This window comes from Archangium sp. Cb G35 (assembly GCF_001896145.1).
Lineage (GTDB): Bacteria > Myxococcota > Myxococcia > Myxococcales > Myxococcaceae > Archangium > Archangium violaceum.
This window is the reverse complement of sequence record NZ_MPOI01000019.1, coordinates 57,672-173,014: the sequence shown is the minus strand read 5'-3', so window position 1 is coordinate 173,014 and position 115,343 is coordinate 57,672. Positions and strand designations below refer to the sequence as shown.

Here is a 115,343-nt window from a genome sequence, read left to right as displayed (position 1 = left end):
GTGGAGGTGCTGCGCCGGGCGGTGGAGGAGATCGCCCGCCGCCACGAGGTGCTGCGCACCCGCTTCCTCCAGCGCGGCGGAGAGCCGGTGCAGGAGGTGCTCCCGGACGCCCGGCCGGTGTTCCAGCGCGTGGACCTGGGCGCGGTGCCGCCGGGCGAGCGCGAGGCGCGGCTGGAGGAACTGAGCCGGCGCGAGGCCACGCATCCGTTCGATCTGGAGCACGGGCCACTGCTGCGTGTGACGGTGGTGCGCCTGGGCGCGGAGGAGCATGCGCTGTGCTTCGTGGTCCACCACATCGTCTGGGATGGGTGGTCCAACGGCATCCTGCTGCGCGAGCTCTCGGCGCTCTACCGGGCCTTCCTCCGCGGCGAGCCCTCTCCGCTGCCGGCGTTGCCCATCCAGTACGCGGACTTCACGCTCTGGCAGCGCGCCCACCTCTCCGGCGCGGTGCTGGAGGGGCACCTCGAGTACTGGCGCAAGCAGCTCCAGGGCGCGCCCGCGCAACTGGAGCTGCCCACGGACCGGCCGCGCACCCAGGCTTCCAGCGCCGCGGGCGCCGCCGAGCCCTTCACCCTCCCCGCTCCGCTCACCGCCGCGCTCAAGCGCCTGGCCGTGGCGGAGAACACCAGCCTGTTCGCCGTGATGCTCGCCGCGTTCCAGGCGCTGCTCGGCCGGTACGCGGGCCAGGACGACGTGCTGGTGGGCACCGCGGTGGCCAACCGCCGTGAGGAACTCGAGGGCCTCATCGGCTTCTTCTCCAACACGGTGGTGCTGCGCGGGCGGTTGTCCGGCGATCCCAGCTTCCGCGAGCTCGTCTCCCGCGCACGCCAGGTGGTGCTGGACGCGCAAGCCCACCAGGATCTCCCCTTCGACCGGCTGGTGACGGAGCTGCGCAAGGAGCGCGGCGCCGGCGGCTCTCCCCTGCTCCAGGTCTTCTTCGGATTGCAGGCCGAGGCGGAGACGTCGCTCGGGGAAGGGCTGCGGGTTGGCCAGGTGGAGGAGATCCACACCGCGACGCGCGCGTTCGAGCTGTCACTGCTCGCGCACGAATCTCCGGAGGGCGTCTCCGGCATCCTCGAGTACGGCACGGACCTGTTCGACGCGGACACCATCCGGCGGATGCTCGGCCACTACCTGGCGCTGCTGCGGGCGGCGGTGGAGCGGCCGGAGCTCCCCTTCTCCGCGCTGCCACTGCTGAGCACGGAGGAGCGTGCCTGGTTCCTGGCGCGCAACGCCACCGAGCGGCCCTACGGGGACGAGTGCCTGCACGCCCAGGTGGAGCGACAGGCCGCACGCGCGCCGGACGCGGTGGCGGTGGTGTTCGAGGGCCAGACGCTCACCTATGGCGAGCTGGATCGCCGCGCCAACCGGCTCGCGCGGGCCTTGCGCGAGCTGGGCGTGGGCCCGGACGCGCGCGTGGCCCTGTGCCTGGAGCGCTCTCTGGAGCTGCCGGTGGCCCTCCTGGGCACGATGAAGGCCGGCGGCGCGTGCGTGCCGCTGGAGCCGGGCTACCCGCGCGACCGCCTCCAGCAGATGTTGGAGGACGCGGAGCCACGAGTGCTCGTCCTCCAGCGCCACCTCGCGGACCGGTTGCCACCCAACGGACTGCCCACCGTCTACCTGGAGCCGGGCTGGGGCACTGGCACTGGCGACGAAGCCACCCCGCCACTGCCGGTGGTGGATCCGGACAACCTCGCCTACGTCCTCTTCACCTCCGGTTCCACCGGCCGGCCCAAGGGCGTGCAGATTCCCCACCGGGGCCTCAGCAGCCAGATGCGCTGGATGGAAGAGGTGTTCACGCTCGGACCGGCGGATGCGGGCCTCGTGAAGGGCTCGCTCAGCTTCGCCCCCACGGTGTGCGAGCTGTTCGCGCCGCTGGCCGCTGGCGGACGCGTGGTGCTGGCACACCCCACGCGTGGACAAGACGCACCTTCGCTGTGCCAGCTCATCGCCGAGCAGGGCGTGACGACGGTGGAGATGGTGCCCTCGCTGCTGGACGTGGTGCTGAATGATCCCGCGAGTGCCGCGTGCCAGTCCCTGCGCCACGTGTTCTCCGGCGGCGAGGCGCTCACTCGCGCGCTGGAGCGCCGCTTCCACGAGCGCTGGCCCCATGCGCGGCTGCACAACCTGTACGGCCCCACGGAGGCCAGCTCCGCGGTGACCTGGTGGCCCAGCACGCCGTCAGACCAGGGCGCACGCGCCACGGTGCCGGTGGGCCGCGCGCTCGCCAATGCCACCGTGTACGTCCTCGACTCGCGGATGGAGCCCACGCCGCTGGGAGTCGTGGGGGAGATCTACGCGGGCGGATCGGTCCTCACGCGCGGCTACATCCGGGCCCCGGCGGAGACGGCCCGCCGCTTCATCCCCGATCCCTTCAGCCGCACCCCGGGCGGGCGCCTGTACCGCACCGGAGACCTCGGCCGCTACCTGCCCGACGGCACGGTGGAGTACGTGGGCCGCGCGGATCACCAGGTGAAGATCCGCGGCGTGCGCATCGAGATGGGTGAGGTGGAAGCGGCGTTGCGCCGGCTGCCCGCCGTGCATGACGCGGTGGTGGTGGCGTGGAACCGCGGCGAGCGCCCGGACGACCTGCACCTCGTCGCCTACGTGGTGCCCGCTCCCGGCGCGAACGCGAGCGCGGCGGAGCTGCGGCGGCTGCTGGGCTCGGTACTGCCAGAGCACACCATCCCCGGCTACTTCGTCGTGATGGATGCCCTGCCGCTCACCCCCAACGGCAAGGTGGATCGCCGCGCGCTGCCCCCTCCCGCGGCGGAACCGGCGCGAGAGCAGGCGGTTCCGCCGGCCACGCCGATGGAGTGGACCGTGCTGGCGCTCTGGGAAGAGGTGCTGGGCGTCACCGGCACCGGCGTGGAGCAGGGCTTCTTCGACGTGGGCGGCCACTCGCTGCGCGCCACCGCGCTGCTGGCGCGCCTTCGCGAGCAGCTGGGCGTAGAGGTGTCGCTGCGCACCTTCTTCGATGCGCCCACCGTGCGTGCGCTCTCGCGCCACCTGGAGCAGGCGCGCGTCTCGGGGAAGTCCTCGCCACCGCCGCCCCGCCCCGTCCCGCGCGACCGTCCGCTGCCGCTGTCCTTCCCGCAGGAGGCAGTGTGGCGCTCCGAGCGCGACAACCCGCTCGGTAACTGCATCGCCGCCTACGCCCGGTTGCGCGGCCCGCTGGACGCGGAGGTGCTGCGGCGGGCGCTGGAGGAGATCGTCCGGCGTCACGAATCGCTGCGGGTCCTCGTGGACGCCAGTGGCCCCGAGCCGGTGCAGCGCATTGCCCCGCCCGCCGCGCTCGAGCTCCCCCTGGTGGATCTCGGCCCGTTGCCGCCCGCTGAACGCGAGGCGGAAGCGGCCCGGCGCGCCAGTGCCATGCGTGCCAGCACCTTCGATCTGACCCGCGCCCCGTTGCTGCGCGGCGAGCTGGTGCGCCTGGGCGCGGAGGAGCACCACCTGCTGCTCACCGTGCACCGGCTGGCGTTCGACGGCTCCACGCTCGCCCTGCTCGTCGGAGAACTGGGCGTGCTCTACGAGGCCTTCCTGGCGGGCCGCCCCTCGCCGCTCGCGCCCCTGCCGCTGCAGTACCCGGATTTCGCCCTGTGGCAGCGGGAGCACCTCGGGGGCGCGGCCCTGGAACAGGCGCTCGCCCGGGACCGCGCCCGGCTCACGGGTGCCCGGCTCGTCCGTCTGCCCACCGATCGGCCCAGGCCCGAGCACCCCTCACCCGGGGGCGACGCCCGACTGATCCGCATGCCCGGTACGTTGACGGCGGGCCTTCAAGCGCTGGGTGCACGCGAAGGCGTGTCTCTCTACACCACGCTGCTGACGGGCTTCCTCACCTTGCTCCACCACGAGACCGGCGAAACGGATGTGTGCGTCGCGTCACCCGACGCGGATCGGCCCTACCGGGAGCTGGAGGGCTTGATCGGCCGCTTCGCGAACGTGCTCGTGGTGCGAGCCTCGCTGGAGGGAGACCCGACTTTCCTCGACGCATTGCGCCGGGTGAACGCCGCGGTGGCCGAGGCCCAGGAGAACGGCCGCCATACCCCGCACCATCGGCTGGCCGAGGCGCTCTACCCGAACGAGCGCTCCTCAGAGACACCGTTGGAGGCCATCACCTTCAACTACCTCAGCCAGTTCGAGCGCCCGCTCGACGAGCTGCGCTTCGGGGGCCTGCTCATCGAGCCGTTCCCTCCGGCCGAGGCCCGTTCCAAGTCCGAGCTCACGCTAAACTTGGAGGGCTCGGCGCAGGCGCTCACCGCCGACCTTCTCTACCGGACCGACCTCTTCACGGAACAGACCATCCTCCGGCTGCTCCACCGCTACCAGACGGTGCTCGGGAACGCGCTCGCGCGCCCCGGCGCCCGCCTCTCCGAGCTGCGCGCGACTTGATCCGATGACCCCCTTCTCCACCCTCGTCGACATCCTCCGGACCCGCGCCTCCCAGACCCCCGATCGCACCGCGTACACGTTCCTGATGGACGGCGAGTCGGAGGCCGTCTCCCTCACCTACGCCGAGCTGGACCGGCGGGCACGCGCCATCGCCGCGAACCTCCAGGCGGCAGGTGCCGCCGGCGAGCGCGCGCTGCTGCTGTTCCCGCCGGGGTTGGAGTACGTGGCCGCCTTCTGGGGCTGCCTCTACGCGGGCGCCATGGCCGTGCCCGCGTATCCGCCGGACCCCATGCGGCTGGGCCGCACCCTGCCGCGGTTGCAGGCCATCATCTCCGACTCGCGCACCCGGGTGGCGCTCACGACGCGGGCCATCCTCGACTTCTCCGAGATGGTGTTCGCCGAGGCGCCCGAACTGCGCGCGCTCAACTGGGTGGCCACCGACGAGGTCTCCGCGAGCGGAGAGGACGCCTGGCGCGCGCCGGGGCTGGACCGCTCCACGCTCGCCTTCCTCCAGTACACCTCCGGCTCCACCAGCACGCCCAAGGGCGTCATGCTGACGCACGGCAACCTGCTGGAGAACGAGCGGATGATCCAGTCCGCGTTCGAGCACGACGAGCGCTCCATCGTCGTGGGCTGGCTGCCGCTGTACCACGACATGGGACTCATCGGGAACATGCTCCAGCCGCTGTACCTGGGCGTTCCCTGCGTCCTGATGTCGCCGATGGACTTCCTGCAGAAGCCACTGCGCTGGCTCCAGGCCATCTCCACCTACCGCGCCACCACCAGTGGCGGACCCAACTTCGCCTACGACCTGTGCGTGCGGAAGATCTCCCCCGCCGAGCGGGAGACACTGGACCTGCGCAGCTGGACGCTGGCCTTCTCCGGCGCGGAGCCGGTGCGCCGCGACACGCTGGATCGCTTCGTGGAGGCGTTCGGACCGTGCGGCTTCCGCCGAGAGGCGTTCTACCCCTGCTACGGCCTGGCCGAGGCCACCCTCATCGTCAGTGGTGGCCGCAAGGCGGAGCCGCCCCTGGTCCGTGGTTTCGACACCCGCGCGCTGGCGCGTGACAGCGCCGTGCCCTCGAGCGGGCCGGACGCGCAGCCGCTGGTGGGCTGTGGCCAGGCGCTCCCGAGCGAGCGCATTGCCATCGTGGACCCCACCACGCTCGCGTCCTGCGCGCCGGGCAAGGTGGGGGAGATCTGGGTCGCGGGCCCGCACGTGGCCCAGGGCTACTGGAACCGGCCACAGGAGACCGAGGCGGCCTTCCGCGCCACCCTGCCCGGCGGCGATGGCCCGTACCTGCGCACCGGGGACCTGGGTTTCCTCGACGACGGCGAGCTGTTCGTCACCGGCCGGCTCAAGGACCTCATCATCATCCGCGGCGCGAACCACTACCCTCAGGACATCGAGCTGACGATGGAGCGCGCCCACCCGGCGGTGCGCCCCGGCTGCGGCGCCGCCTTCGCGGTGGATGCGAATGGCGAGGAGCAGCTCGTCCTCGTGGCGGAGGTGGACACGCGCCGAGAGCCGGACACCGACGCCCTCGGCGCCGCCCTGCGAGACGCGGTGGCCCGCGGACACGACCTCACCGCGCACGCGGTGGTGCTGCTACCGCCCGGCTCCATCCCCAAGACCTCCAGCGGCAAGATCCAGCGCCGCGAGTGCCGCGCGGGCTTCCTCGCCGGTACCCTGCCCGCGCTCGCCACCTCCACCCTGCCGCGCACCGCAGCCGCCCCCGCCGAGACGAAGGCGGACACCACGGATTTCGTCGCCTACCTGCGCGAGGTGCTCGCCACCGCGCTGCGCATGCCCGCCGCCCAGGTCCGCACGGATCTAGCGCCCGCGGCGCTCGGCCTGGACTCGCTCGCCGCGGTGGACGTGCAGCACCGGCTGGATGAGGACCATGGCGTGACGCTGCCAGCGGCGGCGCTGCTCCAGGCGCCGAGCCTGGACGCGCTCGCGCGGGAGCTCCAGGCGGCGAAGGCGGCGCGAGCCGAGGAGCCGGCACTCACCCACCGCGAGGCCACCTCCGAGCGCGCGTTGTCGTTCGCACAGGAGCGGATGTTCTTCGCGGATCAACTCGAGCCGGGGGGCTCGCTCTACAACGTGCCCGCCTCGCTGCACCTGAAGGGGCGGCTGGACGCGGCCGCCTTGGGGCGCGCACTGGGCGAGGTGCTTCGGCGGCACGAGGCGCTGCGTACCACCGTGCGCGTGGTGGAGGGCCACTCGGTGGGCCACCTCCAGCCCGCGGGGAACTTCGAGTTGCCGCTGGAGAGCCTGGAGCACCTGACGCCCCGCGAGCGCGAGGCCGAGGTGGAACGGCACGTGCGCGAGGATGCGCGGCGGGCGTTCGACCTGGAGCACGGACCGCTGCTGAGGGCCCGGCTGCTGCGGTTGTCGGCGGAGGATCACGCGCTCGTCCTCACGCTGCACCACATCGCCTGCGACGGCTGGTCCATGGGCGTGCTGCTGCGCGAGCTGTCCGCGCTCTACACGGCGTTCGCCGTGGGCGCCGCCTCTCCGCTGCCCGAGCCGCGCCTCCAGTACACGGACGTGACGTCGTGGCAGCGACGGCGGTTGGAGGGCGGGCTGCTGGAGCGGCAACTCGCGTTCTGGCGGGAGCAGCTCCGCGGAGTCCCGGCGGTGCTGGAGCTTCCCACGGATCGCCCCCGCCCTCTGGCGGCCACCCGGCGCGGCGGCAGGCGGACGTTCAAGATTCCGGCCTTCGTGACGGACGCCCTCCAGGGGCTGGGCCGCCGTGCCGCCGTCACGCCGTATGTCACGCTGCTGGCCGCTTTCGACGTGCTGCTGTCGCGCTATACCCGGCAGACCGACGTGGTGGTGGGCGCTCCGGTGGCCAACCGCGCCCGCGCGCAGTCGGACAAGCTCATCGGCCTCTTCGTCAACACGGTGGCGTGCCGCGTGGACCTCTCCGGTGACCCCACCTTCCGCGAGCTGCTGGGACGTGCGCGCGGCGCGGTGCTGGGCGCCATGGCGAACCAGGACGCGCCTTTCGAGCGTGTGGTGGAAGCCGTCGGAGCGCCGCGCATGCCGGGCCGCATGCCGCTGGTGCAGGTGATGCTCTCGTACGAGAACGTGCGCCTGCCGGAGCTCAAGCTGGGCGACGTGGAGGCCCGGCGGCTGGAGACGGACACCGGCGCGGCGCAGTTCGACCTCGCCGTGGACCTGGAGCCAGCCGGCGAGGGCATCCGCGGCGCGGTGGAGTACAGCGCCGACCTGTTCGACGCGGCCACCATCGACCGGATGATGAGCCAGTTCGTCACCCTGCTGGAGGCGGCGGTGCGCGACCCCGACTCGCCCATCAGCAAGTTGCCGCTGTTGCGCGAGGGTGACAAACGCCGGTTGCTCGACACCTGGGCCGGGCCGCGCACGCCCCTCCAGCCCGGCCTGACGCTGACGCGCCGCTTCGAGGAGCAGGTGGATCGCACGCCCGACGCGCCCGCGCTGGTGTTCCAGGACAAGCGCCTGAACTACCGGGAGCTGGACGAGCGCGCCAACCGGCTCGCCCACGAGCTGCGCGCCCAGGGCGTGGGCCCCGACGTGCTCGTGGCGCTGCTGCTGGAACCATCCCTCGAGACGGTGGTGGGTATCCTCGGCGTGATGAAGGCCGGCGGCGCCTACGTACCGTTGGATCCATCGCACCCGGCCAGCCGGCTCGCGTCCATGCTGGCGGACAGCGGCGCTGCGGTGGTGCTCACGCAACAGGCGCTGGCGGCCGCCACCGCTTCGCATCCCCGCGTGCTGCGGATGGATGCGGAGGCGGATCAGGCTCGCCTCGCGCAACGCCCGGCCTCGCGCCTGGCACCCGGCACCGTGGGCGAGAACCTCGCCTACGTCATGTACACGTCCGGCTCCACTGGCGCGCCCAAGGGCGTGATGGTGCCCCTGCGCGGCGTGGCCAACCTGATGGAGGTGATGGCGCGCGCCTACGGCGGTCCGGACAAGCGCATCCTCCAGGGCGCCTCCCTGACCTTCGACACCTCGGTGGAGGAGATCTTCGTCGCGCTGCTGTCCGGGGCGACGCTGTACCTGGCGCCTCGCGAGACGTTGCTGCCCGGCCCCGAGCTGGTGCGGCTCCTGCGCGAGCAGCGCATCACCGCGCTCAACGAGACGGCGTCCGTGCTGGCGCTGCTGCCGTCGGACGGGCTGCCGGATCTGGAGGCGGTCATCACCGGCGGCGAGCTCTGCACGGCGGACATCGTCGCGCGTTGGCAACCGGGCCGGAGGTTCATCAACGTCTACGGCCAGACCGAGACGACCATCGAGGTGACCACCGCCGAGTGCATGCCCGGGGGCGAGCCGCCTCTGGGCCGGCCCGTGCAGAACACGCGGCTCTACCTGCTGGACGAGACGCTGGAGCCAGTGCCCGAGGGTGTGCCCGGCGAGGCGTACATCGCGGGCGAGGGCATGGGCCGCGGCTACTTCGGCCGGCCGGACCTCACCGCCGAGCGCTTCCTGCCGGATCCGTTCTCCTACGAGCCGGGTGCGCGCATGTACCGCTCGGGAGATCTGCTGCGCTACACGCGCGACGGCCGGCTGGAGTTCCTCGGCCGCGTGGACGAGCAGGTGAAGATCCGCGGCATCCGCACCGAGCCCGCCGAGATCGCGGCGGCGCTGCGCCGGTGTGCTGGGGTGACCGAGGCCGCCGTCGTGCTGCGCGAGGACGGGGCACGCGGCCCCATTCTGGCCGCCTACGTGGTACCGGCCGCCGGGGCCACGCTCGATGCGGCGGAGCTGCGGCAGCAGCTCGAGCAGGTGCTGCCAGACCACATGGTGCCGGGCGCGTACGCGTTCCTCGCGTCGCTGCCACTCACCACCAACGGAAAGCTGGACCGCCGCGCCCTGCCCGCGCCCACCATCACCGTGGAGCCCGAGCGCGCCTATGTGGCGCCGCGAACGCCGGTGGAGGAGATCCTCGCCGGCATCTGGCGCGAGCTGCTGGGAGTGGAGCGCGCCGGAGTGGAGGACGACTTCTTCGAGCTGGGCGGGCACTCGCTGCTGGCCACGCGGCTCGCGGCGCGCGTGCGGGTGGCGCTGGGCGTGGAATTGCCGCTGCGGACGCTGTTCGAGGAGCCCACCATCGCCGGGCTGGCGCGCCGCGCCTCGGAGGCGCTGGGGTCCGCGGTGCCGCCCGTCGAGCGGGGGCCGCGCGATGGAGACCGGCGTGAGCTCTCCTTCGGCCAGGAGCGGCTGTGGTTCGTGGACCGGCTGGAGCCGGGAAACACCGCGTACAACCTGGCCGGCGCGGTGCACCTGCGCGGGAGCCTGGATCGCGAGGCGCTGGTGCGCGGCATCCGCGAGGTGGTGCGCCGCCACGAGGCGCTCCGCACGTACTTCCGCGAGGAGCAAGGCCGCCCGGTGGCGGTGGTGGCTCCCGAGGTGGGAGTGGAGGTTCCCACGCTCGACCTGCGCGGACTGCCGCCGGGCGAGCGCGAGGCGGAGGTGTCGCGGCTGGCGCGTGAGGAGGCGGTCCGCCCGTTCGATCTGGGCACCGCGCCGATGCTGCGCTTGCGGCTGCTGGAGCTGGACGAACGCGAGCACGTGCTGCTCATCGCGATGCACCACATCACCACGGACGGCTGGTCCACCGAGCTGTTCGTACGTGAGCTGGCGGCGCTCTATGGCGCGTTCCTGGAGGGAAAGCCCTCGCCGCTGCCGGAGCCGGCGCTGCAGTACGGCGACTTCGCCGCGTGGCAGCGCCGCTGGCTGTCCGGCGGAGAGCTGGAACGGCAGCTCGCCTTCTGGAAGCGCGAGCTCGCTGGCGCGCCCGACGTGCTCCCCCTTCCCTCGGATCGCCCGCGGCCACCGGTACGGACGAGCCGGGGCTCCACCGCCACCTTCCGCGTGCCGGCCCCGGTGACGCGCGGCCTGCGGGAGTTGGCGCGCCGTGAAGGCGCCACGCTGTTCATGACGCTGCTGGCCGGCTACCAGGCGCTGCTGGCGCGGTACTCGGGCCAGGACGACGTGGTAGTGGGCACACCCATCGCGGGCCGCCGCGGCGTGGAGCTGGAGGGGCTGATCGGCTTCTTCATCAACCAGCTCGCGCTGCGCGCGGACCTGGGCGGCAACCCCACCTTCCGTGAGGCGCTGGCGCGGGTGAAGCAGCGCGCGCTGGGCGCGTTCGCCCACCAGGACGTCCCCTTCGAGCAGGTGGTGGACGCACTCGCGCCCGCGCGCGACTCCAGCTTCAGCCCGGTGGTGCAGGTGGGCTTCGCCTTCCTCAACTACGCGGAGGAGTCCTTCTCGCTGCCCGGCCTGTCGCTGTCCATCGAGGAGCTGGAGCGCGGGGCAAAGCTGGACCTGACGCTCGAGCTGCGCGAGGAGGGCGACGGCCTGTATGGCGTGCTCACCTACAGCACCGACCTGTTCGAGCGGGAAACCGTGGAGGGCATGGCGCGCCACCTGACCGCGCTGCTGGCGGGCGTGGCGGCGGCTCCGGACACCCGTCTGTCGGCGCTGCCGCTGCTCCCGGATGAGGAGCGGCGCCAGGTGATGGTGGATTGGAACGCCACCACGCACGGGCGGGCCCCCGAGGGTACCGTGGCCGGCCTCTTCGAGGCACAGGCGGCGCGCACTCCGGACGCACCGGCGGTGACGTTCGAGGGTAGATCGCTCAGCTACCGCGAGCTAGACGCGCGCGCGGACGAGCTGGCGCGGGCGCTGCGTGGGCTGGGCGTGGGCCCGGACGCACGCGTGGGCCTGTGCGTCGGGCGCTCGGCGGAGGCAATCGTGGGCCTGCTGGGCGTGCTGAAGGCGGGCGCCGCATACGTGCCGCTCGACCCGGCGCTCCCACGTGAACGGCTCGCGTACATGCTGGAGGACTCGGGCGCGGAGGTGCTCGTCACCGAGTCGCGCCAGGCCGGCGCGCTGCCGCCCGCCCGTCACGTGCTGTGGCTGGACCGGCCACTCCCGGCGTCCAGCCCGGTGGAGCCGCGGACCCCGCCCTCCGAGCAGGGCCTCGCCTACGTCATCTACACCTCCGGTTCCACCGGCCGTCCCAAGGGCGTCGCCGTGGAGCACCGGCAGATCATCCACTACGTGCGGGGCATCGTGGAGCGGCTGGGCCTGCCCGAGGGCGCCTCCTACGGCCTCATCTCCACCCTCGCGGCGGACCTCGGCCACACCTCGCTGTACCCCTCGCTGTGCACCGGCGGCTGCCTGCACCTCATTTCCGAGGAGCGGGCGAGGGATCCGCGCGCGCTCGCCGCGTACCTGCGCGAGCACCCGGTGGACGTGCTGAAGATCGTCCCCTCGCACCTGGAGGCGCTGCTGGGCGCGGAGGACGCGAGGGACGTGCTGCCGCGCGCCCGGCTGGTGCTCGGCGGTGAGCCCTTCCCGTGGGAGCTGGTGGAGCGCGTGCGCGCGCTGGCCCCGGGGCTCGTGGTGTTCAACCACTACGGCCCCACCGAGACCACGGTGGGCGTCACCACGTACCAGGTGGACGGCGCGCGGCCGGGTTCCGCCACGGTGCCCATCGGGCGGCCCAATCCGGACACGCGGCTCTACGTCCTGGATCGCTGGATGAACCCGGTGCCGCCGCTCGTGCCGGGCGAGCTGTACATCGGCGGCCGGGGCGTGGCGCGTGGTTATGGCGCGCGTCCCGATGCCACCGCCGAGCGCTTCGTGCCGGATCCGTTCTCCACCGAGCCGGGGGCGCGGCTGTACCGCACCGGAGACCTGGTGCGCCAGCTGCGTGACGGCGCGGTGGAGTTCCTCGGCCGCATCGATCAGCAGGTGAAGATCCGCGGCTTCCGCGTGGAGCTGGGAGAGATCGAGGCGGCGCTGCGTGCGCAGCCGGGCGTGGGCGCCGCGGTGGTGGTGGCGCGGGAGGATCGCCCCGGAGCGAAGCGGCTGGTGGCGTACGTGACGCCCGAGGGAACTCCGCGCGCGGCAACCGAGCTGTCCGCGGCTCTGCGCCGCAACCTCCCCGACTACATGGTGCCGGGTGCGTTCGTGTGGCTGGACGCGTTGCCGCTGTCGCCCAACGGCAAGGTGGACCGCCGCCGGCTGCCCGCTCCCGCCGCCACGCCGGATGACAGCACTCCCGAGGCGTTCCGCACGCCGACGGAACAGACGCTCGCCGCCATCTGGAGCGAGGTGCTCGAGTGCGGCCCGGTGCGGCGCACGGACAACTTCTTCGAGCGGGGCGGCCACTCCCTGCTGGCCATCCGGGTGCTCACCCGCGTGCAGCAGATGTTGGGCGTGCAGCTCCCGGTGCGGGTGCTGTTCCAGGAGCAGACGCTGGAGCGGCAGGCCGAGGCGGTGGACACCGCGCTGCGCTCCCGCGCGGGCACGGCGCTGCCGCCACTGGAGGCACGCCCCGCGAACGGGCCCACGCCGCTGTCCTTCGCGCAGGAACGGCTGTGGTTCCTGGACCGGCTGGAGCCGGACAGCACCTCGTACAACATGCCGGCCGTCGTCCGGCTGGATGGAGCACTGGATGTCCCGGCGCTGGAGCGCGCCCTCTCCGAGGTGCTGCGGCGCCACGAGGTGCTCCGCGCCTTCTTCGTGGAGCAGCAGGGCCGGCCCGCCCAGGTGGTGCGTCCGCACGTGCCGCTCGAGCTGCCGGTGGTGGAGCTGCCACGCGACGAGGCCGAACGCGCCGCTGGCGAGGAGTTGCGCCGCCCGTTCAAGCTGGACGAGGGTCCACTGCTGCGCGCCCGCCTCTTCCGCGTGGGTGCGGAGGAACACCTGCTCGCCGTCACCATGCACCACATCGTCTCGGACGGGTGGTCGCTGGGCGTCATCGTGCGCGAGCTGGCCGCGCTCTACGAGGCCTTCACACGCGGCGCGCCGTCGCCCCTGCCGGAGCTGCCGCTGCGGTATTCGGACTTCCCGCGCTGGCAGCGCGACTGGCTCCAGGGCGAGGCACTCGACACGGAGCTGCGCTACTGGAAGGAGCGGCTCGCGGGGGCACCAGCCTCCATCGATCTGCCCACGGACAGACCCCGGCCCGCGGTGCTCCGCTACCGTGGCGCCTTCCGGCCGGTGCGAGTGCCCGCTGCGCTCACTACCGCGCTCGAGGCGCTGGGCCGGCGTGAGGGTGCCACCCTGTTCATGACGGCGCTCGCCGCCTTCAACGTGCTGCTATCGCGTTACAGCGGCCAGCGGGACGTGTGCGTCGGCACGCCGGTCGCGGGACGGGACCACGTTGGCACGGAGGGGCTGGTCGGCTTCTTCGTCAACACGCTGGTGCTGCGCACGGACCTCTCCGGCACGCCTGGCTTCCGCCAGCTCCTCTCGCGCGTGCGCGAGTCCGCCCTGGGCGCCTACAGCCACCGCACCCTGCCCTTCGGCAAGCTGGTGGAGGCACTCAATCCAACGCGCGACACCAGCCGCTCACCGCTGTTCCAGGTGATGTTCACCCTGGACTCCTCGCCGGTGCGCGACGTCCGCCTGGGACAGGTGCGCATGCGCCCCTCCCCTGTCGTGGACACCGGCGCCGCCCAGTTCGATCTCTCGCTGGACCTCGACACGGTGGACGGCGAGCTCTCCGGCCGGCTGGAGTACAACACCGACCTGTTCGACGACTCCACCATCGACCGGATGGTGGGCCACTTCCTCGCGCTGCTGGAGGAGGTCACTCGCACGCCCGACGCACCGCTGGACCGTCTCGCGATGGTGCGAGGGGCGGAGCGCCGCACGCTGCTGCGCGACTGGAACGCCACCGCCGCGCCCGAGGCCGGCCAGGGGTGGATCCACGAGCGCATCGCCGCCCAGGCGGCGCGCACGCCGGACGCGGTGGCCCTCCAGTTCGAGGGAACCCACCTCACCTACCGCGAGCTGGACGAGCGAGCGAACCGGCTCGCCCACCACCTGCGCTCGCTGGGCGTGCGCGAGGAGGACCGGGTGGGTCTGTTCCTCGAGCGCTCCCTGGAGTTGCTGGTGGGCATCCTCGGCACGCTGAAGGCCGGCGCGGCCTACGTGCCGTTGGATCCGTCGTACCCGAAGGACCGGCTCGACCACATGCGCCGGAGCGCCGGCATGCGCGCGCTGCTGACGCAGGAGAAGCTGGCACCGGGGCTGGACGCGCCGGGTGTCCCGGTGGTGCGGCTGGACGCGGACGCGGCGCGGCTCTCCGCCTGGCCCGCGCACGCGCCCGAGGTGAGGCTCCACGGCGACAATCTGGCGTACGTCATCTTCACCTCCGGCTCCACCGGCCAGCCCAAGGGCGCGATGAACAACCACCGCGCCATCAAGAACCGGCTCGAGTGGGCCCAGGCGCGCCACGGGCTGACCCCGGAGGACCGCGTCCTCCAGAAGACGCCCTTCAGCTTCGACGTCTCCGTCTGGGAGCTGATCTGGCCGCTGATGGTGGGCGCACGGCTGGTGATCGCCCCTCCCGGTGCGCACCAGGACAGCCGCGAGCTGGCACGGATCATCGCGTGCGACGGCATCACCCTCACGCACTTCGTGCCCTCCATGCTGCGCGTGTTCCTCGACGAGCCCGAGGCGGCCCGGTGTGCCGGCCTGCGGGGCGTCATCTGCAGCGGCGAGGCGCTGCCCGCGGATCTGACGGAGCGCTTCCACCAGCGGCTGGGCGCGGAGCTGCACAACCTGTACGGCCCCACCGAGGCGGCGGTGGATGTCACCGCCTGGCAGTGCCATCCCGGTGACCGCCGCGCCAACGTCCCCATCGGCAAGCCCATCTCCAATGTGGGGATGTACATCCTCGACGGTGCGCTCGAGCCGGTGCCCGCCGGAGTGCCGGGCGACCTGTACATCGGCGGCGTTGCGCTTGCGCGCGGCTACGTGGGCCGTCCGGACCTGACGGCGGAACGCTTCATCCCGGATCCGCACGCCACCGAGCCCGGTGCCCGGCTGTACCTGACGGGCGATCGTGCCCGCTACCTGCCGGACGGGAACATCGAGTTCCTCGGCCGCGCGGACCATCAGGTGAAGCTGCGCGGATTGCGCATCGAGCTGGGAGAGATCGACCTGGCGCTCGCGGAGCATCCGTCCGTGACCGAGGCGGTGGTGCTGGTGCGTCCGAACCAGGCGGGAGAGCCCATCCTGGCGGCGTACGTGGTGCCCGCGGGCACGGCGCCGGACGTGGGCGAGCTGCGGTCCCACCTGGAGGCGCGGCTGCCTCCGTACATGGTGCCAGCGGCGTTCATGTTCCTGGCGGAGATGCCGAAGAGCGTCAACGGCAAGCTGGACCGGCGCGCACTCCAGGCCATGGAGCCGCACTCCCCCGCGGGCCCGCTCACCCCGCCGCGCACACCCATGGAGGTGCTGGTGGCGGGCGTGTGGAGCGCCGTGCTGGGCCACGAGCACATCGGCGTGGAGCAGGGCTTCTTCGACCTGGGCGGCCACTCGCTGATGGCGACGCAGGTGGTGGCACGGCTGCGTGACGCGCTCGGCGTGGAGGTACCGCTGCGCGCGCTGTTCGAAGCGCCCACCCTCTCGCGCTTCTCCGCGCGGGTGGAGGAACTGTCTCGCGGCCTGCGCCGGGCGGCGGATCTGCCGCTACTGCCGGTGGCGCGTCCGGAAGGCCATGCGCCGCTGTCCTTCTCGCAGGAGCGGCTGTGGTTCCTGGAGCAGCTCGTCCCGGACACCGCCGTCTTCAACCTGGGCGGCGCGGTGCGGATGCGCGGGCGGCTGGATTCGGCCGCGCTGGAGCGGGCCATCCAGGGCGTGGTGCGGCGCCACGAGGTGCTGCGCAGCCGCTTCATCCAGGTGGACGAGCGCCCGGTTCAAGTGGTGGAGCCCCAGGCGCACGTTCCGCTGCCGGTGGTGGACCTGAGCGGCGTTCCGTCCGAGCGGCGCGAGGCCGAGGTGGAAGCGCGGATGCGCGAGGAGGCGTGCCGCCCGTTCGACCTCACCCGCGCGCCGCTGCTGCGGCTGACGCTGCTGAGCTGCGAGGAGGAGCAGCACGTCCTGTGCGTCTGCATGCACCACATCATCTCGGACGGCTGGTCCATCGAGCTCTTCGTCCGCGAGGTGGCGGCGCTCTACGACGCTCAGCGCTCCGGCGTGGAGGCGGCGCTGGAACCGATGGCACTGCAGTACGGTGACTTCGCGCACTGGCAGCGCCAGTGGCTGGGGGGCGAGCAGCTCGCCAGCCAGCTCCAGTACTGGAAGGAGCACCTCACCGGGGCCCAACCCTTCCTGGACCTGCCCACCACGCACCGCCGCCCGCCCGTGCAGACGTTCCACGGAGCGGAGGCCACGTTCGTCCTCTCCCCGGAGCTATGGGACGGCGTGCGCGAGCTCAGCCGCCGCTCGGGCGTCACGCCCTTCATGACGTTGTTCGCGGCCTTCAACGTGCTGCTGTCCCGCTACGCGCGGCAGTCGGACGTGGTGGTGGGCATCTCGGTGGCCAACCGCACGCGCGCGGCCATGGAAAAGCTCATCGGCTGCTTCATCAACGTGCTGGCGGTGCGCACCGACCTGTCCGGCTCGCCTGGCTTCCTGGAGCTGCTGGGCCGCGTGCGCACGGGCCTCCTGGGCGCCTACGCCCACCAAGACATCCCCTTCGAGCGGCTGGTGGCCGAGCTACAGCCCCCGCGGGATCTCAGCCGCACGCCCATCTTCCAGGTCATGTTCGACCTGAAGAACTTCGACCGCTCCGCGCTCGCGCTGGAGGGGCTGGAGCTGGAGCTGGTGGAGATCGACCGCGGCAGCGCCAAGTACGATCTCACGCTCGGGATGAAGGAGGGCCCCGAGGGGTTGGTGGGCCACTGGGAATACAACACCGCCCTCTTCGACGCGGCCACCATCGCGCGGATGGCGGGCCACCTTCGGAGCCTGCTGGAGGTGCTGGTGGCCCGGCCCGAGACCCGGGTGGACGCGGTGCCACTGCTCTCCGAGGAGGAGCGCCGGCAGGTGCTGGCCTGGAGTGGCCCGAATCGCCATTTCGAGCCGCGCGAGGGCCTCCCCCAGCGTTTCGAGCGTCAGGTGGAGAGCGCGCCCGCCGCCATCGCGCTGGTGGACGGCGAGCGGCGCTACCGCTACGACGAGCTGAACCGCCGCGCCAATCAGCTCGCGCACGCGCTGCGCCACCGGGGCGTGGGCCCCGACACGCTGGTGGGCCTGTACACCGAGCGCTCGGCTGACACCGTCGTCGGACTGCTCGCCATCCTCAAGGCCGGTGGCGCCTACGTGCCGCTGGATCCGGCCTACCCGCCCGATCGCGTGGAGATGATGCTGGAGGACAGCGGTGCCCGGGTGCTCCTCACCCAGCGCGCGCTCACCGGCCAGCTCTCCCGCCCGCCGCCGGAGGTGCTGCTGCTGGACGACGAGGCCACCTTCACGGGCCCCGCGGACAACCCCGCCCCAGCGGCCTCGCCCGGGAACCTCGCCTACGTCATCTACACCTCGGGCTCCACTGGCAGGCCCAAGGGTGTGCCGGTGACCCATGGCAATGTGGTCCGTCTGTTCGATGCCACCGGCCGCTGGTTCCGCTTCGACGAGCGCGACGTGTGGACGCTGTTCCACTCGTTCGCCTTCGACTTCTCCGTCTGGGAGATCTGGGGCGCGCTGCTCCACGGCGGCCGGCTGGTGGTGGTGCCCGCGCACGTCGCGCGCTCGCCCTCGGACTTCTACGGGCTGCTGTGCCGCGAGCAGGTGACGGTGCTCAACCAGACGCCCTCGGCGTTCCAACACCTGATCGCCGCGGACGAGGCCTCCACTCCGCTGCAGGCGCTGGCCTTGCGGCTGGTCATCTTCGGCGGCGAGGCGCTGGAGCTGGGCTCGCTCAAGCGCTGGTACGAGCGCCATGACGACTGGGCGCCGCGCCTGGTGAACATGTACGGCATCACCGAGACGACCGTGCACGTCACCTACCGGCCCATCTCCGCGATGGAGATCCGCCAGCCGATCGCCAGCGTCATCGGCGCGCCCATTCCCGACCTGCGGCTCTACATCCTCGACGAGCACCTCCAGCCCGTGCCGGTGGGCGTGTTCGGGGAGATCCACGTGGGCGGTGCCGGCCTGGCACGCGGCTACCTGAATCGCCCCGAGCTGACGGCGCAGCGCTTCGTGCCGGATCCCTTCTCGGACGTGCCGGGCTCACGGCTGTACCGCTCGGGGGACCTGGCGCGCTTCCTGTCCAACGGGGACGTGGAGTACCAGGGCCGCGCGGATCTCCAGGTGAAGATCCGCGGCTTCCGCATCGAGCTGGGAGAAATCGAGGCGGCGCTCGCGCGTGAGCCCTCGCTGCGCACCAGCGTGGTCATCGTGCGCGAGGACACCCCGGGCGACAAACGCCTGGTGGCCTACGCGGTGCCGGCGGGTGAGCGCCCCGCGGTGGCGGAGCTGCATGCGTCACTGCGCAAGCGGCTGCCGGACTACATGGTGCCCACCTTCGTCTTCCTGGACGCGCTGCCACTCACCAGCAACGGCAAGGTGGATCGCCGCGCGCTGCCCGCCCCCAGCAGCGAACGTGCCGGGGACGAGTCCTTCGTGGAAGCCGCCAACCCCACCGAGGAGGTGGTGGCCAAGATGTTCGCCGAGGTGCTGCGCGTGGCGCGCGTGGGCACGCGGGACAACTTCTTCGAGCTGGGCGGGCACTCGCTGCTGGCCGCGCAGCTCGTCACGCGGCTGAAGAAGACATTCCAGGTGGAGGTGCCGCTGCGGACGCTGTACGAGTCGCCCACCGTGGAGGAGATCGCGCTGACCATCGAGATGATGCTGCTCGATGAGATCGAGAAGTCGGAGTCCGGAGGAAACGGGACATGAAGGTGAGCGAGCTGAAGGTGGTGGTGACGGGCGCCGCGGGCGGGCTGGGGCGGCACTTCTGCCTGTCGCTGTGCCGCGAGGGCGCCTCGGTGGCGGCGGTGGACCTGAACGCGGACGGGCTGACGTCACTGGCGCGCGACGCGGAGGGCCTGCCGGGGAAGCTGCGGACGTACTCGGCCGACGTCACCCGCCCGGAGGACACGGGCGAGGTGGTGAGGCGGGCGCAGGCGGAGCTGGGTCCACTCAACGGGCTGGTGAACAACGCCGGCATTGCCCGCGACGGGCGGCTGCTCAAGGTGGACGAGCGGCGCGAGGAGGTCCTCCGGATGCCGCGCGAGCAGTGGCAGAAGGTGCTCGACGTGAACCTCACCGGGCCGTTCTACATGGCGCGTGAGGTGGCGGCGGCGATGGTGGAGTCGAAGACGCGGCCCGGCATCATCATCAACATCTCGTCCATCTCCCGCCACGGCATCGTCGGACAGGCCAACTACTCGGCGGCCAAGGCCGGCGTGGCGGTGAGCAGCCGGGTATGGGCCCAGGAGCTGGCGCCCTTTGGCATCCGCGTGGTGGCCATCGCTCCGGGCTTCGTGCGCACCGGCCTCATCGGCGTGATGAGCCAGGAAGCACTGGAGGACGTCGTCTCGCGCGTGCCGATGGCACGGCTGGGCGAGCCGGAGGAGATCTACGCCGGCCTGCGCTTCTCCATCGAGTGCGACTACTTCAACGGCCGATGCCTGGACATCGACGGCGGACTGGGTGTCTAGCCCGGCTTGAACGGCACGGCGAACAGCCGGGCGCACAGGTCCCTCAGCACCGGGGCCTCACTCCCCAGCGGCTCCGCGCTCCGCGCGAACATCTCGCGGAACGCGTGCTCGTCCGCTACCACGCCCTCCAGCTTCCGCAGGCCCTCGGCCAGCGCTTCCCGTGCGGCGGGGGCGAACGGATTGGCCCGTTGGATCTCCCAATACACCTCCGGGTTGGCCCCGGTGATGCGGGCGAGCAGCCCCAGCAGCAGCCGGTGCGGCGGAGTGGTGGCATCGGAGATCCACCGGGGCTGGTAGTCGAGCTCGCGGAGGGCCAGCCCGAAAGCGAGCACCGCGGCGTGGGTGGCCGTCTGGATGCAGGCCATGGACCGGTCGTGCTCCTCGGCGGTGAAGGGCACCACGCGGCCGCCCCACCCCTCCATCAGCGCCACGAACTCGCGCGCCCTCTCCCCGCCGCGCTCGCCCACCACGGCGACGTTCTGCCCGCGGAAGGGGACGCTGGGGGCGAACAACGGGTTGATGCTGAGGAACTCCACCGCGCGCGCGTCGCGCCCGGCGCGCTCCACGATCTCCGACTTCACGGAGCTGGTGTCCACGAAGAGAGAACCGGGGCGCATCGCGGGGACGACGGTGCCGAGCGCCGCGAGGATCGCGGGCTCCGGGAGGGCGGCCAGCACGCAGTCCGCGCCGGCTGCCTGGCGCAGCAGCTCCGGCGAGGGCGCGCTCACGTCGGCGCGCAGGTACTCGGACATGGACTCGTCCGCGCGCGTCTCGCCGAGATCCGCGCCGGCGACAATCCGGCCTTCACCAGCGAGCAGGCGGGAGAACGCACGCCCGACCGCGCCGTTGGCGCCGAGCAGGAGAATGCGGGTAAGGGGCATTCGCGCATGATAATGAGCGAGACGATGCAGCGGGATACGAAAAGCAGCGGCCGGGTGGCGCTCGTCACCGGCGCGTCGAGCGGCTTCGGGCTGCTCACCTCGGTGGAGCTGGCGCGCAATGGCTATACGGTCTTCGCCACCATGCGGGACATCACCCGCCGCGGCGAGCTCGACGAGGCGGCGCGCGAGGCCGGCGTCGAGGTGCGGGTGCTCCGGTTGGACGTGACGGACGAGGCGTCCATCTCCAGCGCGGTGGACGAGGCGCTGCGGAGCGCCGGCCGCATCGACGTGCTCGTCAACAACGCGGGCTACACCCTGGACGGTTACTTCGAGGACGTGTCCTCGGCGGAGCTGCGCGAGCAGTTCGAGACGAACTTCTTCGGCCTGGCGGCGGTGACGCGCGCGGTGCTGCCCGCCATGCGCCAGCGCGGCGAGGGCACCCTCATCAACGTCTCCTCGCTCTCCGGGCGCCATCCGGGCCCCGGCTACTCCGCCTACTGCGCGTCCAAGGCGGCGGTGAGCGCGCTGAGCGAGTCGCTGCGCGAGGAGCTGGCGCCGTTCGGCATCCACGTGGTCCTCGTGGAGCCGGGTGGCTACACCGGGACGAACATCCTGCGGCGCAACCGCCGGCTGCCGGCCCTCGCGTTGAATCCGGCCTCGCCGTACCACCCGATGACGCAGGCCCTGGAGGCGGAGATGCAGGGGCTGGCCGCCAGGCCCAAGGGCAATCCGCGCGAGGTGGCACTCGCCATCGTCGAGGCCGCCAACGATCCGCGGGCCTGGCCGCGCCGCGAGCTGAAGGCGAAGTAGGCCCGGTTTCACCCTTCGCCAAGGTACTTCACGCTCCGTCCCGGTACCTGCACCAACCCACGCCCGGGCGGTATCCTCCTCTCGCTCCCGTGACATCCATGTCCCTCAGCTACCTCGCCCATCTCCGCTGCCCCCGCTGTCACGCCCCTCTGGCCGAAGCCTCCGGCGCGCTCCGCTGTCAGGGGTGCGAGCAGCATTACCCGCTGATGCAGAACGGCGCCTTCCCCGTGCTGGTGCCGGAGCCCAAGCCGTACCTGGCGGAGAACCTGACGCAGTTCGCGCGGTTCGGCCGCGAGCGGCGCGGGTTCGCGGGGATGATCGATGAGGCCCTGGCAGCGCACCCGTGGCGCGAGACGACGCTCCGGCCGCTCCACTCGGCGCTGCTGCGCAACCTGGAGACGACGGACTCGCTCGGGGCGGAGATCGCCGCGCAGCAGTCTCCAGAGGAGCACGCCGCGGCGGGTGGCGAGCCCCATGATCCCACGAGCGGGCAGGCCGATTACGGACCGGAGCTCCTCGGCTTCGTGCAGACGGACTGGTCCGACGCGCCGGAGATGGCCGCGCAGCGCGCCACCGTGATGGAGAAGGTGGGCGGAATGCTGGACCGCTTCTCCAGCGGAGGCCCCGCGCTGCTGCTGGGGGGCGGTGCCGGCCGCGCCTACTACGATCTCGCGCCCCGCTTCGAGCGGCTGATGGGCTGCGATCTCTGCTACACGTACGTCTCGCTGTATCACCGGGTGCAGCGCGCGCCGGTGCCGCTGGCGGAGATCCACTTCCCCACGATCGCGACCGATGTGGTGGCGACCCCCTTCGTGGCCCAGCGGCCGGCGGCGGCCGGCGAGCGCACGCACGATGCCTACTTCGTGGCGGACGCCACCCGGCTGCCGGTCGCGGACGCGTCGCAGCGCACCGTCATCTCCATCTACTTCAGCGACTGCGTCCCGTTCCCCGCGCTGGTGCGGGAGCTGCACCGGGTGCTGGAGCCCAACGGCACCTTCGTCAGCTACGGCCCCATGATCCACCGCTCGGTGCCGCCCACCGGGTGGTTCACGCCCTCGGAGGTGATGGCCATTGCGCGCCAGGCCGGCTTCGAGTGCGAGTTCCAGGAGTGGAGCGAGCTTCCGTTCCGCGAGTCCCCCCATCACGGCATCCGCACCACGCACCGCGTGTGGGCGTACACGCTGCGCAAGCGCGGCTGAGCCGGCGGCCGTTCCCCTTCTTCCAGAGCAACACTCCAGAGCAGCACTCCAAGGAGACGTTTCATGTCGTCCTCGTTCGATGTGGTGATTGTTGGCAATGGCGCGCTGGGGCACGCGACCGCGCGCGCCCTGATCTCGGCGGACCCATCCCTGAAGGTGGCGGTGGTGGGCCAGGCGCACCGGCCGACGGGCGCCTCGCCCGCCTCGGGCGCGATGCTCGGGACCTTCGGCGAGATAACGGCCCCGCTCATCCGCAGCCACTATGGCCGCACCAAGGTGGAACTGGCCGTCCGCGCCTCGCACCTGTGGGACGAGTGGGTGGCTGGCCTCAACGCGGAGCTGCCGGCCGAGCAGCGGCTGGAGATCAAGCGCGGCACCTTCGTCATCAACAACAACCTGTCCGGGCAGATCGAGGACGAGAACTACTCGGCCATCATCGCCACGCTGCGCAAGTACGAGGAGAAGTGGGAGGAGGTGGATCCCGCCGCCATCCCCGGGCTCCAGCCGGCCGCGGACAGCCGCCCGCTGCGCGCGCTCTTCATCCCGCGCGAGGGCACCGTTGACTCCGGCCACCTGCTGGCCGCGTACGGCGCGGTGGCGGGGCGCTCGCAGCGCCTGCGCGTGGTGGAGGACGGCGTGAGGACGCTGCGAATCAACAACGGCAAGGTAGAGGGTGTGGAGACGCTGGGAGGCGAGGTGCTCAACGGCTCGCACGTGGTGCTGGCGGCGGGCATCGGCACCCAGGGGCTGTTGGATCAGCACCCGGACCTGGCGCGGCGCATTCCCCGGCTGTTCGCGGGAGGCGGCACCTCGGTGTTGCTGGAGGCGGACGTGCCCATCACCCCGCACGTGGTGCGCACCCCCAACCGCGCCTTCGCCTGCGGCCTGCACGCGGTACCCCGCTCCGAGCGCACCGTCTACGTGGGCGCCACCAACCACATCACGCCCCGCCCGTTCGAGCGCGCCAACGTGAGCGACATGTACTTCCTGCTCGAGTGCGCGATGGATCAGCTCCACCAGGGGCACCAGTCCTCGCGGCTGGTGACGTGGAACTCGGGCAACCGGCCGGTGAGTATCGACGGGTGCCCGCTGATCGGGCCCACCTCGGTGTCCGGGCTGTGGATGCTGACGGGCACGTACCGCGACGGCCTGCACCTGTCCCCGCTGCTGGCGCAGGACATGGCGCGGCGGATCCTCGGCCGCGAGCCGCTGTACGAGAACCTCTTCGCCCCGGAGCGCCAGCCCATCTGCACGCGCACCCGCGAGGAGGCGATCGAGGAGGGCATCCGCCACTACGAGGCGGTGGGCTACGAGCACCGGATGACCATCCCGCGCGTGGGCTGGCACGTCACCTTCCAGCGCATGTACCGGAACACGCTGGCCAGTGTGTATGACGCCCTCGAGTCCGACTACGTGATTCCGCCGGAGTTCGTTCCCATGATCGACAACGATCGCAAGCATTGGGTACCGTTCCTGCGCGAGTACTACCGCAACATCAAGGCGGCCCACGGATAGGAGCCCTTCTCTGCATGGACATTCCCCGCGTCCTCGATCTCTATGACCGCCAGCTCCGCCGCGATTTCCGCCTGAACGAGCCGGGGGTGTTGGTCGAGTACGCGGAGGGAATCACCCGGGTGGTCGGTCCGGGCGCGGAGCCGCACGACAATTGTGTGCTCTACGCCCGCGGCGCACCCGGCTCCGCCGAGGCATCTACCAGGTGCTGGTGGCCCTCCGGGCCGAGCAGGCCCGAACGTTGGGCTACCAGGACCTCACGGTAGATGCGGGCCCGGAGTCACGGCCCATCCTGGAGCGGCTCGGCTTCCGCGTGGCCACCCTGACCACGCCGTTCATCTGGCATGGCGGCAGGATGTAGAGGGGGCTCGGTCCCCTGACTGCTCCTGGAGTCCAGCGCTCGGGCCCCTACGTCTTGTCGGGGACATTCGGTTGCACCTACGCTCCGGGCACCTGCGCACCCTCACGGAGGGTGTACCCGATGACGTTGCACGCGAGGGCCAGGACCTCCCCTCCAGCTCTCAGTCCGACGATTCAACCAAGAAGGACTCCTCCAAATGAGTGACGTCTACGACCGCCTCGCATCGCTCCCTCCCGAGAAGCGGGAGCTGCTGTTGCGTCAGCTTCGTCAAAAGCAGGCTGGCAACGTCAAGACGGGCATCCCCCCGCGGCCGCGCGACACGGACACGCATCCGCTGTCATTCGCCCAGCAGCGGCTCTGGCTGCTGGACCAACTCCAGCCGGGCAGCCCCCTCTACAACGTCCCCGTGGCCATCCGGCTCAGCGGGGCGCTGGACGTGGCGATCCTGGAGCGGTGCTTCAACGAGCTGCTGCGGCGTCACGAGTCGTTGCGCACCACGCTGCGCTCGGAGCAGGGCCAGCCGGTGCAGGTCATCGCGCCCCAGGCGGAATTCGCCCTGGAGACGGCGGACCTGCGGGCGCTGCCCGCCGCGCGGCACGACGCCGAGGTGCGGCGGCTGGCGCTGGAGGAGGCGCGCAAGCCCTTCGACCTGGAGCGGGGCCCCCTGCTGCGCGCCCGCCTGCTGAGCCTGTCGGAGCAGGAGTACGTGCTGCTGCTGACCATGCACCACATCGTCTCGGACGGCTGGTCCATGGGCGTGCTGGTGCGTGAGATGGGCATGATCTACGCGGCCTTCATGCAGGGCGAGCCCTCGCCGCTGATGGAGCTGGCCGTGCAGTACGTGGACTACGCCTCCTGGCAGCGCGAGTGGCTGCGGGGCGACGTACTGTCCAAGCAGCTCGACTACTGGCGCAAGCAGCTCGCGGGCGCCCCGCGGGTGCTGGAGCTGCCCACCGACAAGCCCCGCCCGCCCCGGCCCTCCTTCCAGGGCGCCTCGAGCTCGCGGCCACTGCCCACGGCGCTCTCAGAGTCCATCAAGACCCTGGCCCAGAAGGAAGGCGCCACGCCCTTCATGGTGCTGCTGGCCGCCTTCCAGGTGCTGCTCTCGCGCTACTCGGGGCAGGACGACATCTGCGTGGGCTCGCCCATCGCCGGCCGCAACCGCGGCGAGCTGGAAGATCTCATCGGCTTCTTCGTCAACACGCTGGTGCTGCGCACCCGGCTCTCGCCCCAGCAGAGCTTCCGCGAGCTGCTCGCCCAGGTGAAGGAGATGACGCTGGGCGCGTATGCCCACCAGGACGTCCCCTTCGAGAAGCTCGTGGAGGAGCTCCAGCCCCAGCGTGACCTGAGCCGCTCGCCGCTCTTCCAGGTCATGTTCGCCGTGCAGAACGCCCCGATGCCGGAGCTGAACCTGGCGGGGCTGAAGCTGCGCCCGGTGGCGTTGGAGAGCGAGTCGTCCAAGTTCGACATGACGGTCGCCTTCACGGAGCGGGCGGAGGGCTTCCTCGCGGAGGTGGAGTACAGCACCGGCCTGTACGAGGCCTCCACCATCCAGCGCATGCTGGAGCAGATGCAGATGCTGCTGGAGGGCATCGTCGCCTCGCCTGAGCGCAAGCTGCGCGAGCTGTCCCTGCTCAGCACGAACGAGCGCCAGCAGGTCCTCGTCGATTGGAATCAGACCCACACCGGCTTTCCACGCCAGGAGAACATCCACCAGCTCTTCGAGGAGCGGGTGCGCCTGCACCCCGAGAGCCTGGCCCTGGAGTTCGGCGAGACACAGCTGTCCTACGGTGAGCTGGACGCACGCGCCAACCAGCTCGCCCATCTGCTGGCCGCCAAGGGCGTGCGCTCCGGGGACCTCGTCGGCATCTGTGTCGAGCGCTCCGCCGACCTCGTCGTCGGCCTGCTCGGCATCCTCAAGGCCGGTGCCGCCTACGTCCCGCTCGACCCCGCCTACCCCCAGCAGCGCCTGACGTTCATGCTGGAGGACGCCCAGGCCCGCGTCGTCGTGGCCTGGCGCCACCTCGCTCAGGCCCTGCCCCTGGGCGACCGCTCCCTCATCTGCCTCGATGAGGACCCGCATCTCCTCGGCCAGCAGCCCACTCAGCCGCTCTCGCTGTCCGTGGACTCGATGCAGGCCGCCTACGTCATCTACACCTCGGGCTCCACGGGCAAGCCCAAGGGCGTGTGTGTTCCCCACCAGGCCGTCGTGCGCCTGGTGCGCAATACCAACTTCATCGAGCTGAAGGAGACCGATCGCGTGGGTCAGGCCTCCAACGCCTCCTTCGACGCGGCCACCTTCGAGGTGTGGGGCGCTCTGCTCAATGGCGCCCGCCTGATCGGCGTTCCCAAGGAAGTCGCTCTCGATGCCAGGGCGCTCGGCGAGCATCTGGAGCGCACGTGCATCAACGTGCTGTTCACCACCCCCGCGCTCTTCAACCAGGTGGCCCGAGAGCGTCCCCAGTCCTTCTCCGTCCTGCGTCAGCTGCTCATCGGTGGCGAGGCCGCCGACCCCAGGTGGGTGCGCGAGGTCCTCCAGAAGGGGGCCCCGGGCAAGCTGTTGAACGCCTACGGCCCCACCGAGAGCACCACCTTCGCCACCTGGTACCACGTGCGGCAGGTGCCTGAGGGCGTCACCACCATTCCCATTGGTGGCGCTCTGTCCAACACCACGTTGTATGTGCTCGACCGCGACGGGCAGCCCGTGCCCGCCGGTGTCCCCGGTGAGCTGTACATCGGTGGTGAGGGCCTCGCATGGGGTTACCTGCACCGCCCCGAGCTCACGGCCGAGAAGTTCGTCCCCCACCCCTTCGCCTCCCAGCCCGGTGAGCGTCTCTACCGCACCGGCGACGTCGTTCGCTGGCTGCCCGAGGGCCACCTCGATTTCATGGGCCGCGTGGACTCGCAGGTGAAGCTCCGTGGCTTCCGCATCGAGCTGGGTGAAGTCGAGTCCGCGCTCGTGGGCCACCCGGGCGTGGGTGAGGCCGTGGTCATGGTGCGCGAGGACTCCCCGGGCGACAGGCGTCTGGTGGGCTACGTCGTGGCTCGTGAGGGCCAGGGCCTCGAGGTCTCCGAGCTCAAGGCGTACCTCAAGGACAAGCTGCCGGACTACATGGTCCCGGCCGCCCTGGTGAAGCTCGACACGCTGCCGCTCAACCCCAACGGTAAGGTGGACCGCAAGGCCCTGCCCATGCCGGATCAAGCGCAGTCGAGCCAGGAGTACGTGGCTCCGCGCAACGAGACCGAGCGGCGCCTCGCCCAGCTCTGGTCCGAGGTGCTCACCGCACCGCGCATCGGCATCCACGACAACTTCTTCGAGCTGGGTGGCCACTCGCTGCTGGCCACGCAGGCCCTCTCGCGCATCCGCACCGCCTTCAAGGCCGAGCTGCCCCTGCGCGAGTTCTTCGAGTCGCCCACCATCGCCGCGCTCGCGCTGAAGCTAGACGCGTCGCTCGAGGCCAGCCGGGGCATCCAGGCCCCGCCCCTCACCCGCGTCTCGCGCGAGGGCCCGCTGCCCCTGTCCTTCGCCCAGCAGCGCCTGTGGTTCCTGGATCAGCTCCAGCCGGGCAGCTCCTTCTACAACGTGCCCACCGCATTGAAGCTGGAAGGCACGCTGGATGTCCCGGCACTGGAGAACAGCCTCTCCGCGCTGGTGCGGCGTCACGAGTCGCTGCGCACCACGTTCCAGAGCGAGCGGGGCCAGCCCACCCAGGTCATCGCCCCGCCTGGCCCGCTGCCGCTGCAAGTGGTGGATCCGCGCTCGCTGCCCTCCGCCGGGCGTGAGGCCGAGGTGCACAAGCTCACCACGCAGGAGGCGCAGCGGCCGTTCGATCTCGGCCGTGGACCCCTGCTGCGTGCCCTGCTGCTGCGCGTTGGCGAGCACCAGCACGTGCTCATGCTCACGCTGCACCACATCATCTCCGATGGCTGGTCCATGGGCGTGCTGGTGCGGGAGCTGGCCGCGTTCTACCAGGCCTTCTCGCAGGAGCTGCCCGCCTCCCTGCCCGAGCTGCCTCTGCAGTACGTGGATTACGCGGCCTGGCAGCACGACTGGCTCCAGGGAGCGGTGCTCGAGACGCAGCTCGGCTGGTGGCGCCAGCGGTTGGCGGATGCGCCTCGTGCGCTGGAGCTGCCCACGGACAAGCCTCGGCCTCCCGTGCAGACGCACCAGGGTGCCCTCTGCCACCTGCAGCTGTCGCCCCCCCTGTCGCTGGCCGTGAAGTCACTCGCGCAGCAGGAGGGTGCCACGCCCTTCATGGTGCTGCTCGCGGCCTACCAGGTGCTGCTCTCGCGCTACTCGGGGCAGGACGACATCTGCGTGGGCTCGCCCATCGCCGGCCGCAACCGCGGCGAGCTGGAAGGCCTCATCGGCTTCTTCGTCAACCCCCTCGTCCTGCGTGCCCGCCTCTCCGGCGTCACCACCTTCCGCGCCCTGCTCCACCAGGTGCGCGACACCACGCTCGGCGCCTTCGAGCACCAGGACGTGCCCTTCGAGAAGCTCGTCGAGGCGCTCCAGCCCCAGCGTGACCTGAGCCGCTCGCCGATCTTCCAGGTCATGTTCACCCTGCAGAACGCGCCCATGCCCGAGCTGGCGCTTCCGGGGCTGACGCTGCGCCCCCTCGAGGAGGAGAGCTACGCCGCCAAATTCGACGCCAACCTCATCTTCGCCCCCTCCGAGGACGGCTTCCACGGCGTCTTCGAGTACGCCACCGATCTCTTCGAGCACTCCACCGCCGCTCGCATGATGGGGCACTTCCAGGTCCTCCTGGAGGCCGCCCTCTCGCGCCCAGGCGCGCCTCTCTCCGGGCTGCCCCTGCTCTCCGAGGCCGAGCGTCAGCAGGTGCTCGTCGACTGGAACCAGACGCAGCGGTACTACCCCCGCGACGCCTGCATCCATCACCTCGTTCAGCAGCAGGCTTCCCTGCGCCCCGGCGCCATCGCCGTCGAGTTCGGCGAGCAGAGCCTCTCCTGGCGTGAGCTGGATTCCCGCTCCAACCAGCTCGCCCACCTCCTGCGCTCGCACGGCGTGGGGCCCGACTCCCTCGTCGCCCTCTGCATCGAGCGCTCCCTGGAGCTCATCGTCTCCCTCCTGGGCATTCTCAAGGCCGGCGGTGCCTACCTCCCGCTCGACTCCACCTATCCAGCCCAGCGCCTCGCCTTCATGTTGGAGGACGCTCCTCCCCGGCTGCTCCTCACCACCCAGGCGCTGCGCCCCGCCCTCTCCCTGCCTGACTCGCTCCCCTGCCTCGTCTGGGACGAGCTGAGTCTGGAGGGACTGCCCACGTCCGCTCCGGACTCCGGTGTCACCTCGCGCAACCTCGCCTACGTCAACTTCACCTCGGGCTCCACCGGCAGGCCCAAGGGCGTCGCCATCGAGCACCGCGCCGTCCTCCGCCTCTTCCACGGCGCCCGCTTCGCTCACTTCGGGCCCGAGACGAGCTTCCTCCACCACTCCCCCACCTCCTTCGACGCCACCACGCTCGAGATCTGGGGCCCCCTGCTCTTCGGTGGCCGCCTCGTCGTCTTCCCTCCCCAGTCGCCCAGCGATCTGGAGCTCCTCTCCCAGGTCCTCTCCCGGCACAACGTCTCCACCCTCTACCTCTCCGCGGGCCTGTTCTCCCTGGCCGCCGACCACAAGCTCGACGGCCTGCGCGGACTGCGCCAGCTCCTCGTGGGGGGTGACGTCCTCTCCGCGCCTCACGCTCGCCGCGCGCTCGAGCAGCTGCGCATCCCGCTCACCAACGGCTACGGCCCCACGGAAAGCACCGTCTTCTCCACCTGCCTCCCCCTCACCCTGCCCGAGCAGGTGGGCGACTCCGTCTCCATCGGCGCCCCCATCGCCAACACCCAGGTATACCTGCTGGACGCCTCCTTCCAGCCCGTGCCCCCCGGTGTCCCCGGTGAGCTCTTCATCGGGGGCGAGGGTCTCGCTCGCGGCTACACCTCCAGGCCTGACCTCACCGCCGAGCGCTTCGTTCCCAATCCCTTCGCCGCACAGCCCGGTGAGCGCCTCTACCGCACCGGTGACATCGCCCGCTGGCGCGCGGACGGCACCATCGACTTCCTCGGCCGCATTGACTCCCAGGTGAAGCTGCGCGGCTTCCGCATCGAGCTGCCCGAGGTGGAAACCGCCCTCCTCGCCCACCCCGAGGTGCGCGAGGCCGTGGCCGTCGTCCGCGAGGACTCCCCTGGCGACAAGCACCTCGTCGCCTACGTCACCAGCGATTCCCAGCAGCTCGACATCTCGGCGCTCCGCTCCTTCCTCAAGCAGCGCCTGCCGGATTTCATGCTGCCCTCGGCGCTCGTCGTCCTCGAGGCCCTCCCCCTCACCTCCACCTCCAAGGTGGACCGCAAGGCCCTTCCTCCTCCCAACGTCTCCTCCGCCGGCCGCACTGGCCATTTCGTGGAGCCCACCACTCCCCTGGAGCGGCAGCTCGTCTCCATCTGGTCCCAGGAGCTGGGCATCGAGGGCGTGGGCGTGGATGACCACTTCTTCGAGAAGCTCGGCGGCACCTCCCTGTCCGTCGTCAAGGTCGCCGCCCGGATACGCGAGGAGTTGGGCCGCGAGGTGCGGGTGACCTGGCTCTTCGAGCACCCCACCATCAGCGAGCTGGCCCACCGCATGGACTCGGGCATCGCCCCGGCTCCGGCACCTCGCGAGCAGCAGGAGGAGGCCCAGGCCGCCGAGCGTTCCGGCACGGAGGACATCGCCATCATCGGCATGTCCGGCCGCTTCCCGGGAGCGCGCTCCGTCGAGGAGTTCTGGCACAACCTGCGCCAGGGCGTGGAGTCCATCTCCCGCTTCTCTCCCGAGGAGGTGGAGGCGATCCCCGGTCTCCCCGAAGGCGTCTTCCAATGGCAGCACCCCCAGTTCGTCCCAGCGGGGGGTGTGCTCACGGACGCCGACAAGTTCGACCACGGCTTCTTCGACATCTCCCTGCGTGAAGCCCAGGGGATGGACCCGCAGCAACGTCTCTTCCTGCAGACCGCCTGGAGCGCGCTGGAGGACGCCGGTGTCGACCCCGATCGTTTCCAGGGACTCATCTCGCTGTACGCGGGTGCCTCGGACTCCGGCTACTCGCAGCTGGTGCAGAAGACCGTGCCGTTGGATCCCGCCGCCTTCTTCGAGGCGAGCACCAACGCGTCTCACCAGGGCACGGCCACCAAGACCTCCTACAAGCTGGGGCTCACCGGTGAGAGCCTCATGGTGTACACCGCCTGCTCCACAGGCCTGGTGGCCGTGCACATGGCCTGTGAGAGCCTGCATCAGCGCCGGTCCGACGTCGCCCTCGCCGGCGCCACCAACCTCGCCATCCCCCAGAAGACGGGCTACGTCTACCAGGAGGGGATGATCCTCTCGCCGGATGGGCACTGCCGCGCCTTCGATGCCCGCGCCAGGGGCGCCGTCGCCGGCAACGGGGTGGCCGCGGTGGTGCTCAAGCGCCTGTCCGACGCCCAGCGGGATGGAGACTCCATCTACGCCGTCATCAAGGGCTCGGCCATCAACAACGATGGCCGCCTCAAGTCCGGCTACACCGCCCCCAGCGTGCAGGGGCAGTCCTCCGTCATCCAGCGGGCCCTGGAGCATGCCCGCCTGAGTCCGAAGGACATTGGTTACGTGGAGACCCATGGCACCGGCACGCCGCTGGGGGATCCGCTGGAAATCGCCGCCCTGCAGCGCGCCTATGGCCTGGGCGCCGAGCACAAGGGCACCATTCCCATCGCCTCGGTGAAGACGAACATCGGCCACCTGGACACCGCGGCGGGCCTGGTGGGCCTCATCAAGGCGGCGCTGGTGTTGCACCATGGGGAGATTCCCCCCAGCCTGCACTTCGAGCAGCCCAACCCCTCCATCGACTTCGACGCGGGGCCCTTCGTCGTCAACACGTCCCTCCGCGAGTGGAAGCGCGGCCCGGTGCCCCGGCGCGCGGCGGTCAGCTCCTTTGGCATTGGCGGCACCAACGCTCACGCCATTCTCGAGGAGGCCCCCGAGCAGAGCAGCGAGCCGAGCCTCCGTGCCCAGCAGGTGGTGCTGCTGTCGGCGCGCACGCCCGCGGCGCTGGATGCGCTGGGCACGCAACTCGCGGAGCACGTGGAAGCCAACCCGCACCTGACGCTGGCGGACGTGGCCTCCACGCACGCCCTGGGCCGCAGGGGCTTCGAGCACCGCCGGGCCGTGGTGGCCCGTGACGCGGCGGAGCTGGTGCAGCGCCTGCGCAAGCCCGGAGCGGCCGTGGGGCTGGAGGACGTGGAGTCGGGCCGCCGCCTGCGCGTGGCCTTCCTCTTCCCCGGCCAGGGCGCCCAGCAGGTGGCCATGGGCCGCGAGCTGTACCAGGCCGAGCCCGACTTCCGCGCGCAGGTGGACACGTGCCTCGGGCTGCTGGAGCTGCCGCTGCGCGACGAGGTGCGCACGCTGCTGCTGCCCGAGCCGGGCCAGGAAGCCACCGCCAAGGAGCTGCTGTCCCATCCCCGCGTGGCCCTGCCCGCGCTCTTCACCGTGGAGTACTCCCTGGCCCGCACGTGGATGGGCTGGGGGGTGACACCTCACGCCCTGCTGGGCCACAGCTATGGCGAGTACGTGGCCGCGTGCCTGGCGGGTGTCTTCTCCCTGGCTGACGCGCTGCGGCTGGCCGTGACGCGCGGACAGTTGATGGAGGGGATGGCTCCGGGCGCCATGCTCGCGGTGGGCCTCTCCGAGGGAGACGTGCGTCCGCTGCTCTCCGGCCGCCTCTCGCTGGCCGCCCTCAATGCTCCCGGCCGCTGCGTCATCTCCGGCCCCATCGCCGAGGTGGAGCACCTCGCCGAGGAACTGAAGCGCCGTGACGTGGGCACGCTGCGGCTGCCTGCGGCCCATGCCTTCCACTCCGCCGACGTCGAGCCCTTCATGCCCGAGCTGTTGCGCGTGGTGGCCTCGCTGGGGCGCTCGGCCCCCACGGCGCGGCTCGTCTCCAGCCTCACCGGTACCTGGGCGACGGCTGAAGAGGTGATGGACCCGGGCTATTGGGCCCGGCAGATGCGCCAGCCCGTGCACTTCGCCGCGGGCGTGGAGGCCCTGCTGAGCGAGGGTTGCAGCCTGCTGCTGGAGGTGGGCCCCGGGCAGGACTTGACCGCCCTGGTGCGCGCGAACCTGGACGGCAAGAGCGGCAAGGTGAAGGCACTGCCCTCGCTGCGCCGGCAGGGCAGCTCCGCCTCGGAGCATGCCGTGTTGCTGCAAGCGTTGGGCGACGCGTGGGCCCATGGCCTGCCCGTGGACTGGAAGGCCTTCTACGCCCGCGAGCGGCGCCTGCGTCTCTCCCTTCCCACCTACTCCTTCCAGGAGAAGCGTTGCTGGGTGGACGATGTGCCCACCGTGGCTCCCGCCCGGTCCACCCCCGCCGTCTCGCCCTCCACTCCGGCCGTCTCCATTGCCCCCGCCACGGCCCCCGTGGCCGCGCCCGCGGTGGTCCCCGCCGGGCGCGAGGACATGCCTCGCGGTGACATCGAGGAGCGCGTGGCCGCCCTCTGGCGCGCTCGCCTGGGCCTGGAATACGTCGGCCGCGACGACAGCTTCCTCGAGCTGGGCGGCAACTCGCTGCTGGCCGCGCAGATGCTCACCCAGATGCGCGACACCTTCGGGGTGAACCTCCCCCTGGCGGACCTCTTCGACAGCCCCACCGTCGCCGGCATCGCCGCCCGCATCGAGGCCCTGCTCCAGTCCGCTCCCCAGCAGCAGCAGACCCAGCAGAAGACCCTCGCGCTGGCGCCCCTGACGCGCGATGGCGAGCTGCGGCTCTCCTACGTGCAGGAGCGCACCTGGCGCCTGGAGCAGTTCCTCCCGGGCCTGTCCGCCTACAACATCCCCTTCGTCCTCCGTCTGGAGAGCGCCCTGGACGCGCGGCTGCTCGAGCGCGCCATCCAGGAGGTCGTCCAGCGTCACGAGGTGCTGCGCACCACCTATGACACCGTCGACGGCCGCCCCGTGCCGCGCTTCCACGCGAAGATGCACGTGCCCCTGGAGGTGCTGGTGCTCGACGGCACTTCCGAGGAGCGCGAGGCCGAGGCCATGCGCCTGGCTCGCGAGGACGCCGTACGGCCCTTTGATCTGGTGAAGGGACCCTTGCTGCGCACCACCCTGCTGCGGCTGCGCGAGGACGTCCACGTCCTGATGTGCACCCACCACCACATCGTCAGCGACACGCTCTCCGTCCTCATCTTCGTCCAGGAGATGGCCGCGCTCTACGTGGCCATGAGCGAGGGGAAGCCCTCGCCGCTGCCGGCCCTGCCCCTGCAATACGCGGACTTCGGCCACTGGCAGCTCCGCAATGTGAGCGAGAACCTGCTGGCCGAGCAGCAGCAGTGGTGGCGCCAGCGGCTCGCCGGCATGCCGCCCCGGCTGAACCTGCCCACGGACAGGCCCCGGCCCGCCACCTGCCCGCTCACCTCGGAACGCATGTCCTTGGACTTCCCTCCCGCGCTCGCCAACGAGCTGGTGGTCTTCGGCCGGCGCGAGGGCTTCACCTCCTACGTCATCTTGCTGGCCGCGTGGCAGGCCCTGCTGCACCGCTACAGCGGGCAGACGGACATCGTCGTCGGCACGCCCATCGCCAACCGCACGCGCCCCGAGCTGCAGTCCCTCATCGGCTACGTGGCCCACTCGGTGGCCCTGCGCACGGACCTGAGCGGTGACCCCACCTTCCGCGAACTGCTCGCCCGCGTTCGTGAGGTGCTGCTAGGCGCGCAGAACCATCCGGACGTGCCCTTCGAGCAGATCGTCGAGGAGCTCTTCCCCCAGCACGACATCGGACGCGGCCGCATGACGGACAGTGTCTTCGTGCTCCATACCGCGGCCGGCAACCCGCAGCAGATGCCCGGCTTGCGCGCCAGCTTCGTCGAGGTGCCGGACACTCCCGTGCAGTGGGGCACCACGCTGGCCGACCTCACCCTCGTGTTGCAAGAGGAGCCCAGCAAGCTCGGTGGCGTTCTGGAGTACGCCACCGAGCTCTTCGACGCATCCACCGCGCGCCGCATCCTCGAGCACCTGCGGGTGCTGCTGACCGCGGGCCTGGCCCGGCCAGACGAGCGTATCTCCCGGCTGCCCCTGCTCACCGGGGAGGAGCGCAAGCAGTGGCTCCAGCCCCAGCCCACACCCACCTCGCCCACCGTGCCCGAGCTGCTGGCGCGGCGCGCGGAGAGCACTCCCGGGGCCGTGGCCGTCGTGCGGGACGGGCGGACCTGGACCCTGGGCGAGCTGCTGGCCCGAAGCCGGAGTCTGGCGGCCCGCCTGCACGCCCTGGGCGTGAAGCACGGTGAGCCCGTCGTCGTCTGCCTCGAACCCTCGCCCGAGAAGCTGCTCGCTCTCTGGGGCGTATTGGAGGCGGGTGCCTCGGTCGTCACCCTGGCGCCCTCCGAGCTCGGAAGCCTGCCCCACTACGCGCCCGAAGGCGCCAGCTTCCCCGTGCTGCTCACCTGGCGCGGCCTCGTCACCGCCCAGCGCCTGGAGCCCTCGCGCGTGCTGCACGTGGAGTCCCTAGAGGACGCCCCGGCTTCGGCTGGGGCGAAGGCCTCCGTGCGTCCGGAGGATCCGGCCTGGCTGCTGCCCGCCGGTGCCTCGCAACCCGCCTGGGTCCTCACCCAGGGGGGCTTGCTCCACCTCTTCGAGACCCTGGACGCGCGGCTCGAGCCCTCCGAGGGCAGCACCTGGCTCGCCGCCGCCGAGAACGCCGTGGAGCGCCCGGAGCTGGAGTGGTTGTGGGCCCTCTCTCGCGGCCTGCGCGTGCTCTTCCCCTCCCACGAGGTGTCCGCCAGCCTGCTGAACCTGCGCGGCGAAAACGTCCGCTCCCGCGCCGTCGACTTGAGCCTCATGTTCTTCGCCAATGACGAGGACTCCATGCGCGGCTCCAAGTACGAGCTGCTGATGGAGGCGGCGAAGTTCGCCGACGCCAACGGCTTCTCCGCCGTCTGGACGCCCGAGCGCCACTTCCATGCCTTCGGCGGCATCTACCCCCAGCCCGCCCTCCTCGCCTCCGCCGTCGCCGCGGTGACGCGCAACTTGCGCCTGCGCGCCGGCAGCGTCGTGCTGCCCCTGCATGACCCCCTCCTGGTGGCCGAGCAGTGGTCCGTGGCCGACAACCTCTCCAGCGGCCGCGTCGGGGTCTCCGTGGCCACCGGCTGGCACGTGCAGGACTTCTCCTACGCGCCCCACAATTTCGAGAACCGGCGCAACATCCTCCTGGAGAACCTGAAGACGCTGCGCGCTGTCTGGCGCGGAGAGAAGCTCAAGCGCCGCGGCGGCGGTGGCGTGGAAGTGGAAGTAGGCCTGCGCCCGCTGCCCGTGCAGCGCGAGCTTCCCATCTGGCTGACGGCCACCTCCAACCCCGAGACGTTCCGCATGGCCGGCGAGCTGGGTGCCGGCGTCCTCACCGGCCTGCTGGCCCACAGCTTCGAGGAGCTGAAGGCCAAGGTGGGCCTCTACCGCGAGGCCTGGCGCCGCAACGGCCACCCGGGCCGCGGCCACATCACCGTCATGCTCCACACCTTCATCGGAGACGATGACCGCGAGGTGCTGGAGACGGTGCACAAGCCGCTGCTGGGCTACTTCCGTGGCTCGGTGGACATCGTCGCCTCGCTGGCCGCTCTGCAGGGCTTCAAGGGCGACATCGCCAAGGTGCCCGAGGCCGACGTGCAGGCCATCCTGGAGCGCGGCTTCGAGCACTACGCCTACCACGCGGGCCTCATCGGCTCGGTGGAGAGCGGGGTGAAGCGTCTGGAGATGGTGCGCCTGGCGGACGTGGACGAGGTGGCGTGCCTCATCGACTTCGGCCTGGACACCCCCATGGTGATGCAGGGGTTGCGCAAGCTGGCCGAGGTACGCCAGCGCGGCGAGGAGCTCGCCGCCGGACGCCAGGAGCAGGTGCTGGTGGAGAGCCGGCAGGGCGTGGACGCCCTGGTGGAGCTGGCTCGCGGCTCGGGCGGGGTGATGATGCACGCCTCGGCTCGGCTGGCCCGGACGTTGTCGGAGCTGCCCGATGCCCGGCGGGCCCTGGAGCCGGTGAAGGCCCTGGTGCTGGAGGAGGGCTCCGCGGAGCTCGCCCGGGCGCTGCGGGAGGCGGCTGGGGTGCCGGTGTTGAGGCGGAGCGTGGTGGCGGACGGCTCGCTGGTGCCGCGCACGCCGGAGGAGGAGCTGCCCTCGGAAGTGCAGCGCTGGGTGCTGGACGAGGCCCACCAGCCGGTACCGCCCGGAGTCGTGGGCGAGCTGGCGCTGCACGGCGCCGGTCTGCCGCAGAACCTGTGGCGCGCCTCCAGTGAGGACCACCAGCGGTGGGTGCCCCATCCGCTCAGTGCCTCCGAGCGCCTCTACCGCACGGGCCGTTATGTGCGCATGCGCACCGACGGGGGCCTGGAGCCCATGAGTGCTCCCCCGGCCCGCGCCAGGCGTCCCGCCGCCGCCGTCGTACCGGCCGCCACCCCGGAAGGAGCCTCCACGCCTCCGCCCATTCCTCACGCGCCGAGGAATGAGCCCCTGCCGCTCTCCTTCGCCCAGCAACGGCTGTGGTACCTGCAGCAGTTCGAGCCGGCGAGCGCGGCGTACAACAACGGTGTCGCGTACCGCCTGAGCGGCCCATTGGACGTGGCCGCCCTCCAGGCCGCGCTGCGGGAAGTGGTGCACCGTCACGAGGCGCTACGCACCACCTATACCCTCACCGAGCAGGGCGCCATCCAGCTCATCCACCCGGACATCGAGCTGTCCATTCCCCTGGAGGAGCCCAACGCCGCCACGTCCGAGGCTCGCGAGTCCGAGGCCCTCCGCCTGTGCCGCGAGCACCTGCTGCTGCCCTTCGATCTGGAGAAGGGCCCGGTGCTGCGCGCGCTGCTCGTGCGGGTGGAGACCGAGGAGCACATCCTCAGCATGGTCTTCCACCACATCGTCTCGGATGCCTGGTCCTCGCTGGTGCTGGCCAACGAGCTGGTGGCGCTCTACACCGCATACTGCGCCGGACAGCCTTCGCCGCTGCCGCCCATGGCGCTGCAGTACGCGGACTTCGCCGTGTGGCAGCGCAAGTGGCTCGAGGGCGGAGTAATGGAGTCGGAGATCGTCTGGTGGAAGCAGCGGCTCGCGGGCGTTCCGCCGCTGGAGCTGCCCACCGACAAGCCCCGTCCGGCCGTCCAGGCCCAGAAGGGAGCCCAGCACCCGTTCCTGCTGCCTCGGGAACTCTCCGAGCCGCTGCTGGCACTGGGGCGGCGTGAGGGCTCCACGTCCTTCATGGTGCTCATGGCGCTCTTCCAGACGCTGCTGAGTCGTTACAGCGGCCAGGAGGACTTCGCCGTGGGTCTGCCCACGGCCGGCCGTCACCATCCGGGCACGGAAGGCCTCATCGGTTGCTTCATCAACACGCTCGCGGTGCGCGCCTCGCTGGATGGGGCTCCATCCTTCCGGCAGTTGTTGACGCGTGTGCGGAAGGCGTCGTTGGAGACCCTGGCCCACCAGGAGCTTCCCTTCGAGCGTCTGGTGGACGCGCTCCAGGTGCGCAGAGACCTGAGCCGCTCCCCCGTCTTCCAGGTGTTGATCAACGTCGTCAACGTGCCCCCGCCGCAGGCCGACATGGCCGCCTTGCGGCTGAACGGGGTGAAGATCAACTCGGATACGACGAAGTTCGATCTGACGCTCGAGGTGCTGGAGAGGAGCGACGGGCTGTACTGCACCTTCGAGTACGCGACGGAGCTGTTCGAGCCGTCCACCGTCAGCCGCATGGCCGAGCAGCTGGCCGTGCTGGCGCGGCAGGTGGTGGAGTCTCCGGAGAAGCCCCTGGCGCAGCTGACGCTGCTTTCACAGGCCGAGCGCCAACGGGTGCTGGTGGAGTGGAACCAGACACAGACGGACTACCCGCGCCGCAGCTCCATCCACGGCCACTTCGAGGCCCAGGCCCGCCTCACTCCCGACGCCATCGCCCTCCAGGAGGGCGCGCAGACTCTCACCTACCGTGAGCTGGACGAGCGCGCCAACCAACTCGCCTGGCACCTGCGCTCCCTGGGCGTCGGCACCGAGACCATGGTGGGCCTGCTGCTCGAGCGTTCCACCGACATGGTGGTGGCCATGCTCGCCACCCTCAAGGCCGGTGGCGCCTACCTGCCCCTCGACACCTCCTACCCCTCCGAGCGCCTGTCCTTCATGCTCGAGGACGCCTCCGCTCGGGTCCTCATTACCCGCCAGTCACTCCAGGCGCGGCTGCCTTCGCACTCGGCTCGTCTCCTCCTGCTCGACTCCGAGTCCGCGGCCCTTGCCCAGCAGCCGCGCCACGCCCCGCCTTCAGGTGCTGGTTCCGACAACCTCGCCTACCTCATCTACACCTCGGGCTCCACGGGCCGCCCCAAGGGCGTCGCCGTCCCCCACCTCGGTGTCCTGCGTCTCGTCCTCTCCACGAACTACGTCCGCTTCACCCCCGAGGACTGCGTCGCGCACGGCTCCAATACCGCCTTCGACGCCGCCACCTTCGAGGTCTGGGGGGCGCTGCTCTCCGGCGCTCGCCTCCTCATCCTCTCGCGCGAGCAACTCCTCTCTCCCCACGAGCTCGGCGCCACCCTTCGCGCCCACTCCGTTTCCATCCTCTTCCTCACCACCGCCCTCTTCAACCAGGCCGCCTCTCTCGCGCCTTCCTCCTTCTCCTCCCTGCGCGACCTCGTCGTCGGCGGTGAAGCCATTGACGTCACTGCCGTTCGCCGTGTCCTCGAGGCCGATCCTCCTGCTCGCCTCGTCAACGGCTACGGCCCCACCGAGTCCACCACCTTCGCCATCTGTTACCTCGCCCGTTCAGTCGCGCCTCACGCCTCCTCCATCCCCATCGGCCGTCCCATCTCCAACACCACCGCCTTCGTCCTCGACGAGCACCTGCAACCCGTACCTCCCGGTGTCCCTGGTGAGCTGTACCTGGGCGGCGACGGCCTGGCGCGTGGCTACTTCGGCCGCCCCGAGCTCACGGCGGAAAAGTTCGTCCCGCATCCGTTCTCCTCTTCTCCGGGCGCCCGCCTCTACCGCACGGGTGACAAGGCGCGTTGGCTGGAGAATGGCGAAATCGAGTTCCTCGGCCGCCTCGACTCGCAGGTGAAGCTGCGCGGCTTCCGCATCGAGCTGGGTGAAATCGAGTCCGCGCTCCGCGCCCACGCCTCCGTGCGCCAGGCGCTTGTCCTGGTCCGTCAGGACTCCGGTGACAAGCGCCTCGTGGCCTACGTCGTGCCCACTTCCCCTCGCCCTCCGGGAGAGGGACGGGGTGAGGGTGGCGCGTCCCCCGAGCTCAACTCCGTGGAGCTGAGCACCTTCCTCAAGGGCACCTTGCCCGAGTACATGGTGCCCTCCGCTTTCGTGCCCCTCGATGCCCTGCCCCTGACTCCCAACGGCAAGGTGGACACCAAGGCGCTTCCCGCGCCCGAGTCCTCTTCGCTCCAGTCAACGGCGGCCTATGTCGCGCCTCGCAACGAGCTGGAGCAGCGCCTGGCCGGCATCTGGGCTCAGGTACTGGGCGTGAAGCAGGTGGGCATCCACGACAACTTCTTCGAGCTCGGTGGCCACTCCCTGCTCGCCACTCAAGTCGTCTCTCGCATCCGCTCCGCCTTCCAGGTGGAGCTGCCCCTGCGCGCCCTCTTCGAGGCCCCCACCGTCGCCGCACTCGCGGCACACCTGGGCTCCGCCCTCCAGTCCGGCGCCTCGCTCGAGGCTCCTCCGCTCGAGCCGGCGGACACTTCAGGCCCTCTGCCTCTCTCCTTCGCTCAGCAGCGCCTGTGGTTCATCGACCAGCTGCAGCCGGGCTCCTCCACCTACAACATGCCCTACGTCCTGCGCCTGGAGGGCGCTCTGGACGAGTCCTCTCTCCAGCGCGCCTTCACCGAGCTGGTCCGCCGTCACCACTCCCTGCGCACCACCTTCGGCTCCGAGTCCGGCCAGCCCGTCCAGCTCATCGCGCCCACCACCTCCCTGCCTCTGTCCCTCGTGGACCTCTCCTCCCTGCCTCCCGAGGAGCGCCAGGAGGAGGCCCGCCGTCTGGCCTCTCATGCCGTCATGCGGCCCTTTGACCTGGCCCACGGCCCACTGCTGCACGCCTCCCTCTTCAAGCTCGAGGCACAACTGCACCTGCTCGCCCTCTCCATGCACCACATCGTCTCCGACGGCTGGTCCATGGGCATCCTCGTGCGTGAGATGGCGGCCCTCTACCAGGCCTTCTCCTCGGGCCAGCCTTCTCCCCTGCCCGAGCTTCCCCTGCAATACGCTGACTACTCCGTCTGGCAGCGCAACTGGCTCCAGGGCTCCGCTCTCGAGCAGCAGCTCTCCTACTGGAGCCAGCAGCTCTCCGGTGCTCCCGCCTCCCTCGAGCTGCCCACCGACAAGCCCCGTCCCCCCGTCCAGAGCCACCGCGGCGCCCTCGTCGAGGTCCAACTCCCCAAGGAGCTCTCCGAGTCGCTCAAGGCCTTCTGCCAGCGCGAGGGAGTCACTCCCTTCATGGCCCTGTTGGCCACCTTCCAGGTGTTGCTCTCGCGCTACTCGGGCCAGGACGACATCTCCGTTGGCTCGCCCATCGCCGGCCGCCGCCACTCCGAGCTCGAGGGGCTCATCGGCTTCTTCGTCAACACCCTCGTCCTGCGTGCTCGCCTCGCCGGTGTCACCACCTTCCGCGAGCTGCTGCACCAGGTGCGCGAGACCACCCTCGGTGCCTTCGCCCACCAGGACATCCCCTTCGAGAAGCTCGTCGAGGAGTTGCAGCCTCCGCGTGACTTGAGCCGTTCTCCCCTCTTCCAGGTGATGTTCGCCCTGCAGAACGCACCTCAATCGGCCATCGACCTGCCGGGTCTCTCCCTGCGCCCGTTGATGCCCGATGAGATGGCCTCCAAGTTCGATCTCATCCTGTCCCTCTTCGACAACCCCGAGGGCTTCACCGGCACTTTCGAGTACTGCGCGGATCTCTTCGAGCACGGCACCGTCAGCCGCATGGCCGAGCAGCTGGCCGTGCTGGCGCGGCAGGTGGTGGAGTCTCCGGAGAAGCCACTGGCGCAGCTGACGCTGCTGTCCCAGGCCGAGCGCCAACGGGTGCTGGTGGAGTGGAACCAGACACAGACGGACTACCCGCGCCACAGCTCCATCCACGGCCTCTTCGAGGCCCAGGCTCGCCTCACTCCAGAATCCATCGCGGTGCAGGAAGGCGAGCAACGCCTCACCTACCGTGAGCTGGACGAGCGCGCCAACCAACTCGCCTGGCACCTGCGCTCCCTGGGCGTCGGCACCGAGACCATGGTGGGCCTGCTGCTCGAACGCTCCACCGACATGGTCGTCGCCATGCTCGCCACCCTCAAGGCCGGCGGCGCCTACCTGCCCCTCGACACCTCCTACCCCTCCGAGCGCCTGTCCTTCATGCTCGAGGACTCCTGCGCCCGGGTCCTCATCACCCGCCAGTCACTCCAGGCGCGGCTGCCTTCGCACTCGGCTCGCCTCCTGCTGCTGGACTCCGAGTCCACGGCCCTTTCCCGGCAGCCACTCCACGCCCCGCCTTCAGGCTCCGGCTCCGACAACCTCGCCTACCTCATCTACACCTCGGGCTCCACGGGCCGCCCCAAGGGTGTCGCCGTTCCCCACCTCGGCGTCCTGCGTCTCGTCCTCTCCTCGGACTACGTCCGCCTCACTCCCGAGGACTGCGTCGCTCACGTCTCCAACACCGCCTTCGACGCCGCCACCTTCGAGGTCTGGGGTGCGCTGCTCTCCGGTGCTCGTCTCGTCATCCTCTCGCGCGAGCAACTCCTCTCTCCTCTGGAGTTCGGCGCCACCCTCCGCGCCCACTCCGTTTCCACCCTCTTCCTCACCACCGCCCTCTTCAACCAGGTCGCCTCTCTGGCGCCCTCCTCCTTCTCCTCCCTGCGCCACCTCCTCTTCGGCGGTGAGGCCTCTGACGCGCTCTCCATCCGCCGCGTCCTCGAGGCCGCTCCTCCCTCTCGCCTCCTCAACGTCTACGGCCCCACCGAGTCCACCACCTTCTCCACCTGGTACTTCATCCAATCCGTCGCGCCCGACGCCCCCTCCGTCCCCATCGGCCGCGCCATCTCCAACACCACCACCTTCGTCCTCGACGAGCACCTGCGGCCCGTACCTTCCGGTGTCCCCGGCGAACTCTTCCTCGGTGGCGATGGTCTGGCGCGTGGCTACTTCGGCCGTCCCGAGCTCACCGCCGAGAAGTTCATCCCCCATCCCTTCTCTTCTTCTCCGGGCGCCCGCCTCTACCGCACCGGGGACAAGGTGCGTTGGCTGGCCGATGGCACTCTCGAGTTCCTCAGCCGCCTCGACTCGCAGGTGAAGCTGCGCGGCTTCCGCATCGAACTGGGTGAAGTGGAGTCCGCTCTGCGCGCCCATCCCTCCATCCGTCAGGCCATCGTGGTGGTCCGTCAGGACTCGGGTGACAGGCGTCTCGTGGCCTACGTCGTGCCCACTTCCCCTCGCCCTCCGGGAGAGGGACGGGGTGAGGGTGGCGCGTCCCCCGAGCTCAACTCCGTGGAGCTGAGCACCTTCCTCAAGGGCACCTTGCCCGAGTACATGGTGCCCTCCGCTTTCGTGCCCCTCGATGCCCTGCCCCTGACTCCCAACGGCAAGGTGGACACCAAGGCGCTTCCCGCGCCCGAGTCCTCCTCGCTCCAGTCAACGGCGGCCTATGCCGCTCCTCGCGACGAGTTGGAGCAGCGCCTGGCCGGCATCTGGGCCCAGGTGCTCCACACCGAGCGCATCGGCATTCACGACAACTTCTTCGAGCTCGGTGGCCACTCCCTGCTGGCCACCCAGGTCGTCTCCCGCATCCGCTCCGCATTCCAGGTGGAGCTGCCCCTGCGTGCCCTCTTCGAGGCTCCCACCGTCGCCGCTCTCGCGGTTCACCTGAGCTCCGCCCTCCAGTCCAGTGCCTCGCTCCAGGCTCCTCCCCTCACGCCGGCGAACACCTCGGGCCCTCTGCCTCTCTCCTTCGCTCAGCAGCGCCTGTGGTTCCTCGACCAGCTCCAGCCCGGTTCCTCCGCCTACAACATGCCCTACGTCCTGCGCCTGGAGGGCGCTCTGGACGAGGTTGCTCTGCAGAACGCCCTCACCGAGCTGGTCCGCCGCCACCACGCCCTTCGCACCACCTTCGCCTCCGAAGCGGGCCAGCCCGTCCAGCGCATCGCTCCCACGGCGTCCCTGCCCCTGTCCCTCGTGGACCTCTCCTCCCTGCCTCACGCGGAGCGTCAGGAGGAAGCCCGCCGTCTGGCCTCTCATGCCGTCATGCGGCCCTTTGACCTGACCCACGGCCCACTGCTGCACGCCTCCCTCTTCAAGCTCGAGGAGCAACTCCACCTCCTCGCCCTCTGCATGCACCACATCGTCTCCGACGGGTGGTCCATGGGCATCCTCGTGCGCGAGGTGGCCTCCCTCTACCAGGCCTTCTCCTCGGGCCAGTCCTCGCCCCTGTCCGAGCTGCCCCTGCAATACGCTGACTACGCCGTGTGGCAGCGTCAGTGGCTGCAAGGCGCCGCCCTCGAACAGCAGCTCTCCTACTGGAAGCAGCAGCTCTCCGGCGCTCCCGCTGCTCTCGAGCTGCTCACCGACAAGCCCAGGCCTTCCGTTCAGAGTCACCGCGGTGCACACCTCGACGTCCACCTGCCCAAGGCCCTCTCCGAGTCCCTCACGGCCTTCTGCCAGCGTGAAGGCGTCACTCCCTTCATGGCCCTGCTGGCCTCCTTCCAGCTCCTGCTCTCGCGCTACTCGGCCCAGGACGACATCTCCGTCGGCTCACCCATCGCCGGCCGTAGACACTCCGAGCTCGAGGGGCTCATCGGATTCTTCGTCAACACCCTCGTGCTGCGTGCTCGCCTCGCCGGTGTCACCACCTTCCGTGAACTGCTCCACCAGGTGCGCGAGACCACCCTCGGAGCCTTCGCCCACCAGGACATCCCCTTCGAGAAGCTCGTCGAGGAACTGCGTCCTCCTCGCGACCTGAGCCGTTCTCCTCTCTTCCAGGTGATGTTCGCCCTCCAGAACGCGCCTCATTCGGACATCGACCTGCCGGGTCTCTCCCTGCGCGCCATTCCTCCCGGCGAGCTCCCCTCCAAGTTCGATCTCACCCTCTCGCTCTTCGAGGGCCCCGAGGGATTCACCGGCACTCTCGAGTACTGCTCCGACCTCTTCGAGCACCACACCGCCGTCCGCATGGTGAGCCACCTGCGGATGCTCCTCTCCTCCGTCCTCTCCCAGCCGGATGCGCCTCTCTCCTCCGTCTCCCTGTTGACCGGCGCCGAGCGTCACCAGCTCTTCGTCGAGTGGAGCCCCGCCCCCCGCGCACTGCCCCAGCACCCGCTCGTCCACCGCCTCTTCGAGGCTCAGGTGCGCCGCGCTCCGGATGCGCTCGCCCTCCTCTCCTCCAACTCGCGGCTCTCCTACGCGGAGCTCAACGCCCGCTCCAACCAGCTCGCCCGCCTCCTGCGCTCCCTCGGCGCTGGCCCCGACTCCCTCGTCGCGCTCCACCTCGAGCGCTCCCTCGACTTCGTCGTCGCCCTCCTGGCCACCCTCAAGGCTGGCGCCGCCTGGCTTCCCCTCGACCCGTCCCTCCCCAACGAGCGCCTCTCCTTCATCCTCTCCGACGCTCGTCCCTCCCTCCTCCTCACCCACTCCTCCCTCGACGTGGACGTCCCCTCCTTCCGGATGGACGCCCTCTCCGAGCAGCTCTCCTCCTTCTCCCTGGATGACCTCGAGGTGACCCCCGACGGCGATCACCTCGCCTACGTCATCTACACCTCCGGCTCCACCGGCCGCCCCAAGGGTGCCCTCCTGCACCACCGCGGCCTCTTCAACACCGTCCTGCACGGCATCGACTCCATGCGGCTCGGGCCTGACTCCCGCGTCCTGCCCTACGCCTCCACCGGCTTCGACGCCTCCATCTTGGAGATGCTCCCCACCCTCGTCTCCGGTGGTCAGCTCTTCCTCACCCCGCGTGACCAGCTCGCGCCCGGCGCGCCCCTGCGGCACTTCCTGCGCGAGCACGCCATCAACACCGCCTTCTTCACTCCCGCCCTGCTCGCCCTCCTCGAGCCCCAGGGTCTCGAGTCCCTCCACACCGTGTCCGCTGGCGGCGATGCCCTTCCCCCGGAGCTCGTGGCCCGCTGGAAGCCCGGGCGCCGCTTCGTCAACCTCTACGGCCCCACCGAGGTCTCCATCGTCGCCACCTCCACCGATGACGTGGATCCTCGCCGCGTCTCCATCGGCCGCCCCTTCCACAACCTCGAGGCCTACGTGCTCGATGAGCACCTGCAACCCGTCCCCCCCGGTGTCCCCGGCGAGCTGTGCCTGGGGGGTGCCGGCCTGGCGCGTGGCTACCTCGGCCGTCCCGAGCTCACCGCCGAGAAGTTCATCCCCCACCCCTTCTCTTCTGCTCCGGGCGCCCGCCTCTACCGCACCGGGGACAAGGCGCGTTGGCTGCCCGACGGCCAGCTCGAGTTCCTCGGCCGCCTCGACTCGCAGGTGAAGCTGCGTGGCTTCCGCATCGAGCCAGGTGAAATCGAGGCAACGCTCCGGGCCTACCCCTCCGTCCGTCAGGCCGCCGTGCTGCTTCACCAGGACGCCTCGGGCGACAAGCGGCTCATCGCCTACCTCGTTGCCCACGAGGGCCACTCCGTGGAGCCCGGCACCCTGCGCGACTTCCTCAAGCGCTCGCTGCCGGAGTACATGGTTCCCTCCGCCTTCGTCTCGCTGGAGGCCCTGCCCCTGTCTTCCAGCGGCAAGGTGAACACCCGGGCGCTTCCCGCTCCCGAGGCCTCCTCGCTCCAGTCAACGGCGGCCTATGTCGCTCCTCGCAACGAGCTGGAACAGCGCCTGGCCGGCATCTGGGCCCAGGTTCTCCACACCGAGCGCGCCGGCATCCACGACAACTTCTTCGAGCTCGGTGGCCACTCCCTCCTGGCCACCCAGGTGCTCTCGCGCATCCGCACCGCCTTCCAGGTGGAGCTGCCCCTGAGGGCTCTCTTCGAGGCCCCCACCGTCGCCACGCTGGCGGGGATGCTCGACGCGGCCATCCGCTCCAGCCAGGGTGTCCAGATGCCGCCCCTCGTCCGCGTCTCGCGCGAGGGTGCCCTGCCCCTGTCCTTCGCGCAGCAGCGCCTGTGGTTCCTGGATCAGCTCCAGCCGGCCAACCCCTTCTACAACGTGCCCACCGCCGTGCGGCTGGAGGGTGAGCTGGACGTGGCGGCGCTGGAGAAGAGCCTCACGGAGCTGGTGCGGCGCCACGAGTCGCTGCGCACCACCTTCGCCATCGCCCAGGGCGAGCCCGTGCAGGTCATCGCCCCGCACGGCACGCTGCCCCTGGAGGTGGTGGACCTGAGCGCCCAGCCCGCCTCCGCGCTGGAGGCCGAGGTGCGCGAGCTCACCACCGGGCACGCGATGAAGCCCTTCGACCTCCAGCGTGGGCCGCTGCTGCGCGCCCTGCTGGTGCGGCTGTCCGAGCAACAGCACGTGCTCATGCTCACCCTGCACCACATCATCTCCGATGGCTGGTCCATGGGCGTGCTGGTGCGCGAGGTGGCCGCGCTCTACCAGGCCTTCAGCGAGGGCAAGCCCTCGCCGCTGCCGGAGCTGCCCGTGCAGTATGCGGACTACGCGGCCTGGCAGCGCGGCTGGCTCCAGGGCGAGGTGCTCGAGCAGCAGCTCGGTTGGTGGCGTCAGCAGCTCGAGGGGGCGCCTCGCGCGCTGGAGCTGCCCACGGACAGGCCCCGGCCTCCCGTGATGACCCAGCGAGGCGGTGTGCAGCCCGTGGTGCTGCCCGCGGAGCTGTCGCGGGCCCTGCTCGAGCTCTGCCAGCGCGAGGGTGTCACGCCCTTCATGCTGCTGCTGGCGGCCTTCCAGGTGCTGCTCTCGCGCTACTCGGGACAGGACGACGTCTCCGTCGGCTCGCCCATCGCCGGCCGCAACCGGACCGAGGTGGAGAGCCTCATCGGCTTCTTCGTCAACACGCTCGTCCTGCGCTCGCGGCTGTCGCCCCAGCGGAGCTTCCGCGAACTGCTGGCCCAGGTGCGCGAGACGACGCTGGGGGCATACGCCCACCAGGAGGTGCCCTTCGAGAAGCTCGTCGAGGAGCTCCAGCCCGAGCGTGACCTGAGCCGCTCGCCGCTCTTCCAGGCGATGCTCACCTTCCAGAACACGCCCACGGAGGCACTGGAGTCTCCCGGGATGAAGCTGAGCCCGCTGGAGGTGGACACGCAGACGGCCCGCTTCGAGCTGGCCCTCACCTTCGCCGAGGAGGCTGGAGGACTCGCCGGCGTGCTGCGCTACAACGCGGACCTGTTCGAGGCGCGGACCGCCGCGCAACTGGCCGGACACCTGCGCGTCCTGCTGGAGGGCATCGCCGCCAACCCCGAGCAGAGCCTGGGCCAGCTGTCCCTGCTCTCCGAGGCGGAGCGGCGTCGAATCCTCGTGGAGTGGAACGGCACCCGGCGCGACTTCGCCCTCGATCCGTCGCTGCCCGCCGCGTTCGAGGCCCAGGTGGCGCGCACGCCGGACGCGCTGGCCCTCATGTACGAGGGCACACAGCTCACCTTCCGCGAACTCAACCAGCGGGCCAATCAGCTCGCGCACCTGCTGCGCGCGCGGGGCATTGGCCCCAACGTGCTGGTGGCCATGTGCCTGGAACGCTCGCTGGAGCAGGTGGTGACCGTGTTCGGCATCCTCAAGGCCGGTGGTGCCTACGTGCCGTTGGATCCCTCCTACCCGCGGGAGCGTCTGGCGCTCGTGCTCGCCGACTCGCAGGCGCCGGTGCTGCTCACCCAGCAGCACCTGCTGCCCCTGCTCCAGGCTCCCTCCGCCCAGGTCATCTGCCTGGACACGGACGCGGAGCTGCTCTCCCGCGAGAGCGTGGAGAACCCGCCCCACCTCAATAGCCCCGAGGACCTCGCCTACGTCATCTACACCTCGGGCTCCACCGGCGTGCCCAAGGGCGTGATGATCCAGCAGGGCTCCGTGCTCAACCTGCACCACGCCCTGGCCAGCACCGTGTACGCCGACGTCAAGGCCCCGCAGCGGGTGTCGCTCAACGCGCCGCTGTCCTTCGATGCGTCGGTGAAGCAGCTCGTGCGGATCCTCGATGGCCACGCGCTCTGCATGGTCCCCGAGAGCGCCCGTGGCGACGTGGACGCGCTGCTGGCTCTGCTGGCGCGCGACCAGGTGGACGTCCTGGACTGCTCGCCCTCGCACCTGCGTCTGTTGCTCAGCGCGGGCCTGGCCACCCGCACCGAGAACGTACCCACGCGCGTGCTGGTGGGTGGCGAGGCGCTGGACGAGGCGCTGTGGACCACGCTGTCCCAGCACCCGCGCACCCGCTTCTTCAACGTCTATGGCCCCACCGAGTGCACGGTGGACACCACGGCGTGCGAGGTGCGTGACTGGCCGAAGCCCACGCTCGGAAAGCTGCTGCCCAACGTGCGTGGCTACGTGCTCGACGAGCGCATGCAGCCCGTGCCCGTGGGTGTCCCCGGCGAGCTGTATGTCGGTGGCGCCGGCGTCGCTCGCGGCTATCTGCGCCGTCCCGAGCTGACGTCGCGGAAGTTCGTGGCGGATCCGTTCAGCGCGCAGCCCGGTGCCCGCCTGTACCGGACTGGAGATCTGGTGCGCTGGCTGCCGGACGGCACCATCGACTACCTGGGCCGCGTGGACTTCCAGGTGAAGGTGCGCGGCTTCCGCATCGAGCTGGAGGAGATTGAAGCGGTACTCTCCAGCCACCCGGGCGTGCAGCAGGCCACGGTGGTGGCCCGCGAGGACACGCCGGGAGACAAGCGGCTGGTGGCGTACCTCGTGGCCCGGGACGGTCAGCCGTTCGACCTGGCCGAGCTGCGTGGCGCCCTGCGCCAGAAGCTGCCGGAGTACATGGTGCCCTCGGCCTTCGTGGCGCTGGAGAAGCTGCCGCTCAACTCCAGCGGCAAGGTGGACCGCAAGGCACTGCCCGCCCCGGAGCAGGGCCGCATCGAGGCGGCGGGGGCCTACGTGCCGCCGCGCGACGCCCTGGAGCTCCAGGTGGCGCGCATCTGGGAGGAGGTGCTGGACGTGCACCCGGTGGGCGCGCACAGCCACTTCTTCGAGCTGGGTGGGCACTCGCTGCTGGCCGTGCGCCTCATGAGCCGGCTGCGCGAGGTGACGGGCCGCGGCCTGCCGCTGGCCGCGCTCTTCCAGGCGCCCACGGTGGAACAGCTCGCACGGCTCCTGCGTGAGGAGCAGCGGGCCTGGACTCCCCTGGTACCGCTGGTGCCCGTGCAGCCGGGCAACCCCCGCCGTCCGCTCTTCGTCGTCCACCCGGTGGGAGGCACGGTCATCGGCTACTCCGAGCTGGCGCGTCAGCTGGGTCCGAAGCAGCCGGTCTACGCTCTCGAGTCGCGCGGCATGGACGGCTCACTGCCTCCCTGCACGACGATCGAGGAGATGGCGGCCCTCTACGTGGAGACCATCCGCACCGTCCAGCCTTCCGGGCCCTACCTGCTCGGCGGCTGGTCCATGGGCGGCGTGGTGGCCTACGAGATGGCCCAGCAACTGCTGCGCCAGGGTGAGCAGGTGGAGGTGTTGATGCTCATCGACTCGCAGGTGCCCAACGGGCGGCCCGCCAACATCCAGAACGAGGACGAGGCCTTGCAGCAGGCCTTCGTGGGCCTGGTGGAGGACCTCATTGGCAACGGCTTCAAGGTGCCCGAGGAGCAGATGAAGACACTGGGACGGGAGGAGTTGCTCCACGTCTTGATGGAGGGAGCGCGCAAGGCCCAGCTCGCCCTGCCCGAGGTGGGGGTGGAGCAGGTGCGCGCCCTGCGCAACGTCTTCGAGGCCAACCTGCGCGCCAGCTGGCGCTACCAGCCGGCTGCCCACGTGGGCGGGCCACTCACCCTGCTGCGTGCCAGCAAGCCGGCACCCGGCCAGGCGGAAGACCGGGGCTGGACGGCACTGGTGCCTCCCACGGGCAGGCTGGATATCCACGAGGTGCCCGGGACACACTTCGAGCTGTTGAAGCAACCCTATGTCCAGTCCGTGGCCGAGCGGCTGCGCGAGTACCTCGAGCGCGCCCACGAGCGAGCCGCTGTGACTCGAAGGACCCCATGAAATCAGGGAGGGGCTCCCACGGGCTTCCGTGGAGCCCCTGGCTGCTCGGGGGATTCGAGGCGCGGCTTCTGAGCAGTGTCTTGATGTTGAAAGCGACTCGGGTCCAGTTGCCGCATCACGACGCCCCTTCCAAGCGCCACCCAGAGCCCTGACACCTTTCCCGGTCCGAACCAAGCGCGGCCCCCACCCCTCGTTCCTCTACCCACACTCCGGCACCTGTCTGCCCACTTCCTTGCCTGCGCGCCTTGCCATTCGTGCTACAGGCTCTCCCCGGAATCGGTATCTCGAAGTCAGGGGGGACCCCCGTCATGTTCCGAATCGCGAAGGAGCAATTAAAGGCATTGGCCGACACGGTTGAGCAATCCTTCATCAACCGGACGGTGCTCCACTTGCGCGAGGACTTTCCCTCGGAAATAGAGGCGCACGGGCTGCAGGGCCCCGCCTTGGAAGCGATGGTTCAACGGGGGGTCGCGGAGGCAACGGCGTTCAGCATCACCCAGGAGGACGACGTCCGGCTCTACATCGAGTGCATGCTGGTCCTCTCTCCCCTCTTCTCCAGTGACCCGCGGCTGCCCTGGGCCGCGGAGATCCTGCGGCGCGAGGAGCTCTCCGGCACCGCCAAGATGGACCTGCTCCACGATCACCTCGTGTTTGGAGGTGAGGAGGTCACCCGCACGTGAAACGGGCCAAGCTTCCCATCAATGCCCGGGCGGCTCGAATCGCCAACGAGAAGCTCATGGCGAAAACGGGGGGAAAAGCCCTGAACCCCGGTTCGAGCGCGGACGCCCCCCTGCGCGAGCAATGGCTGAAGGACTACGCGGCCGCTGGGGGGAAGGTCGAGGAGGCGAACACCTCGACGAACTCGGTCAAGTCAGCGATCCAATCCTGCCCTCTCCGGCACATCGATCTGCAGTACCGGCATGTGGACGGCACCCCCGTTGCCGGCGCCCAATACGTGGTCCTCTCCCATACGGGAAAACGCCTGCACCAGGGGACGCTCGACGCCAACGGGAAGGCCCACATCACCGGCGTGCAATCCCATGTCACGTCGTTCCAGTTCTACTTCCACAAGGACCCCGCCACCTACACGCCCCTCAAGAAGCCCTCCGCCCAGCCACAAGCGGAGCCGGTCCGCGGCATCTTCGATGAAATCCTCGATTGGATCTGGGGCACCCTGCAGGGAGACTTCAACAAAGACCCCTCCCTGAGCCAAATCGCAGTCAACACCGTGCTCGGGCTCATCCCCGTCGTGGATCAGGCGCTCGACCTGAGAGACATCATCGCGGGGTTGAAGGACATCATCGAATACTACATGGAGGACTCGAAGCACCAGGATGCGCATGAGGACGTACTCGGGCTCGACTACGAGCTGTGGCTGTGGCTCAACGTCTTCATCATCGCGCTGGGCTGCATTCCCGAGCTCGGGTCCGTCATCAAGGGCGTGCTCAAGGCCCTCATCGTCTTCCTCACGGACGCGGGAAAGAAGGCGGGGGACCTCTCCCCCGAACAGCTCCAGAAGCTGTGGGGAATGCTGGTCAAGGTCCTCAATCACTTTGGCAAGGGCAACGCGCACCAGTGGCTCAAGGAGTTTCCCTCCAAGTTCGAGGGCTGGATGGCCACGGCCACCAGCAAGATCAAGGCGTGCCTCGATACCATCCAGGAACTCATCCAGAAGGCGGAGGAGTACACCAACAAGCAGCTCGTGAAGTGGGTCCTGGAGGAAAAGCAGCTCAACGACGTCAAGAAGAGCCTCCAGACGATCAAGACCGCGGTCCAGAAGGCCTACAGCCGTCTGGACGCGATGAAGCAGCAGGTGAACAAGTGGATCCGGGAGCAAGTGGAGAAGATGCTCCCCGGCAAGCACATCTCCCCGCAGAGCGGAGCCACGAGCACAGCGGGCCACTCGTCCCCCAACGTCCGGGACCAGAAAGCCACCCCGCCCCCCGACAAGCTCCCCGAACACCCGCACCAGAAGAAGCTGCGCACCCCCAAGCACGGAGACAGCGACGGAGGACCGGGCCAGTGGGCCAAATCGCCTAAGCGGGGCAAGGGCGTCGCCTATCAGGAGCAGGTCACCGGAATCGAGCGGGGCACCGAATACTCAGTTCCCGCCAATACCAAGAGCGGCAAGGTCCTCTTCGACGGCTACAAGGACGGAAAGCTGATCGATGCCAAGGATTGGAACAAGTGGCCCATTCCGGACAAGGACTTCTCCACCCAATCCGTCCTCTCGGATGCCAGGAAGCAAGTCCAGGCCGCCAAGGGAGTGCCCATCGAGTGGCACGTCTCCGACAAAGGCAGTGCCGATCTGGTGCGCTCGATCTTCAAGGAAAGCAATCTCAAGGGTATCAAAGTCATTCACACCCCCAAACCGTGAGGGCGTTGGCGCATGGCAAGTCAATTTCTGGGTGCTTATTGGATGAACCGGCGGCTGACGCTGCGTCACTACATTGCCGCCACCCGGCACTACCTGCTCGAACTGCAGAAGCTGCACCCAATGTTCCACGAGCTGGTGGCCTGGGGAGGCACGGCGAAATCCCGGGTCGAGCTGCGGCCGGGCTTGAGCAACCTGGAGGACGCCATCCACCGCCTGGGCCGGGACAAGGACTCCCTCTATACCCACCTCCTGCCAGACGGCGGCCTCTCCCCCGAGTCCGAGTGCGAGGGCGGCTTCCTGATGGTCTACTCCAATGACAAGCCCCTGGAGGAGGGAAGGATCCAGCTCCGGATCACAGCGGGCGTCAGCTCCCCCTGGTTGAGCAACTCCGTGGTGCTCGACCAGCGCGTAGCCCATGCCTCGGAGCTGTTCGACCTCAAGCTGGTGAAGCGGCTGATGGGCGTGACGGTGGAGAGTTGGAAGCCCCAGCGGGGGCTGGTGGCCGACCAGGAGTTCGTGGAAAAGGTCGATCCCGAGAGCGAGGAGTGGTCGGTGGGCTGGCTGACCTATCTGGCCAATCCCGCGGCGAGACTGGCCCTGCCCCCGGGCGTGGAGCCGGAGACGCTGGACGAGGGCGTGCTCATCTCCCTCATGCGAGAGCCGCCCTCGGCCGACAACCCCGCGCATGTCGAGTTGGCCCGGCGGCTCAAGGAGTCCCTGGTGGCGCGAGGGCTGCTCACCTGAGTGTGGAGCACCCCGCTCGAAATGCCCCGAGGCACGAGGTATACCCCCCCGCGCCGAGCCACAGGAGCACCCGGACGATGCAACTGCGACTGAAGTACCCCGCCACCCCCGAGGCCGCGCCGGACCACGCCCAGCTCTGCGTCTCCGCGGTCCAGAACATCGAAGGCATCACCCTGGACTACTCCGTGGAGAGCCTGGCGAAGCTGGACGAGGTCATTGAGGGGCTGCGGCAGGACAGCGTCAGCGCCCAGGAAGTCGCCGAGACGCTATTCAGCTTCGGCTGCTATGTGGGCGAGGTCTTCGTCCGGCATGCCAAGGGCCAGTGGCGCCTTGCGGCCAGGACGCCCATGGCGCGTGCAGCGGGTTTCCCCCTCGTCATCCAGCTCGGTGCCGACACCTACTGCAATCCCATTGGCAAGGTGTTCAAGCGACTCGAGGAGGGCCTGGAGCACGAGCTGACGCTGTTCTACCGAGCGTTCACCACGTAGGCCGTAACAGGGTGTCTTCGTAGGGGGCGGGCAGGTGCACTGGGAGCGCGCGGGCGTCGTCTGCAAGGAGTGCCGTTCCGTGGTGGTGCGTACGCTCTCCGCGCCCTCGCGTGACGCCGGGCCCCACTGAGGGCGCCGGGGATGCACGGCCGGGCAGGCGCTTGCCGCCAGTGCAGCCGAGCACTCCACCCCCTGTAGCGGGCTGCACACCCGGTGGGGGCGCGGGGCGGCGGCCGGGCCCATCCCCTCGGAAGGAGGGGGCTTCCCGGCTGGCCCTGTTGGTGCATTGCTACCACTCCATGTGCCGGGAACGCGCCGCCACCCCTTTTGACGGCCTTCGCGCCGCCCAGCCCAGCGAGCACACCCGCTGGCTGGCGGAGCCCGATGAGCCCGCGCTGCGCGAGCTGCTCCACGCGCGCTACGCCGGGAGCTACTCCTACCGCTTCCTCCATGAGCCTGGAGGGGCCTCGCGGCTCTGGAGGGCCGGCGCGCTGCTCAGCCTGGGGGAGTTCGACGCCCAGGGCACGCTCCTCTGGCACACGGGGCTGTGGTGCAAGCCGGGGCGGGACTCCCTGGACTCGGGGCTCTCCATGGCCCTGCCTGGCCGGCGCACCGCCATGGACCGCTCCGAGCACGAGCGGCTGTGGAGCCACCTCCTGGAGCTGCTCAAGGCGCGCGTGGGATTCCTGCACCAGCAGACGTCCACGCTGCACCTCATGGCGCAGCGCTACGCGTCGCGCTTCATGCGGGCCGTGCCGGTGGGCCTCATCGTCGACTACACCGAGGGGGAGACTCTGGTGGGGGTGGAGGGCTCGGGCCTGCCGATGCAGGCGCTGGCGATGACGACGGTGCTCGCGCCGCTGCCTCCGCGCCGGCGCTTCCTGCCCGCGGGGCCGTGGGGGGAGTGGCTCGCGTCCATCCTCGCGGCCTCGGGCCTGCCGGGGACGGTGGAGCTGACGCCGCTGGAGCGCCGCCCTCGCGCCGGGGGCCTCGTGCCGCGCCCGCTCGACTGGAACGAGTCCCTGCGGCTCGAACGGCGGGAGCTGGTGGGGCCTGCCGGGGAAGGCCAGGGGGCCACGGCGCTCCCGTCCTCGCGGGCGCGCGTGGACCTCGTCCACCTGTCCATGGGCGAGCCCCAGCGGGTGGCCGAGGCCACGCCCGTGCTCCTCGCGGCGGGCTACCTGCCGACGGGCCTCCGCCCGCGCCTGGACGCGCCCGGCGACATCGTCTTCCAGCACCTGCCGGCGCCGGAGCGGGCGCGCGAGGCGGTGGGGCGGGCGCGGCTGGACGGCGAGGCGGCCCGGGCCCTGTGGAGCGGATGGGTGGAGCGATGCGCGCGAACTTCGTAGACACGCTCCTCGCGCGGCTGGACGGCGAGGTGGCCACCATCTGGGCCACGGTGCTGCTGCGCATCGACGCGCGGCCCGACGTGGCGCGGCTGCGCGGGGCCTTGCGCGCCCTGGTGCGCGAGAGCGAGCGCCTCAACGTGGCCTGGGACGACGCGCGCGGTGCGTGGGTGCCCGCGCCGCGCACGGACGAGGCGGTGGACGCGGCCCTGCTGGAAGGCGCCGAGCCGCTGGACGAGCCCGAGGCGGTGACGCGGGTCATCAACACCCGGGTGGACCTCGCGAGGGACGTGCCGCTGCGGCTGCACCTCCACCCCCTGGCCGATGGCGCGCCGGGCCCGTGGCTGCTCGCCATCCAGCTCCACCACGCGATTGGGGACGCCAAGGCGCTCGCCCACCTGCTGGAGCGGCTCTGGCTGCACTGCGCGGGGCGCGCGCCGGAGTCGCCCCCGCTGGGCCCCTCGACGCTGACGGATGGCAAGGTGCTGCTCGCGGCGCTGCGCGGGCCGGGCCGGGTGCTGGGCCTCGCGAGCCCCCGCCGCCGGCTCCTCGCGCAGCGGGGCCTGGGCCTGCGCCGCAGTGGAGACACCGCGGGCCGCTCGTTGATGGCGACGGCGCGCCTGACACTCCCGGCTGGCCGCACGGACGTCCAGGCCTCGGAGGTCTTCTTCGCCGCGCTGCTGGCGGGCGTCGCGCTGCGCGAGCCCACGAAGGACGGGCTCATCCGCCTGCGGGTGCCGGTGGACCTGCGGCGCATGCTGGAGCTGGGGCGGATGCTGGGCAACGGCTGCTCGACGGTGCCGCTGGAGCTTCCCCTGCGGGAGGTCCGCGCCCGGCTGGAGGACGCGCCCGCCCTGGCGGCGCTGGTGCGCGAGGCGCTGCGGCGCGTGCTCGACGAGGGCGTGCACTGGACGACGGCGCTGGAGTGCATGGCGGTGGCGCGGCTCGCCCCGGGGCCCGTGCTGCGGCGCAACGCGCGCCCCGGGCTGGTGGCCGAGCCCCGCACCAACACGCTGGTGGCGACCTACCTGGGGCGGCTCGACAAGCACTTCGTGGACGCGCCCTTCCGCATCCACTCCATGCGCAGCCACACGGCCACCTGGGGCGCGACGGGCCTGGGCTTTGGCGGCACGCTCAACATCAACACGGCGACGTTCGAGGGACTGTGGACCCGGGGCGAGCTGCGCGGCTTCACCGAGCAGCTCGCGGGCTGGGCGTCCTCGGGCTTCGGGCTTGCGGCGGAGGTGGTGGGACCATGAAGGGGCTTCGCGACGCGCCCGCGCTCTACCTGGGCTTCATCTCGCTGCACCTGCTGCTGGGGCACCTGGGCTCCAGCCTCGTCTACCGCCTGCGCTTCGGCCGCAGCCCGCTGGCCTACCGGAGCACCGGAGCCGACTCCGCCCACACGCGCCTCACGCGGCGCATCAGCGGCGCCTCGCTGGTGTGGGCTGGCTCGGTGGTGGCGGCGGCGCTCTGGCCGCGCTGGTCCGAGCTGCCCTGGGGCCGGCCCCTGCTGGCCCTTCCGCCGGAGGTGGGCTGGGCGCTGGGCGTGCCCGGGCTGGTGGGCATGCTGGCGGCGCAGTACGGCATGGGCGCGGCGTTCCGCATCGGCGTGGACGCGGGGGAGGCCCCGCCCGTGCTGCACGAGAGAGGACTCCACCGCTACTCGCGCAACCCCATCTACGTCTTCTCCTACCTGTACCTCGTGGGCGCCTCGCTCTGGGCTCCGTCGCTGGTGACGCTCGGGGCGTGCGCGGTGCTGGGGGGGCTGTTCCACGGGCTGGTGCTCCAGGAGGAGCGCTACCTCTCCGCCCGCCTCGGCGAGGCCTACGCGCGCTACCGCCAGCGCGTCCCCCGCTACCTCTGAGGCCCCATGCAGCCCGCCCTCGCCCCCGTCTCCGCTTCACCCGCTGCCCCCGCCGGGCCGGGCCCCTCCCGCGACGAGCTGGTGGAGCTGCTGCGCATCCGCCCCGCGCGGGCTCTGGGCATGGCGGCCCTCCACCTGGGCGTGTGGGGGCTGGCCGGCGTAGGGCTCGCGCACGTCAGCGGCTTCTGGCTGAAGCTGCCCCTGTGGCTGCTGGCGGCCCAGGGCGTCATGGGGCTCATCCAGCTCGACCACGACGCGTGGCACGACACCCTCTTCCCGAGGCCCTGGCAGAACCACCTCTTCGGCAACGGGCTCAGCCTGCTCGTGGGCATCGCCTACGAGCCGATGCGGCACGGCCACCTCGCGCACCACCGCTGGAACCGCACCGAGAAGGACCCTGACGCCTACAACGCGGGCCGCCGCTCGCCCGGGCTGTGGGCACTCTTCTACGCCACCGTGCTGCTGGGCCTGCCGCTCAGCCTCGTCTACTTCAACGTCCTCTACCCGGTGCAGCACTTCGACGCCGCCCGCCTGCGCCGCCATGCGCTGGTGCTGCTCGGCTACGGGGCCTTCTACGCGCTGCTCTTCTGGCTCCTGGCGGGCCACGGGCTCCTCGGGGGCGCGGTGGAGTGCTGGCTGCTGCCGGTGCTCTTCGCCAGCCCCCTCAACGGGCTCAAGTCCATCTCCGACCACCACGCCAACGTCTGGCGCGGCGGCCGCTTCCACACCGCGACGACGGTGCGCAGCACCCGGCTCGTCACCTTCCTGTGGAACGGCCTCAACCACCACCTGGACCACCACCTCTACCCGCGGGTGCCCGGCTACAACCTCGCGCGGCTGCACGCGCGCCTGCGCCCCGAGCTGCTCGCGCGCGGGGCCCCCGTCTTCGACAGCTACCTCCACGTCATGTGGCGGGCCCTCCTGTCCGGCCCCATGGTGGTGGAGGAGGACGTGCGACTCGTCACCCTGGAGCGAAAGCGCCCATGAACGCCCTGCGCCGGCTGTACGCGGACATCCGCTACGAGGACGGCCGCTGGCCGCTGTCCCGGTGGGACCTCAACCTGCGCTACATCACCAAGAGCCTCCTGCACCTGCCGGAGCCGCGCTCGGCCGGAACCGGGGAGCACTTCGCGCGAGCCGCCCGGCACCTCGCCTCGGGGAGCTGGCGGCACGCGGGCGCGCCGGAGCTCCGGCTGAGCGCCGTGGGCGACATGATGTGGATTCGCAGCGGCTTCCACCGCGCCCTCTCTCCCGGCGTCCGGGAGGTGATGGCTGGGGACGCGGTGGCCTTCGCCAACCTGGAGACGCCGGTGGACCCGGCGCGGCCCGTGCCCCGGCTCGTCTACGAGACGCTCCACTACAACGCCCCGCCGGACTACCTCGCGGCCTGGGAGGGCACGGCGCGCCACCGCGTCTTCTCCCTCTGCAACAACCACGCGCTCGACCAGGGCGCCGAAGGGCTGGAGCGGACCCGGGAGACGGTGCTGGCCTCCTCCCAGCACCGCTGCGTGGGAGGCCCCCGGCCGGAGGACGCGGTGGCCGCCCTGGAGGTGGACGGGGTGCGGATGGGCATCGCCGCCGTGACGTATGACATCAACCACCTCGCGGGGGCGCCGCCCGCCGGGGTGCCGGTGACGCGGCTGGGCAGCCCCCTCCACGCGCCGGACTGGGAGCGGCTGGGCGCGCTCATCGACGCCGCTCGCGCGGTGGGGCCGGACCTGGTGGTGCTGATGCCGCACTGGGGCTTCGAGTACGAGTACTGGCCCGAGGCCCTCCAGCGCGAGCACGCCTACCGGCTCATCGAGCGCGGGGCGGACCTCCTCCTGGGCTCCTCGCCGCATGTCCTCCAGCCGGTGGAGTGGGTGTCCATCGACGGCGCGGACGCCACATGCCCCACGCAGGTGCGCCGGGGCGGGCCCGCGCGGATGGGGCTCATCGCGTACTCGCTGGGCAACTTCCTGAGCATCATGCCCACGCTGGCGTGCCAGACGGGGGCCGTGCTGAAGCTCGCGCTCGCCCGGGACGCGCGGGGCGTGCTCCAGCCGGTGGAGTTGCGCGCGGTGCCCACCGCCTGTGGACGGGGACTCGGTGGGGAGGGGTTCCTCGACGCGGGCGTGGTGCGCCTGGACGAGCTGCCCCCCCAGCGGGCGGCGCTGCACCTCGCGCATGCCCGGCGGACGTTGGGCGCGCTGCTTTCGGACCGGAGGGACTGAGGATGTCGTCGATTGAGGAGCAGTTGGAGGCGCTCACCGTCGGGATGGCGAGGCAGGTCGCGAGCTGGCTGCCGGAGGTGACGCCAGAGCGCTACGTGGCGTTCCTCGACATGATGTACCACTACACGCGGCGCAGCGGAGACCGGCTGCGGCTCGCGGCCGAGCGCGCCACGCTCCCCGAGCTGAAGGCCTTCTTCGCGGAGCTTGCGGGGGACGAGCAGTCGCACTACCTGCTGGCCAAGGCGGACCTCGCGGCCTTCGGGCGCGAGCCCTCGTCCGACACGCCTCGCGAGGTGGCCGGCTTCCACGCCTTCTGGGAGGGAATCGGGCCGGAGCGGCAGCTCGCCTTCCTGGGCGCGCTGCGCGTGCTGGAGGGCGTGGCGCGGCACCTGGGAGGCGAGGCCCGCCAGGGGCTGGGGCGGCTCGGGCTGGAGCGGACGAAGGCGCGCTTCATCCTCGTCCACCTCGACGTGGACCTGGAGCACGGCGCGCGGGCCCAGGCGCTCTGCGCGGCGCTGGGGGCCGGGCACCCGGAGCCGCTGCTCGAAGGGGCCCGGCGGGCCGCCGGCTTCTGGGTGGCCATCCACCGCGCGGCGCTGGCCGGCGAGGCGCGGCCCTGAGCGGGCGCTGGAGCCCCTGACTGCTCGGGGGTTCGAGGCGCGACCGAGACAGCCCAGCCTGAACGTCACTGAACGCCACCGGACAGAAAAACGCCCTGCTTCCGCGGACTTGGGAAGCAGGGCGAGTGGCCCCGGCTGGAATCGAACCAGCGGCCTGCGGTTTAGGAAACCGCCGCTCTATCCAACTGAGCTACGGGACCAGCTAGATAACTCACTGAAACTACTGGTTCTTTCTGGTGAGCGCCAGCCTACACCGCGAGCGCCCCGGCCTTGTACGTAATCTGTACGTCACCGGCCAGAAGGAACTGACGACGATGCCCCAGTGGACCGGACAACGGCCAGGAGGAAGAACCTGCCTGGACCGCACCCGTTAGCAACTGGAGCGGATGCACAACGGGGTCCGTTATAGCAGGCGGCTGGAGGCTCGCAACGAATCTGAAGCCCTCGCCGGGCTGGCACTTGACCCTGACGCCTACCTGACAAAGAGCCAGGCCGCCCGGAAGGCCGCCGACGAGGCAGTCCTCATGGAGGACCTCGGCTGCGACGCCAGAGCATCCACACCGCCTGCCGCCAGCAGGGCGTCGCAGGGCGGCTGGTTCCGAGCCACGGCCGCGCCAGGGAGACCTCCGGATGAGTCACTGGCCCGGCCAGCGGGGCTCCGGTAAGAAACGGGCTTTCGGCTCGATGCGCCCAAGTCCAGCGGGCAGCCAAACCACATGATCAACAGGTCCCCCGCGTGCCCCGTCCAAGCTTGACTACTGAGGCCCTCGTTACCGAGGCCAGGAACTTCGCGGAGATACAATCGGCGCTTCCGGTCCCAGAACTCTTCGGTGTGACCGATGGTAAGGCCGTCGGTACGCACGTCGAGAAGGCCTTCAAGGCGTATCTCAGCAAGAAGTACCTCTTTCAGGAGGGGAACTCCGCCAAAGGAATCGACTTCCCCGAGCTGGACATCGACGTGAAGGTCACGAGCGTCGATCAGCCGCAGTCCTCCTCCCCATTCAAGTCGGCCCGGCAGAAGATCTTCGGTCTGGGCTATGCGCTGCTGGTCTTCGTCTACGACAAGAAAGACGACGCTGGAGCGGCGACGCTCGACATCGTGCATACGATCTTCGTCGAACCGTCGCGAACTGGCGACTTTCAGATGACGACCGGCCTCAAGAAGATCCTCGATAATGAGGGCAATGCGGACGACCTTGTCGCGTTCATGCGCGACAAGAACCTGCCCGTGGACGACATTGAGGCCAATAACATTGCGAGCGACTTGCTCAATGCGGGCACTCTCCAGATCGGGTACCTCACGATCTCGAACGCGCTGCAATGGCGACTCCAGTACGGCCGCGCCATCACCAAGGCTGGAGAGGTTCCGGGCATTACCCGGGTCCGCTAGGAGGGCACATGGGACGCATCAGCGAAGAACGCGCCAAGGTCGAGTTCGGCGACTTCCAGACGCCCCCTGGCCTGGCAGCCGAAACCTGCGCATTGCTCGTTCGCCTTGGAGTCAACCCCACCTCGATCATCGAACCAACGTGCGGTGTTGGGAACTTCCTGTTCGCAGCGGCCGACGCCTTCCCCAATGCCCTTTCAGTCGAAGGACTCGACATCAACGAGGAGTACGTCGCGACGGTGCAGGCCCGGCTGAGGGAACGCGCCGATGCTTCAAGGATTCGGGTCGAGCACGCTAATTTCTTCGAGACGGAGTGGCCACAGAGGTTGGAGCACGTGCCCGACCCCTTGTTGGTCGTCGGGAACCCGCCTTGGGTGACAAGTTCCGACCTTGGGTACCTCAAGAGCCACAACATTCCCACGAAAGAGAACTTCCACGGACGATCAGGCTTGGACGCGCTGACGGGGAAGAGCAATTTCGACATCTCAGAGTGGATGCTTCTCAAACTCCTGGGATGGCTCGATGGCCGGCGCGGCACGGTCGCGATGCTTTGCAAGACGGCTGTTGCACGGAAGGCGCTCTCGTACTCATGGGCCCAAGGCTTGCGCATCGCCTCGTCGTCGCTTCGCCAGGTGAACGCGGTGAAGCACTTCGGTGCGTCGGTGGATGCTTGCTTGTTCCTGGTCCAGTTCGGCGAAGCCGCGGGAGACCAGGTGTGCTTCGTCTACGACACGGTTGATGCGGCGGAGCCGGCTTCCGTGTTCGGTCTTCGCGACGGCGTTTTGGTCGCGGATGCAGCTCACTACGACAAGCGCAAGTCTCTATGCGGTGAGTCGCAGTACCAGTGGCGCTCGGGCGTCAAGCACGACTGCGCGGCCATCATGGAACTGCGACGAGCTGCGACAGGCTACGAGAATGCAGAGGGGGAACCTGTCGAGATTGAGGAAACGTTCCTCTTCCCAATGCTGAAAAGCTCCGATGTTGCCAGAGAGCATCCCGAGCCTCGGCGCTGGATGGTCGTCCCCCAAGAGCGAGTCGGCCAGGACACGGCGCACATCGCCAGGGTCGCGCCGAAGACATGGGGATATCTGACCGCGCACGAAGAGCGATTCAATCAGCGAGCAAGCTCGATTTATCGCGGCAAGCCAAAGTTCTCGATCTTCGGCGTGGGCGACTACACGTTCGCCCCTTGGAAGGTTGCGATCTCGGGCCTCTACAAGAAGCTGGAGTTCCGCTTGATCGGCCCGCATGAGGGCAAGCCAGTCGTTCTGGACGACACCTGTTATTTCGTTGCCTGCGGGTCGGAAGCAGAGGCGAGGTTCCTTCTCGGACTGCTCGAATCTGAGGAGGCGCGAGAGTTCTACTCAGCGTTTATTTTCTGGGATGCCAAGCGGCCAATCACCGTTGATCTGCTACGTCGCCTCGATCTGCGCCGTCTTGCGGACCTTCGTGGCGCGGCGGCCGAATTTGACCGTCATCGAGCCTCGATACCTGTGACCGGGGTGAGTTCCGGCGAAGCCAGTAGAGCAGGTTCGATTCAGGGGGCGCTTCCGCTGCACATCGGCGCTGCTCCTCCGAAGCGCCGGAAGCGGATAACCACATGACCCCACTTGCAGCCCGGAAGGCCCGCGACATGCGGGCCTACCCCTCCAAGAGCTTCTTCCCCGCCCTATACGAGGACTGTTTCGCGCTAGACTCCATGCGGTCGCACTTGACTCCGGCGATGGAGGGTTCATGGCGAGCATCGAGTACCGGATCCAGTCAGGCGACACGCTGTCGGGGATAGCCAGGCGGTACAACGTGACGGTGGAGGTGCTCACCCGGCTCAACGGCATCAGTGACGTCAATCGAATCTGGGCCGGGCAGGTGCTGACGATTCCCCGGGAAAAATCCACGCCTCGTCCGCCAACGCCACCGGCAACGCCACGGACACACCGGGTCCTCGCGGGCGAGACGCTGTCCGAAATCTGCCAGCGTTACCAGGTCAGCCTGAACGAGGTGGTGCAGGCCAATGGAATCAGCAACCCCAACTCCATCGTTGTCGGCGTGGTGCTGCAGATTCCGCCAGCCGAGCCGGCGCCGGCCTCCAGCCACAGTCCCCCGCTGAAGCCGCCCGAGAAGAAGCCGGTCCCTCCTGCTCCGCAGAAGCCCACCCAGCCGCAGAAGCCCACCCAGCCGCAGAAGCCCACCCAGCCGCAGAAGCCGTCAGAGGGGGAAATCGCCGCTGTTGCTCCGCCAGAGGTATGGCGTCACCTCGAGAATCGCGAGGGGAAGCTGGAGGAGCATCAGAAGGTTTATGTGGATACGGAGGGCCATGCCACGGCGGGCATGGGGCACAAGCTCACCGCCAGCGAGCGCTCCCGGTACAAGAAGAATGACACGGTCCCCATGCCTGTCCTCAAGACCTGGGCGCAGGCCGATGTCGCCAAGGCGTATGAGGCCGCCGCCGCTCAAGCCAGGATGGCGAAATTCGCGAATCAGGGACTCGTCAACGCGCTGACCCACGTCAATTTCCAACTCGGAACAGCGTGGTACCTGGAGCACAAGAAGACGTGGGCCTATATCGTGGCCCACAAGTGGGAACAGGCCGCCACCGAAGCGGCGGATAGCAGTTGGCACAAGCAGACTCCCAAGCGGGTCAGCGACTTCCAGGCCGCGTTGAGGGCCCTGAATGGCGTCCCCAGCCAGCCTGCCGGCGGCGGAGCCGGCAAGCCGCCCTCCCCCAACAAAGGGCCCGATCTCCAGAAGATCGTCCGCAATGTCCACGACGCCATGGATGGCCTGGGGACGGATGAGGAGGCGGTCTACACGCACCTGGCCATGCTGAAGCACGACCCGGCCCTCATCGCCGAGTTCAAGCGCCTCTACAAAGCCACCTACCGCGTGGATGTCACCGAAGACATCAAGGAGGACTTCTCCAACCAGTGGGGGAATGAGCTGAATCGAGTGCTCAGCTATCTCGAACCGAAATCGAGCAACCCCCCGAAGACGCCTCCGCCCAAGCCGGCGCCCGGAGGGAGCACGAGCGGCAATGCGGTGGCACTCAAGAAGCTCGGAGACAGCGTCAGGGCAAGCAAAAGGTTGACGTTGTCGAACAAGGGCAATTGCGCTCGTGGCGTTTGCGAGCTGATGGGGCGAGCTGGCTATCTCTACGAAAAGAAACGGCCCTACGTCGAGACGGGAATCGTTGGCGGTCACGTCTACGACTACAGCGTTGGCAAGTGGATCCCATCGACAGACGAGTGCGTATGGGTCATGAACACCAAGCTCCTGGACGGGAAGAAGCTCAAGAAAGGCGCCAAGGTCTCGACGGGCCCGGCGTCGATATGCGCCAGGTTCATGAGCCACACGTTGAAGATGTTCAAGTTCGTGGACTGCACGGGGCTCGTGCCAGGGAACGGCTGGCGAGGGAAGGCGCCTGCCGAGAGCGTGAAGAAACTGAGTGCCCTGCCTGATGGGGCCATCGTCGTCTTCGGACCGGCGCTCTATCGCAGCATGCAGACCACGGATGGGAAGTCCTACACCGTGGGAGGACATGGCCACGCAGGTCATATCGGGGTCCTCGTGCACGAGGACAAGAAGGTGTTGCTGGTCGCGGATGGCACGGCCGACGTCGAGACCTGCCTCTCGAGTTATGAGTGGGCCATTGGTTTCGTTCCCACCACCGAGCCGCTGTCACTGACCAAGAAGGATCGTCCTGCCCGATCACTCTGAGAACTGCCGGTTTGCCTGCTGCGTTGCAACTCTCGTTCATCGGACCCGTCTGGATTTACCGACACCTGTCTGGATCCGCCGACAAACACATCCATCGATTTAACCGAAGGTTCCGTACCAGTTTATCTGTTTTTCATCGAGCCTCTCCGTCCACATACATGAGCGCGCTTCAGGCAACCCCGCCCGGAGCCGATGCCGCGACCGGCATTCCACAATCATGTACGACCGCGACCTCGACGCCTCTTCCAAGACGCCGCCTGGCCCTCCCGTAGCTTCCCCTCCCGCACACCGCGAAGCACCCGCCGTGGAGCTGCTCGAGCCACTGCTCAGCGGGCTTGCGCACACCGCCGGCCTCGAGCCGGACACCAGCACCACGCAGGCCTCGCTCCTGGATGCCTCGCGCCAGTACGCCGGCCCCCTCTCCGACTCCTGGAGCCCACTCCTCCAGCACGCGGGGCAGGCACTCGGCCTCACCCTCTCCTGCCTGCGGCGTTCACCCGAGGACGTCCTCCGCCAGGGCAGCCTCCAGGGGCCGCTCGGCACTGTGTGCTTTTCGGAACAGGGCGCCTCCTGGTTGCTGATCGCCGAGTGGGCGCCCGAGCGTGTACTCGTGCACTCCAGCCTTCTTCCCCAGGGCCAGACGTGGATGATCCGAGAGGAGCTCTCACGCCTGCTTGCTCCCTGGGCTGCACAGCCCCTCACCTGGGTGCTCGCCGAGGAGTCCGAGCCCGTCCACGCCCTGCGTGCCGTGGAAGCGTCTCCTCACGAGCCCCTCACGCCCTTCGCCCGGCTGCGTGCCCTGGTGCACCTGGAGGCCGCGGACGTGCGGGCCGTGGTCATGTACGCGGTGGGCGTCGGCCTCTTCGCCCTCACCACGCCCATCGCCGTCCAGTCGCTCGTCAACACCGTGGCCTTCGGCGCCCTGCTCCAGCCGCTGGTGGTGCTGAGCATCCTGCTGCTCGGTGGCCTGGTGTTCGCCGGCGCTCTCCGCGCCATGCAGAACTGGGTGGTGGAGATCCTCCAGCAGCGCATGTTCATCCGCGTCGTCAGCGATCTCAGTCACCGGCTGCCCCGCGTCCAGGCACGGGCCTTCGACCGCGCCCACGGGCCCGAGCTCGCCAACCGCTTCTTCGACGTGGTCACCGTCCAGAAGGCCAGCTCGACGCTGCTGCTCGAGGGCCTCTCCGTGGTGCTCCAGGCCAGCATCGGCTTGCTGATGCTCGCCTTCTACCACCCGCTGCTGCTGGCCTTCGACTTCTTCCTCCTGCTGGCCCTCATCGGCATCATCTTCGGTTACGGACGCGCGGCCGCCTCCGCGGGCATCAAGGAGTCCAAGGCCAAGTACGCCGTGGCCGCCTGGCTCCAGGAGCTGGCGCGTCACCCCATCGCCTTCCGTCAGAGCGGCGGCACGGCCCACGCCATGCGGCGCTCCGATGAGCTCGCCCGCGACTACCTCGGCGCCCGGCGCAAGCACTTCAAGTACCTCTTCCGGCAGATCCTCGGGGCGCTCGGCCTCCAGGCCGTGGCCAGCGCGCTGCTGCTCGGGCTCGGTGGCTGGCTCGTCATCAACCGCCAGCTCTCCCTGGGCCAGCTCGTCGCCGCCGAGCTCATCGTCACCGCGGTGGTGGCCGCCATCGCCAAGTTCGGCAAGCACCTGGAGGCCTACTACGATCTGCTCGCGGCCATGGACAAGCTCGGCCAGCTCGTGGACCTGCCCCTCGAGGAGGACACCGGCGAGAGCGTCCCGCCGCGCCCCGGGCCCGCGTCACTGAAGCTGGACGGCCTGGAGTTCCACTACCGCGAGGACGCCCCCGTGCTGCGCGGCGCCAGCCTCGAGGTGCGGGCCGGAGACAAGGTGGCCATCACCGGAGCCACCGCTGGCGGCAAGAGCACCCTCGTGGATCTGCTCTACGGCCTGCGTGCTCCCTCGAAGGGCCGCATCCTGCTCGATGGCCTCGACATGCGGGATCTCTCGCTCGCCTCGCTGCGCCGCGACGTGTCCATCGTCAAGGCGCCGGAGATCTTCGCTGGCACGCTCGTGGACAACGTCCGCCTGGGCCAGCCGGATCTGCCACTGAGCGAGGTGCGCCGGGCGCTGGAGGCCGTGGGCCTGGGAGAGCTGCTCACCCGGCTCCCCGAGGGCCTCCACACCGAGCTCACCACCGGAGGCCTGCCCCTGTCCTCGGGCCAGGTGGCGCAGCTCCACCTCGCGCGCGCCCTGGTGCTGCGCCCGCGCCTGCTCGTCATCGACGAGGTGCTGGACATGCTCGATTCACGGGCGCGCGACCACGTGCTGAAGACGCTGCTGGCTCCGGACGCGCCCTGGACCCTGCTCCTCATCACCCGCGCCCCCGAGCTGCTCGGCCGCTGCACGCGTGCCTACGAGCTGCTCGACGGACAACTGAACCCACTCGGCTCCGAGCCGCTGGCAGCCACCCCTTCCTGGATCCGGACCCTCGACCATGACGATGCCCACTTCCCGTAACAACGGCACCGCCGCCGAGCTCCCCGCCATGCGTCTCGTGCGGCACTCGACCCGGATGGCGCGCACGGTGGCCCGGCTCCTGATGCTCGCCCTGCTGCTCGCCGTGATCGGGCTGCTGGTGGCCCCCTGGCGGCAGAACGTCACCGGCCAGGGCCGAGTCATCGCCTACGCGCCGCTGGAGCGCCAGCAGTCCATCCAGGCTCCCATCGCCGGGCGCATCATCTCCTGGTCCGTCCAGGAGGGCTCCCGCGTGAAGGAGGGAGAGCTGCTCGTCGAGCTGTCCGACAACGACACGGACCTGATGTCCCGCCTGCGGGAGCAGCGCACCGCCATCGAGGCCCGCATCAACGCCGCCCAGAGCCAGATGATGGCCTACGAGTCCCGCGTGGATGCCCTGCGCGCCTCGCGCTCGGCGAGCATCGACGCGGCCGGCTCGCGCGTGCGCATGGTGCAGGAGCGCATCCGCGCCGCCGAGCAGTCGCTCGCCGCGGCCGAGGTGGCCCGCGAGACGGCCCGGCTCAACCTGGAGCGTCAGAAGGCCATGCACCATGACGGCCTGACCGCCACCCGCAGCCTGGAGCTGGCCCAGCTCGAGCACACCAAGGCGTCCACCGATGCCGAGAGCGCCCGCGCCAGCCTCAACGCCGCCCGCAGCGAGCTCGGGGCGCTCAGCTCCGACCGCCAGCGCGTCCAGACGGATGGCGAGGCCCTCATCAACGACGGCCTCGCCAAATACGAGTACGCCAAGGCCGATCTGGCCAAGGAGCGCATCGAGCTGGCGAAGCTGGAGAGCACCATGGCCCGGCAGTCCACCCAGCAGGTGCGAGCGCCTCGCGCCGGAACCATCCTGCGGCTGGTGGCCCGGCAGGGCGCCGAGGTGGTCAAGGCGGGCGACCCCCTCGCCATCCTGGTGCCCGACACCCAGTCGAGCGCCGTGGAGCTCTACGTGCACGGCAACGATGCCCCGCTCATCTCCCCGGGCCGTCACGTGCGCCTCCAGTTCGAGGGCTGGCCCGCCGTCCAGTTCGCCGGCTGGCCCTCGGTGGCCGTGGGCACCTTCGGGGGCACCGTGTCCTTTGTCGACGCGGCCGATGACGGGCGCGGCAGGTTCCGCATCGTCGTGGTGCCCGACAAGGGCGAGGAGTGGCCCGCCAACCGCTTCCTCCGCCAGGGCGTGCGCGCCAACGGGTGGATCCTCCTCGACGAGGTCAGCCTCGGCTACGAGATGTGGCGCCAGTTCAACGGCTTCCCCCCTGCCATCTCCTCGTCCGAGCCGGGCTGGACGGACAAGGAGAAGTCCGGCGGCAAGCCGGCGGATGACCAGGGCAAGGACGACGCCTCGGAGAACAAGTCATGAGCCCGCGCCGTCCGCACGCCACCCTCCTGGTCCTGCTGCTGGCGGTGCTGGGCACGGCGCCGCGCGCGCACGCCCGTGGCGAGGCCCCGCTCACCCTCGAGGAGGTGCTCGACTCCGTGCGCCAGCAGCACCCGGGCATGGAGGCCGCGCGCCAGGGGGTGGCCACCGCCGAGGCCGAGTTGCTGTCCGCGCAGGGCGGCTTCGACACGCTCCTGAAGGCCCGGGGCGTGTACGTGCCCTTCAGCTACTACCCCAGCGAGCGCCTGGACGCGGTCATCGAGCAGCCCACCCCGCTGGGCGGAACGCGCCTGTTCGCCGGCTACCGTCTGGGACAGGGCAAGTTCCCCCCCTACTACGGCGAGTACGAGACGCTCAGTGGTGGCGAGCTGCGCGCGGGCGTGGAGATCCCCCTCTGGCGCAACCGCTCCATCGACAAGCGCCGGGCGGACGTCGCCAAGGCGCGCCTGCGGCTCGACATCGCCGGCTTCACGCTCGCGGGCGAGCAGCTCGGACTACAGCGCGAGGCGGCCTATCACTATTGGGACTGGGTGGCCGCGGGCCAGCAGCTCGCCATCGCCGAGGCCCAGTACTCGCTGGCCGTCACCCGCCACGAGCAGCTCGCCCGCCGGGTGGCCCAGGGAGACATCCCCCAGCTCGAGCACACCGAGAACGAGCGGGCCCTGCTGGAGCGCGAGGCGGAGCGGGTCGCCGCCCGGCGCAAGCTCGATCAGACGGCCCTGAAGCTCTCGCTCTACCTGCGCGACGGCGAGGGCAGGCCGGTGCGCGTGTCCACCTCGCGTCTGCCCGAGGGCCTGCCCATGCCCGACGATGCCTTCGAGGCCGAGCTGGACGCGTGGCTGGCGAAGGCCCTGCGGCAACGGCCCGAGCTGCGCGAGCTGGCGCTCCAGGGTGAGGTGGTCCAGCTCGACGCGGAGCTGGCCCGCAACCAGACGGCCCCGGCGGTGGATCTCGGCGTTGCCGTGCTCCGCGATTTCGGCAGGGGCCCCGAGAGCCTGCGGCCAACCGAGCTCCAGGCCTCGCTGATGCTCGACATCCCCCTCCAGGCCCGGGGGGCGCGCGGACAGGCGCGGGCCGCCGAGGCGAAACGGGCCGCGGTGGACGCGAAGGCCCGGTTGACCCAGGACAAGGTCGTCACCGAGGTGCGTGACACCCTCGCGGCCCTGCACGCCGCCCACGAGCGGGTGGGCCTGGCGAAGAGCGCCGCGGACGTGGCACGCCGCCTGGCCCGGGCCGAGCTGGCGCGCTTCGAGCACGGCGCCACCAGCCTGCTCTTCGTCAACCTGCGCGAGCAGACCGCCGCCGATGCCGAGCTCAAGGAGATCAAGGCCCTGGTCGACTACCACCGCGCGGTGGTGGATCTCCTCGCCGCCACGGCCGCGCTCGAGCCGGGCAGGCTTGACGCTCTGTGAACGAAGCGACACAGTGCCTTCCTGTCCCATGCGTCCCGCGGCCCCTACGAATCCCTGGTTCCCGACCCGTCAACCCAACCCCAACGCGCGCCTGCGGGTGTTCTGCTTCCCCTTCGCCGGAGGCGGCGCTTCCGTCTACAACGGCTGGGGCGCGGCACTCCCCGCCGGGGTCGAGCTCGTCTCCGTGCAGCTTCCTGGCCGTGAGCGGCGCATCATGGAGAAGCCCTTCCGGGACATCCCCCCGCTCCTGGACGCGCTGGAGCCGGCGCTGGCTCCTCTGCTGGACAAGCCCTTCGTCTTCTTCGGCTACAGCATGGGCACGCGGGTGGCCCTGGCGCTCACGCAGCGCTGGCAGTCCCGTGGCGCTCCCCTGCCCCTCGGCATGGTGATGGCCGCCGCTGGCGCCCCCCATCGCGCGAGGGAGTCCCGCGACGAGCTCAATGACGCGGCCTTCATCGAGCTGCTCCGCAAGTACGAGGGCACTCCCGCCGAGGTCTTCGCCCACAAGGAGCTGCTGGAGATGGTGCTGCCGATGCTGCGCGCCGACTTCGCCCTCGCCGACTCGGTGCTCCCCGCACTGCCGGTGCGCTGCCCCATCACCGCCTTCGGCTCGCACACGGACGCACATGTCCCCATGGGGGAGCTCGAGCGTTGGAGCGAGCTGACCACCAGCGACTTCCGCGCGCGCCACTTCCCCGGCACGCACTTCTTCCTGCGCACCGCCCGGGAGCAGTTGCTGGCGGCCCTGCGCGAGGAGCTCGTCCGCTGGTGCCCCGAGGTGGGTCCCTAGCGGGCCGGGACGAGCCACGGCGGCCCATCCCCCGCCAGCGGCACGGTCCGCTGGCAGCGCACCGTCAGCGGCAGTCCCCGGGTCCGGCGCACCGCCACCGCCGCCGGGTGCTCCGGCGCCAGCTGCAGCTGCACGAACTGCCACGTCTCCGGGTCATCCACCAGCCGTGGGTCGAACGAGATGCGCGGCGGCTGCCCGGCCTCCAGGTGGAAGGCGAACTGATCCAACGGCAGGCTCAGCCCCGCGCCCCGGGCCTTGATGTAGGACTCCTTCAGGGTCCAATAGTCGAAGAAGCGCTCGCGCTGACGCTCGGCCGGGAGGGAGCGCAGGGCATGCACCTCGGAGCGGGCGAAGAAGGAGTCCGCCAGCTCCACCGTCTGACCCGGGCGGCCGGAGAACTCCACGTCGGCGCCCACGTCCGTGTCGAGCGCCACCGCGCACACCGCCATGCCGTCCGTGTGCGAGAGGTTGAAGCGCAGGCGGGGCAGCCCGTCCCCGGTGATTTCGGGACGCCCGTAGGCGTTGACGGAGAAGCGCCAGGCCTCGGGCGGCACCGGCGCGTAGCGCGACAGGGTGACGCGCACCAGCGCATGGGACACGAGGAATTGCAGCTTGTGCTTGTCGAAGCGGAAGCGCGAGTGCCGCTCCCGCTCCTCCGCGTTGATCATCGCGAGGTAGGCGGTGAGCAGCCGGGGCTCGGAGACACGCTCCGGCTCCACCACCCACAGGTGGACCTCATCGGGACGAAGGGAGAGGGGCGGCTCGGTGGGGAGGCTCGGCATGGTGGGCAGTCCAGCCCCCACCCCTATCGCGTCACGGGCGGGCGCGCCAGCCCGGGGAGCGGGCGCGCCGCCTGTCCGCTCACGGTCTCGGGACGACGCCGAGCTGCAGCTCGAGGTCGAACGTCAGATCCGGCGACGTCGCCCCCGTCTGCTTCACCACCACGGCGATGGTGTTCTCCCCCGGGACGAACACCCCCGTGGGGAGGGTGCCGGAGGCGAGCTCGTTCTCCGCTCCGGCGCTCGCGTACTTGTCGTGGGCCACGCCCTTGTCCACGTTCCGGCCGAACACCTGCGTCCCATTGACGAACACCGCGATGCCATCGTCGAAGAGGACGCGCAGGTTGGCCTGGGTGACGGTACCGTTCACGGTGATCTTCTTGCGGAAGTAGACGCTCGACTGGGAGGGCGTGGTGCGGTTGATCACGGTGACCTCGTCACCATCGCCGTAGCCGAGCTGGGCGGCGCCCGAGGGCCAGGCCGTGTCATCGAAGCCCGCGGTGCCCCAGGCCGCGCCGGGATCCACGCCGGTGTCCAGGTACTTCCACGTGGACCGGAACGGGATGGCCATGACACTCACCTGCCGGCTGATGGTGAAGGGCGCGTTGCTCACGTCCGACAGGGGGGTGGTGCCACCCACGCGGGACACGCGCACCAGGGCCTGGCTGGTGTTCAGCTCCGGGACCGTCCAGGCATACAGGCCGGTGTTGGGCACGCCGAAGGCGATGGGAGTCCAGCTCGCGGCGCCATCCGCGGACAGCGCGAGGTCCACGCTGGGCACGTTGCCGGTGCTGGACCAGGTGATGGGCATGGAGGTGCCCGGCTGGAGCACCTCGCCACCATTGGGCGAGGAGACCGCCAGCGTGTCCGGTACCGGCCCGGACAGCTGCGCCACCGCCAGCGAGAGCGCGAAGGTCAAGTCATCCGAGTTGAGGGACACCTGTTTCACCATCGCGGTGATCACGTTCTCGCCGATGCGGAACGGGTTGGAAGCCAGCGAGAGCTGGGCACGCTCGTACGCATTCGTCGCCGAGCCGGTGGCGGTGACGCCAAAGGCCATCCCGTTGCCCATGTTGCGGGAGAACACCTGTACGCCGTTGATCCACACGGCGATGGCATCGTCGTACAGCACCTCGAGGTTCGCCTCGGTGACGATGTTCTCCAGGGTGATCTTCTTGCGGAAGTACACCGTGGGAGAGCCCGGGGTGAGCACCGTGCCCTCGTCATCGTCCCCGTAGCCGAGCTGGCCCGGGCCCGACTTCCAGGCCGAGTCATCGAAGTCCCGGGCGAGCCAGGCGGTGCCCTGATCGACGCCCCGGTCGTCGTACTTCCACGTGTCGCTGAAGACGATCTTCTTCTTGGCGGCCGGCTCCACGACGCCCACCTTGACGATGCGCCCCACCGAGGGCACGCCGCGCCCATCCACGAGGAAGAGCATGTAGTAGCCCGGAGGCGCGGCCAGATTGTTCACGGGCGCGGTCACCTGGAGCCCCCCGCTGGCCTGGGTGAAGGACAGCTTGAGGAAGCGCTGGTGCTGATCGAAGGCGTGTGTCACCGAGCCGAGCGCCAGCATCGTCACCTTGGCCACCCGGGCCGCATCCGCGGTCTGGAGGAGGAATTGGGTCCCCGGGGTGATGACGGCGGGCGTCTCCTGGATGATGGGGCGCGGGCCGTCCTGCTTGAGGTACGGGGGCGAGAAGATCTCCGTGGTGCGGCGGTTGCGGCCACCTCCGGTCAGCACGCGCCCGTCCGGCAGCAGCAGGGCCGCCGAGTGGTAGCCCCGGTAGTCCACGGCGGGGGCGAGCTTCGTCCACGTATTGGTGTCGGGATCGTAGAGCTCGGGCACCTTGACGGGCAGGCTGTCGTCATCGAAGTCCCCGCCACTGCTGCCGCCCGTCACCAGCACCTTGCCATCCGGCAGCAGGGTGGCGTTGAGCTGGCGCCGGGGCCAGGCCATGGGGGCTCGTGTCACCCAGGTGGGCGAGGGCTGCGAGAGATCGATCTCCTCCACGGTGGCGGTGGCGGGCGAGCCGCCTCCGATGATGAGCACCTTGGAGCCGATCATCACCGCGGCGCCGTAGGTCCGGCCGTTGTACACGCTGCTCGGGCCGTCGAACCAGGTACCGGTCCCCTCGGGGTCCAACCAGCGCGAGCGGCGCCAGGGGCCCGCGAAGAACAGCTTGCCATTGGGCGCCAGGAACATGCGCGGGTAGTAGGGCAGATCCTGGATGGCGGTCGTGAGATCGCGCCACCTGCCCGTCTTGGCCTCCCACACCTGCGGCAACGGGTTGTTGGAGCCCGCCGAGTGGGTCTCGCCCGAGAGCACCACCACGTCACCGTTCTGCAGCGTGGTGTTGGTGGGGTACCACCGGTTGTCGTTCATGTCCTCGGTGCGGCTCCAGGTGAGCGTGAAGGGATCGAAGATGGTCACGTAGGGGTAGCCCACGTGGGACAGCTCGTGCCCGCCCGTCAGCAGCAGGCGCCCATCCGCCAGATAGGAGTGGCCCGAGCAGAAGATGTTGTAGTCGGGCATGGGGAGGTTCGTGAGCGCGCCGGTCGCGGGATCCCACAGCCGCGGTGGCAGCAGCCCCTCATCGAACTCGCCAAAGAACATCACCTTGCCGGTGGGCAGCAGGTGCGCGTGCGTGAACGAGATGGGAAAGGCCGTCATCGGCGACCACTCCCCCGCCACATTTGGATCCGCCGCGTCCGCCACCGGCGGCATCACCGCCAGCAACGTCGCCGCCAACAACAGACCTCTCCCCCAAGCCCTCAAGGCTGCTCGCCCCATCCGTCCCCTCCCCGCCCGCCCCATCAATGGGCTAGTCAACCTAGGACCCACGGGGATGTTGCCAAGTGGTGCCTCGGTCCATACCTCCTGACCGGCGCATGACAGACCTGGGCGTCCATATGTCCTGGCCTCCGACATGGGAGGAGCATGAAAGACACTCCTACTGCCCCATGGGGCAGTTGTGAGCGGTCTGGCACGGGTCGAGTTTCAGGCCGCCCCGAAGCACGGCGCCGCCATGCGCGCGATTCGGGGCCCGAGGGGGGGACAACGGAGCGGGACGAGGCCAGGGGAGAGCGTCAGGGGTGTGTGTGGACGCGCCGGGCTCATCCCGGCGCCGGGTTGAGATATGGAACTGTTCCCCGTTCACTTGTTGGTTCTGGTGGTGATGATGAACCGCTACGTGCTCGGTCCGCTGCTGCGGCGGGTGCGTGGCCGGTGGGTGGATGCCACCGACGACGGCTATCAGCCGACCGTCACCGTGGTCATTCCCCTCTTCAACGAGGGCGAGGGTATCTACCACGCCGTGCGCAGCTTGCTGAAGCAGGACTACCCGCACGACAAGCTGAGCATCTGCGTGGTGGATGATTGCTCCACCGATGACAGCCATGCCTGGGCACTGAAGGCGGCCGAGGGCCACCCCAATGTGAAGGTGATGCGCAACCCCCACAACATGGGCAAGCGCAAGGGCATCGCCCGGGCGGTGCGCGAAGCCACCGCGGAGATCATCGTCTCGGTGGACTCGGACGTGGTGGTGCACTCCAGCGCCGTGCGCGAGCTGGTGCGCCGCTTCGTCAACCCACGCATCGCCGCGGTGGGCGGCCGCACCTACGTGGCCAACCGTCATCAGAACTGGATGACGCGGATGATAGAGATAAAGTTCTACTTCGCCCAGGAGTGGCTCAAGGACCTGGAGCGCAGCTTCCGCTCGGTGCTGTGTCTGTCCGGATGCCTCACCGCGTACCGGCGCCACGTGCTGCTGGAGCTCGATCCAATCCTCGAGGCGCGCAACATCGCCGGCGTCCCCATCAAGTACGGGGAGGACCGCTTCCTCACGCGGCAGATCGTCAAGGCGGGTTACGAGACGGTGTACACCACGGAGGCGTGGTGCCAGACGGCGGCGCCGGCCACGCTGGCGGGCTACTTCTCCCAGCAACTGAGGTGGCGGCGCTCCAACCTGGTGGACATGATCTGTGGGCTGAGCCACGCCTGGAGGCTGCACCCGGTGGTGGGGGTCCACTACGTGTCGCAGTTGGCGCTGCTGCTCTCCTACCCCGTCATCATCGTCCACAACATCATCAACGGGCAGTTCTGGGGCGTGCTGCTGCTGCACATGCTCGTCATGGGAGCCATGGGGGTCATCTACCGCATCCACAAGCGGGACCTGCCCCCGGAGATGCGCGTGCCGGCGCTGTCCTTCCTGCCCATGGGGCTGCTGATGCCCCTCACCTACGCACTCTTCACGCCGCTGGCACTCTTCACGCTGGACTCGGGCAGCTGGGAGACGCGGAGCAAACCGAGCACCGCGCCGGGAGTGCCTCCCGCGAGCGCACCGCCTCCGGATGGCACGGCCGACACCATTGCACCCACCCGGGCCGCGGGAGGGGGCTCGACACCATGAACCAGCGCATCGTCAACAAGCTCAACACGCTCGCCGTCAACGCCTACAAGGCCTTGGGCTCGGTGCTGCTGACCCTCATCCTCGTGGGGCTCGTCTCCTATCTGGGCGTCCAGCTCTTCTTCTTCGTCAACCACTCCTGGCTGGCTCCCACCGTCGTCTCTCCCACCGATCCGCAGATCCTCCAGCTCAACGCYCAACTGGCGCAGCAGGCTGCCTCGCGCGACAAGYTGCTGGCGGACCGGAGAGACCTCGAGGCCCGGCTGGAGCAGGCCGAGCGGCTGGTGGGCATGGAGAAGGACTTCCAGCAGCGCTTCCGGGTGGCMCTGAGCAGCGAGCGCACGGCACGCGCCAAGGCGCTGGGCCGGCTGGCCACGCTGCGCCGGGAGTACCAGCAAGCAGCACAGGAGATTGGCGAGTCCAACCGGGCCTACGCGGGCATGGCGCGCACGCGCACGGAAGCGCTCTACAACGCGCGGCTGGTGGAGCGCGAGGAGCACCTGACGGCCAACCACCAGCTGGCGCAGATGGCGCAGAGCAACCTGTCCTTGGCGGAGGGCTCGGCGGAGCTGCAGACGAAGCTGGAGGCGGTGAAGCGGGAGYTGGACGGCTTCGACGCCTCGCTGGGAGGCAAGAGCACGGGCCTCAACACCGAGGTGCTGTTGCTGGAGCGCGAGTACACGCGCTCGGTGCTGGAGGTAGCGCGGGCCGAGAGCGAGCGCCGKCACCTGACGGAGAGCCTGAAGTCGATGGAGGAGGCGGTGGGGCGCTACGACGCGCTGCTGGCGTCCATCCGGAGCTCGCCRTGGCTGGAGGCCATCGAGCGGGGGCTGACGGTGGGCTTCGTGCCGTACGAGAACCTGGAGAACGCGGGAGCAGGGACGCCGCTGTACCGGTGCGCACTGAAGCTGGTGTGGTGCCAGGAGGCGGGCATGGTGGGCCAGGTGCTGCAGGGAGAAGTGACGGTCAAGCACCCGGTGCGCCAGACGATGCTGCGCGGAGTGATGGTGGAGCTGAAGCTGCGGGACGAGCGCTGGGCTCGGGACGAGCTGCTGCTGCTGGGGCGTCCTCCGCTGCTTCTGTAAGACCGCTCGGCCCCTCCAAGAGCAGCCGCAGGAGCGCATTTCCTCTCGGTCTGAGTGTAGTTCAAGAGCCGCGTATGCTTTGAGTGTCAACGAGCCCGTCTCTCGCCCGCATGCGCGAGAGAGGGTGCCGTCCACTCAAACAAGGCACGCGACCTTTGCGGAAACTCCCGATGGCATGTGCCGTGACGGCGTTCGTCCTCCTGCTGAAGGTGGGCTGCCGCGATGGCGGAATTGGAGAGAGCACCGAGCCCGCTGCCCCCGGCACGGCGGAGCAGGCCGATGTCCTTCCCTCCCCCAGGCGGACGCGCGCCGCACACCGCCTCGACGAGCTGCGGAGCATGATTGCCTCCGCCCTCCCGGGTGACCGCATCGAGCTCGCCAACGGCACCTACACCAACATGATCCCCATCGAGGTGTCGGTCCGAGGAACGGAACAGCATCCCATCGTCATCACGGCACAGACCGTGGGCGGAGTGACCATCGGCGGCTCCTCGAGCTTCCACGTGAAAGGCGCCTCCCACGTCATCCTGCGGGGCTTCAAGCTGACGCACGGGGTGGAAGAGGGAGACGTCGCGCTGAAAATCGCCGGCTCGACCCACGTCCGCTTCACCCGCAACGAGCTCGCCCTCGCGGACACGACGTCCCTCAGTACCTGGCTGAGTCTCGAAGGCGCGGGCAGTGGCTACAACCGCATCGACCACAACTCCTTCCACGACAAGACGAGCGCCAACGTCTTCCTCGCCGTCTATGGGAATGCGCCGGACGGGAGCCTGGGCATCTCGCGGCACGACCGCATCGACCACAACTACTTCCACAAGCTGACCCTCGACAGGGAGGGTGGCGAGTGCCTGCGGATCGGTGACAGCAAGCGCGGCCTCCTCAGCGCGCACACGGTCGTGGAGGCGAACCTCTTCGAGGAGTGCAATGGTGACCCCGAGGTCATCTCCAACAAGAGCTCGGAGAACGTCTTCCGCGGCAACACCCTGCGCAACAACAAGGGCTCGCTGGTGCTGCGCCACGGCAACCAGAGCGTGGTGGACGGCAACTTCTTCCTGAACAACGCGGGGGGCATGCGCATCTACGGCCATGACCACCTCATCACCCACAACTACCTCGAGGGCGGCACCGGCACGGGCGCCCAGGGCCCGCTCGTCCTCAACAGCGGCTGCACCGAGGAGGATACAGGCCAGGGCACGGACTGCAGCGCGGCCTCCCGCGTGACCGTGGCCTTCAACTCCCTGCTGGGCAACAAGTCGGCCCACCTGGTGATCGGCGCCTCGAGCCGGCCCATCCCGGCCCGGGACCTGCGCGTCGAGAACAACCTCCTCGTCGGTGAGCTGGGAAAGCTGGTGGACTTCGAGCGGGCTCCGGACGGTTTCACCGCGGCCGGCAACATGCTCTGGGGCGCGGCCTCACCCGGCGACATGCCGTCCACGGGCTACGTCCGGGTGGACCCGAGGCTGGTGCGCGCGGAGGATGGCCTGATGCGACCCTCCGCTGGAATCCCGATGGCCGGCGCGCCAGACGTGGGCGCGGACCGGACAGGGAGCGGCGTGGTCTCGCGCCGCCCGCTCACCCCCGCGGACGTCGGCCCCCACGCCCCCTAATCCATCGGAACAAAGTCCTTTCAGGGGTGGGTGAGTCCGCCTTCCGGGCGCGCTCTTCACGAACTTGTCCAACTGTTGGACAAGTCTGGCGAGACCGGGCCCGGAGGGGTCCCTCCTGCTTCGAGCTGAGGACAGACCCCTGATTCGGCTGGCTTAGAACGAGCCGAGGATGCCGACCTCCTGCTCACACGCCGCGGGTGCGGAGGTGATGGTGACGGCCTCGTCCGCCTTGGCTGGCCTCTCCACCCGGATGAGATAGGCGCGGCCCGCGGCGCAAACGAATACCTTGACCCCATCCGGCCACGGCATGGCGGAGACACGGGCCGGCGACATGGCGTTCAGGCCGCTCGTGAAGAGGGTCGCGGAGTGGGCCTGGGTGCCCTCGCGCGTGTAGACGAGCACCGTCGACGGCTTGCGTACCTCGTAGTCCTCCGAGTACCACCCGTCGAACGGCCCGGTGGCCCCGCGCACCATGGAGACGAACAATCCCTCGGGCAGGGCCTGGACGACCTGGAGCACGCGCTTGCCCGTCTCGTCGGCGACGGAAGCGGAGGTGCCCTGCGTGGAGACCGTGAGGTCCGGCTGGAACTGCCAGCGCTGCTCGAAGCGGTGCGAGCCCTCCGAGATGAGCCGGTCCAACACCAGGACGACGTCCTTCTCCAGCACCATCACCGCGCGCCAGTGGTGCACCCCCTCGTACAGCGTGTGGAAGCCCGACTGGTAGAGCCACTCCCCTCCCTTCGCGGACAGGTTGGGGGTGGCGTGTCCCTCGCGCTGGTCCAGTCCGTCCACCGTCACGGTGTTGTGGGCGCGGGTGCTGCGGAAGTAGTCCTCCTCCTCCCCCGGCTCCTCGGTGAACATCCCGGAGTCGGCCAGCAGCGTGCGCCCGGCCGAGTAGAGGACCACGTTGAGGGCGTCCAGGTGGCTGTGGTCCGTGCGGTAGGGCCCCATGTCGAAGACCAGGTGCGTCTGTGCCCGGTAGTCCAGGGAGGGATCGAACGAAGAGCGCAGCACGGCGACGCCGGAACTCTCGAAGAAGGCGAGACGCTCGGTGGGCGCGTTGCCGCACATGCCCGCCGTCAGCATGTGAGCCAACTCGGGGAAGACCGCGCCCATCCGTGCGAGCAACACCGGTTGGTGCTTGCGCACCAGCAGGCGCTGGCTCGCCCCGAGCATGGGGATATGCCCGTCGGGCTGCACGACATAGGAGGCGAAGCGGGCCATCCGATCCAGCGCGGGCCCTACCTGCGCGGGCAGCTCCACACCGTGGGTCTGAGCCCACTTCGCCAGCTGATACACCTGGGTGAAGACGTAGAACTGGTAATAGACAGAGTTCTCGATGATGAAGCCATCCGAGCCGATGATGTCCGAGAGCAGACCGTCGTAGCGGGCGAGTGCCAGGTCACGCCAGTACGGCGCGTCCGGGTGGCGCGGGAAGTTCTCCGAGATGAGCAGCAACGCCGCCGCTTCGGCGAACCCGTGGTTGAACCCGGCCTCGAAATTCTCCGGATCCTCCAGGAAGCGCGCGTCATCGAAGATGAGCTGCTCGAGCAGCTTCGCCTCCTGCTTGGAGAGGGCGTCCGCGTGCTTGAGCTTCCAGTACGAGTTGACGAGCACCATGGCCCGGTAGGCGGTGCCGTGTTTGTCCTGGCTGAAGACGGAGCTCCTGGCGTCGGCGGCGAAGCTCTTGAAGACGTCCATGAGCTTGTCGCGGTAGCGCCGATCACCCGTCTCCCGGAAGGCCCACAGGAGGTGGGCAGTGGGCCGCAATCCGTAGAACACGTAGCGCCAGAACTTCTCGTCGTAGGGGTCCTCCGTCCAGGTCAGCGGCGGCGGCAGGTGGATGGGGTCGAACCGGGGAACGGGCCAGGTGTCCTCGAGGATGAGGTTCGCGCTCTCCAGGTCTCCGTCGTCCAACCACAAGTAGGCCACCTCCTTTCCGAAGACGTGGCCCTCCACCACGCATGACTTCCCCTCGCAGCCCTTCTTCAGTACCGGGTTCGCATCCTCGTGCCCGCAGACGATGTTCAACACCTGCGCCGAGTTGAGTTTCTTCGTCTGCTCCTCCACTCCGCAGTGCGTGAGCAGCCCGAGGAGTACGGCACCGCAGAACGCCGTCCATGCGAATCGTCGCGGCATGTCTCATCACTCCGTTACGAGAGGGGTGGACAGGTGGATGAAGGCGCCCGCACGGCCGGGGGCAATGGGTCCACTGCCGATCCCAACATGAGACAACAGCGCGGCACACTCCGGGTCGTCGGCGCTGGAGAGGCATCCCGCAACGGTGTCCGCCGTCCCAGTCCCGGAGCTCTCGAGGTCCGTGTGCGCGAAGAGCGCGGCCACGTCGAAGACGACCCGGCTCCGCCCGGGCACGAAGCCCTCGAGGAAGATGGTGCCCTGGTTCTCGGCGCCGCAGTGGACGCCGATGTCTGGCGTTCCCGTGCAGCCGTCGGCACGGACGTGGAAGACATAGGGCCTGTTGCCACCCGATCGCACGTCGAGACGCAGGAACCTGTAACCGTTCGTCCAGCTCCACCACATGCCGGGAACATGGAGGGGTGGATCAGCCCATTCCACATTCCTGTGGTTGAGCTCGGGAGGAACCCCCAGCGTGAACTCCAAGCCGACGTAGTCGTCGAAGTCGGGCACGAGGCCTACCACCTCGGTGCGGATCTCCGGGCTGCCCGTGTTGCAGGTGCCGGTGCCGTCCTCGAAGTCCAGCATGGCGACCGTTTCGCGATACCGGCGCCCCGCTCGCGAGGTGATCGCCTGGCGCTGCCAGCGCCCATCCTCCTCCAACACCAGGGGGTACCTGTCCCCATTCTCGCGCACCAGCGCGACGTTGCGGACATACGCCTTGAAGTCCAGCAACTCGAGCGTGGTCCCCGAGGTACCGATCTTCTCGTAGATCGCATCGCAGCGCAGGGGCTCGCCGCGCACCTCGGCGGCGAACTGGATCTCGATCTGACGCTCCTCCGCGCAGGCGAGCAGGAGCAAGGGCGCCACGAGCACGAGGAGCAGATGCCTCCGTGCCCACCCCGGTCCCACCGCGGCCGGCAGGCCTCGTGCGGCCATGCCGGCGAATCGTGCAAGCCGCCCCGCATTCCTGCTCTCTCGCAACCGCATCCCGCCCGGATACATCCGCGCCCCCCGCGATTGTGAACCAGGGCCTCGCGCCCCTTTTGCACGCAACATTTCCCTCACCGTGAGGTGCCCCGAGCACGACGATCACCGAGGGAGCGGGCGGCCGCACGAAGCGTCCCCGCCAGGGAGGCCAGCAAAATGGGCTGCCCGGCACAACAGCGCAAGTCAAGACAGTCAGGAGACCCAGGCTCCTGCCGAGCACCTCCTGATGGGCAACCCTCCCACTGCCCCGCGGGGCAGTTGTGAGTGGTCGGGCACAGGCCGACTTTCACCGCCTCGAAACACCGCGCCGGAACATGCGAGGAGCCGGGACGCGAGGGACAACGGAGCGGGACGAGGCCAGGGGAGAGCTTCAGGGGTATGTGCTGGGACGTGCCGGGCTCATCCCGGCGCCGGGTTGGGATATGGAACTGTTCCCCGTTCACCTGTTGGTTCTGGTGGTGATGATGAACCGCTACGTGCTCGGTCCGCTGCTGCGGCGGGTGCGTGGCCGGTGGGTGGACGCCACCGACGACGGCTATCAGCCGACCGTCACCGTGGTCATTCCCCTCTTCAACGAGGGCGAGGGCATCTACCACGCCGTGCGCAGCCTGCTGAGGCAGGACTACCCGCACGACAAGCTGAGCATCTGCGTGGTGGATGACTGCTCCACCGATGACAGCCATTCCTGGGCACTGAAGGCAGCCGAGGGCCGCCCCAATGTGAGGGTCATGCGCAACCCCCACAACATGGGCAAGCGCAAGGGAATCGCCCGGGCGGTGCGCGAGGCCACCGCGGAGATCATCGTCTCGGTAGACTCGGACGTGGTGGTGCACCCGAGCGCCGTGCGCGAGCTGGTGCGCCGCTTCGTCAGCCCGCGCATCGCCGCGGTGGGTGGCCGCACCTACGTGGCCAACCGTCATCAGAACTGGATGACGCGGATGATAGAGATAAAGTTCTACTTCGCCCAGGAATGGCTCAAGGACCTGGAGCGCAGCTTCCGCTCGGTGCTGTGTCTGTCCGGGTGCCTCACCGCGTACCGGCGCCACGTGCTGCTGGAGCTCGATCCGATCCTCGAGGCGAGGAACATCGCTGGCGTCCCCATCAAATACGGGGAGGACCGCTTCCTCACGAGGCAGATCGTCAAGGCGGGTTACGAGACGGTGTACACCACGGAGGCGTGGTGCCAGACGGCGGCACCGGCCACGCTGGCGGGCTACTTCTCCCAGCAACTGAGGTGGCGGCGCTCCAACCTGGTGGACATGATCTGTGGGCTGAGCCACGCCTGGAGGCTGCACCCGGTGGTGGGTGTCCACTACGTGTCACAGCTGGCACTGCTGCTCTCCTATCCCGTCGTCATCATCCACAACATCATCAACGGGCAGTTCTGGGGCGTGCTCCTGCTGCACATGTCCGTCATGGGGGTCATGGGGCTCATCTACCGCATCCACAAGAGGGACCTGCCCCCGGAGATGCGGGTACCAGCACTGTCCTTCCTGCCCATGGGGCTGCTGATGCCCGTCACCTACGCGCTCTTCACGCCGCTGGCGTTGTTCACGCTGGACTCGGGCAGCTGGGAGACGCGAGGCAATCCGATCGCTGCACCGGCAGTGCCCCCCGCGAGCGCACCGTCCGCGGCTGGAGAGGGCTCGACATCATGAACCAGCGCATCGTCAACAAGCTCAACACGCTCGCCGTCAACGCCTACAAGGCCCTGGGCTCGGTGCTGCTGACCCTCATCCTCGTGGGGCTCGTCTCCTATCTGGGCGTCCAGCTCTTCTTCTTCGTCAACCACTCCTGGCTGGCTCCCACCGTCGTCTCTCCCACCGATCCGCAGATCCTCCAGCTCAACGCTCAACTGGCGCAGCAGGCTGCCTCGCGCGACAAGTTGCTGGCGGACCGGAGAGACCTCGAGGCCCGGCTGGAGCAGGCCGAGCGGCTGGTGGGCATGGAGAAGGACTTCCAGCAGCGCTTCCGGGTGGCACTGAGCAGCGAGCGCACGGCTCGCGCCAAGGCGCTGGGCCGGCTGGCCTCGCTGCGCCGGGAGTACCAGGAGGCGGCGCGGGAGATAGCCGAGTCCAACCGGGCCTACGCGGGCATGGCGCGCACTCGCACCGAGGCGCTCTACAACGCGCGGCTGGTGGAGCGAGAGGAGCACCTGACGGCCAACCACCAGCTGGCGCAGATGGCGCAGAGCAACCTGTCGCTGGCGGAGGGCTCGGCGGAGCTGCAGACGAAGCTGGAGGCGGTGAAGCGGGAGCTGGACGGCTTCGACGCCTCGCTGGGAGGCAAGAGCACGGGCCTCAACACCGAGGTGCTGTTGCTGGAGCGCGAGTACACGCGCTCGGTGCTGGAGGTAGCGCGGGCCGAGAGCGAGCGCCGTCACCTGACGGAGAGCCTGAAGTCGATGGAGGAGGCGGTGGGGCGCTACGACGCGCTGCTGGCGTCCATCCGGAGCTCGCCGTGGCTGGAGGCCATCGAGCGGGGGCTGACGGTGGGCTTCGTGCCGTACGAGAACCTGGAGAACGCGGGAGCAGGGACGCCGCTGTACCGGTGCGCACTGAAGCTGGTGTGGTGCCAGGAGGCGGGCATGGTGGGCCAGGTGCTGCAGGGAGAAGTGACGGTCAAGCACCCGGTGCGCCAGACGATGCTGCGCGGAGTGATGGTGGAGCTGAAGCTTCGGGACGAACGCTGGGCTCGTGACGAGCTGCTGCTTCTGGGGCGTCCTCCGCTGCTTCTGTAGGGCCGGAGCAAGGAAGGAGACGGGCATGCGGTGGGCGGTTGCATGGAGCGTGCTGGCCGGCCTCGGAGCGGGAGTCGCGGGTGCGCAGGAGCCGGAGGAATCTCCGGGCTACTGCGCCTTCGTGCGTGGGGTGGGCGACGCCGAGTCGGCGGTGCTGCTCGCGCCGAACGTGTTCGTGGGCGCGGGCGTGGTGAATGCGGGCGACGCCGGATGGAGCGAAGGCGGGCCTCTGGGCAGCCCGACGCCGCGTTTCATCGCGGGCGTCGAATATGACTTCGTGGGGCTCTACCGGGGACTGTCGATTCGACGCCGGGCGAGTGCGGAGTGCGAACGGTACCGGGCGCTCTCGGCCTTGCAGGCGGCGGTGAAGCGGGGCACGGACGTGGGCGCCGAGGCCGCGCTGGCCGCTCGGGCGCAGGTGTTGGAGGCCGCCCTGCCCGAGGCCGGGCAACTGCTGGCCTCGCTGCGCGACGACGTGAAGGAAGGCCGGGCCACGGTCGAGGAGCTCAACGCGCTGCAGTTGCGGCTGGATGGGCTGCGGTTGCTGGCATACGAGACGGCGAAGGAGCGCGAGCGGCTCGCCGCCCTGCCCCGCCCCGCCGAGCGGCCACTGTCCACGTGGTTGCAGGACTTCCGCGCGGCGGACGATCGGGTGGAGGCGGAGGCCGCGAGCCAACGGAGTGCGTTGGCGTGGAAGGTGGGGCTGCGAGGCGGTTATGACGAGCTGATCAACGTGCCGCAGGACGTGCCGTTCTTCGGGATGCTGACGGTCTCGTACAACCTGGGGAACCTGTGGCAGACGCCGGCGAACGCGCGGGCTCGGGAGGGCCGCCGGCGCCTGCTCGAGGAGGACGTGGAAGGCGTGAGCCAGGAGGTGGCCCGGCTGGTGAGCGAGCTGCGGGCGGGACACTCGGCGGAGGAGGCGCGCCTGCGCGAGGTGTCGGTGCTGGTGACGGACCTGGAGGGACAGCTCCGGGAGCTCCAGGCGATGGAGACGGCGAAGGTGCGCCGTTACCGGGACTACCTGGTGCTGGAGCTGGCGCGGCTGAGGGCGGAGCAGGCCTGGCTGAAGACGCACGTGGCGGAGCTGGGCCGTTTCCTGGGAGAGGAGCGGCCATGATGGGCCGGCCGCTCCTGCTGGCCTCGCTGCTGGGGCTGCTCGCGCCACCGGCGTCTCCACCAGGGGGGCCGATGAAGAAGACGCGGGAGGACGGCCCGCTCACCGCGAAGCGGGTGAAGGCGACGCAGGGGAAGCTGGAGCCCGCGGCGGGGGGACGCCTGCGCATCGAGGACCCGAAGGTGCGGGCGGTGGTGTCCACGGGAGAAGGGCCGAAGACACGGGGACTGAGGGCCACGGGAGGAGAGGAAGCGCGGGTCGCCGAGCTGCGCTTCACCTACCTGGGGGCCACGCGCGAGCAGAAGCCGTTGCAGTCAGGGGAGCTGCGGCGGCAGGTGGGGCTGAAGCTGAGGGCGCGGGACGGCTGCAACGTGGTCTACGTGATGTGGCGCCTGGAGCCGAAGGCGGGCCTGGTGGTGTCGATGAAATACAACCCGGGGATGTCCCGCTCGGATGATTGCGGTAACGGGGGCTACCGGACGGTGAAACCGCGGAGCAAGGGAGCGGTGCCCGGGCTCGAGCCGGGGAGCAGCCACACCCTGCGAGCGGAGCTCCAGGGCGCGGCGCTGAAGGTACAGGTGGACGGGAGCACGGTCTGGGAAGGAGAGCTGCCAGCCGAGGCCCTCACCTTCGATGGACCGGTGGGCCTGCGCACGGACAACGGCCGGTTCGACGTGGAGCTGCTCTCCACCCCGTGACCCATTTCCCCGCACGGATCCAAGTACGGTGACAAATACCCTCACCCCGACCCTCTCCCGGGGGGAGAGGGAGGGGATGCGAAGTCACAGAGACGGCCTTTGCTCCACCGAGGACTCCCGCGAGTCCTCGTCCTTCCCGAGGCACTCGGCCTTCACGGAGCACCCGTTGGTGCCGCAGCTTCCACCCTCCTGCAGATCGAAGCGCCAGCGGTGGCGGGGGCACACGAGGTAACGCCCCTCCTCCACCCATCCCTCGCGCAAATCCGCCCCCTGGTGCGGACAATACCGGTTGACGGCGTAACGCATCCCGCCGGCCGTCACCACGGTGCGCTCCTTGCGCGACTCGGTGGCCAGCGTGGTGTCGCACATGGCGCGCAGATCCTCGATCTCGGCGGCGAGGAAGTTGTGCAGGCTGGCGTCATACACATCGGGCGAGCGCGAGGCCCGGAAGCGGAACGACAGCAGGAAGTCCTCCCAGTTCAGCTTGCGATCCAACACGCGCACGATGTCCGCCGCGCTCGAGATGAACGTGTACCGGCTCACGTCCCTCACCTCGCTGACGACCTCCACCCGGCCCGAGCGGAAGTCCACGCGGATGAGCTGCCCGGGCAGCTCGACGAGGCCCATATACAGGGGCGTCATCACCCGGTCCGCCAGCGAGAAGGCGTCCAGCTTCTGCTGCATCTCCTCGCGCAGCCGCTGGTGGATGCGGTCCACCTCCTCGAGCATCATGTTGCGCCGCCGCTCACGGAAGACACGCGTCTGGAGCGCGGCGTAGGAGCGCAGGTACTGCGAGACGTTCTCCTCGGTGACGCGCTCGGGTGCGAGCGAGACCATCTCCCCCAGGCCCGCGTCGAGCACGTCCCCGGGCATGGGCTCGAGCAGGCGCGGCGTCTTCCCGGCCAGCCGGTGCTGGAGGAACGTGAAGAGCTCCGAGGCGCGGGGGAAGATGTTCACCGGCTCGAGGTTGATGTGGAAGAGCGACGGATCCAGGAAGCAGGCCGGGCCCGCCGAGGACAGGTACACCCGGGGCCGGACCGTCTCCATGGCGCGAGCCACCGCCTCGAACTTGCTGCCCCGCTTCTGCCGCGAGTGCTCGGCGTAGTCCTCGCGCGAGTAGTCGTAGCAGGTGGGGTGCCAGATGGCGCCCGAGAACTGGGCCGTGAAGACATCGATGGGCCCCTCCTCCGCGACCAACGCCGGCAGCCGATCGTGAATCTTGCAGTCGTTGAGATTGAGAAAACACTGCCCATCCGCCTGCACCAGCAGCGCCGAGTCCCGGTTGGTGCCCGAGTCCGTCAGATAGAGCTTCAGGTAGCCGCCCTTGAAGGGCACCTCCTGCGAGTCCTCGCAGGTGATGATGCGTTTGGCACCATAGGCCACGAAGTCGTCCCGGAGCGCCGTGCGGCGGAAGCGGCCGATGACGACGGTGAAGTCCCGCTTCGTCAGGGTGCGCAGGAAGTCGGGATCGTAATGATCCTTGTGCTCGTGGCTGATGTAGAGGAAGCGCTCCTTGGGCGAGTGCTCGAGCTTCTCGCGGACCATGGGAGCGAGGTCATGGTTGCGTGGAAATTGCATCCATGCCGCGTCGAAGGCGCCATGAGGAGACAACCATGGGTCGGCGACCACCAGGGCGTGTTGGGTTTCGATCAGGAAGCCAGCATGCCCGAGGAACGTGATCTGCATGGACGAATCCCCCGCGAGTTCCAGCGCCGCGGACGAGGCGCTGGTGGAGCGGGAAGGCTGGTATGGGGGACCCACCGCGGCCACTTGCCCCCAAGTACGAGCCCCCGGTTCAACAACAAGCAGAAGTCTCGCACCGTGCATGGAAAAGGCGCGGGGACGACGGAAATCCCCGCGCCAGACCCATCATGCGAGGTGGGCTCCACCCACCCGACCTACTCGGTGATTTCGCGCACGCTCAGCCACTTGAAGTCCACGTCCGAGGCGCTGTCCCAACGGAAGGTGGCCAGCGGGCCGCCCCAGGTGATGGGCATGGCATCCACGGCGCCACCGCAATTCGTGGCATCTCCACCGATCTGGCCGGAGTCCGTGACGTCGTAGACCTTCTTCCACGTCACCTTGTCCGCGTTCTCGTTGAGCCACAGCTCCAGCTTCACCGCCAGCTTCCCGTTGGAGGTGACGTTCTTCATGATGGACTTGAAGCCCACCCAGCGGCCCTTGAGCGAGCTGGTGCCCGTCTTGTAGGGCACGCTGTCATAGCTCACGTGCCAGGACTCCTTCTCCCAGCGGACGCGGCCGTCGTAGTGCAGACCACCCTTGTAGGAGGAGCCCTCGCAAGCCAGCGAGTCGGTGTGGCGGCCGCCGCGCGCGTACCAGGCGAAGTTGTCGCTCCAATTGCTGGCGGCGTTCACCTTGACGAAGCCCGTCATCTCCACGTTCTTCCAGTCGTTGGCGGTCTGCATGTAGCCGCGGCTCGCCAGGACGTCCCGGTCATACGTGGGGATCTTCTTCGAGTCGTAGCCCGTGGAAGTCAGCGCGTGCATGCGCACCTGGCTGCTCTTCATCTTCCAGGAGCCATCCGCGTTGCGGGTGATGGAGTCCTGCGGATCGAAGCGCGTGTCCGACAGCGCGTTGTCCTTGAGGAACCACGTCTCGCCGCCCGTCTTCGTCGGGTAGAGCATCTTCACGCCGAAGACGTCGGTGTCCGACGCGGGCGCTGGAGGGGCCTCGGGAGCAGGGGCCGGCTCGGGGGTGGGAGTTGGCGTGGGAACCGGCTCGGGCGTGGGAGCTGGAGCCGGCGTTGGAGTGCTGGGGGTCGGAGTGGGAGCAGGCGTCGCGATCCCCGGGTCCTCCGGCAGGTCTCCACCCATGCCATCACCATTCAAGCTGGGGGGCGTCCGCGAGTCCGGCACCTGCTCCGCCGGACCACAACCCACGGCGGAAGCCACGAAGAAGGACGCGCACAGAGCGGAGAGAAGTCGGTAGCGAATCAACGATGATTCTCCATACAGAGGGGCCGTGAGGCGGGGAGCCCCTGACGGACGGCGATGTGCCGCCCCGCCGGGCACTCCCGATCACGGAGACAGGGCGGCGCGGATGACTCCACGCCCGCTCACCGCCTCCCGGGACCGGCCAGGTACTCACGAGCCCGGTGGACATTCAGGTCCAGCCGGTGTTGGGGGTCTGAACAGAAAGCGCCGCCACATCATCCCGGCCCGGGATCCCGGTGCCATATCCGCCTGTCTGCCCTGGGAACCTGAAAACGGGCGCCCGCCACCCTTCGTTTTTCCCGAAGGGTTTCGTCCTGATTACCTATTTGCCGAATGATTGATGGGCCTTTAATTCAGGGAGCATGAAGAATCAGATCAAGACCATCCTGCTGCTCGGGGTGCTGTCGGTGGTGCTCATCGGCATCGGCGCCGCGCTGGGAAAGGGATTCCTCATTGGCGCGCTGGTGCTGTCACTGGCGATGAACCTGGGAGCCTATTTCTACTCGGACAAGCTGGTGCTGAGCATGCACGGGGCGCAGGAGGTGAGCCCCAGTGAAGCACCGGGTCTGCATCGGATGGTGGAGGAGCTGTCGGCCCGGGCGGGCATGCCCAAGCCGCGCGTCTTCCTGATGAACGAGGCGCAGCCGAACGCCTTCGCGACGGGCCGCGACCCGGAGCACGGCGTGGTGGCGGTGACGGCGGGCATCCTGGAGGTGCTCGACGAGCGGGAGTTGCGCGGCGTGCTGGCGCACGAGCTGGCTCACATCAAGAACCGGGACATCCTGGTGTCCACCATCGCGGCGGCGGTGGCCTCGGCCGTGACGTACATGGCGCACGCGGTGGGCCTGTTCGGCTCGATGTTCATGGGCCGGGACGAGGACGGAGAGGAGGGCCTCTCTCCGCTGCAGACGCTGGCACTGGCGCTGGTGGCGCCGTTGGCGGCCACGGTCATCCAGATGGGCATCTCGCGCTCGCGCGAGTACCTGGCGGACCAGACGGGCGGGGAGATCTCCGGAGACCCCGAGGCGCTGGCGAGCGCGCTGCGCAAGCTCGAGGCCGGGGCGATGGCGCTGCCGGTGGAGGGGCGTCCGGCCACGGCGAGCCTGTTCATCGTGAGCCCCTTCGCGGGGATGCAGAACATCCTGTCGCTCTTCTCGACGCACCCTCGGACGGAGGAGCGCGTGCGCCGGCTGCTCGAGCAGGCCAGGCAGATGCCCGCCGCCCGGGGCTGGAGCGGTAGCGCCCTGCCCTTCGCCCGCTGACGACCCCACCCCCTTCACAAAGAAAGACAACCCTCCATGGACATACCAAGTATAGGCAGCCCCGCCCTATGGGTGGGGTTCATCATATTCGTGCTGTTGATGCTGGCGCTGGACCTCGGGGTCTTCCACCGGCATACGCACGAGGTGAAGTTCAAGGAAGCGCTGACGTGGAGCGGGGTGTGGATCTCGCTGGCGCTGGTGTTCAACCTGGGCATCTGGTGGAAGTTCGGGCCCACGCCAGGGATGCAGTTCCTCACCGGCTATCTGATCGAGAAGTCGCTATCGATCGACAACATCTTCGTCTTCGTCGTCATCTTCTCGGCGCTGAAGATTCCGTCGCTGTACCAGCACCGGGTGTTGTTCTGGGGAATCCTGAGCGCGCTGGTGTTGCGCGCGGCGATGATCTTCGCCGGCGTGGCGATGCTGCAGCGCTTCCACTGGCTCATCTACGTCTTCGGCGCGTTCCTCATCCTCACCGGCGTGAAGCTCTTCGTGCAGCGCAACAAGGAGGAGCACCCGGAGGACGGCGCGGTCATGAAGCTGGCGAGGCGCGTCATCCCCTCCACGCCGCACTTCGACAAGGATCACTTCTTCACGGTGGAGAACGGCAAGAAGCTGGCCACACCGCTCTTCATGGCGCTGGTGCTGGTGGAGCTGACGGACGTGCTCTTCGCACTGGACTCCATCCCGGCCATCTTCGCGGTGACGACGGATCCGTTCCTGGTCTTCACCTCGAACATCTTCGCCATCCTGGGCCTGCGCTCGCTCTTCTTCGTGCTGGCGGGGGCGGTGGAGAAGTTCTCCTACCTCAAGGTGGGCCTGTCCGGGGTGCTGGTGTTCGTGGGCGCGAAGATGGCGCTGATCGACGTGGTGAAGGTGCCGCCCGCCGTCTCGCTGGGAGTCATCGCGCTGCTGCTGGGAGGCTCCATCGTGGCCTCACTGCTGAAGGCGCGGGCGCTGGAAAAGGCCGAGGCGGACAAGGCCGTGGCCTCGCGTGGGCAGCCCGCTCCGGCTGCAGAGTAAGGCCAGGCGACGCAGTCTGGATTCAGCGATGATACTCCGAGCCGCTCCGTACGCGGCTCACGTCCATCGCCGCCCTCAAGGGCTGAGCCCATGAGGGCGGCGGGACTCGAGCCCGCCCCCTGGATCTCCCCGGTGGCGCTCCTCCCGATGTGACGGGCCGTGAAGATGGATCCTCCGCGAGTCCCCTCGTTTGCTTTCCCGAGACGTGGCTGATCTATTGCGCCCTTCTTCATCACATGATGGGTGCCGTTACCGCGATGAGATCGCTCGCGCTGTGTCTGGGTCTGCTTTCCCTGTCCCTTTCCGCCCTGGGAGCCGAACGAGCCTCGCAGCCCTGGGAGGGGCCTGCCTTCGAGGCGCCTCCAGCCGCCATGCTGCGGGCGGTCTCCACGCTGCCCATGCCGGAGCCGCGCGAGGCCGACGTGGAGGTGCTCCTCGAGGAGGGGCGGTATGAGGAGCTCGGCCCCCACCGCTGGCGCACCACCCGGCACCGCGTCTTCCGCATCCTCTCCGAGGCGGGCGTGCAGACGTGGGCGGAGACGCGCGCCGACTGGTCCCCCTGGCGCCAGACCCCACCGAAGATCCGCGCCCGGGTCATCTCGCCGGACGGCCAGGTGCACGGGTTGGATCCCAAGACGTTGCATGAGGCGCCCGTGGAGGACTCGAGCCCCAACCTCTACACCGACCAGCGCGTGTTGCGCGCGCCGCTGCCCGCGTTGCGCGTGGGCGCCCTCGTCGAGGAGGAGTCGGTCGTCGAGGACACCCAGGCCTTCTTCGACGCGGGCCTCGTCGAGCACTTCTACTTCGCCAACACCGTGCCGGTGCGCAAGGTGCGCCTGCTCATCGACGCGGAGCCCTCCACCCAACTGTCGCTCCGTGTCCGCGGGCTGCCGCTCGAGCCGGTGCCCCAGCATCAGGCAAGCCGCAAGCGCCTCTTCTTCGAGGGCGGCCCCTATGCCCCGGTCACGGCACTCGAGGCGCATGTCCCTGCCTCCGAGGCCTTCTACCCGCACGTGGCCTTCTCCACCGGCCGCTCCTGGAGCGAGGTGGCCACCACCTACCACCGCCTCGTCGAGGAGAAGCTCGCGGGCGCGTCCTTGCAGTCCCAGGCTCGGAGCCTCACCAAGGGCCTGAAGGATCGGCGGGTCATCGCGCAGCGCCTGCTGGAGTGGGTGCAGGGCTCGGTGCGCTACACGGGGCTCGAGTTCGGTGCCGCGGCCATCGTCCCCGCCGAGCCGCGCGAGACGCTCGCGCGGCAGTTCGGCGACTGCAAGGACCTCTCCACCCTGCTGGTGGGCCTGCTGCGCGGTGCGGGCCTCCCCGCCCAGGTGGCCCTCGTCCGCTCCGGGCGCGAGGACGTGCCCGAGCTGCCTGGCATGGGCTTCTTCAATCACGCCATCGTGTACGTGCCCGGCTCGCCCGCGCTGTGGGTGGATCCCACGGACCCCGCCGCCGAGGTGGGAGGGCCCGTCGCCGGGCTCGAGGGCCGCCATGCGCTGGTGGCCGCCCCGGAGACGCAGGGGCTCACCCTCATCGGCGAGTCCTCCCCGGCGGACAACACCGCCGTCTTCACCCGCAGCATCCTGCTCGCCGAGGAGGGGCCGGCGCGCGTGCTGGAGACGCGCGAGCTGCGCGGGGCGCTGGCGGGAGACTACCGGCGTCTGCTGCGCGGCATGCGCCCGGCCGACTTCCGCCGCAACATGGAGGCGCTGGCCTCCGCGCAGTACCAGGGCACGCTCGCGGGGTTGAAGCACTCGCCGCTGGAGGAGCGCACGGGTGCCTTCCGGCTGGAGCTGGATGTGGCCTCGGCGCGCTTCGCCACGACCGGTTGGCGCCAGGCCCGTGTCCCCCTGCGTCTCGACTCCCCCCTGGCGTGGCTGCCGGAAGTGCTCGATGACGTGAGCGACCTGCTGCCCGACGAGCTGGGCCGCAAGCCCGTCTCCGCGCCGCGCCGCAAGTCCGAGCTGGTGCTGCCCGTGGCCTACAAGGCGGAGGTGCGCTACCGCCTGCGGCCCCCGCCCGGCTTCTCCGTGCGCACCCTGCCACGTGACGAGACGCTCCGCCTGGGACCCGCGGTGCTGTCGCTGCGCTACTCGCGCGACGAGGACGGTGGGCTCTCCGCCGACTTCTCCTTCGACACCGTCAAGCGCCGCTACTCGGCCGACGAGGTCAACGCCTTCCGCGAGGCCCTGGTCCGGCTCGCCCGTCGCGAGCCGCTGGAGGCGGAGCTGGAGGACAGGGGCCAGCGTCTGGTGGAGAACGGGCGCGTGCGCGACGGCCTCGCCGTCTATGAGAAGCTGCTGGCGCGCGCTCCAGGCTCCGGGCTGGTGCGGGCTCGCTACGCCGGGACACTTCTGGGCCTGGGGTTGGGGGAGCAGGCGCGCGCCGAGGCCCGCCGCGCCGTGGAGCAACACCCCGGCTCGCCCCTCGTCCACCACGTCCTCGCCTGGGTGCTGCAGCACGACCTTCAGGGCCGGTTGCGCCACGAGGGCGCGGAGCTGCCGGGCGCCGTGGCCGCCTGCCGCAAGGCGCTCTCCCTGGAGCCGGACAACACCTCGGCCCAGGCGCTGCTCGCGGAGTTGCTCGAGTACAACCCACGGGGCGAGCACTTCGGACAGGGGGCCCCGCTGGCGGATGCCCTCGCCTCCTGGCGGCTGCTGAGGGACTCGGTCGCGGACCAGGACGTGGAGGATCGCTACCTCCTGGCCCTCTTCGCCTCGGGAGCCTTCCAGGAGTCGCTGGAGGCGGCGCGAGCCTCCCGCTCCTCCACGCCGCGCGATCGTGTGTTGATCATGTCACTGGCCGAGCTGAAGGGCGCTCGCGAGGCCATCACCGAGGCGGAGGGCACGTTGGACGGGCTCGAGGCGCGCCGCGAGGCGCTGTCCATGGCTGGAGACCACCTGCTCACCCGGCGCCGCTACCCCGAGGCCGTGCAGCTCTTCGAGGCGGCGCTGCGTGGCGCGTACAACCCGGAGCTGGAGACCCGGCTGGAGCTGACGCGCAAGGTGCGCGACGCCAAGGCGTCCAAGCCGGACGAGGGGCCGCGGGAGCTGGTGCGCCGCATCGTGCTCGCCGCCTGGACGACGCGGAGCGCTCAGGACTTCGAGGCCGCCGTCCGTCCGCTCCTCTCCAAGCGCGACAGGCCGGACAGCGAGCTGCGCGAGACGATGCGCCTGCTGCACGCGCGAGCCTCGCGCTACGTGCGCCAGGCCAACCTGGATGCCGCCGGGGTGACCGCCATGACGGACCTCGCCCTGGCCGCGCTGGACCTGCAGGTAGATGGCAAGGACAAGGTGGGCTACCGGGTGGGGCTGAAGCTGCCGCTCTGGGGCATTGCCGGGGACACCTGGTACGTGGTGCGCGAGGAAAAGGAGTACCGGGTGCTCGCCACCTCCTCGGATCCCCGCCCGCTCGGCGCGGAGGCGCTGCGCTGGTTGGATCTCAATCGCCCGATGGAAGCCATCATGTGGCTGCAGTGGGGCGCGGAAGCGGCGCGGGCGCTGCCCTCCTCCGACAGCCTGAGTCCGCTGGCGAGCTTCGCCTCGACGCTGCAGGGCTTCTCCGGGATGGAGGCGGTGTCGGACCTGCGGCGCGCGGCCGCCTACCTGGGGGCAAGCACGGGAGAGGCGCGCGTCATCAAGGCGCTGGAGAAAGACGTCCAGTACGCCTCGGGCGAGTTGCGGCAGCGGCTCCAGCTCGCGCTGGCCGTGGCCTACAAGGCGGCGGGCCATCTCCCGCAGGCCAACACCTGGTTGGACCAGGTGCGCCGCGAGGTGCCGGGCTCGCTGGAGGTCTTCCTGCTCAAACGCGCCTTGTTGACACAGGAAGGGAAGTGGGAGGGGCTGCGGAACGTTGCCAGCAGCCGCCTCAACTTCCTGCACGATGACGTCCAGGGCCTGCGGACGTTCCTCGACGCGGCCGTGCAGCTCAGGGAGTGGAGTGCGGTCGACGAGGCCGGACAGGACCTGGTGATGCAGGGGGCGGCCGGAGCGGACACGTATCGCACGCTCGCCTGGGCGGAGTTGTTGCGGGGCCGGGCCTCGTCCGAGTCGCTGACCATGGCGCAGCGAGCCGTGGCACTGACCGAGCGCGAGGATCCCGAGGCGCTCGCCTTGCTCGCCGCGCTGCTGGTGGAGACGGGGAAGCTGGTGGAGGCGCTGCGGCTGGTGGACGAGGCACTCGCCCTGGGGGAGCCAGCGGCCACGGATGGGGGCGTCCTCTATGTGCGGGGGCGGCTCGCCGAGGAGTACGGCCTGGCCGAGGCCGCGCGCGCCCTCTACCGCGCCGTTCCCGCGCCAGAGGGCTTCGACAACCGTTCGTTCCATCGGCTCGCCCAGGCCCGCCTCTCTCACGTCAAGGGTGACGGGGCCACGGCAGGCGCCAGGAAGTCCCGGGGACGCGAGTCCACCCGCCGCCAGCGGTGACAGGCCCCTGGCCGGGCACCGCGATCAATACCCACCGAAGTCAGAGTGGCGCTCCGACCTCCACGCATCGGTCAACAAGCGCAGGACCGGATCACCGGTCCGTTGCGTCAGCTCCTCGAGCGCCACTCCCGCATCAGAGAAACGCCAGCCTGGAGAGTTGAGCGACATCCACGCCCCCTGGTAATCCCCGGCGCGCAGACACGCATCGAACACCTCTCGCTGCCGGGCCACCTTGAACCAGGGCGGGGCACCTGGCTGGGACGCGATCCGTTGGGCCACGGTCCTTGGCCCCTCCAGCCCGGCGAAGCGTCTCAAGTCACTCGAGCGCTCGACGCTGAGCTCGGTGGGAAAGTCCCCCGGATAGGCCTCGGGCTCCTCCTCGAAACACTCGAGCGGCGCATCTTGAACGAACTCCGAGCGCTGCAGGAGCCCGGACGGATCATCGCCCGACTCCTGCATGATACGCTCCAGATCGTCCAGGTCGTTCACGCCCGCCGCAGCCGCGAAAGCCCTGAGTTCCTCCGAGACAACCCCGTCGTCCGCCTCCAGCGTCCGTAGGGCCACGAGCGTCATGAGCTGCTCGAAGCTCCGTGCATACTCGTACGCCCGGTACCCGGCCTCGACAATCAGCCACACGATCGTGGTTCGGCGCGGCCCTCCCCAGTGCCACCAGAACCCGTAGTAACCGGGCCCCGACAGACTGCTCCAGAGCGGAATCAACGCGGGCGGGAAGCCATAGGAGGCAAAGGGCACCTGACCCCTCTCCGCCGGAAGCCGCAAGTCGCCCGTCGCACAGGCAATCGCCGCCTCCGGGAGCGCGAGTGCACGAATCACCTTCGCCCACTTGTCGTAGCTCATGGAGCTATTCGACATGTCCGAGGTACGCACCATGAAACGCCTCCTCTTCGGTAATCGCCAGCACCCGCCGCCAGTCCGCGGACGCGAAGAAGACCTCCCTGTCCGGCATGACCTCCCAGAGGCTCCGAACCCACCTGCCCTCTCCGTCGACGATCAGGTGAACCCAGCCCGCGGCGCCCAGACCCGAGAACACCACGTACAGCTCGGACCCGCCCGCGAGGAACTCGCGCACCACCTGGCGCAACCATTCCACCTTCTCGCGGCCTGACGCCTCGCCTCGAATCGTCGAGAAGGGCTCCGCCTCCACCAAGAAGAGCTGGGACAGGGCCTGCTGCACAGCCGGGAGGCTTTCCTTTGGGACGATTCCACCGATCGTCACCCCTTCGAGCCGCTTCAGGAGCTGCTCGAGCTCTTTCTTCTGAAAATGCCGTTGCAGACGGTCCTGGGTGGTCATCGGCTGTCGTCTCCGAGCACCTCGGCCCGCTTCAACATGTCTTCCAGGTCGTCGTGCATGGCCGTCACCTCGGACGCTCCGGGGGCCCAAAAGCGAAGAGGCCGTGAGCCCCTCGGGACTCACGGCCTCTGTCGTGTGGGCGCACCAGGATTCGAACCTGGGACCCCTGCCGTGTGAAGGCAGTGCTCTACCGCTGAGCTATGCGCCCGATTGCGGTGAATCGGGAGTCGTCGGTGTGGGCGCACCAGGATTCGAACCTGGGACCCCTGCCGTGTGAAGGCAGTGCTCTACCGCTGAGCTATGCGCCCCCGACGAAGCGACGGGTGGGTAGATGCCACCCGCCGTGTTCCCTGTCAACGGCTATTCTCTCGCGATTTCTTCCAGCCGCTCGTCCAGCTCACGCAGCCGGCGCTTGAGGCCGGAAAGCTTCTTTCCCACGGCCTTGAAGTCACTCCGGGTCGCGAAGCTCAGCGCCCGCATCAGCTCCTCCTGGCCCCGGTCCAGCGCCTGCTTGCCCCGCTGCACGGAGCCGAGCGCCTGGGCGACCGCCATGGCCCGCTTCTCGTCGGCCAGCAGCTTCTCCATGGCCTTCTGCGACACGCCCAGCGCCTGCTTCTTCAGGTTGCGGCGAATGCTCATGACCGACTGCCCCCACGGGCACTCACGGCCCGTCCACGTACTCCGTCTTGAGCGCGGAGAAGACGCGATCCGCGATGCCCTTGAACCGCAGGCGCTCGATGAGTTGCTGCAGATCTCCCTTCACCGCGATGCGCCGCCGCAGCACCGCCTCCACGGGATCCAACTGCCCCTGCAGCAGCTGCTTCCACACCGTGTAGGGCGCCCGCGCCAGGTAGGCCGGATCCATCTCGTCCAGATCGTCCGGATCATCCAGCACGCGCAGCTTCTCGATGCGGCCGCCGCGCGGCACCAGGTGCGCCACGAAGGCCCGAGCCAGCTTGCCCGGCTCCGCGTCGACGATGACCCCGATCTCTCCCTGCCACCCCTGGGCGGCGAGCGAGCTCTCCGGATCCGCGTTCACCAGCCGTACCGCCTCCTCACACCACTCCTTCGACGGGAACGTGGCCATGCCGCCGCCTACCCCCTACGGAAGATGCTCTTGACCTTGGAGAACAACCCGCTGCCCTCCTGGTGGGACGACGGCGAGGACGCCGACTGCTCGGCCTTCTGGGCCCGCTCCTCGGCCACCCGCGCCAGCTCCTTCTTGAGCAGCTCGGGCGTGTCCCGCGTGGCCAGCTCGATCCGCCGGGGACCGCCCGGCTCCTCGACCATGACCTGCAGCAGGCACTCCTCGTTGAGCCGGAAGTCGATCTTCCGCCCCGCGGACTCCGCCGGCACCCGGAGCGTCCCCAGGTACTCGTTGTCCACCATCAGGTCGCTGTCGCCCTGGAAGATGTCCATCTCGATGAAGGGCGCGCCCGGATCCTTCGGAGGAGGCAGCCGGAAGCTCTTCACCAGCGGGATGATGGAGTTCTTCTCGATGACCCGGCGCACGCGCCCGTTGGGCAGCGCGTAGCCGATGGGCATGGACACCGCGTCCAGCAGCGTCACCGAGTCGATGGTGCCCAGCGAGTCCGCCAGCAGCGCGGCGCCCAGGGCCACGCACTCGTCCGGGTGCACGCCCTTGCGCGGCGGCTTGCCAAAGTGCTCTTGAATCCGCTGCTGCACCAGCGGCATGCGGCTCTGCCCGCCCACCAGGATGATCTCGTCGATCTCCGAGCGGTTGATGCCCTTCTCCGCCAGCACCCGGTCGCAGATCTCGAACGTGCGGTCCACCAGATCCATGGTGAGCGCGTTGAGGTTCTCGCGCGTCAGGGGGATCCGCAGGTCCAACGGCTTGCCCTTGCGCTCCTCGATGTAGGGCAGATCGATGACCACGTTGGGGATGAGCGTCAGATCAATCTTCGCCGCCTCGGCGGCGTTCTTGATGCGCTGCATGGCGATGGGGCTCTGCGAGAGGTCGACCTTGGTCTCCTCCCAGAACTTCTCGAGCACGTAGTCCATCACCCGGTTGTCGAAGTCGACGCCGCCCAGGAAGGTGTCGCCACCGGTGGCCAGCACCTCGAAGACGTTGCCCGTCAGGTGCAGCACCGAGACGTCGAAGGTGCCACCGCCCAGGTCGTACACGAGGATCTTCTGATCCAACCCGCGGTTGAAGCCGTAGGCGAGCGCCGCGGCGGTGGGCTCGTTGACGATGCGCTTGACGTTGAAGCCCGCGAGCTTGCCGGCCTCCTTCACCGCCTGGCGCTGGCTGTCCGTGTAGTACGCCGGCACGGAGATGACGGCCTCGTCGATGGGGCCGCCCAGGAACTGCTCGGCGATCGTCTTGAGCTGCTTGAGGATGAAGCTGGAGACCTCGGGCAGCGTGTAGATGCGCCCGCCCAGCGTCACCGCGGCGTCCCCGTCCGGGGCCTCGACGATGTCGTACTTGAAGTAGCCCTTCAGATCGTCGACGACGCGCGACTGGTACTTGCGCCCGATGAGGCGCTTGGTCCCGTAGAGCGTGTTCTTCGGGTTGGTGACCATCTGATCCTTGGCCACACCACCGACCAACAGCTCGCCCTTGCCGGAGAGCGCCACCACCGAGGGAAGGATCAGGTTGCCGCGATCCGTGGGGACGATCTTCGGGATGCGGTTCTTCACGGACGCGACCAGTGTGTTGGTCGTTCCCAGATCAATCCCGATGATGCGAGGTCTGTCCGCCATGGTGGAGTATCACTCTGTATCACGTCAGGAGCCGGGTTGCGCAGTTCTCGTCTCCACGATCAGCCGGTCGTAGGGAGCCTCCTCTCCTACCGGCAGCTCCTCGACGAAACGGGAAAGCTTGAGGACCGCCCGCTCGCCGCCTCGCAGGACGGCGGAGATCGGGTAGCACAACGCCAGCTCGTCCTTGGCCCGCGTGGCCGCCACGTAGAAGAGCCGGCGCTCCTCTTCCTCCTCGTCCGGCGTCCGGGCGGCCCCAGGCAGCGGGAAACGGCCCTCGGCCAGTGAGATGACGAAAACCGCCTGCCATTCCAGCCCCTTGGACTGGTGCACCGTGGACAGTGTGAGGCTCTCGGATGGAGGCTCTCCCGTTGCCTCACGGGCCGAGAATTCGGCCACCAGCGCGATCTCCGACAGGAAGCGCGGCAGCTCATCGAAGCGCCCGGCGAACTCCGCCAGCTGCCGGATGTCGTCCTCGCGCCGCTCCTCTTCCGGGAACTCCGTCCGCAGGTACTCGCCGTAGCCTCCCGCCAGCACGTCCTGGATCATCTGCCCTGGTGTCAAATTGGACCCAGGGGCTCCCAGCCGCTCCAGGAGCTGGATCAGCCGGGCAAAGCCCGCGGTGGCCTTCCGGGGAACCTCGGCCTGGACCTCGGGACGGGCCAGCCCCTCCACGAGGGACAGCTCCGGCGGCAGGGCGAGCAGCACCTCCCAGAGGATCTCCGCCGTGGCGGGACCGATACCGGGCACCAGCTTGAAGACGCGCTTGAGGGCCAACTCGTCCCGCGGGTTGCCCGCCAGCCGCAGGTGGGCGAGCACATCCTTCACGTGGATCTGCTCGAAGAAGCGCACCCCCGAGCGCACCCGGAAGGGGATGCCCCGGCGGACCAGCTCCAGTTGCAGCTCGATGGAGTGGCTGTGGGCGCGGTAGAGCACGGCCATCTGCTCCAGGGGCATGCCCCCGTCGCGCAGCTCAAGCACCCGCTGGGCCACGAAGGCGGCCTGCTGATCCAGGTCCAGGGTGCACGCGAGCACCGGCACTGGCCCCGGGGGCCGCGAGGAGATGAGCTGCTTGGAGAACTGACGCTGGTTGAGCGAGATGGAGGCGTTGGCCAGCCGGAGGATCTCCGGCGTCGAGCGGTAGTTGCGGGTGAGCGGGTAGATGCCGCAGCCCGGGTAGCGCTTGGGGAAGTCGATGATGTTGGTGAAGTCCGCGCCCCGGAAGCTGTAGATGGACTGGCAGTCATCACCTACCACGGTGAGGTTGCGGCGCTCGCCGGCGAGCAGATCCACGAGCTCGCCCTGCAACCGGTTGGTGTCCTGGTACTCGTCCACCAGCACGCAGTGGAAACGCTGCACGAGCTGCTCGCGGATGATGGGGTTGTCCACGAGCAGCCGCTTGAGCATCACCAGCAGATCATCGAAATCCATCAGGTGCATGCGCCCCTTGCGCTCGGCGAAGCGGCGGGCCACCGCGAGCACGTCCTCGGCCACGGGGAGGAACTGCGGCCGGCGCTCCACCAGCACCTCGGCCACCGACAACTGCAGGTTGGCGGCCATGGAGACCATGTCCAACACCACCTCGGCCTTGGGGAAGCGCCGCTCGCGGGGCAGCTTGCGCTCGGCGATGCACGAGGACATCAGGTCGCGCGCGTCCTCGCGATCCAGCACCGTGAAGTCGCGGGAGAAGCCGATGGCCCCCGCGTGCTGGCGCAGCAGCACGTGCGCCGCGTGGTGGAAGGTGCCGCTCAGCAGCTTGCGCACGTCCGCGAAGGCCCCGGTCAGCTCCTCCACCCGCCGCGTCATCTCCCGCGCGGCCCTGTTGGTGAAGGTGAGCAGCAGCACGCCCTCGGGAGGAATGCCCCGCTCCAGCAGCCGCGCCACCCGGAATGTCAGCGTGCGCGTCTTGCCCGAGCCCGCCCCGGCGATGACCAGCGCCGGCCCCTCCCCCGCCTCCACCGCCAGCAGCTGCTCCTCGTTGAGCAGCCGCTCATAGTCGATCCGCGGCGCGGGAGTCGCCGTCGCGGCCTTCAGCGTGTACGTGCGGGTGGCCATGTACGGCTCACTCTACTGGTCGGTCTGACCTGCCGGATCGGGTGGGTCTCCCCCGCAGGAGAATACCTGTTCAGTGGGTCTGGAGCGCCGTGAGCCGGGACGCGGCCTCGGCGCGGATCTCCGGGGAGGGATCCCTCTGCCGGGCCACCTCGAGCAGCAGCGGCGCCAGCTTCGGCAGCTTCGCGCCCACCGCGCGCAGGGCCTCGCGGCGCTCGGACACGGCGCTCTCCAGGCGCTCACGCACCGCGTCGTCACCACAGGTGCGCGCCCCGGGCGAATGCTCGCGCAACAGCAACTCCGCGTCCGCCAGCCGCGCCTCCGACAGCTTCACCGCCTCCGTGGCCGTCACCGCGAAGCCGTCCAGATCCTCGGGGAACTCGGTGTTCGTCTTCCGGGCCCGGGCGATCGCCTCGGACGCGATGCGCGCGTTGTGCACCGCCGCGCACAGCTGCCGCGCCGCCGCCAGGGGCACGTTGCCCTCGGAGGAGATGGACTCCTCGCGCGCCACCCGCAGTGCCCACAGCGCGAGCTGCCGCGCCGCCACCGCCGCCGAGAAGGACTGGCGCCGCTCCTCACGCACCTGTACCCAGCGCCGCAACACCACTGGATCCGGATCCTCCGGCATGAAGGCCCGCTGGTACTCGGTGGACGCCTCGCCCAGCCGGCCCGAGAGATCCAACAACGCCGCCATGGACAGGTACAGCTCCGGGCTGCCCGCCTTCTCGCGCAGCGACTCCAGCCGCACCGCCACCTCGTAGTCCGCCACCGGCTTCGGCAGCGCGCTCAGCACCGTCCGCAGGCTGTCCAGCGCCCGCTGCCGCACGAGCGGATTGCGCCCCGCGCGGAAGGTCTCCAGCAGGGGATCCACCGCCTTCACCGACACGTGCTGGCCCAGCTCCTCCGCCGCCTGCCACCGATCCATCGGGTCCGGCGACATCAGCGCGGCCCGCAGATCCTCGAGGCTCCGCAGGTAGTGCCCGACCTGCGCGGACTGGGCCAGGGGCTCGGGGCTGCGCAGCGCCACGCGCTCGGCACGGGCCCGGGCCAGACGCGCCGGGAAGTCCTTCAACTTCACCCCCAGCGGGTGCCCCGCGACTCGCGCCTCCGCCTCCTCCAGCAGCCCCGAGACGAGCAGCCCTTCCACCTCCAGCTCCAGCAGCTTCACCTTCGCCTGCTCGCGGTAGCGCCCCGCCTGGAAGTCCCGCAGGTAGGCGAAGAGCAGCCCCGCCCCCGCCGTCTCCGCCCGGGCGAAGCTCTCGTCATCCAGCCGGGATTCCACCTGGAGCCGGCGCGGATCATCCGGCGACTCGCGCAGGTACTCGCGCAGCTGCTGCGTGTCCTTCGTCGTGGACAGCTCCTTCAGCTCCGCTTCCCTGAGGAGCCGCTGCGCCTCCTCGCGCTGCGCCCCATCCGGATGGTCTCGCAGGAACTGCCGCAGCGCCGCCGCCGTGCCCGCCTCCTTCGCCGCGTTGAAACGCAGACCCTCCAGCAACGCCCGGGCCGCCCGCGCCTGCGGCACATCCGGGTTCGCCTCCAGGAAACGCTTGTAGGCCAGCACCGTGTGGAGCTTCGAGGCCTGCTCGAACTCCAGCTCGATGACACGCACCTCGGCGGCCTCGGCGTCGTCTCCCTCCGGGTACTCACGCAGGAACGCGCGCCAGGCCTCCAACGTGTCGGCATCCCGCGCCCGCTGGTACGCACGGGGCGCGCCACAGCCGGCCAGCAACAACACCAGGGAGAGGGCTCGGAGCTTGCGCATCACCCCAGGATTACCACCACGTCTCCGGGTGAAAAAACCGCCCTTTCTCGCTCGCCTGGCTGGGTAGGTTTTTTGACGACACCCCCTGTCCGCCCCACCATCCGGGCGTGGACTCGCTACAGGGAGGTCGCGACATGAGGCTCTGCGTGCTGCTCGCCGGACTGCTGGTGATGACCGGATGCGCCGCCACAGGCAGGCCCATGGGTGGGAGCGTCATCGCCGCGAGCTACCGCTACAGCCCGCTGACCCCCGCCGCCGCGCCCAAGGCGCCGCTGAGCGTGACCGCCGCTCGTCCTGCCGCCTCACCCGCCGCCTCGCCTGCCCCCCGCAAGCAGGTGCGCCCTCCCCCGCCCGCCGCCAGCCGCGAGAACGTGCTCGCCACCGCGAGGGAGCTCGTGGGCAGCCGCAAGGTGAAGGTAGCCGGGCGCACCTGGCCGGATGACTGCACCGGCTTCGTCGAGGGCGTGTATGCGCGGGCCGGAGTCTCCTTCCGCGGCTCCGGGGTGGCCGGGGACAACGGCGTCACCGCGATCTACCGCTACACCCGGGACCATGGCCGCGTGTTCACCCGGGGCAAGCCGAAGCCGGGAGACCTGGTGTTCTTCCGGGAGACCTATGACCAGAACCGTGATGGGCGCCGCAACGACGGGCTGACCCACGTGGGGCTGGTGGACGAGGTCGCCAGCGATGGCACCGTCGTCGTCATCCACCGGGTGAAGCGAGGCGTGGTGCGCTACCGGATGAACCTCGCGAAGCCGAGCCTGCGGAGGGATCCGCGCACGGGCGAGGTGCTCAACGACATGCTGCGGGTGCCCGGGGCCACGAGGATGCCCGTGCTCACCGGACAGTTGTTCGTGTCCTACGGCTCCGTGCTGCCCGACGCCAGGCCCGCGAAGGTCACGAAGCCCACGAAGCCCGCGGCCGTGGCCCGGCGGTAGAAGGCAAGGCCATGTCCTCGGGAAACCGGGAAGACCCCGGCCAGCGCCTCGAATGGAGTGACGGGATTCTTCCCTACGCTCCGCTCTCGACGCTCAAGCCGCTCGCCGACGGCATCTGGTGGGTGGATGGGCCCGTCATCAAGATGAGCTATGGCCCGGTCTCCCTGCCGTTTCCCACGCGCATGGCGGTCATCCGTCTGCGCTCGGGCGGCTTGTGGATCTGGTCTCCCACGGCTCCTACGCCAGAACTGTTCGCGGAGCTCGATGCGCTCGGGCACGTCGAGCACATCGTCTCGCCGAACAGGTTCCATTACGCGGCCATCCCGGCCTGGAAGAAGCGCTACCCGCGTGCAACGGCCTGGGCGTCTCCAGGAGTTCGTGAGCGCGCACGCTCGCAGAACATCGATGTCCCGTTCGATGCCGATCTCGACGACAGCGCGCCCTCGTCATGGGCGGACGACATCGACCAGCTCGTCTTCAGGGGCAGCCGCTTCATGCAAGAGGCCGTGTTCTTCCACAAGGCGTCCTCGACCCTGATCCTGGCGGATCTGGTCATGGCCCTCGAACGGGAGCGAGTCCAGCCACGCCTGCGTTGGCTGCTCGCGCTCGGCGGCACCCTGTGGCCGGGACACACGCCGAGCGAGGTGCGGATGACGTCCTGGGGCCGCAAACCGCAGGCACGCGCCTGCTACCAGCACATGCTGGGATGGCGGCCTCGCCGGGCGCTCTTCGCCCATGGCCGCCTCTACCTCGATGATGCGGCAGCCCAGCTCGAGCGCGCGTTCGCCTGGATGCGTTGACGCGCCACGAGCCGGACCCCCTGCCCTCGCCCTCACGCCAGACGGGCGAGCGCCTCCTTGTGGAAGTCCTGCAGCTCGTCGTGGCGATCCTCGCGCACCTTCCGGACCCACTGAGGATCGGCCAGGAGCGCGCGGCCCACCGCCACGAGATCGAACTCGTCCCGCTCCAGACGGCGCAGCAGGTTGTCGAGCGACGCGGGCTTGGAGCTCTCGCCCCGGAACGCCGCCGTGAACTCACCGCTCAGCCCCACCGAGCCCACCGTGATCGTCGGCTTGCCGGTGAGCTTCTTGGCCCAGCCCGCGAAGTTGAGCTCCGAGCCCTCGAACTCGGGCTCCCAGAACCGGCGCTGCGAGCAGTGCAGGATGTCCGTGCCCGCCTCGACGAGCGGCGTGAGCCAGGACTCCATCTCCTTGGGCGTCTGGGCGAGCTTGACGGTGAAGTCCTGCTGCTTCCACTGGGACAGGCGCAGGATGATGGCCATGTCCTTGCCCACCGCGGCGCGGATGGACTTCACCACCTCGGCGGCGAAGCGCGAGCGCTCGGCGAGGGTGGCGCCCCCGAAGGCGTCGGTCCGCGCGTTCGTGCCGGCCCAGAAGAACTGGTCGATCAGATAGCCGTGCGCACCATGGATCTCGACCACGTCGAAGCCCAGCCGCTTCGCGTCCGCCGCCGCCTGGCCGAAGGCGGAGATGGTGTCGGCGATGGCCTCGTCCGTCATCGGCTCGGTGAACTTCTTTCCCGGGGAGGACAGGCCGGAGGGCGCGTCCACGGGAGGCGGTGCGACCCAGGTGCTCATGGGGTTGCGCGCCGAGCCCACGTGCCAGAGCTGGGGGCCCATCTTCCCGCCCGCGGTGTGCACCTCGTCGATGACGCGCTTCCAGCCCGCGAGCGCCTGCTCGCCGTGGAAGTCGGGCACGTTGGGGTCGTTCTTGGCCGAGGGCCGCTTCACCACGGTCCCCTCCGAGAGGATGAGGCCCACGTCGTTCTCGGCCCGGCGGCGGTAGTACGCGGCGACATCGGGCGTGGGGACGCCGCCCGGCGAGAACGAGCGCGTCATGGGCGCCATGACGATGCGGTTCTTCAGCGTCAGCGACTTATGGGTGAAGGGGCGGAACAGGGCGTCTGCGGCCATCGGGGGGGGCACTCCGGGGGGTGAAGCGTTCAGAAGCGGCTGATTAACCCCGCGACGCCCCGTGGGCATTTAGAAGTGGTGATGCCAGCAATCAGCGGAGCCACAACTCGGAGTGCATGACAGTCGCGAGGAGGGTCCGTTGTTCACCGTGGACGGCTGGGGGATCCTCCCGGGGCGCCGTTCCCCCCCGCGTGCCTCCCAAGGAGCCGCCACCGATGTCGCTGAGTACTGTCGCCAAGAAGGCCCTGCCCTGGCTCGCGTTCGCCCTGGCGATCGCTGCCCTCGGCTACTCGTGGAACTGGGCCCTCGCGAAGGCGACCGAGCGCCACCGGGTCCACAATGCGTTCACCACCGGCACTACGAAGTACATCCTCGGCCTGTGCCCGAGCACCCCGCTCGTGAACGACATGCCCTCTTGGGCGAGCGACATGCGCACGCGCTGCCAGGTGAAACAGCCCGCCTGGGGCATCGCGGACAACGGCACCGCCCGCCCCGAGCTCGACCTCGAGAACAGCTCGACGTGGGAATCCATCCAGCTGCTCTCCAAGCTCGTGCTGGAGATCTCCCCGGGCAAGCTGTTGTCCCTCCTGTCGCTGGTGGTCATCTCGCTGGCCGGAGTCTTCGGCCTGCAACGGCGGGGCTTTCTGGGCCGCCAGGGTCTCACCCTGCGTGTTGCCCGTGGCGCCGCGCTGTCCATGCTCGCCATCGTCATGTTCGCCCTGAGCATCTCGCTCGTGCTGCTCGACGAGCAGGAGACGCTGACGATGTGCCAGATCACCGGCAGCACCTACGCCAACCTGCTCTCCATCGACGCGCGCTGCTCCCAGCAGACCATGCTGCTGCGCGACACCCAGGCGATGCTCGCGCAGAAGAAAGACGAGCTGGATGCCCGCTCCCGGGAGCTGGAGGACCTCAAGCAGGAGATCGCCTCGCTGGGCGCGATGCGGGATGCGCTGGGCTCGTTCAAGACGGAGCTGAAGAGCCAGAGCGAGAGCACCCAGCAGCTCATCATGGCCGTCACCGGCGCCACGATCGAGGGCATCAGCAAGGCGGTGGATCCGCTCCAGAAGGACGTGAAGGGCTTGGATGCGGCGCTCAAGACGGACCTGACAGACTTCAAGACCAGTCTGCGCGGCGAGCTCCAAGGGGACCTGAAGGCCCTGGTGCGGAGCGAGCTGAAGGCGGCCCTGCGGGAGGAGGCGCTCGATGACCTCATCCGGCGGGAGGTGCGGGCGGCGGTGCGGGAGGACGTCCGAGCGGTGGTGCGCGGAGAACTTCAGGAGTCGCTGAAGCCGGTCCTGGCGGTGGGCCACGTGTCCGCGCCAGCGCCCAGGCAGGCGGAGCCCCCCTCTCCCCGGAAGCCCCCGGAGCCCGCCCCCAAGCCCGCGAAGACGACGAGCAACACCGTCTCCGCCAAGTCCTCCGCTCCCGAGACCAAGAAGCCCTCCGCGCCAGCCCAGAACAAGCGCTGAAGTTCTTCTGGGCTATGACAGGCCCATGGGTGCCCTCCAACTCCTGCGCCAGAACCGGCCGTTCCGGTCCCTGTGGTCCGCGCGCGTCATCTCCTTCGCCGGGGATTCGCTCAGTCTGGTCGCGCTCATGCTCCATGTCGCCAGCACCACGGGACAGGCCCTCGCCGTCTCCCTGCTGCTGCTCGCCGGTGACCTCGCTCCCGCCTTGTTCAGCCCGCTCACCGGTGCCATCAGCGACCGGTTCGACCTCAAACGGGTGATGATCTCCTGCGAGTTGCTCCAGGGGCTGCTCCTCCTCCTCATCGCGCTCGCGATGCCTCCCCTGCCCTTGTTGCTGGTGTTGGTGGCGGCCCGTGCGATCGCCGGACATGTCTTCCTGCCCGCCTCCCGCGCGGCGGTGCCCGCGCTGGTGCCCGGTGACTCGCTGGAAGCCGCGAACTCCACCCTCGGGTTCGGAACCAATGCCTCCGAGGCCCTTGGGCCGCTCCTCGCGGCGGCGCTGTTTCCCCTCGTGGGTATCCGCGGAGTGCTCCTCGTCGATGCCGCGTCGTTCCTCGTGTCGGCGGCACTGCTCGCTTCGCTTCCGTCCCTCCCTCCCGAGTCCTCCGGGGAGCAGGAACGGCCTTCACTCCTCCACGACGCCAGGCTCGGCCTCGGGTACATCCTGTCGGCCCCCGCCGTCCGGGTCATCGCCCTGGGATTCTTCGCCGTCGTCTTGTTCAACGGCGTCGATGACGTCGCCCTCGTGGTCCTGGCCAAGGAGACGCTCCGCGCCGGTGACTCGGCCGTCGGGCTCCTCCTGGGCGCTGTCGGCCTCGGGCTGCTGGCCGGTTATGCGCTGCTGGCGCGATATGGCTCGCGGGCGTCGATGGTGGTGATGTTGCTGCTCGGATTCGCCGTGAGCAGCATCGGCAACCTCCTCACCGGGCTGGCCTGGGCCGTCTCCGCCGCGTTCTCCATGCAGGCCGTGCGCGGAGCCGGCATCGCGGCCATGGACGTCGCCACCAACACCCTGCTCCAGCGCCTCGTCCCTCCCGAGCTCCTCGGCCGGGTCTTCGGCAATCTCTACGGCGCCATTGGCGTCGCCGCCGCGCTGTCCTACGTCGGCGGCGGGTTGTTGCTCGATGCCACCTCGGCCCCGGTGACGTTGATGGTTGCTGGTATCGGGGGCACGGTGGCCACCCTCGTCACGGGGCTCGCGCTCCCGGCCGCGATTCGCAAGAGCAGCCGCGGGTGACGACCCTCACCCCCCGCCCTCTCCCAAAGGGAGAGGGAGCATGCGCAACTCACTCACCGGACTGGAGATGGGTGAGCATCTCCCGGGCCTGGCTGAAGTCCTCGTCCAGGGTCAACGCCCGCTCGAAACACTCCCTCGCCCGCGCATCCTGTTGCAGGCGCACGTGGCACATGCCCTGGTTGTAGTATGTGCCGGGCGCCTCGCCGTACTGCCGCAGGGAGAGATCGAAGAACGTCAGGGCCTCCGCCGGGCGCTCCATCACGTACAGCAGCATCCCCAGGTGGTAGGCCAGATCGTCCTGCTCCCCGCCGATCGGATAGTCCGCCTCCCACACCTGCTGGATCGCCCAGCACACCTCCTGCCGTAGTGGCTCGCTCGCGGCCTCGGCCCGCGGCAGCAACGAGGGGAAGATCGCCATCAACAGGCCAGAGTCCCAGCCACTCCAGCGCAGGAGCGCCAGGAGCTCCTCCAGCGTCATCTCCTCGTGGTGCTGCTCCATCCGCCCGAGCAGCGTGGCGTAGTCGTCTGGCCCCGAACGCTCGATGGCCTCCTCGTACGCCAGCTCCGTCTCGCCATACCCGTCCGGCGGCTGGCCCAGGAGGAAGGCCCCCACGTGCAGGCTCACGTGACGGTGGATGGGCCGCAGCACCTGCCCGTCCCGCAAACGGAAGTACCGGCCAATGGCGTCGTAGTTCACCATCAGCGAGAAGGCCCCCCCGTGCCGCACCAGGCTCACCCCGGACGAGCGATCACTCAGCTCGTCCTGGCTGGCGTGGCCTTTGTCCCCGGAGAGCAGCAGCAGGCGGCCTCCCGAGAGCCGTTGCAGCCGGCGCAGGCACCGCAGCGCGGTGGAGGGGAACAGGAACGTCGCGTCGCCCAGCCGCTCCCGGTAGTCCTCCAGGATGCCGTCCAGTTCCGCGTCTCCGTAGCAGGCGCCTCGCACCTCATGGTCCTCGAAGGACACCGCCGCCTGCTCCAGGAAGTCCTCCGCCTCCACCTCGGGCCTGGGAGCCGGTGAGGACACCGAGACGAGACACTCGTGGAGCACGCCGTCCTGCACGGAGAAGGCGTCCTGCGGAATGCTGTCGAAGAAGTAGTTGGCCACCACCGCCAGCGGATTCGCCACCGTGCCCGGCGCCAGCACGGTGCCACCGCGGCGGAGCACCAGTTGCTCATCGTGCTCGGCGTCGAAGCGGGCCACGTCCAGCAGGCCCTCGTCCAGGAAGGGCTGGAGCAGGGGATGGGACAGCCAGAACTCGAGGTTGCGCTCGGGCAGGTCCGTCATGACGTACCGGAAGGGCACGTCCCGCAGCCGCGAGCGCGCGTGCAACCGGCGGAAGGCCTCCAGGAAGTGGAAGGCGAAGCGCCCCGACCCGGCTCCGAGCTCGATGAGATGGAAGGGCTGGCCCGATTCCCACGAGGAGGCCGCGCACCAGTCCCGCATCCATCCGAGCACCACCTGCGCATAGGCCCGGCCGATGACGGGGTTGCTGGTGATGAAACTCGGCAGGAGTCCCCGGCGCCAGGCCTCGACACCCTGCCGCTCGTAGAAGGCCCGCTGGCAGCTCCACAGCAGCGAGCGCGACAGGCGTTGATTGTGTTCGAGGACGAATCCGGACGGCTCCACCCCAGGCACCGTCCCACCTGGGGTGGAGAGCGTCAAGCCACTACGACGACGAGGGAACCCGGGCCGTGCGATCCCACGCCGCCCGCTGCGTGTTCCTCAGGAACCGCCAGAAGCCCACGACGATCGCCAGGTTCATGGTCACGAAGTAGTACGCCACCGACGCCACCCGGCGCGCGGACCCCTTCAGCAGCCCCTTCTTCCCCAGGTACGCCAACCCGTAGAACAGCACCTGCCCCGCCAGCGTCAGCTTGTAGAACGGGCTGCTCAGCAGGAAGAGGTTGGCCACCAGCGCCAGCGCCATCAGCGCCGGGGCGCACCAGCGCAGCAGCTTGTGCGACCAGAACGCGAACGCCGGGAAGCCCGACAGTGGCGAGAGCAGCCCCGGCACCATCCTCAGGCTCTGGAAGTTGCCCGCCGCGATACGCGCCCGCCGCCCGAACTCCTTGCCGTAGTCCTCCGTCGTCTCCTCGTGCGCCACCGCCTCGGGCTCGTAGACCACCTTGTAGCCCTTCTCGAGAATGCGCAGCGGAATCACGAAGTCGTCCACGATGGTCGCCGGTGGCAGCGCGTTGAACAGCGAGCGCCGGATGGCATACAGGCCTCCGTTCGCCCCCACCACCGCGCCCCGCTTGCCCTCGTAGAACTTGATGAGCGATTCGTACGTCCAGTACGTGCTCTCCTCGTACTCGGCCTTCGTCGGGTTGTAGAGCCGCAGCTGCCCGCACACCGCCCCCACCTCGGGGTTCTCGAAGTGCCGCACCAGCCGCTTCACCGCTTCCGGCTCGATCATCGTGTTCGCATCCGAGAGCAGCACGATGTCGCCCTTGGCCATCGGGATGCACCGGTTGAGCACCGACGTCTTGCCCCCGCGCGGCGCCGCCGACAGACGCACCCGCTCGTCCGTGCACCGCAACACCCGCTCATCCGTCCCGTCCGTCGAGCCATCCGAGCCGATCAGCACCTCGAAGCGCCCCGCCGGATAGTCCAGCGCCAGACTGTTGCGCAGCTTCTCGTCGATGCAGCTCGCCTCGTTGTAGGCCGCCACCACCAGGCTCACCCGGGGCAGCTCGCTCGCCTGCTGCTCCTCGCGGCGCCGGTCCGCCCCCGAGCGCATGTAGCGCACGTTGTGCAGTACCTGCGCTACCCCATCCAGGGCGAACAGCACCACCGGGTAGAGAAAGTATGTGTGCACCAACAGAACCGCGGCACACCAGAACACCAGCTCCGCCATCACCCCTGCCTCCCCGACCGTCCACGCATGTTGATTCGGGTCAGGCCAAAGCAAGGCACGTACCGCGGTCCAGAGCGGACCCTGTCCTCCAGGGCGAGATCGCAAGCACCCGGCTCATCCCGAGGCGTGGGAACTTCTTTTCCCTCCCTGGGAACAGCCGGTGCCTGCCCGGGCTCAGGGCGCGGGACTTGCCTCGGTTGCGGGGTTGGCCCCGGTCGCGGGGCTGCCCTCGGGAGTGGGCGCCGCCGGGGTGTTCCCCTCGGGAGCCGGGACGGCCTCGGGCGTGGGCGTGTCCTGGGGTTCGGGCGCGGGCGGCGTCACGGGCTCGGCCGCCTGCTTCTCCATCTCCTCGGCGTGCGCATGGAGTTGCTGGGCCAGCTCGTGCTTGGGGTTGAGGGTGATGACGGTGTCCAGCGCCGTCTTCGCCGTGGCCGGGTCCTTGCGCAGCAGGGCGATACGCGCCTCCAGCATGGAGGCCCGCAGGTTGGAGTTGTCCGCCTCGCGCATGGCCACCACCGCATTGAAGGACTGCTCGACGTTACCCATCACGGGGTTGGTGGAGTTGAGCACGTACTCGGCCAGCGTCAGCGAGCTCCAGTCCCGCAGCCCGGCCTGGGCCAGCTTCACGGCCATGGTGGGAGCATCGCCCCCACCCATGACGCCCGTCATCAAGGCCTGGGCCTTGAGCCGCGCCAGGGCGGGCGCCGGCTCCTCCTTCTCGGGAGCCGCCGCCAGCTGCTTCAACACCTGCACGGATTCCCTGGAGAGCACCGCGGCGCGCTCCTCGAGCGGCGTCAGGGCCTGCTCCAGCTTGGACAGCTCCTCCCCCATCGTGTTGACGAGGCTCTGCCAGTTGGCGGGCGTCTGGTTCAGGCGGAGGCGGGCGATCTCGGTCTTCAGCCCCTCCACCTTCTGCCGGAGCGTGGCCACCCGGACCTGGGTGTCGTCCAGATGGGTGGCGAGCGCGATGCCCACCTCCCCCAGGAGCTCGACGCTCTGGGGGTTCGCGGCGGACAGGGCCTTCAACCGGGTCAGGGCGTCCTCCTTCGACGCCGCATCGTCCCGGCGCAGCACCACCAGCGCTTCGTCCCGGGCCACCCGCGCCTCGAGCGGAATGGCGTGGGTCTTCGAGCGCCAGGCCGGCGAGGTCAGGAACGCCGTCAGCAGGAGCACGAGCACGCCCCCCGCGATGAGCAGGCCCCGGCCCTTGCGGCCCGGCGCGGGAGCCTTCTTGCGGCCCCCAGGGTTGTTGACGGTCTCGACCGCGTGCTCGAGCGCCTCCAGCGGCAGCTCCAGGGGCTTGGACGG

The 115,343-nt window shown here is 69.6% G+C and carries 57 protein-coding genes and 3 tRNA genes (2 of these 60 cut by a window edge); 39 read left to right on the top strand and 21 right to left on the bottom strand.

Going from position 1 to position 115,343, the window contains the following annotated elements; all coding sequences use genetic code 11:
* The 3 genes in view from BO221_RS45260 to BO221_RS45250 are tightly spaced (at most 4 nt apart) and all read left to right on the top strand, a layout consistent with a single transcriptional unit that may run on beyond the window.
* On the top strand, positions 1-4,392 hold the 3' portion of the coding sequence (locus BO221_RS45260) for a non-ribosomal peptide synthetase (protein WP_083682457.1). Its footprint begins 249 nt before the window's first position; 4,392 of the gene's 4,641 nt are visible here — the last part of the coding sequence; the start codon falls outside the window, past its left edge; the stop codon is at positions 4,390-4,392.
* 4 nt (positions 4,393-4,396) lie between these two features.
* On the top strand, positions 4,397-19,096 hold the full coding sequence (locus BO221_RS45255; protein ID WP_073567144.1) for a non-ribosomal peptide synthetase: 14,700 nt from the start codon (positions 4,397-4,399) through the stop codon (positions 19,094-19,096).
* Positions 19,093-19,860 (top strand): SDR family NAD(P)-dependent oxidoreductase, encoded by a 768-nt coding sequence (locus BO221_RS45250; RefSeq protein WP_073567143.1) that lies wholly within the window; start codon positions 19,093-19,095, stop codon positions 19,858-19,860. Before BO221_RS45255 ends, BO221_RS45250 begins: the two co-directional genes overlap by 4 nt.
* Here the strand turns inward: BO221_RS45250 and BO221_RS45245 are convergent.
* Positions 19,857-20,741, bottom strand: a complete 885-nt coding sequence (locus BO221_RS45245) for a prephenate dehydrogenase dimerization domain-containing protein (protein ID WP_073567142.1) — start codon at positions 20,739-20,741, stop codon at positions 19,857-19,859. The two genes, BO221_RS45250 and BO221_RS45245, sit on opposite strands and share 4 nt — an antisense overlap.
* A gap of 6 nt (positions 20,742-20,747) precedes the next feature.
* Here BO221_RS45245 and BO221_RS45240 point away from each other — a divergent pair, with 6 nt between their 5' ends.
* The 15 genes from BO221_RS45240 (at position 20,748) to BO221_RS45135 (ending at position 61,366) form a co-directional block, all read left to right on the top strand.
* The gene (locus tag BO221_RS45240; RefSeq protein ID WP_198956316.1) at positions 20,748-21,551 is read left to right on the top strand and encodes an SDR family NAD(P)-dependent oxidoreductase; all 804 of its coding nucleotides are present in this window, start codon (positions 20,748-20,750) and stop codon (positions 21,549-21,551) included.
* 206 nt (positions 21,552-21,757) lie between these two features.
* Complete coding sequence (locus BO221_RS45235; protein ID WP_073567140.1) at positions 21,758-22,750, top strand: class I SAM-dependent methyltransferase; 993 nt, start codon at positions 21,758-21,760, stop codon at positions 22,748-22,750.
* Between the two features lie 63 nt (positions 22,751-22,813).
* Positions 22,814-24,265: an FAD-binding oxidoreductase gene (locus BO221_RS45230; protein ID WP_073567139.1), complete on the top strand. Its 1,452-nt coding sequence runs from the start codon at positions 22,814-22,816 to the stop codon at positions 24,263-24,265.
* A 151-nt stretch (positions 24,266-24,416) separates the two neighbouring features.
* Positions 24,417-24,623, top strand: coding sequence for a hypothetical protein (locus tag BO221_RS54460; protein WP_143196058.1), 207 nt, complete (start codon positions 24,417-24,419; stop codon positions 24,621-24,623).
* Positions 24,624-24,819: 196 nt separating this feature from the next.
* On the top strand, positions 24,820-51,711 hold the full coding sequence (locus BO221_RS53190; protein ID WP_083682453.1) for a hybrid non-ribosomal peptide synthetase/type I polyketide synthase: 26,892 nt from the start codon (positions 24,820-24,822) through the stop codon (positions 51,709-51,711).
* A 308-nt stretch (positions 51,712-52,019) separates the two neighbouring features.
* A complete protein-coding gene (locus BO221_RS45180; RefSeq protein WP_073567138.1) occupies positions 52,020-52,391 on the top strand; it encodes a hypothetical protein in 372 nt (123 codons plus the stop codon).
* On the top strand, positions 52,388-54,088 hold the full coding sequence (locus BO221_RS45175; RefSeq protein WP_073567137.1) for a Tox-REase-5 domain-containing protein: 1,701 nt from the start codon (positions 52,388-52,390) through the stop codon (positions 54,086-54,088). The genes BO221_RS45180 and BO221_RS45175 overlap by 4 nt, the downstream gene beginning before the upstream one ends.
* Positions 54,089-54,100: 12 nt before the next feature.
* Positions 54,101-54,832, top strand: coding sequence for an Imm52 family immunity protein (locus tag BO221_RS45170; RefSeq protein WP_083682451.1), 732 nt, complete (start codon positions 54,101-54,103; stop codon positions 54,830-54,832).
* A 77-nt stretch (positions 54,833-54,909) separates the two neighbouring features.
* A complete protein-coding gene (locus tag BO221_RS45165; RefSeq protein ID WP_073567135.1) occupies positions 54,910-55,320 on the top strand; it encodes a hypothetical protein in 411 nt (136 codons plus the stop codon).
* Positions 55,321-55,619: 299 nt separating this feature from the next.
* Positions 55,620-56,669: a hypothetical protein gene (locus BO221_RS45160; protein WP_143196057.1), complete on the top strand. Its 1,050-nt coding sequence runs from the start codon at positions 55,620-55,622 to the stop codon at positions 56,667-56,669.
* A complete protein-coding gene (locus BO221_RS57510) occupies positions 56,651-57,925 on the top strand; it encodes a hypothetical protein (RefSeq protein WP_073567133.1) in 1,275 nt (424 codons plus the stop codon). Before BO221_RS45160 ends, BO221_RS57510 begins: the two co-directional genes overlap by 19 nt.
* A complete protein-coding gene (locus BO221_RS45150) occupies positions 57,922-58,533 on the top strand; it encodes an isoprenylcysteine carboxylmethyltransferase family protein (RefSeq protein ID WP_073567132.1) in 612 nt (203 codons plus the stop codon). The genes BO221_RS57510 and BO221_RS45150 overlap by 4 nt, the downstream gene beginning before the upstream one ends.
* A gap of 6 nt (positions 58,534-58,539) precedes the next feature.
* Positions 58,540-59,520, top strand: a complete 981-nt coding sequence (locus BO221_RS45145; RefSeq protein WP_073567131.1) for a fatty acid desaturase — start codon at positions 58,540-58,542, stop codon at positions 59,518-59,520.
* The gene (locus tag BO221_RS45140; protein ID WP_073567130.1) at positions 59,517-60,746 is read left to right on the top strand and encodes a CapA family protein; all 1,230 of its coding nucleotides are present in this window, start codon (positions 59,517-59,519) and stop codon (positions 60,744-60,746) included. Before BO221_RS45145 ends, BO221_RS45140 begins: the two co-directional genes overlap by 4 nt.
* Positions 60,747-60,748: 2 nt before the next feature.
* On the top strand, positions 60,749-61,366 hold the full coding sequence (locus BO221_RS45135; RefSeq protein WP_073567129.1) for an iron-containing redox enzyme family protein: 618 nt from the start codon (positions 60,749-60,751) through the stop codon (positions 61,364-61,366).
* A gap of 126 nt (positions 61,367-61,492) precedes the next feature.
* Here the strand turns inward: BO221_RS45135 and BO221_RS45130 are convergent.
* Positions 61,493-61,566 (bottom strand) — tRNA-Arg (locus BO221_RS45130).
* A gap of 632 nt (positions 61,567-62,198) precedes the next feature.
* Here BO221_RS45130 and BO221_RS45125 point away from each other — a divergent pair.
* The 7 genes from BO221_RS45125 to BO221_RS45095 all read left to right on the top strand — a co-directional run bounded on the left by BO221_RS45125 (position 62,199) and on the right by BO221_RS45095 (position 72,529).
* Positions 62,199-62,756 (top strand): hypothetical protein, encoded by a 558-nt coding sequence (locus tag BO221_RS45125; RefSeq protein ID WP_198956315.1) that lies wholly within the window; start codon positions 62,199-62,201, stop codon positions 62,754-62,756.
* A gap of 8 nt (positions 62,757-62,764) precedes the next feature.
* Positions 62,765-64,357: a bifunctional 2-polyprenyl-6-hydroxyphenol methylase/3-demethylubiquinol 3-O-methyltransferase UbiG gene (locus tag BO221_RS45120; RefSeq protein WP_083682447.1), complete on the top strand. Its 1,593-nt coding sequence runs from the start codon at positions 62,765-62,767 to the stop codon at positions 64,355-64,357.
* Between the two features lie 130 nt (positions 64,358-64,487).
* Positions 64,488-66,467, top strand: coding sequence for a LysM peptidoglycan-binding domain-containing protein (locus tag BO221_RS45115; RefSeq protein ID WP_073567127.1), 1,980 nt, complete (start codon positions 64,488-64,490; stop codon positions 66,465-66,467).
* A gap of 217 nt (positions 66,468-66,684) precedes the next feature.
* Positions 66,685-68,952, top strand: a complete 2,268-nt coding sequence (locus BO221_RS45110) for a peptidase domain-containing ABC transporter (protein WP_143196056.1) — start codon at positions 66,685-66,687, stop codon at positions 68,950-68,952.
* Positions 68,930-70,309: an HlyD family secretion protein gene (locus BO221_RS45105; RefSeq protein ID WP_233166550.1), complete on the top strand. Its 1,380-nt coding sequence runs from the start codon at positions 68,930-68,932 to the stop codon at positions 70,307-70,309. Before BO221_RS45110 ends, BO221_RS45105 begins: the two co-directional genes overlap by 23 nt.
* Positions 70,306-71,739, top strand: coding sequence for a TolC family protein (locus tag BO221_RS45100; protein ID WP_073567124.1), 1,434 nt, complete (start codon positions 70,306-70,308; stop codon positions 71,737-71,739). Before BO221_RS45105 ends, BO221_RS45100 begins: the two co-directional genes overlap by 4 nt.
* A 28-nt stretch (positions 71,740-71,767) precedes the next feature.
* A complete protein-coding gene (locus BO221_RS45095) occupies positions 71,768-72,529 on the top strand; it encodes a thioesterase II family protein (RefSeq protein ID WP_073567123.1) in 762 nt (253 codons plus the stop codon).
* Here the strand turns inward: BO221_RS45095 and BO221_RS45090 are convergent.
* Complete coding sequence (locus tag BO221_RS45090) at positions 72,526-73,311, bottom strand: 4'-phosphopantetheinyl transferase superfamily protein (RefSeq protein WP_073567122.1); 786 nt, start codon at positions 73,309-73,311, stop codon at positions 72,526-72,528. The genes BO221_RS45095 and BO221_RS45090 overlap by 4 nt on opposite strands.
* Positions 73,312-73,390: 79 nt before the next feature.
* Positions 73,391-76,057, bottom strand: coding sequence for a galactose oxidase-like domain-containing protein (locus BO221_RS45085; protein WP_233166549.1), 2,667 nt, complete (start codon positions 76,055-76,057; stop codon positions 73,391-73,393).
* A gap of 388 nt (positions 76,058-76,445) precedes the next feature.
* On the opposite strand from BO221_RS45085, the gene BO221_RS45080 reads away from it, so the two are divergent.
* From BO221_RS45080 to BO221_RS45070, 3 genes are all read left to right on the top strand, one after another.
* Positions 76,446-77,717: a glycosyltransferase family 2 protein gene (locus BO221_RS45080; RefSeq protein WP_073567121.1), complete on the top strand. Its 1,272-nt coding sequence runs from the start codon at positions 76,446-76,448 to the stop codon at positions 77,715-77,717.
* On the top strand, positions 77,714-78,799 hold the full coding sequence (locus tag BO221_RS45075; protein ID WP_073567120.1) for a hypothetical protein: 1,086 nt from the start codon (positions 77,714-77,716) through the stop codon (positions 78,797-78,799). The genes BO221_RS45080 and BO221_RS45075 overlap by 4 nt, the downstream gene beginning before the upstream one ends.
* A 170-nt stretch (positions 78,800-78,969) precedes the next feature.
* A complete protein-coding gene (locus BO221_RS45070) occupies positions 78,970-80,406 on the top strand; it encodes a polysaccharide lyase 6 family protein (RefSeq protein ID WP_073567119.1) in 1,437 nt (478 codons plus the stop codon).
* 153 nt (positions 80,407-80,559) lie between these two features.
* On the opposite strand, the gene BO221_RS45065 is transcribed toward BO221_RS45070, so the two are convergent.
* Together BO221_RS45065 and BO221_RS45060 are read right to left on the bottom strand one after the other, a co-directional pair.
* Positions 80,560-82,545, bottom strand: coding sequence for an alginate lyase family protein (locus BO221_RS45065; protein ID WP_073567118.1), 1,986 nt, complete (start codon positions 82,543-82,545; stop codon positions 80,560-80,562).
* A gap of 6 nt (positions 82,546-82,551) precedes the next feature.
* Positions 82,552-83,481 carry an MbnP family copper-binding protein gene (locus BO221_RS45060; protein WP_073567117.1) on the bottom strand — a complete coding sequence of 310 codons (930 nt, stop codon included), beginning with the start codon at positions 83,479-83,481 and terminating at the stop codon, positions 82,552-82,554.
* Between the two features lie 473 nt (positions 83,482-83,954).
* Between BO221_RS45060 and BO221_RS45055 the strand changes: the two genes are divergently transcribed.
* From BO221_RS45055 to BO221_RS45040, 4 genes are read left to right on the top strand one after another with little or no spacing between them, the layout of a single operon-like run.
* Positions 83,955-85,190, top strand: a complete 1,236-nt coding sequence (locus BO221_RS45055; RefSeq protein WP_073567116.1) for a glycosyltransferase family 2 protein — start codon at positions 83,955-83,957, stop codon at positions 85,188-85,190.
* Entirely contained in the window at positions 85,187-86,272 is a 1,086-nt protein-coding gene (locus tag BO221_RS45050; protein WP_073567115.1) for a hypothetical protein, read from the top strand. The genes BO221_RS45055 and BO221_RS45050 overlap by 4 nt, the downstream gene beginning before the upstream one ends.
* 25 nt (positions 86,273-86,297) lie before the next feature.
* Entirely contained in the window at positions 86,298-87,392 is a 1,095-nt protein-coding gene (locus BO221_RS45045; RefSeq protein WP_073567114.1) for a TolC family protein, read from the top strand.
* Complete coding sequence (locus BO221_RS45040; RefSeq protein ID WP_073567113.1) at positions 87,389-88,087, top strand: hypothetical protein; 699 nt, start codon at positions 87,389-87,391, stop codon at positions 88,085-88,087. The genes BO221_RS45045 and BO221_RS45040 overlap by 4 nt, the downstream gene beginning before the upstream one ends.
* An 84-nt stretch (positions 88,088-88,171) precedes the next feature.
* Here BO221_RS45040 and BO221_RS45035 read toward each other — a convergent pair whose 3' ends face one another.
* Together BO221_RS45035 and BO221_RS45030 are read right to left on the bottom strand one after the other, a co-directional pair.
* Positions 88,172-89,773, bottom strand: coding sequence for a Rieske 2Fe-2S domain-containing protein (locus BO221_RS45035; protein WP_073567238.1), 1,602 nt, complete (start codon positions 89,771-89,773; stop codon positions 88,172-88,174).
* 212 nt (positions 89,774-89,985) lie between these two features.
* Positions 89,986-91,044 carry a carbohydrate-binding protein gene (locus BO221_RS45030; protein ID WP_073567112.1) on the bottom strand — a complete coding sequence of 353 codons (1,059 nt, stop codon included), beginning with the start codon at positions 91,042-91,044 and terminating at the stop codon, positions 89,986-89,988.
* 359 nt (positions 91,045-91,403) lie between these two features.
* On the opposite strand from BO221_RS45030, the gene BO221_RS45025 reads away from it, so the two are divergent.
* The 3 genes from BO221_RS45025 to BO221_RS45015 all read left to right on the top strand — a co-directional run bounded on the left by BO221_RS45025 (position 91,404) and on the right by BO221_RS45015 (position 97,750).
* Positions 91,404-92,303 carry a zinc metalloprotease HtpX gene (locus BO221_RS45025; RefSeq protein WP_073567111.1) on the top strand — a complete coding sequence of 300 codons (900 nt, stop codon included), beginning with the start codon at positions 91,404-91,406 and terminating at the stop codon, positions 92,301-92,303.
* Between the two features lie 36 nt (positions 92,304-92,339).
* A complete protein-coding gene (locus tag BO221_RS45020; protein ID WP_073567110.1) occupies positions 92,340-93,326 on the top strand; it encodes a TerC family protein in 987 nt (328 codons plus the stop codon).
* Between the two features lie 257 nt (positions 93,327-93,583).
* Positions 93,584-97,750, top strand: a complete 4,167-nt coding sequence (locus tag BO221_RS45015) for a DUF3857 domain-containing protein (protein ID WP_143196054.1) — start codon at positions 93,584-93,586, stop codon at positions 97,748-97,750.
* Positions 97,751-97,774: 24 nt separating this feature from the next.
* Here the strand turns inward: BO221_RS45015 and BO221_RS45010 are convergent, their stop codons facing one another.
* The 9 genes from BO221_RS45010 to BO221_RS44970 form a co-directional block, all read right to left on the bottom strand.
* On the bottom strand, positions 97,775-98,641 hold the full coding sequence (locus BO221_RS45010) for a hypothetical protein (RefSeq protein ID WP_073567108.1): 867 nt from the start codon (positions 98,639-98,641) through the stop codon (positions 97,775-97,777).
* Entirely contained in the window at positions 98,613-99,062 is a 450-nt protein-coding gene (locus tag BO221_RS45005) for a hypothetical protein (RefSeq protein ID WP_073567107.1), read from the bottom strand. Before BO221_RS45005 ends, BO221_RS45010 begins: the two co-directional genes overlap by 29 nt.
* Before the next feature lie 136 nt (positions 99,063-99,198).
* A tRNA-Val gene (locus tag BO221_RS45000) sits at positions 99,199-99,270 on the bottom strand.
* A 28-nt stretch (positions 99,271-99,298) separates the two neighbouring features.
* Positions 99,299-99,370: transfer RNA gene (locus BO221_RS44995), tRNA-Val, on the bottom strand.
* Positions 99,371-99,422: 52 nt separating this feature from the next.
* Positions 99,423-99,701, bottom strand: a complete 279-nt coding sequence (locus BO221_RS44990) for a hypothetical protein (RefSeq protein WP_073567106.1) — start codon at positions 99,699-99,701, stop codon at positions 99,423-99,425.
* Positions 99,702-99,723: 22 nt separating this feature from the next.
* Positions 99,724-100,149 carry an SCP2 sterol-binding domain-containing protein gene (locus BO221_RS44985; protein WP_073567105.1) on the bottom strand — a complete coding sequence of 142 codons (426 nt, stop codon included), beginning with the start codon at positions 100,147-100,149 and terminating at the stop codon, positions 99,724-99,726.
* Between the two features lie 8 nt (positions 100,150-100,157).
* The gene (locus BO221_RS44980) at positions 100,158-101,786 is read right to left on the bottom strand and encodes an Hsp70 family protein (RefSeq protein ID WP_073567104.1); all 1,629 of its coding nucleotides are present in this window, start codon (positions 101,784-101,786) and stop codon (positions 100,158-100,160) included.
* 24 nt (positions 101,787-101,810) lie between these two features.
* Entirely contained in the window at positions 101,811-103,838 is a 2,028-nt protein-coding gene (locus tag BO221_RS44975; protein ID WP_073567103.1) for an ATP-dependent helicase, read from the bottom strand.
* A gap of 70 nt (positions 103,839-103,908) precedes the next feature.
* Positions 103,909-105,597, bottom strand: a complete 1,689-nt coding sequence (locus BO221_RS44970) for a HEAT repeat domain-containing protein (protein WP_073567102.1) — start codon at positions 105,595-105,597, stop codon at positions 103,909-103,911.
* 134 nt (positions 105,598-105,731) lie between these two features.
* Here BO221_RS44970 and BO221_RS44965 point away from each other — a divergent pair, with 134 nt between their 5' ends.
* Complete coding sequence (locus BO221_RS44965) at positions 105,732-106,535, top strand: CHAP domain-containing protein (protein WP_073567101.1); 804 nt, start codon at positions 105,732-105,734, stop codon at positions 106,533-106,535.
* Between the two features lie 11 nt (positions 106,536-106,546).
* Positions 106,547-107,335, top strand: coding sequence for a DUF4336 domain-containing protein (locus BO221_RS44960; protein WP_073567100.1), 789 nt, complete (start codon positions 106,547-106,549; stop codon positions 107,333-107,335).
* A 32-nt stretch (positions 107,336-107,367) separates the two neighbouring features.
* On the opposite strand, the gene BO221_RS44955 is transcribed toward BO221_RS44960, so the two are convergent.
* On the bottom strand, positions 107,368-108,468 hold the full coding sequence (locus BO221_RS44955; RefSeq protein WP_073567099.1) for an NADH:flavin oxidoreductase: 1,101 nt from the start codon (positions 108,466-108,468) through the stop codon (positions 107,368-107,370).
* A gap of 215 nt (positions 108,469-108,683) precedes the next feature.
* On the opposite strand from BO221_RS44955, the gene BO221_RS44950 reads away from it, so the two are divergent.
* Entirely contained in the window at positions 108,684-109,940 is a 1,257-nt protein-coding gene (locus tag BO221_RS44950) for a hypothetical protein (protein ID WP_073567098.1), read from the top strand.
* Between the two features lie 25 nt (positions 109,941-109,965).
* Positions 109,966-111,177, top strand: coding sequence for an MFS transporter (locus tag BO221_RS44945; RefSeq protein ID WP_073567097.1), 1,212 nt, complete (start codon positions 109,966-109,968; stop codon positions 111,175-111,177).
* Positions 111,178-111,226: 49 nt separating this feature from the next.
* Here the strand turns inward: BO221_RS44945 and BO221_RS44940 are convergent, their stop codons facing one another.
* From BO221_RS44940 to BO221_RS57505, 3 genes are all read right to left on the bottom strand, one after another.
* Positions 111,227-112,804, bottom strand: a complete 1,578-nt coding sequence (locus BO221_RS44940) for a tetratricopeptide repeat protein (RefSeq protein WP_073567096.1) — start codon at positions 112,802-112,804, stop codon at positions 111,227-111,229.
* 40 nt (positions 112,805-112,844) lie between these two features.
* Positions 112,845-114,035, bottom strand: a complete 1,191-nt coding sequence (locus BO221_RS44935) for a glycosyltransferase family 2 protein (protein WP_073567095.1) — start codon at positions 114,033-114,035, stop codon at positions 112,845-112,847.
* Between the two features lie 174 nt (positions 114,036-114,209).
* Positions 114,210-115,343 carry the final stretch of a zinc-ribbon domain-containing protein gene (locus tag BO221_RS57505; protein ID WP_143196053.1) on the bottom strand. The gene runs 1,164 nt beyond the window's last position, so the window shows 1,134 of its 2,298 coding nt (coding positions 1,165-2,298); its start codon lies beyond the right edge, outside the window; its stop codon occupies positions 114,210-114,212.

What these genes read in the sequence shown, in the direction of transcription:
- BO221_RS45255 (WP_073567144.1), top strand. Translation starts at nt 4,397, where the DNA reads ATGACCCCCTTCTCCACCCTCGTCGACATCCTCCGGACCCGCGCCTCC.
- BO221_RS45250 (WP_073567143.1), top strand. Translation starts at nt 19,093, where the DNA reads ATGAAGGTGAGCGAGCTGAAGGTGGTGGTGACGGGCGCCGCGGGCGGG.
- BO221_RS45245 (WP_073567142.1), bottom strand. Translation starts at nt 20,741, where the DNA reads ATGCCCCTTACCCGCATTCTCCTGCTCGGCGCCAACGGCGCGGTCGGG.
- BO221_RS45240 (WP_198956316.1), top strand. Translation starts at nt 20,748, where the DNA reads ATGATAATGAGCGAGACGATGCAGCGGGATACGAAAAGCAGCGGCCGG.
- BO221_RS45235 (WP_073567140.1), top strand. Translation starts at nt 21,758, where the DNA reads ATGCAGAACGGCGCCTTCCCCGTGCTGGTGCCGGAGCCCAAGCCGTAC.
- BO221_RS45230 (WP_073567139.1), top strand. Translation starts at nt 22,814, where the DNA reads ATGTCGTCCTCGTTCGATGTGGTGATTGTTGGCAATGGCGCGCTGGGG.
- BO221_RS53190 (WP_083682453.1), top strand. Translation starts at nt 24,820, where the DNA reads ATGAGTGACGTCTACGACCGCCTCGCATCGCTCCCTCCCGAGAAGCGG.
- BO221_RS45180 (WP_073567138.1), top strand. Translation starts at nt 52,020, where the DNA reads ATGTTCCGAATCGCGAAGGAGCAATTAAAGGCATTGGCCGACACGGTT.
- BO221_RS45170 (WP_083682451.1), top strand. Translation starts at nt 54,101, where the DNA reads ATGGCAAGTCAATTTCTGGGTGCTTATTGGATGAACCGGCGGCTGACG.
- BO221_RS45165 (WP_073567135.1), top strand. Translation starts at nt 54,910, where the DNA reads ATGCAACTGCGACTGAAGTACCCCGCCACCCCCGAGGCCGCGCCGGAC.
- BO221_RS45160 (WP_143196057.1), top strand. Translation starts at nt 55,620, where the DNA reads ATGTGCCGGGAACGCGCCGCCACCCCTTTTGACGGCCTTCGCGCCGCC.
- BO221_RS57510 (WP_073567133.1), top strand. Translation starts at nt 56,651, where the DNA reads ATGCGCGCGAACTTCGTAGACACGCTCCTCGCGCGGCTGGACGGCGAG.
- BO221_RS45150 (WP_073567132.1), top strand. Translation starts at nt 57,922, where the DNA reads ATGAAGGGGCTTCGCGACGCGCCCGCGCTCTACCTGGGCTTCATCTCG.
- BO221_RS45145 (WP_073567131.1), top strand. Translation starts at nt 58,540, where the DNA reads ATGCAGCCCGCCCTCGCCCCCGTCTCCGCTTCACCCGCTGCCCCCGCC.
- BO221_RS45140 (WP_073567130.1), top strand. Translation starts at nt 59,517, where the DNA reads ATGAACGCCCTGCGCCGGCTGTACGCGGACATCCGCTACGAGGACGGC.
- BO221_RS45135 (WP_073567129.1), top strand. Translation starts at nt 60,749, where the DNA reads ATGTCGTCGATTGAGGAGCAGTTGGAGGCGCTCACCGTCGGGATGGCG.
- BO221_RS45120 (WP_083682447.1), top strand. Translation starts at nt 62,765, where the DNA reads ATGGGACGCATCAGCGAAGAACGCGCCAAGGTCGAGTTCGGCGACTTC.
- BO221_RS45115 (WP_073567127.1), top strand. Translation starts at nt 64,488, where the DNA reads ATGGCGAGCATCGAGTACCGGATCCAGTCAGGCGACACGCTGTCGGGG.
- BO221_RS45110 (WP_143196056.1), top strand. Translation starts at nt 66,685, where the DNA reads ATGTACGACCGCGACCTCGACGCCTCTTCCAAGACGCCGCCTGGCCCT.
- BO221_RS45105 (WP_233166550.1), top strand. Translation starts at nt 68,930, where the DNA reads ATGACGATGCCCACTTCCCGTAACAACGGCACCGCCGCCGAGCTCCCC.
- BO221_RS45100 (WP_073567124.1), top strand. Translation starts at nt 70,306, where the DNA reads ATGAGCCCGCGCCGTCCGCACGCCACCCTCCTGGTCCTGCTGCTGGCG.
- BO221_RS45095 (WP_073567123.1), top strand. Translation starts at nt 71,768, where the DNA reads ATGCGTCCCGCGGCCCCTACGAATCCCTGGTTCCCGACCCGTCAACCC.
- BO221_RS45090 (WP_073567122.1), bottom strand. Translation starts at nt 73,311, where the DNA reads ATGCCGAGCCTCCCCACCGAGCCGCCCCTCTCCCTTCGTCCCGATGAG.
- BO221_RS45080 (WP_073567121.1), top strand. Translation starts at nt 76,446, where the DNA reads ATGGAACTGTTCCCCGTTCACTTGTTGGTTCTGGTGGTGATGATGAAC.
- BO221_RS45070 (WP_073567119.1), top strand. Translation starts at nt 78,970, where the DNA reads ATGGCATGTGCCGTGACGGCGTTCGTCCTCCTGCTGAAGGTGGGCTGC.
- BO221_RS45065 (WP_073567118.1), bottom strand. Translation starts at nt 82,545, where the DNA reads ATGCCGCGACGATTCGCATGGACGGCGTTCTGCGGTGCCGTACTCCTC.
- BO221_RS45060 (WP_073567117.1), bottom strand. Translation starts at nt 83,481, where the DNA reads ATGGCCGCACGAGGCCTGCCGGCCGCGGTGGGACCGGGGTGGGCACGG.
- BO221_RS45055 (WP_073567116.1), top strand. Translation starts at nt 83,955, where the DNA reads ATGGAACTGTTCCCCGTTCACCTGTTGGTTCTGGTGGTGATGATGAAC.
- BO221_RS45050 (WP_073567115.1), top strand. Translation starts at nt 85,187, where the DNA reads ATGAACCAGCGCATCGTCAACAAGCTCAACACGCTCGCCGTCAACGCC.
- BO221_RS45045 (WP_073567114.1), top strand. Translation starts at nt 86,298, where the DNA reads ATGCGGTGGGCGGTTGCATGGAGCGTGCTGGCCGGCCTCGGAGCGGGA.
- BO221_RS45040 (WP_073567113.1), top strand. Translation starts at nt 87,389, where the DNA reads ATGATGGGCCGGCCGCTCCTGCTGGCCTCGCTGCTGGGGCTGCTCGCG.
- BO221_RS45035 (WP_073567238.1), bottom strand. Translation starts at nt 89,773, where the DNA reads ATGCAGATCACGTTCCTCGGGCATGCTGGCTTCCTGATCGAAACCCAA.
- BO221_RS45025 (WP_073567111.1), top strand. Translation starts at nt 91,404, where the DNA reads ATGAAGAATCAGATCAAGACCATCCTGCTGCTCGGGGTGCTGTCGGTG.
- BO221_RS45020 (WP_073567110.1), top strand. Translation starts at nt 92,340, where the DNA reads ATGGACATACCAAGTATAGGCAGCCCCGCCCTATGGGTGGGGTTCATC.
- BO221_RS45015 (WP_143196054.1), top strand. Translation starts at nt 93,584, where the DNA reads ATGAGATCGCTCGCGCTGTGTCTGGGTCTGCTTTCCCTGTCCCTTTCC.
- BO221_RS45010 (WP_073567108.1), bottom strand. Translation starts at nt 98,641, where the DNA reads ATGGTGCGTACCTCGGACATGTCGAATAGCTCCATGAGCTACGACAAG.
- BO221_RS45005 (WP_073567107.1), bottom strand. Translation starts at nt 99,062, where the DNA reads ATGACCACCCAGGACCGTCTGCAACGGCATTTTCAGAAGAAAGAGCTC.
- BO221_RS44990 (WP_073567106.1), bottom strand. Translation starts at nt 99,701, where the DNA reads ATGAGCATTCGCCGCAACCTGAAGAAGCAGGCGCTGGGCGTGTCGCAG.
- BO221_RS44985 (WP_073567105.1), bottom strand. Translation starts at nt 100,149, where the DNA reads ATGGCCACGTTCCCGTCGAAGGAGTGGTGTGAGGAGGCGGTACGGCTG.
- BO221_RS44980 (WP_073567104.1), bottom strand. Translation starts at nt 101,786, where the DNA reads ATGGCGGACAGACCTCGCATCATCGGGATTGATCTGGGAACGACCAAC.
- BO221_RS44975 (WP_073567103.1), bottom strand. Translation starts at nt 103,838, where the DNA reads ATGGCCACCCGCACGTACACGCTGAAGGCCGCGACGGCGACTCCCGCG.
- BO221_RS44970 (WP_073567102.1), bottom strand. Translation starts at nt 105,597, where the DNA reads ATGCGCAAGCTCCGAGCCCTCTCCCTGGTGTTGTTGCTGGCCGGCTGT.
- BO221_RS44965 (WP_073567101.1), top strand. Translation starts at nt 105,732, where the DNA reads ATGAGGCTCTGCGTGCTGCTCGCCGGACTGCTGGTGATGACCGGATGC.
- BO221_RS44960 (WP_073567100.1), top strand. Translation starts at nt 106,547, where the DNA reads ATGTCCTCGGGAAACCGGGAAGACCCCGGCCAGCGCCTCGAATGGAGT.
- BO221_RS44955 (WP_073567099.1), bottom strand. Translation starts at nt 108,468, where the DNA reads ATGGCCGCAGACGCCCTGTTCCGCCCCTTCACCCATAAGTCGCTGACG.
- BO221_RS44950 (WP_073567098.1), top strand. Translation starts at nt 108,684, where the DNA reads ATGTCGCTGAGTACTGTCGCCAAGAAGGCCCTGCCCTGGCTCGCGTTC.
- BO221_RS44945 (WP_073567097.1), top strand. Translation starts at nt 109,966, where the DNA reads ATGGGTGCCCTCCAACTCCTGCGCCAGAACCGGCCGTTCCGGTCCCTG.
- BO221_RS44935 (WP_073567095.1), bottom strand. Translation starts at nt 114,035, where the DNA reads ATGGCGGAGCTGGTGTTCTGGTGTGCCGCGGTTCTGTTGGTGCACACA.